The sequence below is a fragment of the Capnocytophaga sp. oral taxon 336 str. F0502 genome, from assembly GCF_000411575.1.
Classification (GTDB): Bacteria; Bacteroidota; Bacteroidia; order Flavobacteriales; family Flavobacteriaceae; genus Capnocytophaga; species Capnocytophaga ochracea.
The window spans coordinates 57,672-144,772 of sequence record NZ_KE150493.1; the positions used below are offsets into that span (position 1 = coordinate 57,672).

Below are 87,101 nucleotides of genomic sequence, written 5' to 3' on the forward strand. Positions count from 1 at the left end.
AATTTCTGTATAGGAGTAGCGGGGTATCCTGAAAAACACATTGAAGCTCCCTCACTCACCTCGGACTTGGCGCGCCTAAAAGAAAAGGTAGATGCTGGTGCCGACTATGTGGTAACACAAATGTTTTTTGACAATCAGAAGTATTTTGAGTTTGTAGAGAAAGCCAAAGAAGCAGGCATCAATGTACCTATCATACCAGGAATTAAGCCTATTGCTATTAAAAAGCACCTCAACCTTCTGTCACAAGCCTTTAAAATAGATTTCCCAGAAGAGCTCATCAAAGCAGTGGAATCCTGCAAGAACAACAACGAGGTAAAACAAGTGGGTATAGAGTGGGCTATTCAGCAGAGCAAAGAGCTCAAAGCTGCTGGGGTACCTGTTTTACACTACTATTCAATGGGAAAATCGGATAATATAGTGAAAGTGATATCAGAAGTATTCTAACAATTGACAATTGATAATTAACAATTGTCAATTGATTTATTGATTTGTTCGATGTAATGGGTAAGTTCTTCTTTACCGGTTTTATTTTCGGCTGAAGTGATGAAGTAAGGTGGAAATTCTTCCCAAGTTTCGAGGAGTACTTGTTGATAAGCAGCTATATTGCGTTCAATAGCTAAAGGTTTGAGTTTATCGGCTTTGGTGAAGACAATAGCAAATGGAATACCGTGTTCGCCTAACCATTGCATAAACTCCACATCTATCTTCTGAGGTTCGTGGCGCACATCTACTAATACAAATGCGCATACCAATTGCTGTCGCTCCTCAAAATATTTAGTAATAAATTGCTGAAATACCTTTTTAGTTTCTTTGGATACCCTTGCATAACCATAACCAGGGAGGTCTACTAAAAACCAACTATTGTCTATTTTGAAGTGATTGATGAGTTGGGTTTTCCCTGGACGACCCGAAGTTTTAGCCAAATTCTTGTGATTGGTAAGCATATTGATGAGCGACGATTTCCCTACGTTGGAACGCCCTATAAAAGCATACTCAGGTAAGTTTTCCTTGGGGCACTTACTCACCTGAGAGTTACTCATCACAAATTCAGCTTTTTTTATCATCTTACCTCCTATCTATTTTCAAGCCACTTATTTAAAATCTCGTTGAACTCTTGAGGGTGTTCCATCATTGGGGCGTGACCACATTTGTCTATCCAATGCAGTTCGGAATTAGGCAATAGTTCGTGGAATTCTTCAGCGACTTTAGGAGGGGTTACATTGTCATTCTTACCCCAGATGAGGCAAGTAGGAGTCTCCATTTTAGGCAAATCTTTTGCCATATTGTTGCGGATAGCACTTTTGGCAAGAGCCAAAGTTTTGATAAGTTTAGAACGGTCGGAGATATTAGCAAATACCTCATCTACAATTTCTTTAGTAGCTACGGCAGGGTCGTAGAACACTTCCTCGCATTTCTTTTTGATGAAATCGTAATCACCACGACGTGGATAGCCATCGCTCATTGCTTTTTCGTATAGCCCAGAACTACCTGTGAGCACTAATCCGAGTACGTTTTTAGGGTGCATTTTAGCATAAAGCAAGCCTACGTGTCCACCAAGTGAATTGCCGAGCAGGATTACTTTTTCAAACTTCTTGTGTTTGATGAATTTCTGTATATATTTAGCCAATGTTTTCACCGAAGTTGTGAGCAATGGCATAGAGAAGAGAGGCAGTTCGGGGACTACCACTTTATATTTATGGGAAAAAAAAGAAACTACTTCTTCAAAGTTACTAAGCCCCCCCATCAATCCGTGTAAAATAATGATAGGAGTGCCCTCACCTTTTTCGATGTATGAAAATTTACCTTCTTTTTTTACTTCTACTGTCATTGGTTTTTATCAAAAAGTTTTTTTGAGCTACAAAGGTAATATTTTTATTTCTATTTACGTGCAGGAAAGTGAAAATATTTTTTATTCTCTTTTCTTATTATTAACGCAAATAGTTATTTATTAAGCAAATACAATAAAATATCACATCGTACAACAATGTTTTTTCCAATGTGAAAAATAAGAAATAGTTACAAATTAGTAAATTAACCAAAGGTTATTGTAACTTATGTATGAGTTCTTGTAAATGAGTATTTCTTCTGAAAGAATATTCTTTGCTACTACAATTGAGGTATTTTATAATATCAGCGGTTTTCTGGAGGGTAGCTTTATCATCGAAAAAAAACAATAGTTCTGAGATGATTTCTAAGGTATCTTCACTATTTTTATAGGCTAAAAGTATTGTTTCAGTAGGAGTATTGATGAAATAAGTAAGTGTGTGTGGAGTATATTTTTCGGCTAAGTAGTCCAAATATTTGAGTTGCTCTTCTTTTGCGGGCTTTTTGCTCAATAGTGCGGTGAGCTCTTCAAAGAAAAGGTCTATTTGCCGTTTGAGGTAATCTTTCTCTATCATAGGATTTAGACGTTAGTTTTTAGTCTTTAACTTTTGGAAAGGAGACGTTAATAATTGCCAATTTTATGTTGTATTATTATGGTGCAAGCTACAAGCTCGCACCAGCGGAGAGAATATTCATAAATAATCGACAATTCAACTTTGCCAAAATTTGAAACTTTGGCAAAGTGTGCGACTCTTTCACATTGCTACCCTTCATAAATAAAAAAATTAGTATATTGGCTAATTATCACGGTGCTAATCGCTCTAATTTCCAATCGTAGTCTTCAGTAAGAGTGTAACGCAGACGGTCGTGTAGACGATTAGGGCGTCCTTGCCAAAATTCAAGGCTTTGTGGTCGGACTAAGAAACCTCCCCAATGTTCAGGACGGGGTACTTCTTTGCCTTCGTATTGTTTTTCTAATGCGTGCAGGTGCTCTTCGAGATATTCTCTTGAAGGGATTACTTCGCTTTGTGGCGATACTATCGCCCCTAACTGACTGCCCAAAGGGCGTGACTCAAAATAACCGTCGGAGGTATTGGCAGGGACTTTTTCAGCAATACCTTTGATGATGATTTGCCTTTCGAGAGATGGCCAGAAGAAAGATAAACACAAGTGAGGATTGGCGAGAATGGCTTTCCCTTTTTCGCTGTTGTAATTGGTGTAGAAAATAAAGCCTTCGTAAGTGTACTGTTTAAGGAGTACCACGCGGGTCTTTGGGTAACCATCGAGCCCTATGGTACTTACTGACATCGCATTGGCTTCATCTACACTGTTGCTCTCATCGGCTTCGTAGAACCAAGTTTGAAAGAGTTGCATAGGATTCTCAGGAGCATCGCTTTCTAAAAGAGCGCGCTTGTTGTACGTTTTTCGGTAGTTGCTTAAATCCATTTGTTTAGGTAAAAGATAAAAAGTAAAAGGTAAAAGATTGGTGATGCAAAGATAAAAAATAATTAACAAACTTGAAAATTAGAATGGGCACGAGCTACAAGCTCGCGCCAGCTGAACTACAAGCCCACGCCAGCTGAGGAAAATAGGAAATGAGGATAGTTAGTCAGTTGTTTTTTTTATAACGTTTGGCTTTAAGGTCTTTGGTCGTCACACATATATCATAGCCCATTTCTTTTAGTCCTTTAATTAGTTCAAAGTCACAAGTCCATATCTTGTGTCCTTTTTCAAAATGAAGAGCTATAAAAGGGTAGTCATCAAGATCGACAAATTTAGCTATTTCTTCTGCTTTATCTAAATATTGTTGAGGAATATCATCTACTTTAAAAAAAGTAATGTTCTGAATAAATTCTTCCAAAAGAATATTCGCTTGCTTTTTAGAAAGATTATTATTCTTCATAATTTTAGGCAAGTGTTCTTCTATTTCTTCTAAAAGGTAATCAGGAGCTATAAACTGAATGTTTTTCTTTTTATCCTTTAAAATATTAGCAATTACTCCATTGGGTTTATAAAAACAACTATAGATAATATTAGTATCTGAAATAACTATCATATTGCTTGTTTCTCTTTCTTTTTAGCGAGATCTTCTCTCCAACGTCTGGCTATATTTCTATTAGATTCTTTACTCATAGCCATTATTTCTTCGCGGTATTTGATAGGTATACCGTATTCATCTTCTTCTAAATCATCGTTGTAAGAGATAATTTCGTCAACCTCTTTGCTCATAGAAACTTTTGTAAAGTCAAGTTTCTTGGCATATTCTACAAAAGCTAAAGCTTGAGGATTGTTGTCCGTAATGGTAATTATGTAGGGCATAATCTTCTTTTTTTGGCAAAAGTAAAAAATAATTAACAAATTAGCAAATTTGAAAAATTACTAAATGTAAGAAAACAGGAGTTAAAGACATACATCTTTAACTCCTGTTTCCTATTTTCCTAATTTCTATTTATTAATAGAAAGCACTTAGGTTTTCTTTAATAGTGGCAGTGCTTTCCAATGATTTGAGAATACCTTGAGCAGCACGGTCGGTGCGGAGTTTCTCAACAGTTTCAGCATAGGTTTTATAGTTGTCCAATGCAGGAGCTACAGTAGCTGAGGTAAGTTGGATTACGTATACCGCATTTTCGCCGTCGATAGGTTTAGAAAGCTGACCTTGTTTGAGTCCGAAGGCTGCACCTACTACTTTAGGTTCACGTCCTTCGCCTATGATAGTTGGGTTTTTCATTATGAGGTTCGCAGCACTTTTCACTTCGGTTTTGTTAGCTGAAGCGATAGCTTCGAGGCTATTACCTTTGGCTTTCTCTTTTAAGATAGCAGCTTTTTTCTCGCGAATGAGAATTGGTTTTACCATAGGAGTAGCCTCTTGTACTGAGCTAATACCTTCTTCACCTTGTTTTACCAATTGGGCTACAATATAGTTACCACCACTGGTGAATTTCTTGATATCACCTATTTTAGTGTCCTTTTGGAACAACCATTGCACGATAGAACGGTTAGAGCCCAATCCTATAATTTGGTCGTCGTTCTTATGTAGGTTATCGGCACGGAGCACTGAAAGTTCACTTTTTTTAGCAACATTAGCAAACTCTTTGGGATTTTGAGCTGCCTTCATTTCGAAGTTAGTTACCTTAGAGAAAAGAGAGTTGATAGTCGCTTCGGAAGGGTCTACTTTACGGCTGATAGTAGCGATGTTCACTGCTTCGGCTTTATCAGTTACTTTTACTACGTGGAAGCCAAAATCGGTTTCTACTAACCCAATAGTACCTACAGCATTGTTGAAAGCAAATTCTTCAAAAGGTTTTACCATAGCACCTTTGGAGAAGAACCCGAGGTCGCCTGCACTGTAAACAGCTCCTGGTTCTTCGGAATTTTCACGAGCGAGTTGCGCAAAATCAGCACCTGCTGCTTTGGCTTGAGCTAAAAGCTCTTCGGCTTTTGCCTTAGCTTCTTCCTTAGTACGGGTAGTATTAGGCGTAGCTGCCTGACTGCCGGCGTAGGCTATAAGAATATGGCTTGCTTTCACAGCACCGCCTGGTTGTTTGGCAATCATACGGCTGAGTTTGAGACTTCCATCTTCTTCATAAGGACCGAACACTTTGCCTACCGGAAGGTTGAAAAGAGTATCGGCGTAAGAAGAACGAAGATTATCTTTATTTACAAAAGTGCTATCGTAAGGCACATCGGAATGACGGTCTACGAAATCTTTGATGTTTTTTGTTTTAGCAAAGCCTGCAATAGTATCGTTTTTATTGGTTTTGCTGTTAAACACTACTTCGGGTTGCAAGAGCTTGAGTAGGCTTTCTTTTTCGGTTTCAATATCGGTTTGCGATGGTTTTTCGCTCACTACTATATATTGGATATTGCGATAAGCCTCTTGCTTAAATTGTTTTTCGTGTTTCTTGATATAATCTTGTATCTCGCTATCGGTTACCTTTACGCTTTTATCATCGATAGAGCTGTATTGCAACGCTACATAGCTGATATCGGCGAGGTCTTTTTCCTGATGGTATTCCATTTCGGCTTCGGTATTGGTAACGCCGAGACCTGCGCGGATAAGGCTGAAATACATTCGCTGTTTAGCATCTTCGATAATAGCATCTTCTTGCATTTTCCACTGAGCATAGGCTTGTGGATTGGTGTTTTTGAGGGTAGCCAAATAGTTGGTGAATTTATTTGCGTCGAACACTCCGTACTCATTCACAAACTGAGGGTTTTGAGCGAGCGGTGTTTTAGCAAGAATTGCTAAAATCTGGTCTTTTTCTACACTGAGACCTAATTTTTCGATTTGTTGGTTGAGTAGGATTTGTTGGACGTTTTGTTCCCAGACGTATTTAGCGGCTTCGATGCTAGATACTTGTCCGTTAGCTTGACGAGTAGCATTTTCGACTTGCTGACGGAATGCATCGATAGGTACCTCTTCGCCATTTACGCTACCTATTTCGTTGGGCGTATGGTTGCTAAAGCGCCCTTTACCTATGAAGTCGGAGATGATGAAAGCGAAGAGGGCGAGCCCAATAATCGCGATAAGGAATACGGTTTTACTTCTAATCTTTTCGAGTACTGCCATTGTTTATAAATCGTTTATAAAAGTATAAATTTGTATTGGTGTTATTAATCAAACGGCAAAAGTAATGCTTTTTGTGGAAATGCAAAAATAATTCTGAAAATTATTTAAGTAAAAGGTAAAAGGTAAAAGGTAAAAGGCTGTTGATTAAATGGTTAGTGGTTAATGGTTAGTGGTTAATGATTAATGGTTAGTGGTTAGTGGTTAATTGATAAATTAGAAAATTTGGGAATTAGAAAATGAGGTGCGAGTTTGAGTTAGAGGAATGAGGCTGTGCCTCAGAAATTAAACAAAATTTAAACAAAATCAAGGCTACGCCTTGTAAACCAGCGGAGATATTCTTAGTTTATTCAACTTTGCCAAAGGTGCGAGCCGCACAGGCAGTCGTAGCACGACGGGCAATTAACTTTGGCAAAGTGTGCACCTCAAAAACGATAGGTTGGGGTTATTAGTAGGATTCGGAAGGGAACGAAAAAGTTCGGAAGTAGGTCGGGAGGGGCTTTGGTGAAAAAAGGGTGTAAGATGGGTGGGGTTAGCTTATAGAGAGCTTATAGGAAGCTTATACGAATCTTGGACGATTGGTATAGGAAGGGTATATAAGTAATTGACTTATAATATAATACAGTGATGCAAAAAATGGCAAAAAGAGGGTTTCGAGGCGAAAGAAAGAGGAAGAGGTGCTAGGCCTTAGGCCATAGGCACTAGGGGGAGTGTGACGAAGAAGCGAAAGAAACCTTCCTCCTATCACATACTCCGCTCTCGCGGGGCACATACGCAACTATTGCTGGCTACCTCGGAGAGGGGGAATGTGGCGAGTCATTTATTCGGTAAGCCCCCGAACCTCCGAAGGGGGGACAAGCTGGAAAAGGTGACAAACCTTCCTCCTATCACATACTCCGCTCTCGCGGTACACATATCCAGCTATTGATGGCTACCTCAGAGAGGGAAAAGGTAGTGACGGAAAAGGGAAGAAATGACGAGGGACGATTGACGAAGGTTATGTGAGAGCATAGCGTGACTGGTAATTTAATTAGCCTATTTGATAATTAAAGAATTAGGAGATGTGTTTGTGAGTTCTGCTAAAAATATGTACTTTTGCCCCCTAAAAACATCAGAATAATGACTACCGCTATCTACAAATACTTCTTTTTGGGTTTTCTCTTTTTAAGTCAGTTTGTCTTTGCACAAAAGGGATTGGAGGCGCTTATCATCAGTGATGGGGTACTGCTGAAATGCGACAACAGTAAGTTGCCCCGCGATGGAAGCATCGAACTGCCTCGCACTGTAAACAGAATTGCCAAAGAAGCCTTTAAAGATTGTCTTCCACTGAAATCTATCAGCATTGCGGGAACGGTAACTACTATTGAAGAGGGGGCTTTTTCGGGCTGTACTAACCTTACGAAAGTGGAAATATTGCCTAATTCGGTAACCTACATAGGAGCTCGTGCTTTTGCGAATTGTACTAAACTGTTGATGATATATCTGCCTAATTCGGTTACTAATATAGGGGAAGAAGCGTTTAGAGGATGTTCTTCACTGAAAAAGATAGAGATTCCGGAAAATGTGAGTGTGTTGGGCAATCGGGCTTTTATGGATTGTTCGGGCTTGCAACAGGTGAATTTTCTCGGCGAAAAACTATCGGTGATTTCTTCACAACTCTTCTACCAATGCAAGCAGTTACAGAAGGCGGTGCTCCCTGAAAGCGTGAAAAATATAAGAAGTAGTGCTTTTGCGTACTGCGAGAACCTCTCTTCGGTAACATTTCCTAAGCAATTGGAGAGTATAGGTGACGATGCTTTTGAGTATTGCAGACGATTGATAAGCATTGATATCCCTGATAGCGTAGTGTTTTTAGGGGCAAGTGCTTTCAACAGTTGTAGCAGTTTGATGAAGGTGAAACTGCCTTACGGGTTGCGCCATATCCTAAACGATACTTTTTTGGACTGTACGAGTCTTACTGCTGTTGTGATTCCGGATACGGTAGAGAAAATCAATATACAGGCTTTTAAAAATTGTAGTTCGCTAGTGCGGGTGCAGATGCCTTTGGCACTTACCAATATTTATTACACGGCTTTCTACGGCTGTAAGAGTTTGCAATACATTGATTTACCTGATGAGGTAAAATATATAGGAGGTCTTGCTTTTGGTGAATGCCAGAATATACAAACGGTAGAACTACCGAAAGCGGTAACCGTAATTGCTTCGAAGGTATTTTACAACTGCACAAACCTCACAGAGGTAAAACTATCAAAGTTTACGACTTCAATAGGGGTGCAGGCGTTTTACGGTTGCGCGAATTTAAAAGAGCTGAATTTGCCAAACACCATAGAAAAAATAGATTTAGGAGCCTTTGAGAATAGTGGACTTATGGAATTACACAGTAAAGCTACAACACCTCCTATTATAAATAAAATAGGCTACCGCGGTAAAGTGGTAGTGCCACATAGGTCATTAAGTTTATACAGAGAAGCGGTAGGGTGGAAAGATTGTGCTTTGGAATAGTGGGAAGTGGAGGTAAAAGATAAAAGGTAAAAGATAAAAGATAAAAGATAATGACGTGGAAGGGAAAGGTAAAGGCAGCGAGGGCTCACAGCTGGGTATGTGAGTAAAAGATAATGAGGTGGACGGGAATGGTAAAAGAGGTAAAAGATAAAAGGTAAAAGATAAAAGATAAAAGATAATGACGTGGAAGGGAAAGGTAAAGGCAGCGAGGGCTCACAGCTGGGTATGTGAGTAAAAGATAATGAGGTGGACGGGAATGGTAAAAGAGGTAAAAGATAAAAGGTAAAAGATAAAAGATAAAAGATAATGACGTGGAAGGGAAAGGTAAAGGCAGCGAGGGCTCACAGCTGGGTATGTGAGTAAAAGATAATGAGGTGGACGGGAATGGTAAAAGAGGTAAAAGATAAAAGGTAAAAGGTTAAAGAATGAGGTGGAGAAGAATAAATATTAAAAAAATAATGTGAAAAGTTTGGCGGATTGAAAAATTCGCCGTACTTTTGCCACCCAAAAGCGCACATAAATAGGCGTAATATTACTCACTTATAACACTAATAAGTTATGATTCAATACATTAAAGAGTCTTATGAAGAGCTAACGAACCACGTTACGTGGCCTACTATTTCGGACGCACAGAGAGAAATGGTGGTAGTAGTGGTGTTTTCCATCTTATTTTCATTAGTAATTTGGGGAATGGATTCTTCTTTTGAATACCTTATAGGTAAGTATTTTGAATTTATGAAATAAAAACAGCGAGGATGTCTGGATTAATAGAAAAAAAATGGTATGTAATTAAAACCGTTACCGGTCAGGAGAACAAAATAAAGAACTACATAGAGAACGAGACCTCACGATTGGGGTATGCGGACTATGTGGAAGAAGTATTAGTGCCTACTGAAAAGGTGGTTCAGGTGCGCAATGGCAAGAAGACCACTAAGGATAGGGTTCATATGCCCGGTTATGTAATGGTAAAAGTTCACTTAGCAGGTGAGGTAGTGCATATCATTAAGTCTATCCCAGGAGTAGTAGGTTTTTTGAGTGAAACCAAAGGAGGCGACCCGCTACCCTTGCGCAAAGCTGATGTAAGCCGTATGCTCGGTCAGGTAGATGAATTGGCTGAGACGGTAGAGACGGTAGCGATTCCGTTTGAAGTAGGTGAAATGGTGAAACTTATAGATGGGCCTTTCAATGGCTTTAATGCTACCATAGAGCGCGTGAATGAAGAGAAGCGCAAACTTGAGGTGATGGTAAAAATCTTTGGACGCAAAACGCCATTAGAGCTAAGCTACACTCAAGTAGAGAAATTGTAACAAAGCCCTCGTAAAAGAGGCATTTAAATAAATTATTAATTATAAACAATGGCAAAAGAAGTTAGTAAAGTAGTTAAACTACAAGCTCGGGGAGGTCAAGCGAATCCTTCGCCACCAATTGGACCCGCATTAGGTGCTGCCGGTGTTAATATTATGGAGTTCTGCAAGCAGTTCAACGCACGTACGCAGGACAAACAAGGGAAAGTACTTCCTGTGGTTATCACCGTTTACAAAGACAAGTCATTCGACTTTGTTATCAAGACTGCGCCTGCTGCTGTTCAGCTATTGGAAGCCGCTAAGGTTAAAGGAGGTTCCGGAGAGCCAAACCGTAAGAAAGTAGCAAGTATCACTTGGGAACAAGTGAGAGCAATTGCAGAAGACAAAATGCCGGATTTGAGTGCATTTACAATTGAATCTGCAATGAGTATGGTTGCTGGTACGGCACGTTCAATGGGTATTACAGTAACTGGAGAAAAACCTTTTTAATCGCAAAGCAATATGGCAAAATTAACAAAGAAACACAAAGAAGCTCTTGCAAAAGTTGATAGAAACAAACTCTATTCATTAAAAGAGGCTTCAGCATTACTCAAAGAAATCACTTACACTAAATTTGATGCTTCTGTGGACATTGCAGTGCGTTTAGGGGTAGACCCACGTAAAGCAAACCAAATGGTGCGAGGCGTAGTTACGCTTCCTCACGGAACAGGTAAAGACGTGCGAGTGCTTGCCTTAGTAACTCCAGAGAAAGAAGCAGAAGCTAAAGCTGCTGGAGCTGATTATGTAGGGCTTGATGAATATCTACAAAAGATAAAAGATGGCTGGACAGATGTAGACGTAATCGTTACTATGCCAGCAGTAATGGGTAAGTTAGGTCCTTTAGGACGAGTATTGGGTCCTCGAGGCTTAATGCCAAACCCTAAAACTGGTACCGTTACTATGGAAATCGGGAAAGCTGTACAAGAAGTAAAGTCTGGTAAAATCGACTTCCGCGTAGACAAAACAGGTATCGTTCACGCCTCTATCGGTAAAATATCCTTCACCGCCGATAAGATTGTAGACAACGCCAATGAGTTAATTCAAACATTAATAAAGATGAAACCTACTGCCGCTAAAGGTGCGTATATGAAATCGATTTATCTTTCATCTACTATGAGCCCAAGTATTGCAGTAGATACTAAAACAGTTTAATTTGTAGTTAAAAACCGAAATTATGACAAGAGAAGAAAAATCATTAGTAATAGATAATTTAACTGCACAGTTAGCTGAGAGTAATGTTATTTATGTAACAGATTTAACTGGTTTGAATGCTCAAGACACAAGCGCATTGCGTCGTGCTTGTTTCAAAGCAAATATCAAATTGGCAGTTGTAAAGAACACTTTGCTTGCCAAAGCAATGGAAGTTTCAGAAAAAGAGTTTGGTGAATTGCCAACTATTCTTAAAGGAAATACCTCATTGATGTATGCTGAAGTAGGGAACGCTCCTGCTAAGCTCATTAAAGAGTTCCGCAAGAAATCAGAGAAACCTATCTTGAAAGGGGCATATGTAGATGCAGCTGTATTTATCGGCGACAATCAATTAGACGCCTTATCAGCTCTCAAATCTAAGAACGAAGTTATTGGTGAAATCATTGGCTTGCTCCAATCACCTGCCAAGAACGTTGTTTCAGCTCTTAAATCAGGAGGGGGTAAATTGGCTGGTATCATCAAGACCTTATCTGAAAAATAAAACTAAACGCACAAAATTATTTTTAAACAATTAAACAAAAACGATAGAAAAATGGCAGATTTAAAAAAATTCGCAGAACAATTAGTAAACTTAACCGTTAAAGAAGTAAACGAGCTTGCACAAATCTTGAAAGATGAGTACGGCATTGAGCCAGCAGCTGCAGCAGTAGCAGTAGCAGCCGGAGGTGCAGTAGCCGGAGGTGCAGCAGAAGCTGGTGCTGAAAAAACAGAATTTGATGTATTCTTGAAATCAGCAGGTGCTAACAAATTAGCGGTTGTTAAATTAGTAAAAGACTTAACTGGTCTTGGACTAAAAGAAGCTAAAGAAGTAGTAGACAGCGCTCCTTCAAAAGTAAAAGAAGGTGTTTCTAAAGAAGAAGCTGAAGGGCTTAAAAAATCTTTAGAAGAAGCTGGTGCAGAAGTAGAATTGAAATAATTTTACTTATAAACCCTATAAGGTTTAGGTCTTTTTCAGTAGGAATTAGACCTAAACCATTTTGTAATTTAAGGCAACAATACAACAACGATATTATGGCAAGAGATTTGTGCCATATGAACTTTAAAAAAGTTTAGGACTTTGACAAAGTCTTAACTATGACAAACTCACGACTAACGACTTACTACTAACGATTAAACAATAATATTAAAGTAAAGAAAATGCTTACGAATCAAACCGCAAGAGTGAATTTTGCTTCCGTGAAACACGTTCCTGAATACCCTGACTTCTTGGATATTCAAATCAAATCGTTTCAAGAGTTCTTTCAGATGGAGACCAAATCGGAAGACCGAGTGCACGAGGGATTGTATCATACCTTTAAAGAGAACTTTCCTATATCGGACACTCGCAACCAATTCGTATTGGAGTTTCTCGACTATTTCGTAGACCCTCCTCGCTACACTATCCAAGAATGTATAGAACGCGGTCTTACCTATAGTGTGCCTCTGAAAGCCCGATTAAAGCTTTATTGTACTGACCCCGAGCACGAAGATTTTGAAACTATCGTACAAGACGTTTATTTGGGCACAATCCCTTATATGACGGCAAGCGGAACATTCGTTATCAACGGAGCTGAGCGTGTAGTAGTATCGCAGTTACACCGTTCACCAGGGGTATTCTTCGGTCAGTCGTTTCACGCTAATGGTACTAAACTCTACTCCGCACGTATTATTCCTTTCAAAGGTTCGTGGATTGAGTTTGCTACCGATATCAACAACGTGATGTATGCCTATATCGACCGTAAGAAAAAACTTCCTGTAACAACTCTCTTCCGTGCAATTGGTTTTGAACGCGATAAAGATATATTGGAAATATTCGACCTTGCAGAAGAAATAAAGGTTTCTAAAACAGGGCTTAAAAAATACATCGGTCGTCGTTTAGCTGCCCGTGTGCTCAACACTTGGCACGAAGACTTCGTAGACGAAGATACCGGAGAGGTAGTGTCTATCGAGCGTAATGAGATTATCCTCGACCGCGATACTGTACTCGATGAAGATAACATTCAAGAAATCTTAGAAGCTGATGTAAAGACCATTCTTCTTCACAAAGAAGATAGTCAGGCTACTGATTATACCATTATCCACAATACTTTACAAAAAGACCCTACCAACTCTGAGAAAGAAGCAGTGGAACACATTTACCGACAGTTGCGTAATGCTGAACCACCCGATGAGGAAACTGCTCGCGGTATTATCGACAAGCTATTCTTCTCAGACCAACGCTACAACTTGGGAGACGTAGGGCGTTACCGTATCAACAAAAAATTGGGATTGGATACCCCTATGGAAAAGCAAGTGCTTACCAAAGAGGATATCATCACCATCGTGAAATATTTGATTGAGCTCATCAACTCTAAAGCAGAGGTAGATGATATCGACCACTTGTCTAACCGCCGTGTGCGTACGGTAGGAGAGCAATTGGCAGCTCAGTTTGGCGTAGGTCTTTCTCGTATGTCGCGCACTATTCGCGAACGTATGAACGTACGTGACAACGAGGTATTTACTCCTATCGATTTAATCAATGCGAAGACCCTTTCGTCTGTGATTAACTCGTTCTTTGGTACAAATCAATTATCTCAGTTTATGGATCAAACGAATCCATTGGCTGAGATTACCCACAAACGCCGTTTGTCCGCCTTAGGACCTGGAGGTTTGTCACGTGAGCGTGCGGGCTTCGAGGTGCGAGACGTACACTATACTCACTACGGACGTTTGTGCCCTATTGAAACCCCAGAAGGACCAAATATCGGTTTGATATCTTCATTGGCGGTATTCTCGAAGGTAAACGGTATGGGCTTTATAGAAACCCCTTACCACAAAGTTACTAATGGGAAGGTAGATCTTAAAGATATGACCTACCTCACTGCCGAAGACGAAGAAGGACTCAAAATTGGTATGGCTAATATCGCTTTAGACGATAAAGCTAATATCATTGAGGAAAAAGTGGTTGTAAAAGAAGATGGTGACTTCCCTGTAATTGAACCTAACGAAGTACAATATATAGACGTGGCGCCTAACCAAATCGCTTCTATTTCGGCTTCCCTTATTCCGTTCTTGGAACACGACGACGCGAACCGTGCATTGATGGGCTCGAATATGATGCGTCAGGCAGTACCTTTGTTAAGACCTGAAGCACCTATCGTAGGAACAGGTTTGGAACGCCGTGTAGCTTCAGATGCCCGTGTGCTTATGAACGCAGAGGGTGATGGTACAGTTGATTATGTAGATGCTGATAAAATCATTATCACTTATGACCGTACTGATGAACAAAAATTGGTAAGCTTTGATGCTGATGAAACAGTATATAACCTTATCAAATTCCAAAAAACAAACCAAGGCACTTGTATCAACCTAAAACCGATAGTTGAAAAAGGTGAGAGAGTGAAAAAAGGTCAGGTGTTGTGTGAAGGTTATGCTACTGAAAACGGAGAGTTAGCACTCGGTCGTAATATGAAGGTAGCGTTTATGCCTTGGAAAGGTTATAACTTTGAGGACGCAATTGTGATTTCGGAACGCGCTGTACGTGAGGATTTATTCACTTCTATCCACATTGATGAATACGCTTTGGAAGTGCGTGATACTAAATTGGGAGCCGAAGAGCTTACCAATGATATCCCTAACGTATCGGAAGATGCAACCAAAGATTTGGACGAATACGGTATGATTCGCATTGGAGCAGAAGTACGCCCAGGGGATATTCTTATCGGTAAGATTACTCCTAAAGGAGAATCAGACCCTACCCCTGAAGAGAAACTCCTCCGTGCTATCTTTGGTGATAAAGCGGGTGATGTGAAAGATGCTTCTCTAAAAGCTTCACCTTCACTTTACGGGGTGGTTATCGACAAGAAATTGTTCTCACGTGCGGTAAAAGACAAACGCAAACGCAGTAAAGATAAAGAAGATGTAGCACAATTAGAAGCTGATTACAACGCTAAGTTTGAAGCTCTTCGCTCTAAATTATTGGAAAAACTATACAGTTTGGTAGCTGAAAAGACTTCGGAAGGAGTAGTGAACGACCTCGGCGAAGAAATTGTGCCTAAAGGTAAGAAATATACTAAAAAAGTGCTTGAAGGCATTGAGGATTATGCTCACCTTACTTCTGCAGGTTGGACTGACGATAAGCACATCAACGGTCTTATAGACGACCTTTTGCACAACTATCGCATTCGTGAAAATGACCTACAAGGAGGATTACGTCGCGATAAATTCACCATTGCTGTGGGAGACGAATTACCTGCAGGTATCCTAAAATTAGCTAAAATTTACGTGGCTAAGAAACGTAAGCTAAAAGTAGGAGATAAGATGGCAGGTCGCCACGGTAACAAGGGTATCGTAGCACGTATCGTTCGCGATGAGGATATGCCTTTCCTTGAAGACGGAACTCCGGTAGACATCGTGTTAAACCCTCTTGGGGTACCTTCACGTATGAACATCGGTCAGATATACGAAACTGTATTGGGCTGGGCAGGACAAAAGCTCGGCAAGAAGTTTGCAACTCCTATCTTCGATGGAGCATCGCTTGAGCAAATTAATGAGCTTACCGATGAAGCAGGCGTACCCCGTTTCGGTCATACTTACCTATACGATGGTGGTACTGGTGAACGTTTCGACCAAAAAGCAACCGTAGGGGTAATTTATATGATTAAGCTCGGACATATGATTGACGATAAGATGCACGCGCGTTCTATCGGTCCGTACTCACTTATCACCCAACAGCCATTGGGAGGTAAAGCCCAATTTGGTGGACAGCGTTTTGGAGAGATGGAGGTATGGGCATTGGAGGCTTATGGAGCATCTAGTACCTTACGCGAAATCTTAACTGTAAAATCCGATGACGTAGTAGGTCGTGCCAAAACTTACGAAGCGATTGTAAAAGGTGAGACAATGCCAGAACCAGGATTGCCAGAATCTTTCAACGTATTGATGCACGAGCTTAAAGGTCTTGGATTGGATATTAGACTTGAAGAATAATGATTAATTATTAATGGTTAATGGTTAATGGTTAATAATTAATTGTTGAAATTATAATAAAATTCCAAACTATTGAATATTCAGTAGTTTGGAATTTTTGTTTTTATATAGGAGGTTAGAAAGGCGTATTTGTATATTCTTATAATAACGTAAATTCAACACAAGAAATAATATTGAACTAATGTTATAAAAACTTAAGTATAACACAAAGTGCTCTGCTGAAGTATAATAAATAGTTTTACAAATTGAAAGCTTCTTTCAGTTCATTGTAGACTGTTTGGTATTGAAAATTTTGTATTGAAGGGTGTAGAATATACATAGCTGCTATCTCTTTATTTCCTACTTTGTAATAATAGAAGCCTTTACCTTTATTGATGAGTGTATTTTCTTTAGATTGGTATTCTCCTGTATAAGGCATTTTTACCCAAAGTCTATGACTCCATACTACAATAATATCAGGTTGGCAGACTTCTAACACCTCCCAAAAAGCCTTTTCTGATTTAGTAAATTGTTCAGTAGTAGGAGACTGAAAAGGAGCTGCCATTGGCTCCTGAACATAGTTATAGAAAGCTACTCGCTCCCAAAAATCCACTATTTCATTAGTAGATAGGTTGCCATTATGAAAAGCTTTTGCGAATCTAGTAAAGGTTTTCATCCAGTTGCCGTGTCCTCTTTTACCTTTCTGATAGTTTATAAACTCTTGTACTATGTAGTTAGTGAAAGTAGGATCATCAAGAGAAGCATTTCCATCTTCATCGGCACTATAATGACTTTCTCCTAACACTAATACTTTTTTACCTTGATATCCTTGTTGGTATTTTTCACCAATGTAAGGGGTGAATAAAACATTTTTAAATTGGTTTGTTTGCATAATATTCTTTATTAAACTTCCTTTTGTGGGTTACACTCTTCAATGAGTTCATCAATATTTTTACCAATTCCTTTTAAAGGTTCTTGGTAGAATGCGACAATTTCATTAATAAGTTTTTCTACACTTTCAGAGCTAAGTTCTTCGCCTTTGCGCAATAGGTTATAATTAAAAGTTTCGCTTAACTTATAACCTTTTATCCAGTCTTTCGATTCTCCTTTTTGGGCGTAGCGATAAGGTGCATATTGACGATTGCTAAAAAACTCTGACCAGAAAGTGAGGTATATTTGTCCGCTGTTATTGGTATCACCTACTCTAAGCCACATACCTATATCCTTTCCCCCTACTCGCCACCATAGTATATCATCTTCTACAGTGAAATCAGTTAAGGTTTTATCTAACTTTCCTTGAAGTAGAGTGTTGATTTTATGTATATAGCCTTTTTTATTTAGATAAGGAAGAATGTGATTTTCAAGTTTGTTAAGTTCAGTAGCAACTTCGTGTTCAATAGCTCCGCCTAATCCTATTTCTTTAGACAGAGTGTTGATGATAGCATATAGATGAGCTTGTATTTCAGTTTTATTTTGGTTTACATTTTGTGTGTCTACAGCTATCGCATTGAGCGATTGCAAGATGCTTTTAGCACTTTGTGGTTTAGCATAAGGGATAATATCTTTAGCAACTAATTTGAGTAAATGATTAAGTTCTTCTAATGAAATATTTCTATCTTCCCACACTTTCCAAAGTTCTTCAATAAAGTTATTAAAGAGCTCTGATTTCTTCTCGAAAACCTTTACATTGCGTTCTTTGTCTTCCTCGCTGGCAGTTTGTCCTTGTAAGAGGAATACAGTAACGATAGCGGTAAATATAGCCCCTATGGCAGAGTTGTTGATTTCTTCTACTATTTTAGGGAGTTCGTTTTGGTAAATAGCATTAAAGATAAAAATGCTAAGTGAAATAGCTAACAAAGTAACTAATCCGATGAGTATTTTGCTTTTGAATAGCTTCATTTATTTAGATTTTAAAAGAATGCCTACCTATACGATAGGCATTCTAAATGATTAATTTCTTTTTGTCCAAGTACGCCCCTCGTTTTTTGAGATATAAGTACCTTTTGAAGTAGTAGCTACAAGCTCAGTGCCATTTACTTGTATGGTTTCAAATGTTCCATAGGAGGCATTAGAAGTACGTAATGTCCAATTGACTCCTTTACTTGTTGAAGCATAGACTCCTTTAGATGTAACGACAATAATTTCCTTACCGAAAATAACTAAATCATTGAAGTCTCCAAAATTAGTTCCTTTGTAGCGTTGAATCCAAGTTCTACCATTATTAGTAGAAAATTCAAGTTTGTTGTCGTCTGTAGGGCAAATTCGTAGCAATTCGTTCCCTAGATTAATTTCTTTTGCCATTTTGTTGGTATTAATTTTTGTCCTACTCACTTATAGGCTTTTCGGTTACTCCTCTATTATATACAGTCCTTCGGATAGCTGTTTTATTTCGGTTGCAAAATTACAGTAAGTATTGGTCAAAATATGACCATTTAATATTTTTTTCAATATAAGGACAAAAAAACGCGGTGCATTCCTTGTTTACCCATTACAGAAGCCCGACCAAAGGCTCACTACAAAGTAAAAAGGAATGCCCACGTAACCGCAGGCACTTCCACTTCACTTTCCTGTAGTGTAAAGAAAAATTGGTCGTATTTCTGTAAAGGAAAATGTAAAGCGAAACGCTAATATTGTTTATGTCTTTAAATGGCTATTTAACCGCAGTTAAATAGTGTTTAAATTGTTCTCGGTTGTCTAATTTTGGTGCATAGTTACGACAATTTTTTGTACTATGCAAGTTTTTAACATTTATTTTTTTACAGATGAGTTGTAAAAAATTAGAAATCAAATAGCAGAAGATAGAGCAATGAGGGTGTGAGCACTAATATTTTTCGAACTTTATCGCGAGTGATAAGTATTGCTATAAATATAACTTTTTCTAACATAAGAGCTACAATTTTAATCCTTTTAAGGCGTCTAATAGTATTTCTACTCTTTGTTTGCAACTCTCGAAGAAAGCTTCACTCTTTACAATTTAGCGCCCTCCCGTAGCATCCAAAAGTTCGTTGTTCTTTTGGGTGATAGTAGCGACTTGCTGTAATAGATTTTTTAGTTCTTTCATTATTATTCTTTTGGGCTACAAAATTAAGAAATTAAATAAGAATCAAAATTACTTTTTATCTTATAAAAGTATATTTATACGTTTTATTGTTATATCATTAAAAAAAAATCTTATCTTTGCTCTCATTATCAATGATTATTTGTTATATTGAATATGAATTTTATCACTGAAAACCAAATAGAGTATCAAGCATTCTTTACCTTTTGGCATAAAAAAGAAGCTGAAATTGTAGTCCGTTTTGATGCTGAACGCCACTTTACAGAAGGAGAAAAGCAAGAAGTATTTCAGCAAGTAGCAACCAAAATACAGTGGTTGGAACAGCACAAGGAAGCTGTTTTAGAGTTTCTCCTCAAAAATGAAGAGGTAAGAGAACTTTTTGAAGAAGCCCAAGAAGAACGGGAAGAAGAAGGCGAGCAAGCAGTTTCTGATGAGCAGTTTTGTGAGGCGGTATATTTGCACAATCTGTATTGTGAAGTAGGCAAAGAAATAGCCTGCACTTTTGATATAGATACCGCCCCTGACTACTTTCTTGGTCATTTGGTGAATATAAAACTTGATGATAGCTATCATCTTAGCTTAGAAACTATTAGCGGATAATAATAATACTGAATTGTAACTTAATGTAATATAACAATTATGAATATATGTCCTGCCATCACAACTGATATAGCCTTATTACAGGCTATTGGCAAGCAAACTTTCTACGAAACCTTTGCTGAGACTAATACTCCAGAGGATATGGAGCAATATCTCACTACGAGTTTTGGAACAGCCAAAATACAGCAAGAACTATCGAATCCAGATTCTCTTTTCTTCTTTGTTGAAGAAGAAAACAAGGTGATAGGCTATTTGAAGCTTAATTTTTCCTCTGCTCAAACAGAACCACAAGACCCTAATGCAATGGAAATAGAACGTATCTATGTGTTGAAGGAATTTCACGGCAGTGGGGTAGGTCAAGCGCTTTATCAAAAAGCTATTGAAGTAGCTAAAGAGCGAAGAGTACCCTATGTATGGCTGGGGTATGGGAGAAGAACAAAAGAGCCTTACGTTTTTACCAAAAAAATGGATTTGTAGCTTTTGATACCCACACCTTCGTCTTAGGTTCTGATGCTCAAACCGATATATTAATGAAACTGTCGATGTTTTGAAATATCCCCCCCTTACTTTAAAAAATACAATGATTAGTTATACGCAAAAAGAACACGGCTGGGCAACGGTAACTATTAGCAATGGCACTGCCGAAATAGCCTTTGTAGCCTCTCACTTGCACGATAGTAGGCAAGATTTGATACGCTCGGTAGCAACCTTACAAAAGTACAAAGAAGCAACCGTTGTTTTTCAAGACGAACCCGATGGTTATGTACTTCATTTAGAGCGCGAGGACAAGCATTGCTATTATACCCTTCATTCCTTTAAAGGTTATGACCCAACAGCTCTTTGCGAGTTGGTTTTAGAAGGAAACATCAGTTTTGCAAGTTATAAAAACGATATAGCAAAGATTAAATAACACTATATGGAAATTACACAAGCCCTTAAAACAGAAATTTACCACACCCTTACCGACTTTTTAGAAGCCTATAAAGCTGAAGATGCCCAAGTATTAGCTGAAAAGTTTGATATTTCGGGAGAATTTTTAGAAGAAATCTATGAAATGTTTGACTTTGTAGAAGATAAAAGCGTATTGCACCTCTTTCCTATAGAAGAAATGGATAAAAAAGAAGGTGGAGGGGTGAATTTAAAGGTGTATAACTTCAATAATGATGATACCGCTGTGGGAATAGAAGCTCACTTGTGGGATGATCAAGAATATTTTGCCGTCATCAAAGGATATTACAACCTTAGTGACCAATTTCCTAAGTTTGTATTTCACTATTTTAGTGTTTAATATGCATTGTCCACTTTGCCAAAGGTCGTAGCACGACAGGCAGAGAAAATTAGGAAATGAGAAAATGAGATAAATGCCAATAAAACCAAATAATACCAATAATATCAGAAATAATCAACTTTGGCAAAGTTTGAGATGAAAAAGCGATGCGTTGGGCAATGGTTGGAGAATTCGGAAGGAAACGAAGATTTTCAGAAGGAGACTAAGGGGCTTTTTAATGAAAAAAGGGTGTAAGGAGGGTGGGGTTAGCTTATAGAGAGCTTATAGGAAGCTTATACGAATCTTGGACGATTGGTATAGGAAGGGCATATAAGTGATTGACTCATAGTATAATACAGCGATGCAAAAAATGGTAAAAACGGGGTTTCGAGGCGAAAGAAAGAGGAATCCTCACCCCGTCCCTCTCCCAAGGAGAGGGGGGATATAGCGACGGAAAGGAGAAGAAATAATTAAAAAATTAGCAAATTAGAAAATTAGTAAATGGGAAAGTGTGAGGTCTTAGGGCATAGGCACTAGGGGAAAGTATGATAAAAAAAGGAACAAGTGACGAGAGACTAAGGACGAATGATGAAGGTAATACGGAGGAAATTTCAACTTTGAGAAAGGGCATAGCACGACAAGCAAATTAGAACCTTTGGCAAAAATAGTAGCAGGACAGGCGAGTAGAAACTTTGAAAGTGTAAAAGTTTAAGACTTCGATAAATTTTATGCTACTAACTATCAACCTCTTAAAATATTCTTCTAAAAATATTACGAAAAAATAATTGCTATTTTAAAAAATAGTTGTACTTTTGCACGATATTTTGTAAATAGGCTTCGTGGGGAGACCTCTATGAAGCCCGATAAATTTATTATATTCACCATAAATAATATGGCAAGAGAAAAAAATACAGCTGTTCCTAAATTTGATAAGATTTCGATTGGTTTGGCCTCTCCTGAATCTATCTTAGCCGTTTCACGCGGTGAGGTTACTAAACCTGAAACTATCAACTATCGTACTCACAAACCTGAACGCGACGGGTTGTTTTGTGAGCGTATTTTTGGTCCTGTAAAGGACTATGAATGTGCTTGTGGTAAATACAAACGCATTCGTTATAAAGGCATCGTCTGCGACCGTTGTGGCGTGGAAGTAACCGAGAAAAAAGTACGCCGCGAAAGAGTAGGACATATCAACCTTGTGGTGCCTATCGCTCACATTTGGTATTTCCGCTCATTACCTAACAAAATAGGTTATTTGTTAGGGCTTCCTTCGAAAAAGTTGGATATGATTATCTACTACGAGCGCTATGTAGTTATCCAACCAGGTATTGCCAAAGGACCAGAAGGTGAAGATTTACAATACTTAGACTTCCTTTCAGAAGAAGAATATCTCGCTATTACTGAGAGTCTTCCTGCTGATAACCAATATTTAGAAGATACTGACCCTAATAAGTTTATCGCTAAAATGGGGGCTGAGTGTCTTCTTGAACTCTTAGAACGTTTGGATTTAGACGCACTTTCTTACGACTTGCGTCACAAAGCTAATAACGAAAGTTCTAAACAACGCAAAACTGAAGCTCTTAAACGCTTACAAGTGGTAGAGGCGTTCCGCGAATCTCAAAGAAACCGCGAGAACAAGCCTGAATGGATGATAATGAAGGTGATTCCTGTGATTCCGCCTGAATTGCGCCCGTTGGTACCACTTGATGGGGGACGTTTTGCGACTTCCGACCTTAACGATCTTTACAGACGTGTAATTATTCGCAATAACCGTCTAAAACGCTTGATGGAAATCAAAGCGCCTGATGTGATTTTGCGCAATGAGAAACGTATGCTTCAAGAGTCGGTAGATTCACTTTTCGACAACACACGTAAATCATCAGCTGTAAAAACAGAGTCTAATCGTCCGCTTAAATCACTTTCTGACTCATTGAAAGGTAAGCAAGGGCGCTTCCGTCAGAACCTCCTCGGTAAACGTGTAGACTATTCAGCACGTTCGGTAATTGTGGTAGGTCCTGAACTCAAAATGTACGAATGTGGTTTGCCAAAGAATATGGCAGCCGAACTCTATAAGCCGTTTGTAATACGTAAGCTCATCGAGCGCGGTATTGTGAAAACGGTGAAATCAGCTAAGAAAATCATTGACAAGAAAGAGCCCGTAGTATGGGATATTTTGGAGAATGTAATTAAAGGTCACCCTGTACTACTGAACCGTGCTCCTACTTTGCACCGTTTGGGTATTCAGGCATTCCAACCTAAGCTCATCGAAGGGAAAGCAATACAGTTGCACCCACTTGTGTGTACAGCGTTCAACGCCGACTTCGACGGTGACCAAATGGCGGTGCACTTGCCATTAGGTCCTGAGGCTATCTTAGAGGCACAACTCTTGATGTTGGCTTCACACAATATCCTTAACCCTGCGAATGGTTCGCCTATTACCGTACCTTCACAAGATATGGTCTTGGGGCTTTACTACATTACCAAAGGTCGTAAGTCTACCCCTGAATATCCTATTAAAGGGGAAGGCTCAGTTTTTTATTCAGCAGAAGAAGTGAATATCGCTTATAACGAAGGAAAGCTCAGCTTAAACGCTTTTATTAAAGTGAAAGTGCGTGACCTCGACGAAAATGGCAATGTGTATTACCCCGTAGTAGAAACTACTACTGGACGTGTGCTCTTCAATGAGCTTGTGCCTTTGGAAGTAGGCTACATCAATGAGGTACTTACCAAAAAGTCATTGCGTGATATCATCGGTCGTATCCTCAAAGCTACTAGCATTCCTGTAACGGGAGACTTCCTTGACAAAATCAAGAATATGGGATACCGTTTTGCCTTTAAAGGCGGATTGTCGTTCAGTTTAGGGGATATCATCATTCCGCAAGAAAAAGCTGATATGATAGCCGAAGCCAACGGACTCGTAGATGGTATTATGATGAACTATAATATGGGGCTCATTACCAATAACGAACGTTATAATCAGGTGATTGACGTGTGGACATCTACCAATGCTCAGCTTACTGAATTGGCGATGAAACGCATCAGCACAGACCAGCAAGGGTTCAACTCAGTATATATGATGCTCGACTCGGGAGCGCGTGGTTCTAAGGAGCAAATTCGTCAGCTTACCGGTATGCGTGGTTTGATGGCAAAACCTAAGAAATCGAGCGTAGGGGGTGGTGAAATCATCGAGAACCCTATCTTGTCGAACTTTAAAGAAGGACTATCTATCCTCGAATACTTTATTTCTACCCACGGTGCCCGTAAAGGTCTTGCCGATACCGCTTTGAAAACAGCCGACGCAGGTTACTTAACTCGTCGTTTGGTAGACGTATCGCAAGACGTGATTATTAATACAGAAGACTGTGGAACCTTGCGTGGGGTAGAAGTACGTGCCCTCAAAAAGAACGAGGAAGTAGTAGAAACTCTTGGCGAGCGCGTTTTAGGACGTGTGTCGCTCCACGATGTATACAATCCTCTCACCGAAGAACTTATTGTGGGTGCTGGTGAAGAAATTACTGAAAAAATAGTAGACAAAATAGAAGCCGCTCCTATCGATATGATAGAAGTACGCTCGGCACTTACCTGTGAAGCAAAACACGGTATTTGTGCAAAATGTTACGGTCGCAACCTTTCTACCGGACGTATGGTACAGAAAGGGGAAGCCGTAGGGGTGGTAGCTGCCCAGTCTATCGGTGAACCAGGTACCCAGCTTACCTTGCGTACTTTCCACGCAGGTGGGGTTGCGGGTAACGTATCAGAAGAAAATAAAACTGAAGCCCGTTTTGACGGTGTACTAGAAATAGAAGACTTACGCGTAGTTCGTGGTAAAGACAACGAACAAAACCCTGTGGACGTAGTAGTGCGTTCATCTGAGCTCCGCGTGCTTGACCCTACTACCAAAATGGTACTTCAAACACACGATATTCCTTATGGAGCGCACATCTTTGTAAAAGACAAAGAAGAGGTGAAAAAAGGAACTCTACTCTTCCAATGGGATCCCTATAATGCGGTAATCATCTCGGAATACTCTGGTAAAATCGCTTATGAAGATATCGAACAGGGAGTTACTTACCAAGTGGAAATAGACGAGCAAACAGGCTTCCAAGAAAAAGTGATTGTAGAATCGCGTAACAAGAAGTTGATTCCTACCTTGCTCATCACTGATAAGAATGGCGAAACGCTCCGCTCTTACAACTTGCCTGTGGGTGCTCACATTATGGTGGACAACAACAGCAAGATTGAAGAAGGTAAGGTGCTTGTGAAAATACCGCGTAGCTCTGCCAAAGCTGGGGATATTACAGGAGGTCTTCCTCGTGTTACCGAACTCTTTGAAGCACGTAACCCATCGAATCCTGCCATCGTATCCGAAATTGACGGGGTAGTATCGTTCGGTAAAATCAAACGCGGTAATAAAGAGGTAATCGTTACCTCACGCTCGGGCGAAGAACGCAAATACTTGGTGAAATTATCAAGCCAAATCTTGGTACAAGAAAACGACTTTGTACGTGCGGGTAAACCTCTTTCCGACGGCTCTGTAACTCCTGATGATATTTTGCGTATTAAAGGACCATCGGCAGTACAACAGTATTTAGTAAACGAAGTACAAGAGGTATATCGCTTGCAAGGGGTGAAAATTAACGATAAACACTTTGAGGTTATCGTCCGCCAGATGATGCGTAAAGTGGAAATCCAAGACCCAGGTGATACTCTTTACCTCGAAGGTCAGTTAGTTCACAAAGACGACTTTATCGAGGAAAACGACCGCTTGTTTGGTAAGAAAGTAGTAGAAGATGCCGGAGACTCCGAAAACTTAAAAGCTGGACAGATAGTGAGCCTGCGTGAATTGCGCGATGAGAACTCTCTACTCAAACGCTCCGATAAGAACTTGGTAATCGCCCGTGATGTGATTCCTGCTACTGCTATGCCAGTGCTACAAGGTATCACTCGTGCTTCGTTGCAAACCAAATCGTTTATCTCAGCAGCCTCTTTCCAAGAAACTACGAAGGTATTGAACGAAGCAGCGGTAAGTGGTAAGGTAGACTTCCTCGACGGCTTGAAAGAAAACGTAATCGTAGGTCACCGTATCCCTGCAGGTACCGGACTCAAAGAATACGAGAAAATCATTGTAGGCTCTAAAGCCGATTTAGAACCCGTGGTAGAAAAGAAAAAATCGAGATAGACAATGGACGAAGTAGAAGAAAAAGAAGGACAGTTGAGCATTGAGCTCGACGACAAGGTTGCCAAGGGAGTATACTCTAACTTAGCAATTATCAACCACTCGTCTACCGAGTTCGTAGTCGATTTTGTGAGCGTAATGCCAGGGATGCCTAAAGGGAAAGTGCGCAGTCGCATTATTCTTACCCCTGAGCACGCCAAACGCCTACTATTCGCCTTAGATGATAATATTCAGAAGTTTGAACAAGCCAATGGCACTATTACCAATAGCGACGACCGTCACGCTATACCTCTCTTTGGTGTAACCGGACAAGCTTAATTTAATTACAAATAATCATAACTTTGCCAAAGATGTTAACCGCCTGTGTGGTTCACACCTTTGGCATTTTTTTATTACACTTCCTTCAAAAGCAATTCCTTTTCTAGCTTTTTACCTTTTATCACCCTATTAAACTTACTTTTAATATCGTTTTTCTTCACCCTCTACTTCTCTCATACATAGTGCATTATACACACCCTTCCTATACCAATCGTCCAAGATTCGTATAAGCTTCCTATAAGCTCTCTATAAGCTCCCCATACCCAAAATACATCTCTACCACCAAAAAAATATATCTTTTTCTTACCTTTTCTTTCTATCAATAAATCAGTGACTTAAGCACTTCTATTTAAAAAATATTAATTATTTCTGGTACTATGTATTGCATAATACTTATTTTTGTCGTATCTTTGCCTCGAATTTAAAAACATCAAAACTATGGAAGAATTTAATGTCGAAAAAACAAGAACACAAATGCGCAAAGGCATCTTAGAAATGTGTATTCTTTCCATTATTGACAAAAACAAAGAAGCTTACGTTTCCGACCTGATTGAGGCGCTCAAAACAGCCGATATGATAGTGGTTGAAGGAACGTTATACCCTTTGCTTACCCGATTGAAAAACAGCGGGCTACTTACCTATCAATGGAAAGAATCTACTTCAGGGCCTCCTCGTAAATACTACATCTTAACCGAATCAGGCAGACGCTTCCTAAACGAAACCGTAAAAGCCTGGCGTGATTTACAAACAATGATTGATAAAATTATTTAAATTATGGACAAAATAAAAAACATCAGTTTAGGTGGTTTTTCTTTTATCATCGAAGAAACCGCCTACAATGCCCTCAATAACTATCTCAATGAGGTGCGTAATCATTTGAACCAAAATACCGATAGAGAAGAAATTCTCTACGATGTAGAGCAGCGTATGGCTGAACTACTCAAAGTTCGTCTTAAAGAGCGCGAAGTAGTAATTGGTCAAGACGTGCAATATCTTATAGAAGTATTAGGTCGTCCCGAACAATACGTCGAGGGTGAAGAAACCTCTTCTGCTGAAACCAAATTTACCTTTTCTTCTTTGAAAGAGCGAAAGCTATACCGCGATATCGATGATAAGAAAATCGGTGGCGTACTCTCAGGCATAGCCCATTACCTTCAATACGACGTTACTTGGGTACGCATCTTCTTTCTATTGGTCTTACTAGTGAATATCTTCATTCTTCACTTTTTTACCTCCGCTCTGTTGCTCTTGTATATTGTGTTTTGGACTGTGGTACCTCCCGCACGCACAGCCGCTCAGAAGTTAGAAATGAAAGGTGAAGCCGTAACCATCGATACCCTTTCCAACTTCTCTTTTACGGGCAAAGAAACCCTAAAACCTGAAAGGAATGGCTTCCCTGTCTTACTAAAAGTAATACTCTACTTTATCGCAATTATATTACTATTGCCATTGCTTATATCCTTAGTAGCCGTAGTGCTCTCCTTATTTGGCATAACCGTATTCGGAAGCATTAGTCTGCTTGCCCTTAACGATTTTCTCCCCTTTATAGTGACGGCAACTTGGCAACGCTCTTTGTTGTACCTCTCGTTGATATTATTGTTTTTGCTACCTGTTTCGGTGGTAGTATTACTCAGTTTAAAACTTTTTATTAAGAGTTTTCGCACTCCTAAAATTTGGGTAATAGCCAATGTGTTGGCACTTGTGATAGGACTCATCGGGTTGCTAACCGTAGGAGGAACATTGGGCAAGGAGTTTATAACAAAAACACATGTGGAAGAAAAAATACCCCTCACCACCCTTTCTGATACCTTAGTGGCGGAAAAGATACGCAAAGAATACGGCTTCAATTCCCCTATAATACCCATCAATACCGATACCCTAATGGTAAAAGATTGTTCTTTTTTCATAGATACCCTTCCGCAAGGCGCAGTCCCCTATTTGCAATATATCAGAACGGCTCGTGGGAGCAATACTGTGGAAGCTAAAAAAAATGCCCAAAGTCCCATCTACCCGCTCACTATCAAAGGGAATCACATTAGTTTTCCTTATTATTACCAAATTGCCAAAGGAAATGTATATCGGGGGCAAGAGGTAAAAATAAAACTTTTTGTACCTATTGGCACTTACGTCCGCACCCTTAATGAGACCTTTTTTTCTCAAAAAGGAGGAAGATGGTTAAACGAAAACGGCCTTTACAAGGTAAGCAAAGACAGTATTTACGAGGTAACGGCAAAATAATACAAAAATAAAAAATGTTAATTATTCATTGGTTATTAGTATTTTTTGTACTTTTGCACGGTTTTTGTTATAAGATGAAAATCTATAGAATTTAAATACGTAATTAACTAATAGAATGAAAAAATCATTTATCTGGGTTGCCTTAGCAACTTTCCTATTTGTGGGCTGTCGGGCTACTAAAGTTAGTGCCGATATGGACAAAGCTCCCGCAACATCTTTAGCTCAGAAAACTTACAATGATGCTACCCTCAAAGGTTGGCCTCACGAAGGTTTTAAACAAAACTTCCCTGGACTGAACTTGCAAGAAGCCTATGCCCTACTCAAAGGTCTTACCCCTAAAAAAGTAATCGTAGGAGTGGTAGATTCCGGTGTGGATATCAACCACGAAGACCTTAAAAACGTAGTGTGGGTAAACACTAAAGAAATTCCTGACAACGGAATTGACGACGACAAAAACGGTTATGTAGACGACGTACACGGCTGGAACTTCCTCGGTAATATCGCTCAAGAAAATACCGAGATGACTCGTATTTACAAAACTAAGGATAAGAAAAATCCTGATTATGCCAATGCTAAAAAAGAATTCGATAAAGAAACTGCCGAAACTAAAAAACGCAAAGGCTATTATGAGCAACTTATCCAAATAACTGAATTTGCCGATAACAACTTGCGTAAAATCACAGGTAAAGAAGTGTATACTGCCAAAGACATCGATGCTGCTACCAAAGGCAAAACTTTCGATGCTCCCACTACCGAGATGATTCAGTTTATGAAACAGCTATTAGCAGATGTCTCTAATTCTGGTGATATCAAAAAAGAACTCAACGACGCTATTGAGTATTTCGATACAAAATTGAAATATCACCTCAACCCTGATTTTTCACCTCGTAAAACTATCTTAAAAGATAATGAAAACGACTTTACCAAAAAGTATTACGGCAATAATAACGTAATAGGTCCCAATACCAAAGATGCCTTACACGGCACACACGTGGCAGGTATCATTGGTGCTGAACGCAATAACGGAATCGGTATGAATGGGGTTGCTGATAATGTACTCATTATGGCAGTACGTGCTGTCCCCGATGGTGATGAGTACGACAAAGATGTCGCTCTTGCTTTGCGCTATGCAGTAGATAACGGAGCCAAAGTGATAAACACCAGCTTTGGTAAAGCTTTCTCTCCTCACAAAGAATGGGTGTATGACGCTATCAAATATGCAGCTTCTAAAGATGTTCTTATCGTGAACGCTGCGGGTAACGACTCTCAAGATATCGACGTGAAAGATACTTATCCTAACGACGAAGTAAACAAGAAAGAAATCTCCGATAACTTCCTTACCGTAGGGGCTTTGAACTATGAATATAACAAGAATTTAGTAGCTTCTTTCTCAAACTATGGTAAACGCAATGTCGATGTATTTGCCCCTGGGGTAAAAATTTATTCTACCACTCCTGAGAATAAATACGAGTTTTTGCAAGGAACCTCAATGGCTTCTCCCGAAGTTGCGGGAGTTGCAGCCTTGTTGCGCTCTTACTTCCCAAGTCTCAGTGCAGCCGAAGTGAAGAAAATCATTATGGAGTCTGGTGTAAAAGTAGATATGAAAGTACTCGTAGGTGAAGATGATGATGAAGGTAAAAAACGCAAAGAAATGAACTTCGCCGACCTTTCTACTACAGGTACTATCGTAAATGCTAAAAATGCAGTAATCTTAGCCGCTAAAATTACTAAAACAAAACTTAGCAAATAGAAATTTATATAATACAATGAAAAGCCGTATGGGAAATTCTCACACGGCTTTTTTCATATTTGCTTGTTATTCATAAGTCATTAGCATTTTAAACGCCTGTCGTGCTACGACTGCTACGACTTATTTATGAGCGTTGTAAAGTTCTGCAACTTTCGCCCAATTAATCACGTTAAAAAACGCCTCAATATAATCAGGACGACGGTTCTGATAGTGCAAGTAATAAGCGTGTTCCCACACATCTAATCCCAAGATAGGAAAACCTCCGCAACCAGTGTTAGGCATTAGCGGGTTATCTTGGTTTGCAGTAGAGCAAATCTCAAGCTTACCTCCTTTGTGTACACAAAGCCACGCCCAGCCAGAGCCAAAACGAGTAGTCGCAGCCTTGCTAAAAAGTTCTTTAAAAGCTTCAAAACTTCCGAAAGCCTCTTCAATTGCCTTAGCCAATTCTCCTGTAGGTTTACCTCCACCATTAGGGCTCATCACTTCCCAGAAAAGATTGTGATTGTAAAAACCGCCAGCGTTATTGCGAAGAGCAGCATTGTTCATATCAAGTGAGGTAAGAATTTCCTCAATAGTTTTGCCTTCTACCCCTGCTGGAGCCAAAGCCGTATTCAGGTTCGTGGTATAAGCGTTGTGGTGCTTAGTATAGTGTATCTCCATTGTACGCGCATCAATATAAGGTTCAAGCGCATTGTAAGCATACGGTAATTTAGGTAATGTAAACATAGTATTTTCTTTTTAAATTTTTAGCAAAAGTACTATAAAAGTTAATTGGTTGAGATACTTTAATGATAGATTTTCCTTATATAGGTATAATTATATTTGGAAAGTATAATTATTTTCATACCTTTGCAAGGTGTTTTTCTTTTACAAAAAACCACTACCCTATAATTATGAAACATTGTATCTTTTTTCTCCTTTATAGCTTTATTTTCGCTACTTATGCTCAAAAACCTAACGTCATCATCATTGTAGCCGATGATTTAGGCTATGGCGACCTAAGTTGCTATGGCGAAAAGACAATTCATACCCCGCAGGTAGCCTCTCTCGCCAAACAAGGAATGGTCTTTACGAACGTACATTCCACCGCTGCCACTTGCACACCTTCGCGCTATTCACTCTTCACGGGCTTGTACAATTGGCGACGCAATGACACTGGTATTGCTCCTGGTGATGCTGCTATGGTCATTCGTCCTGAGCAAACCACCATTGCCGATGTGTTCAAAGCAGCAGGCTATACTACTGGCGCTATTGGCAAATGGCACTTGGGCTTAGGAGGCGAACGCGGTAAACAGGATTGGAACGGCTTTATCACTCCTGGACCTTCCGATATAGGCTTCGAATATTCCTGCCTAATGGCTGCCACAGCCGACCGTGTACCTTGCGTGTGGATAGAAAACCAACGCGTAGCCAATTACGACCCCTCAGCACCTATCGAAGTGAGTTATAGCCTGCCTTTTGAAGGTGAACCTACGGGTAAGAACAACCCCGAACTGCTCACTAAGCTCAAACCTTCCTTACACCACGGTCACGACCAAGCCATAGTGAACGGCATTTCGCGTATCGGCTATATGAAAGGAGGTGGCAAAGCACTCTGGACGGACGAACATCTCGCCGATACCATTGTAGCCAAAACGGTAAAATACATCGAAAATCACAAATCTCAACCTTTCTTTCTCTATGTGGGTACTAATGACATACACGTACCTCGCTACCCCAATCCGCGTTTTGTAGGCAAAAGTGGTATGGGTTACCGCGGTGATGCAATTCTCCAATTCGACTGGACTGTGGGTGAAATCGTAAAAGCCCTCAAAGCTAATAAGCTATACGATAATACGCTCATCATTATCACCAGCGACAACGGTCCTGTGATAGACGATGGTTATCAAGATCAAGCCGAAGAGCTCTTAGGCAGACATCGTCCGTGGGGAGCTTTTCACAACCACGGAGGCAAGTACAGCAATTACGAAGCAGGTACGCGTGTGCCCTTTATCGTACGCTATCCTAAGATAGTGAAAAAAGGTACTTCCGACGCTTTGCTTTCACATATCGACCTCTTTGCCTCTTTAAGTAAATTTATTGGTGCTGAGATACCCGCAGGAGCAGCCACCGATAGCGAAGATTACCTCAAAGCTTTCTTAGGCAAGGACAAGAAAGGTCGCCCTTATGTAATAGCCTCTGGGGGAGCGCTCTCCATCACCGATGGTCGTTGGAAATATGTAGTCCCCAGCGACAACCCCTCTTATCAACCCCTCACTCGCACACATCTGGGCAACTATCCTGAGCCCCGATTGTACGACCTCAAAGAAGACATAATGGAGCTCTACAATGTAGCAAAAAACCATCCCGAAGAGCTCACCAGACTCAAAACAATGCTCGACAATATTAAAAACAGAAAATAGTGCTTTAACAATCAATAATAAAATTCGCTCCAAAAAAGGTAGATACTTTTTTGGAGCGATGTAATATCAATACTTTTTCTCCTATTCTCCCTTCTATTTCCGCTTTTCTTTCGTTTATTCTTCATCTGCCCGTGTAGCTCGCTCCGTCTTTTGTTCGTTCTTTGGTCATTGTAGACCCACTGTAGACCCACTGTAGACCCACTGTAGAGCCACTGTAGAGCCACTGTAGAGCCACTCATCGTTCGCTCTAACTTTGCCTTTACGTCGCTACATACTTTGCCAAAGTTGAAATCCCCTTCGCATTACCTTCATCATTCGTCACTCGTCATTCGTCATCTCTTTCTTTTACCTTTTACCTTTTACCTTTTATCTTTTACTTTTTACATAAATCCCATTTTTTGTCATTTGCCAATTATTTTCTATTTTTGCACTTTAAACAACATCTGTTCCGATGGAAGACAATACACCTCAAAACACTACTCCACAAGGAGATAGCATCATTAAAGTCACAGGTATGTACCAAGATTGGTTCTTGGATTATGCTTCGTACGTAATCCTAGAACGCGCTGTACCAGCAATCGAAGATGGCTTTAAGCCCGTACAACGCCGTATTATGCACTCGCTTAAAGAATTAGACGATGGTCGCTACAACAAGGTGGCTAACGTCGTAGGGAATACAATGCAGTATCACCCTCACGGCGATGCGAGTATAGGCGATGCTATTGTACAAATCGGTCAGAAGGACTTGCTCATCGATACGCAAGGTAACTGGGGAAATATCCTCACAGGCGACGATGCGGCAGCTCCTCGTTATATCGAAGCTCGCCTTTCTAAGTTTGCCCTCGATGTGGTCTTTAGCCCTAAGGTAACCGAATGGCAATCCAGCTATGACGGTCGTAAAAAGGAGCCTATCAGCTTGCCGGTGAAGTTCCCGCTCCTCTTGGCACAAGGTACCGAGGGGATAGCCGTGGGACTTTCTACCAAAATATTACCTCACAACTTCATCGAGCTTATCGAGGCTTCCATTGCTTACCTCAAAAATAAACCTTTTGAGTTATACCCCGATTTCCCTACTGCGGGTATTATGGACGTAAGTGGCTATAACGATGGGGCAAGAGGCGGACGTGTGCGGGTGCGTGCTAAGATTTCGCAACTCGATAAGAGTACGCTTTGCATCACCGAAATTCCGTTTACTACCACCACTACTTCGCTTATAGATTCTATACTGAAAGCCAACGAAAAAGGCAAGATAAAAATCAAAAAGGTAGACGATAACACAGCTGCCAATGTAGAGATATTAGTGCACTTGCCCAACGGCACGTCGCCCGATAAGACTATCGATGCGCTCTACGCCTTCACTGCCTGCGAAACAGCTATTTCGCCCATTACCTGTGTGATTGAGGACAACAAACCGCATTTTCTCACCGTTTCAGAAGTGTTGCGCCGCAGTACCGACCGCACAGTAAGTCTGCTCAAACAAGAGCTCGAAATTGAACTTTCTGAACTCGAAATGCAATGGCACAGTGCCTCGCTCGAAAAGATTTTCATCAGAGAAGAGATGTATATCGACTTCAAGAAATACACCGATAGAGAAAGTTTGTACGAGTACTTGTACCAGCGTTTTGAACCTTTCAAAAAAGATTTGATCCGTGAGATTACCGATGACGATTTGGCTAAACTCGCTCAAATACCAATGATTCGCATCACCCGCTTCGACTCTTATAAGGCTGATGAAAATATCCTCAAAATTGAAGCCGATATCGAGGAAGTGAAAAACCACCTCGCAAATCTTATCGACTATGCAATTTCCCATTTCGAACGCCTTAAAAAGACTTATGGTAAGGGGCGTGAACGGAAAACCGAAATGCGCGTATTCGATACCATCGAGGCGACCAAAGTAGTGGTACGTAATACCAAACTCTATGTGAACAAAGCAGAAGGTTTTGTAGGTACAGGCTTGCGCAAAGATGAGTATGTAGGGGATTGCAGTGATATCGACGATGTGATTGTATTTACCGAAAGCGGTGCGATGTACGTTACCAAAGTAGCTGAGAAACAATATATAGAGAAAAACATCATACACGTAGCGGTCTTTAAGAAAGATGATAAGCGCACCGTGTACAATATGATTTATAAGGACGGACAAACGGGCTTCTCCTATATCAAGCGCTTCAACGTTACGGGTATTACCCGCGATAAGAAGTACGAGCTCATTCCTCAACACAAAGAGTCGCGTGTGCTCTATTTTACAGCCAACCCTAATGGTGAAGCCGAAGTGGTAACCGTGAACTTACGTCAGTTAGGCACTTTGCGCAAACTGCGATGGGATATCGATTTTGCCGATACCCTCATCAAAGGGCGTGGCGTGAAAGGAAACCTCGTGAGCAAATACGCTATCAAGCGCATCGAGCTAAAAGAAAAAGGCGTATCAACCCTCAAACCGCGCAAGATATGGTTCGACGATATTGTAAAACGCCTCAACACCGAAGAACGTGGCACGCTACTCGGCGCTTTCAAAGGCGATGACCGTATGCTCCTCATCACCAAAGAGGGCGTCGTGAAGACCATTATCCCCGAATTGAGTCTGCATTTCGAGAACAATATCGCCGTAATGGAGAAATGGGTACCCGAGAAACCTATTTCGGTGATTTACTACGATGGCGAGAAAGAACGCGTGTTTGTAAAACGCTTTGTGGTAGAGAACGAAAACCGCGAAGAGTTAGTCATTACCGAACATCCTAAATCGCAATTGCTCTTTGTCTCTGCCGATTGGCGACCTATGGCTGAGGTGGTCTTCACGAAGGAAAAAGGCAAGGAGAAAGAGAACCTTACTGTGAATTTAGAAGAGTTCATCAGTGTAAAAGGCATCAAAGCCTTGGGCAACCAGCTCACTACCGACAAGGTTAAAACTATCAACACCCTTGAATCTCTCCCCTACGAAGAACCTCAAGAAGAGGAACCCGTAGAAGACCTCGGCGATGAAGAAATTGCCCCTCCTCCCTCTGAAAATGAGAGCGACGGCACCCAAACAGAATTAGAATTCTGAGATAACGATGAATAATCAAGTCGCTTTTGCGTCGCTACACTTTGCCAAAGTTTTTAAATGCTCGTCGTGCTACGACCTTTGGCAAAGTTGATTGAGCAGTATGTCCAAAGTTTTAAAAAACAAACCTTATGAAAAACTATATCACACTCTTTATCATATTCTTGTTGGGAAGGAATGTAGCGGTGGCACAAGAGAACAAAGAAGCTGTACTCCACCGGCTCAACCAAACCATTGAGCAGAGTGCCACTTATATACAAGCCAAAGAACAGCGTATTACTTCTTTGAAAAAGGCTCTTAAAAAAGCCTCTCAACCAACAGAAAAATACGACCTGCACAAACAATTGTATACCGAATACCGAAAATTTAAGGTCGATTCGGCAGTAGCCTATTTGCTGAAAAACGAACAAATAGCAATAGCTTTAAACGATGCTGAAAAGCAAGACGAAACCCATATTTTACTTTCTAAACTCTATTCGGTAAAAGGAATGTACATAGAAGCGTTGCAACTGCTAAAAGCTATCGATAAACACCGATTACCCAAGAAATCACTGTGTGAATATTACGATTCGTGTTATGCCTTGTGCAGTCATTATGGGCAAAGCATCAATAATAGCGCTTATTTGAGTGCCTCCAACCGCTACCGTGATTCCTTATTATTGTGCATAGACAAACAGTCGCTTACTTTTAAAGTAAACAGTGCTATCGATGAGTTCTTTACAGGAGACAAGAACCGCGCTATGCAACAGTTTCAGCAACTATTGCCTCAAACTACCGAAGAGGAACCTGAACGTGCTATAATAGCTTATTATTTAGGTCTTGTAGAACGAGAAAAAGGAAATGACGACCTTCAAGAATACTATTTTGTCCTTTCTGCTATCGCCGACATCAAAAATGCAATCAAAGATAACGCTTCCTTGCAGAGCTTAGCGCTTACTTACTACAAACGAGGGAATATAAGCAAAGCCTATCAGTTTATCAAAATGGCAATAGATGATGCTGCCTTCTGCAATGTGCGACACCGCGCCGAAGAAGGTGCCTCTTTCTATTCCATCATCAACACCGCCTATCAAGAGAAAGAAGCCAAACAAAAGAAAGAATTACAACTGTATTTGGTACTCATCAGTGTGTTATCAGTAGCCCTGATTATCGCTTTGGTATATGTGTACAAACAAGTAAAGCGATTGATAAAGATACGTAAAGAACTCTCTTACAGTAATCAGCAACTCGAAAAACTCAACACCGACCTACAACAGATGAACCAAAACCTCGAAGAGGCAAACCTCAACCTCGAGGAGGCTAATCTTATTAAAGAAGAGTATATTGCTCATTTCTTCAACCTCTGTTCAGCGTATATCGATAAGATTGAAAACTACCGAAAACTACTCTACAAAAAGGCTTCTAAACATCAGTTTGACGACCTTACCAAGGTGTTAAAATCTACCACTGTGGTAGAACAAGAATTAGAGGCTCTCTACAAGAATTTTGATACTATCTTCCTCAATATATACCCGCATTTTGTAACCCACTTCAATGCTCTTTTAGAAGAAGGAGAGCAAATCTTCCCTAAAAAAGGCGAACTACTGAATACCGAATTGCGTATTTTTGCTCTCATTCGTTTAGGCATCACCGATAGTAATAAGATAGCCGAATTCTTGCGCTATTCTCTTCGTACAGTGTACAACTATCGCACCAAAGTACGGAATAAAGCGAAAGGAGAACGCGATACTTTCGAAGAAAAAGTGAAGAAAATACGTAATTAATAGGTGAAATTTCAGTACTTTTTTAAGATTTTTTCACAATTCAATTAACTAATATTCAATTGGATATTTTTTGAAAGTAGTACTTTTCTAATACTCAATTACGCACAAGTGTTTTTTTGCTGTACTTTTGGAGCAACTAAACAAACGTAATGTTTTTATTTTATGAAAGTACTCAAAGAACATTTAATGCTAATGATGGTACTGTTAGTAGGCTTTGTAGGTTTTGCCCAAGCACAATACAGCAGAGTAACAGGTACCGTAACCGATGACAAAGGAGCACCTCTTCCTGGTGTTTCTGTAGTAATAAAAGGTACTACCAAAGGCGTAGCTACTGATTTCGACGGTAAGTATACACTTACTGAAGTAGCTCGAGGAGCTGTTTTAGAGTTTTCTTCTGTAGGCTACAAAACCCTCGATTTAAAAGTAACAGGTGAACAGCTCAATGTCAAACTTTCTGAAGTTGCCCAAGACCTCGATGAGATAGTAGTAGTGGGTTATGGTACTCAAAAACGTGGTGATGTAACCACGGCAATCACCTCAGTAAAGACCCAAGACCTCGACCAACGTCCTGTAACCTCAGCAGCTCAAGCTATTCAAGGGCGTGCTGCGGGTATCCAAGTAGTGCAACCTAGTGGTGCTCCAGGCGCAGGCTTGGCAGTGCGCATTCGCGGGAATACCTCTATCAGCGCGTCCAACGACCCTCTATATGTAGTAGATGGTATCCCTGTGCAAGACATCAGTGGGATTGCCCCTACCGATATTGAGAATATGCAAGTACTTAAAGATGCTTCCTCAGCAGCTATCTACGGTTCACGTGCTGCTAATGGCGTAGTGCTTATCACTACCAAACACGGAAAACGCAACGAGCCTAAAGTATCTGTTAATACTTATGTGGGTATCTCGCAAGTAGCCAAACGCATAGAATCCTTAAATACGGCTCAATACAAGGAACTGATGGACGAAACAGGTGCTGTTACTCTTCCTTCAGGTCTTACCGACAAAACCGATTGGTTCGACGAGACCTTCCGCAAGAGTATTATCCGCAATACACAGCTTTCTTTCTCAAATGCAACTGAAAATACCAAGTATTACATTTCAGCAGGGAACTCTAAAGATGAAGGGGTTATTCGCTCTTCTTTCTTCGAGCGTTATAATGTGCGCCTCAACTTAGAAACCAAAATGCGCAAATGGCTCACTTTTGAAACCAATCTATCCTATTCCGATTACTCGTCTAATGGTATTATTACCGGTACGGGCTCTAACCGTGCAGGGGTAGTGCTTTCGGTAATCAATACGCCTAAATACGCCCCTATATGGAGCGATAAACCCGGTGAGGAAGGTTGGTATTACTACAATTTCTATGGAGCAAACCTCACTCACCCTGTAGAGAATATCTCTCGTAATGCCGACAATACCTCTAAGAGCAATCGCTTGGTAGGAAGCGTATCGGCTATCGTAACTTTCTTGCCGAGCTTGAAGTTCAAATCTACAGTAGGTATCGACCGTTTAGGACGCACTCAAACTCATTGGACTGACCCTAAACTCGCCGAATATGGACGTAAGATCTTCGGTACTGCCGACGATATTCGTACTAACAACACTGTGATGACTTACGACAATTTGCTTACCTTCGATAAGAGTTTCGGCAAGCATAATCTTTCTGCTTTGGCAGGTACTTCAGGAACGGTATCTAAATGGAACGAAAGCTATTTGTATGCCTCTCACTTCCTTACACCCGATATCAAAACCCTCAATGCTGCCAATAAAATAGAACAAGGTAGTGGTTCGAGTGCTGCCGAATGGGCGATTATGTCGTATTTAGGTCGTATTTCTTATAACTACGATAGCAAATACCTTCTCACAGCTAATTTCCGCGCCGATGGTTCTTCAAAATTAGCACCTGGAAAACGCTGGGGGTACTTCCCTTCTGTATCCGTCGGTTGGCGTATCTCACAAGAAAACTTCTTGAAGAATGTAGAATGGCTTAGCGAACTCAAATTGCGCGGTGGCTGGGGACAAACAGGTAACCAAGCGGGTATATCCGATTACGGCTACTTGCAACGCTTTTCTATCACTCGCCAAAACTGGTGGGAGGCAGGCAAAGGTGATGCAATGGTAACCCTGCGTCCTAATTCATTCTCTAACCCTAACCTCACTTGGGAAACCACTACTCAAAGCAATATAGGGCTTGACCTTTCGCTTTTCAAAAACCGTATTTCTTTAGCGGTAGACGCTTACCTTAAAAAGACTACCGATTTATTGATGGATGTGCCTCTTCCTGCTACTTCACCAGTGCCTTCTATCTATCGCAATGAGGGCGAAATGACCAATAAAGGGTTAGAGTTCTCTGTGGATAGCCGTAACCTTACAGGTAATTTTGAATGGAATACAAACTTCAATATCTCGTTCAACCGCAATGAGCTAACTAAACTTACCCTTCAAAAAGTGTATTACTACGCCAGCACTTCCGAAGCTATTACTGAACAAGTGGTGCGTATTACCGAAGGGCAGCCTTTGGGCAAGTTCTGGGGATTTATAAGTGAAGGTGTAGACCCTCAAACAGGTAATATCAAATACAAAGACCTCAATGGTGATGGTAAAATCTCAGTGTCCGATAAAACTTATATAGGCGACCCTAACCCCGATTTCACCTTTGGGCTTACCAATGACTTCACTTATAAGAACTTCACTTTAAGTGTTTTCTTTCAAGGTTCTTATGGTAATGATATCTACAACGCTTCTCGCATAGAAACTGAAGGTATGTACGATGGTAAAAACCAATCAACAGCAGTACTCAACCGTTGGAGAAAACCTGGTGACATTACCGACATTCCTCGTGCTGTAAGAAGTACCGATAACATCAAAGCCTCTTCGCGATGGGTAGAAGATGGTTCGTATTTGCGTCTCAAAACACTTACTCTGGCTTATAACCTTTCCAATGAGGAATTGTTGAAATATGGTATTCGCAAGATACAACCTTATTTCACAGCTCAAAACCTTTGGACACTCACTAACTACAAAGGTTTTGACCCCGAAGTAAACCAAGGGCTTTCAGGTCCTACGATGGGTATCGATTGGGGTACTTATCCTCAAACCAAAACTTTTATCTTTGGCTTAAACATTGATTTTTAATACCTATACAAAAATGAAAAGATATATATACCTTTCACTCTCGTTAGTAGCACTAACGGCGTGCAGTTTAGATAAAGACCCTATTTCGGAGTTCAACGAGAAAAACACAACTGCCGAGGGCAAAAGCTCTTCTGCCATAGAAACCAAAGCACAAATGCAAACCCGCTACGAGGCTATCTATGCTTTCGTACGAGGTAGCGCGCAAGAGTTCTGGACGTTAGACTTCCTCCAAAATACCGAAACTCGTGCCGATAACGCTTATGCAGGTACTTCTGGCGTCGAGATTACTTCTATAGAACAGAACAGCCAAGATGCATCTAACGGAAATATCAAACGTGATTGGCAAAAATACTTAGAAGGTATCAACTTAGCCAATGTAGTAATTGCCAATGTAGATAAAGTGCCCGATGCCTCGCTTACAACAACTGAACGCAAACAGTGGAAAGCCGAAGCTAAAATACTCAAAGCGTGGCTTTTATTTGATATGGTGCGCTTTTGGGGAGCAGTCCCTATTCCTCCTATCGAAGTCCCTGAAATATCATCTGAAAATGTAGAAGAAACCTACAAATTGCTCTTTCCTGAACGCACTTCAGTTGCCGAGGTGTACAACATCATTCGCACCAACCTTGAGGAGGCTCTCGTCGATGCTCCTGCTGTGAAGGCTAACGATAAGTTCTTCTTTAGTCGCGCAGTTGCCAATGCACTCTTAGCTCACGTATATGCCGAGAAACCTATACGCGATTACAACAAAACCATTCAGTATTGCGCAGCCGTAGAAGCCGATGGCTTTTCTCTCTTGCCTAATTACGCCGATTTATTTCAAATCAACGATGCTAAAACCGATGTAAAAGTGCGTAACTCTGCCGAGTCTATCTTCGAGATTACCTACTCTCAAGGCGGACAAACGTGGTTACCAGGGCTCTTCGGCTTAAACTACACCAACCCCAATAGCACTTACAATTGGGCGAAATGGGTAACCCCTTCACGCGACCTCATAGCTGCTTTCGATGCCGAAGGTGATACCGTGCGCAAAGATCAAGCTATCGTTTGGGGGCAACCTTCTTGGAAAAATTATTACCCTTCTGAACACTATCCTTTTATGTACAAAATACGTTCAGGAGGCAGTAGTATCATCAAGTTGCGTTTAGCCGATATCCTCTTGCTAAAAGCTGAAGCCTATGCCGCTTTAGGTCAAACCGCTCAGGCGGCTGCCTTAGTAAATCAAGTACGCGCAAGGGTAGGACTTGCTGCTATTTCCTCTTCTCTTTCAAAAGAACAAATGAAAGCAGCCGTACTCAAAGAACGTCGCCTTGAATTAGCTTTTGAAGGTTTCCGTTGGTTCGATTTGGTGCGTAACGATAAAGCCATTGAAACAATGAACTCTCTCAACGCAAGAGATACTGGTAGACTAAAACAAACCTACCCGCTCAACGAGAACACAGTGCTTTATCCTATTCCACAAACTGAATTAGAAAACAATAAAAAACTCACCCAAAATCCTGGTTACTAATGAAATTATTCCCGTCTTTTTTACTTGTAATACTCTGGAGCATCGCTTCCTGCAGCTGCCAGAAAAAATCCAACACAGGGGAGGAACCTACTCCTCCCCCTGTTGTTGAGCCATCGGTAGGTAAAGTGAGCGTATTGCTGACTACAGCCAATCGCCAAAAAGAATTCTACAAAGAGCAAACCGACCTAAAGCTCATCAAAAACCCTAACGCATCTTATAGTATCACCCTAAAACCTGCTGAAAAATTTCAAACTATCTATGGTTTCGGGGCTGCCATTACAGGTTCTACCTGTTATAACTTGATGCAGATGTCCCCCGCCGATAGAAAGGCGTTCCTCACCGAAACCTTCTCCGAAACTGAAGGCTTTGGGCAGAATTTTGTGCGTATATCCATCGGCTGTTCCGACTTTTCTCTAAGTGAATACACTCTTTGCGATACCAAGGGAATAGAGCATTTTGCCCTCACCAAAGAGGAAACGCAATACGTGATTCCTATACTCAAAGAGATTCTCGCTATCAACCCCAAAGAGCAGATTATTGGCTCTCCTTGGACACCTCCACGCTGGATGAAGGTCAATAACCTTACCGATTTGCAACCTCATAACCAATGGACAAGCGGTCAGCTGAACCCTGCTCACTATCAGGATTATGCGCTGTACTTTGCCAAATGGTTGCAAGCGATGAAAGACAATGGATTGAACGTCAATGCCATTACTATACAAAACGAACCCCTCAACAGGGGCAACTCGGCTTCTATGTATATGGGATGGGACGAACAGCTCGCCTTTATCAAAAACGCCTTAGGGAAAACTCTGCGCGACAAAGGTTTCACTGAGGTTAAAATCTACCTCTTCGACCATAACTACAACTACGATAATATACCTTCGCAACAGCAATACCCCTTACATATCTATAAAGATACCGATGCCTCTCAGTACGTTGCGGGGGCTGCTTACCATAACTATGGGGGAAATCCTAACGAATTGAGCAACATTCATAACCAATACCCAAATAAAGAACTCATCTTTACAGAAAGCTCCATAGGTACTTGGAACGATGGTCGCAATCTTGAACGCCGTCTCACCGAAGATATGCAAGAGCTTGGTATCAAAACTCTGAACAATCATTGCAAGGCGGTGATAGTGTGGAATTTAATGCTAGACGAGCACGGAGCTCCCAATCGTGAAGGCGGTTGCAAAACTTGTTTTGGTGCGGTTGATATCCAAACATCCGATTATAAGACAATGCAACGCAATTCGCACTACTATGTGATAAGTCATCTTTCGGCAGTCATCAAGCAGGGAGCGACCCGTATAGGCGTTGAGAAAACCACCGACGACAACGTGCAATGTACCGCATTCGAGAACCCCGACGGCTCTTTGGCTTGTGTGTTGTTGAATAAAAAGAAAGAAGCAACCTATCTGACCCTAAGCACCGGCAAGTACTATTTCTCTTATGAAGTACCCACTAACAGCGTGGTATCCTTTTTGATACCTAAAATATAAACAGAAATTGTAAACTTTGCCAGAGCTCGTAGCACGAGAGGCTATAATAACTTTGGCAAAGTTGAACATCAACAAATTAATTAAGCGAATGAAAAGAATATTACTGTTGTTATTCCTATTAGTAACAACCTTTGCGAGTGCGCAAACCGCAACCCCTACAACCCTTATCAAAACCGTTATTCCGTTTGAACAACGCGACGAAACTTCTTGGATTACCCGCTATCAAGGCGATATCAATCGTTATCAGAAGGAGAATAAACGCTTAAAAGACCTCTCTTGCGACGTACTCTTTCTGGGGAGTTCATCTATCAATCTGTGGGATACTATCTATGAAGATTTTGCCCCACTGAAACTCATTCGTCGTTCCTACGGAGGGGCTACTTTGCGCGATATGATTTACAATTACAACACTATTGCCAAAGGCTATACCCCTAAAAGCATTTTGCTATACGTGGAAAATGATTTGGGCAATCATAAGGAAGGTGTAAATGCCGTGAAGTGCTTTGATCTTTTCCGTATATTTATCGACAAACTCAAAAAAGACTACCCCAATACGCCTCTGATTATGGTATCGCTAAAACCCTCACAACACAAAGCCGACCAGCTGAAAGACCAGCTATTGGTAAACGCTCTTTTAGAGGAAAACGCCACTGCACAAGGTTACACTTATATTGATATCACCAAAGTAATGTACGATGAAGCGGGTAATCTTCGTACCGATATCTTTAAAGAAGATAACCTACATATGAATGCCGAAGGTTATAAGCTATGGACAGCTATTCTCAAACCGCTTCTTATTAAAAAAGTGAGAGGAGAATAGATTAGCAAGTTAACAGATTAATAGATTTGTAAATGAAGAGTGAGACGTATATTAGGAGATATAGAACTTTTAGATTGCTGAAAAAATGTTAAAGTATGCTAAAAGGACGAGAAAAACACAAACTTTTTTAGGAGGTACTTATTTTTCACCTTAAATAGCTAAAATACTAATAATCAGTTTATTCTATTACTTTTTATATTTTACTTTTCAGCCACTTTGGACGAACCTAAAGCGAACCTAAGGCGAAGGTAAGACGAAGCTAAACCGAAGATAAGGCGTTACTAAACTGAAAATCAATTGGCTAAAAAGAGGTATAAAAATCTGAAGAAAATATGTTAAAAATTAGTTTTTGACGAAAAAAACGCAAAAATATTATCTCTGAAAAAAAAATGAAATTTGTTTTATTGAGAGGTAGTATTTCTATTTGCTCAATTCTAAGAACACTAACAACTAAAAATGACTAAACTAACAACTAAAAATGACTAAACTAACAACTAAAAATGACTAAACTAACAACTAAAAATGACTAATATGAAAAATATAAAAACTTTACTGCTTTGCTGTGCCGTAGGTACGCTCTCAGCCCAGCAAACGCCTGTTTATTTAGACGCTTCGCAACCTATTGAGAAGCGTATAGACGATGCCCTCTCGCGAATGACCTTAGAGGAAAAAGTAGCTATGTGCCACGCTCAATCTAAGTTCAGTGCCCCTGGCGTGCCCCGCTTGGGTATTCCCGAAAACTGGATGACCGATGGTCCTCACGGCATACGTCCCGAAGTACTTTGGGACGAGTGGAATCAAGCAGGTTGGACAAATGATAAATGCACCGCTTTCCCCGCCCTCACTTGCCTTGCGGCTACGTGGAATCCCGCTCTCAGCAAAGTCTACGGGAAAGCCATAGGCGAAGAAGCCCGCTATCGCAACAAAAACGTACTCTTAGGTCCTGGGGTGAACATCTACCGCATTCCTCTCAACGGGCGCAATTTCGAGTATATGGGTGAAGACCCTTATTTGGCATCCAAAATGGTCGTGCCTTATGTGCAAGGCGTCCAAGCCAATGGCGTGGCTGCTTGTGTGAAACACTATGCGCTTAACAATCAAGAAATCAACCGCCATACAGTGAATGTAAAGGTAGACGACCGCGCCCTGTATGAGATTTACCTCCCTGCTTTCAAAGCCGCTGTGCAAGAGGGAAAAGCGTGGAGCATAATGGGGTCTTATAACAAATACAAAGACCAATGGGCTTGCCAAAACCAATACCTATTGCAAGACATCTTGCGAAAAGAATGGGGCTTTGACGGTGCCGTAGTATCCGATTGGGGTGGAGTGAACAACACGGATGGCGCTGCCCTCCACGGATTGGATATGGAATTTGGTACTTGGACTGACGGAATGGTCGAAAACCGCTCGAATGCTTACGACCATTACTTCCTTGCTCAACCTTTTCTCGAGAAACTGAAATCGGGGGAAATAAAAGAAGAAGTAGTAAATGAAAAGGTGCGCAATATCCTCCGACTCGTATTCCGCACCAATATGGCAACCAATCGACCCTTTGGGTCATTCGCCTCACCAGAACACTTTGCCGTCGCTCGCAAGATAGGACAAGAAGGCATCGTACTGCTCAAAAACGATAAAAATGTATTGCCTATCGACGTTAAAAAGGCAAAAACCATAGCCGTAATAGGCGAGAATGCTATTAAAATGATGACCGTAGGTGGAGGAAGTTCCTCACTTAAAGCCGTTCACGAGATACTCCCCTTAGACGGAATCAAAAACCGTGTGGGCAATACAGCCAAAGTGCTCTATGCACGTGGCTATGCCAGCGACGATTACAAAGACCAAGACGGGCTTGCTGCCAACGATATCACCGATAAACGTCCGGCGCAAGAACTCCTTGCCGAAGCTGTAAAAACCGCTAAACAAGCTGATGTAGTTATCTTTATAGGCGGACTCAACAAACACGATGGTCAGGATTGTGAGGGTAACGACCGCAAACAATACGGCTTACCTTACGGACAAGATGCTGTGATTAAGGCTTTGGCAAAAGCCAATAAAAACTTAACAGTAGTACTCATTTCGGGGAATGCAATGGCGATGCCTTGGGTGAAAAGCATACCTGCCATTGTACAAGATTGGTATTTAGGATCCGAAGCAGGCAACTCCCTCGCCGATGTACTCTTCGGTGATGTAACCCCTTCGGGCAAATTGCCTTTCACTTTCCCAGTGCGTTTGGAGGACAATGGAGCCGTAGCTTTAGGTGAATACCCAGGTGATAAAGATGTTACCTACAATGAAGGCATTTTGGTAGGCTACCGCTACGCCGATACCAAAGGGGTAAAACCACTATTCCCTTTCGGTCACGGACTTTCTTACACTACTTTCAAATACGGCAAACTCACTGCCAATAAGAAGACCACCAACGGCGATATCAGCTTCTCGGTAACAGTACAGAACACCGGCAAACGCTATGGTGCTGAAGTAGTACAACTGTATTTGCACGACGAAGAAGCTTCAGTATTACGCCCGTACAAAGAGCTCAAAGGTTTTGAGAAAGTATTCTTGAAGGCAGGAGAGACCAAAACTGTAACTTTCCACATCACCAAGCAAGACCTCTCCTTCTTCGACCCCAACCAACACGCTTGGGTAGCCGAAAAAGGAACTTTTAAAGCCTTAGTAGGCACCTCTTCTGGTGACATTAAAAGCACGGTTGATTTCACCTTAGAATAAATATTTTTTTACTTTTCATATGAGAAAAGCTTGAAGTCTTGTGGACTTCAAGCTTTTTTGCTTAAAGGAGCTTGAGACACTTTGCCAAAGTTGAATTGGCGACAACATTTTTTCATCATTTATCATTTATCATTCGCAATTGTTTTTTATCTTTGCCACATTATTAAGTGTCTATAATGAAGAAAAACATACTCCTCGCCCTGCTTTCAGGGGCTTTACTCGCCTGTGGGTGGGTAACTTACGGCATTACTGCCCTTATATTCATTGCCTTAGTACCTCTCTTACTAATGGAAGCGCGCATTAGGCGTGATTACCAGCATACCAAACGCAAGGTGTTTGCACTCTCTTATTTGGCTTTTCTCACTTGGAATATCCCCACCACCTGGTGGATATGGTACTCTACCCAAATAGGAGCAATTTTTGCTATTTTGGCAAACACTCTCTTGATGACACTCACTTTCTTCCTCTATCATATCGTAGCGAAACGTATGAACCGGAAAGTGTCGCTCGTTTTCTTAGTAGCGATATGGCTCTCTTTTGAGAAATTCCACCTCACGTGGGACGTCTCTTGGCCTTGGCTGAACTTAGGAAACGTTTTTTCCGAACAAGTTACGTGGATACAGTGGTACGAATATACGGGCACTTTCGGGGGCTCACTATGGGTATGGCTTGTGAATATCGTACTTTTTATAGGCTTAACCGATTATCTTTCTACTAAAAACCGTAAAGCATTTGCCCGAAAAGTGGGGGTGGCAATGCTTTTTTTTGCTATTCCTGTGGTGATTTCGTATTTCCAGTATATCAATTATAGCGAAGCAGGCAAAAAGACAATCAATGCTATTGTTTTACAACCTAATATTGATCCTTATCAAGAAAAATACGCACTTTCCAATCAAGAAGTAGGTAGGCTCTTGGTACAACTTGCTACTGAAAATATAGACGACCAAGTGAATTTTATCATCACTCCCGAAACGGTTTTTGCTGAAAACATTAAGTTACAAGATTTACCTGTTTCGTGGGAAGTATCTATTTTGCGTACTTTACTCAGTCACTATCCTAATGTAAACTGGATAGCAGGAGCTTCTATGATTGAGTTTGTAAGAGACAAAGCCCAGACAACCTCACAAAGCAACTACTTACCCGACTATGGTTTTTGGTACAACGATTACAATTCGGCTTTCTTGCTCAATCGCAATGCTGAAGTACCACTATATCACAAGAGCAAACTGGTGGTAGCAGTGGAAAATTTCCCTTATCAGCAGGTGCTAAAACCTATTTTAGGCGAAACCCTTATCAACCTTGGCGGTACGGTAGCCCTAAAAACTACCCAGCCTGAACGCACTGCCTTTGCAGGAGTAGACACCGAGGGCAAGGCAGCACCTATCATTTGCTATGAGACTATCTATGGTGAGTTTGTAACGGGGTATATTAAGAAAGGGGCTAACTTCTTGGCAATTCTCACCAACGATGCGTGGTGGCGCGATACGCAGGGTTACAAACAGCTACTCAGTTACACCCGCTTGCGTGCGATTGAAACCCGTCGCAGCGTAGCCCGCAGTGCTAATACAGGTGTTTCGGCCTTTATCAATGGTAGAGGAGATATACTCAAAACCCTTCGTTACGGCACCCGAGGTAGTTTGAAAGGTACCATCGCCTTAAACGACGGACTCACATTTTACGTTCAAATGGGCGACTACATCGCTCGCATTGCGTATTTCTTGGCGTTTTTTGTTTTCTTGTATGCGGTATTGAGGAAACGTGAAAAAAGGTCGTAGCACGACGGGCAATTAAAAAATTTGGCAAAGTTGAATACCTCTATTTGCATCACTTTTCTAACGACTAAAAAACTAACGAGTAAATCGTATGGAACACTACATTTCAAACGAAGTCCTTCTGCTTGAACAACTAACAGCTATTATAGAAGGCGATACACAACTGAAACTCTCAGAAGAAGCGGTAATTAATATTGAAACTTGTCACCGTTTTCTCAGTGATTATCTCCAAAAAGACCCCAAATCTCTGAACAATCTTTCGGTAGACTCTATGTCCCTCTTGCGCCATTATGCTTGTGGCATAGGAGAGCGCATTCCTAACGAGATTGTCAAGCTGATGCTTTTCTTGAAAATACAATCCTTCTCCTACGGCTATAGTGGGGTGCGATTAGCGTTGGTGCAACGTCTCATCGACTTTTATAATCACGGGGTCTTCCCTGTAGTTTATTCCAAAGATATCCCCGATGAACGCATTGCCTTAGCACACCTTGCCTTGCCTCTGTTTGGTGAAGGCGAAGTGTGCATACAGCACAAAGTCTATTCGGCTCAAGAGTTAGAAGGCAAATACGGTTGGCAACCTCTATCGTCAGAAGGACGCGAAGCTGATGCCCTGCTGAATGGTACCCAGCTCACCACTGCTTATGGCATCTACAACCTCAGCAAATCGCTCAAACTTATTCAGTGGGCAGACTTTGTAGCATCGGTTTCCACACAAGTATTTGGAGGCAACCTCTCGGCATTCTCGGAAGCAATGCAAGTGGTACGTCCGCACAAAGGACTTGTAGAAACGGCAGAACATCTTCGTATGCTTCTGAAAGACAGTGTCCTCTCTGAGCACCCACAAGCCTTCTCGTCTATGCCCGAAGCCTTTTGCTCTATTCCTCAAATACACGGAGCCGTCCGAGAGTCGATTGCAGCTATTCGTAAGGTAATTAAAACCGAGATGAACTCAGTTACCGATAACCCTATTCTCTTCCCCGAAACTCAAGAAGTTATCTTCGGAGGTAATTCACATACTCTGCCTCTCTCATTAGCAATGGACTTTTTGGCGATTACCCTCACCAGCTTGGGCAATATTAGCGAGCGACGCGTGTTCTACTTGCTTTCTAATATCGGTAAAGAGATAGAAACTGAAATAGATTACCCTATTTTCCAACGAATTATTGAAGGAATATTGAACGAAAACCGTCGTCTTTCCACTCCTGCAAGCATTGAGAGTCCGATTTTATTTGAAAAAACAATAGACATCAAAGGAATGGGTGGCAGTTCGGCTATTAAATGCGAGCAAGTAGTGAAAAATATAGAAGAAATATTGGCTATTGAACTCATTTTGGCTACTTCACTGTGGAAAAAGAAACAATTTGAGCATCATTCAGCTTTATTTAAGGAATATCTCTCTTTTATGGCAGAAGAGGAAGTAACTACCCTCAAGAAGCAAATAGAGCACACAATAAGGTTTTTTGAGATGAACAATGAATAATTGATAATTAATTCATATCTTTGGGGCAAAATTGTTCAATTTTTAATTATTAAAAGTTATGCTGAAATTACAAACTGTTCTTTCTTTGGTATTATCGATGTTTGCCTTTCATATATTTGCACAAGGCGAAAAACCTAATAACTTGACGATGTTTGTAGGCACTTATACCGAAGGAGGCAATTCTAAAGGTATTTATACCTATCGTTTTAATCAGGAGAATGGAACTTTCGAACTGCTGAGCAGTGCTACCGCAGCCAATCCTTCTTTCTTGACGTTATCCCCCGATGGGAAACATCTGTACGCAGTAAGCGAATATAACGACGGGCGACAAGGAGTTTATTCGTTTGATTTGAGTCAAGATAAAGCGCATTTAAGTTATCCTGTTTTTCAATCCACTGTCCCTAAGGAGAGTTCTGAGGAAGAACCGAAACAGGCGGGTGCTGACCCTTGTCATATTGTTACTGACGGTAACTATGTAATTACGGCTAATTATACAGGGGGCGACATCAGTGTTTTTCCGCTGGATGCAGAAGGTAAATTAAAAGCAGAGACACAACATATTGCTTTTGTAGGAAAGACACCCAAGCGCGTGGCACATATCCACTGCATTATTCCCACCCCTGATAAAAAGTATATATTAGCAACTGATTTGGGCAACGACCGCGTGTATCGCTTTCGTTACAACAAGAAAGCACGTAAAAACGCTGAGGTACTCACCGCTCAGCGAGTAGCTTATGAGGTGAGCGACGGACAAGGACCTCGTCATCTTACGTTTAGTAAAGATGGTCGTTTTGCTTATTTAATAGGCGAATTGGGCGGAGAGTGTGTAGTGCTGGGCTATCACAAGGGCAAACTGAAAGAAGTGCAACGCTTAATGGCTGATGAAGGCGGCGGACGAGGCAGTGCCGATATACATATCAGTCCGGATGGGCGTTTCTTATATACCTCACACAGATTAAAGAAAGACGGCATTGCTATCTTTGCTATCGACCCTAAGAAGGGTACTCTCACAAAAGTAGGATACCAACTCACAGGTATTCACCCCCGCAATTTTGCGATTACTCCCAATGGTAAATATCTTTTAGTAGCTTGCCGAGATGATAATAAGATACAAGTGTTTCGGCGTGACGAAGCAACAGGTGAGCTCACCGATACGTCACTTAGTATCAGTGTAGATAAACCTACTTGTGTGGCGTTTGCAAAATTGAACTAAAATCAGTACTTTTGTCGCACTATTAATTATCAATTGTTTATGACCGACTTAGAAATCGCCCAAAAGGCACAGATGCTCCCTATCAGAGAGGTAGCTAAAAAATTAAACATCAGTGAGGACGACCTCGACCCTTACGGGAAATACAAGGCTAAACTACCGTTGCACCTCATCGACGCTGAGAAGATGAAAAACAGTAAGTTGGTGCTTGTTACGGCTATTACCCCTACCCCTGCTGGTGAGGGCAAGACCACGGTGAGCATTGGTCTGACGGAAGGACTTAACAAAATAGGCAAAAAAGCGATTGTCGTATTGCGTGAACCGTCGTTAGGTCCTGTTTTTGGTATCAAAGGAGGGGCAGCTGGTGGAGGATACTCACAAGTGGTACCTATGGAGGACATCAACTTGCATTTTACAGGCGACTTTTCGGCTATTGAGAAGGCTAACAACCTATTGGCGGCTGTCATTGATAATAATATCCAAAGCAAAACACACTCTATTGGCATCGACCCTCGCACCGTAGTTTGGAAACGCGTAATGGATATGAACGACCGTGCACTACGCCATATAGTGGTAGGTTTAGGCGGTGCTACTCACGGAGTACCTCGCGAAGACGGTTTTAACATCACTCCTGCTTCTGAAATTATGGCAATACTATGTCTTGCCGAAAGTTTTTCTGACCTGAAAAAACGTATTGGTAATATCTATGTAGGCAAAAAGTTTGACGGCACCCCCGTATTTGCCCGCGACTTGAAGGTGGTAGGGGCTATGGCGCTTTTGCTTAAAGAAGCCATCAAGCCTAACCTCGTGCAAACGCTTGAAAACAATCCTGCTATCTTGCACGGAGGCCCGTTTGCTAGCATTGCACAAGGTACGAACACTGTATTGGCTACCAAAATGGGACTATCGTTGGGTGACTACGTGATTACCGAAGCAGGTTTTGGCGCTGACCTTGGGGCTGAGAAATTTCTCAATATCAAATGTACTTCAGCTGGATTAGCTCCCGATGCAGTGGTGATTGTAGCAACGATTCGCGCCTTGCGTCATCACGGAGGGGCTAAAAAAGAAGAGTACAACACTCCTTCCTTGCAAAAAGTGAAACTCGGTATTGCTAATTTGGAAAAACATATCGAGAATGTGCAACTTTTTGGTCTCAAAGCAGTAGTAGCGATTAACTATTTCCCTAACGATAGTGAAGAAGAGATAGCCTATGTAAAAGAAGTATGTGCTCAAAAAGGGGTAGAAGCGATTGTAAGTAAAGGGTTTAGTGAAGGAGGTAAAGGTACCGAGGAACTTGCTCGCGCTGTCGTGGCTATAGCCCAAAGTGGTGAGAGTCATTTTAGTCCGCTATACAGCAATGAAGCGAGTATAGAAGAGAAAATAACAGCAGTAGCTACTAAGATTTACGGAGCGAGCAAGGTGAATTACAACAGTAAAGCCGTAAGTCAGTTGAAGCAAATCAAAACATTAGGCTTTGATAAAATGCCTATTTGTATAGTGAAGACGCCTAAATCGCTCAGTGATGACGAGAAGAAGCTCGCTCGTCCTACCGATTTTGAGGTAACCGTGCGAGAGTTTGAGTTTGCCTCAGGGGCGGGCTTTGTAATCCCAATCTTAGGCGATACTGTGCGTATGCCGGGACTCCCCAGTGTGCCTGCCGCCGAAGGTATGGATATAGATGACGAGGGAGTTATCACAGGACTCTCTTAATAGATAAAAGGTAAAAGATAAAAGGTAAAAAGAGCTTGTTCGGAAAGTTTTGCCTTGAAGAGCCTTTACAAAATTCCCCTATAAATGCAATGAAAATATGATTGATTATTAGTTAGTTTTCAACTTTGCCAAAATTTAAAACTTTGGCAAAGTTTGCGATGCAAAGCCAGCAAATACTTGGAGCTAGGTATGTGACGATTTTTAGACTTTTTGGACACCCTCTTTACTCAGCTTGTACTCATACTACACTTAAAACGGATAGTTGATACCGAAGTTGAACACGGTTTCTTTAATTCTGAATTTCTTTATCCAGCGGTTGCTCATTTCTTCGGCAGGGTCATATGTAGGTATACCCATATCGAGGCGAATTACAAAGAAGTTGAAGTCGTAACGCAACCCAAATCCGGTACTTAACCCCACATCTTTTAATGAAGAAAGGTCTTTAAACTTGTATTGATCAAAACGAGTATCATCGGCTACGTTCCAGATATTTCCGACATCGGTGAAGAGGGCACCTTTGAGTGCCCCTAAGATAGGGAAACGATATTCGAGATTGAGCGTAATCTTCATATTGGCTTCGTTGTAATCTAAAATCGAACCACTTGAACCAGGTCCTAAACGATAGGCTTTAAAACCACGGTTATCGGTAGTACCTCCGGCAAAGTAGCTTTGTGAAAACGGAATATTATCGGAGTTACCATAAGGGATAGCTATCCCTAAGAAGGAACGGAATGCTAATGAACTCTGTTTGGCTATGGGGAAGTGCTTGATAAAATCGACCTCAGCTTTGGCATATTGAGCGTATTCTACCCCAAAAATCTTATTCTTAGTACTACCTTCGGTATTGACCACTTTATAAGTAGCTGTCAAAGCATTGAGCAAACTCCCCGCTCCTTCTATCTTGAAACGCAATTGTGAGAAGTTGCGTTCAAAAAACTGTGATTTGCTATTGATGATATAAGTAAAACTACTTGATACAATAAAGTCATTATTTGTAATACGACGATAGCGTTCAGAAATAGCATATATAGGCAAAATATCTTCACCTTGAACTACCAAATTCCTTTCGAATACATCATTTATAAAGTTAAAAGTCCCCTCAGTAGGGGTAAGATTGCCTTTGTCGTCTACATATCGGCTACCTAAACTGTATTTTTTGGCAATATCGTTCAGCCTTTCATAAGTACTTTGGTAAATATTGAAGAAATTACCTGGGTTGATATTGTTTACGTATTGTACGTTTATCAAATCGAAAATGACTTTGTTCTTCTGCTTACGCGGATTCCATACATAGCGCAACAAACCCGAAGTGGTACGTTTGTCGAGCCCTATATTTGTTTGGTAGCTCATACCTGTTTGCAAGATAGTTTGTGGGGTCATATAATAGGGGATGAGCTTGCGCGTATTCAGTGGGAAAACGATAGAAGGAAAGATGAAACGTATATCACCACTGACTTCTGAGGTATTGAAAAAGCGTGTATCTTTAAGCGTAGGTTGCGAGGCAAAAGTACCTTGCAAGTTCAGTTCTAAGGTTTCTGCTCCACGAAAGACATTGCGTGCTGCAAACGAAGTTCCTACCCCAAAACCTATCGCCTCAATCTCAGAACGCTTTACCTCATTGGTAAGTCGCAATGAAAACTTATCTAAGGACGAAAGGTAGATATTGGCATCGAGTTTGTTTTGCAAGGTGTCATTGGTAGCGTATTTGAAGTCCATATTTGGGTAGCGGAACACGCGCAGGTTGTTGAACTGTCGGTAGGTATTTCCGCGCTCTAAATCGGAGTAGATTTGTCCTTTTTTGAGGCTTGTAGCGTGATACAACACCCGTGGACGATAACGCAACTTGTCCTTGTAATAAATAATCATATTGCGATACTCCAAAGAATCTAAAGAGCTCTTATCTACCTTGTTGTCGTAATCGGTATACAGACGTACTTTATTGATGTAGTGCATCTTATACTTCTTGGCGGTAATTACATCGCCATCGCGTTCTATAAGGTCGCCTATATCAGTAGTTACTTGCAGTTTGTTGTCTTTTTGAGTTGTAACCGTATCGCGCTCGATTTGGAAGTTGATAGAGCTTTGCTGAAAGGTATAAAAACCGTTGTTGCGAAAGAGCTCGTATAGGCGTGAACGTTCATTGCTAAAATCGGTAAGCTGGTAAGGGGCTCCTGATTTTAGGAACGTTTTTGCCTTGTTTTGCTGGTAAACTGAATCTATTTCAGGAGAAGTGATATGCGTCTTCAAGCTATCGATATAATAGCGCTCGCCGGTAGTGATATAATAGCCCACTTTGGCTTGTTGTTTTTCTTCATTAGGGAGAATGAAGATGCTATCAGTTACTTTGTTATTGAAATAGCCTATACTTCTGAAATAAGCTCCCAACTGCTTAGTGGATTTGTGTACGCGTGCTGTATCTAAAACCGATGGGGCTTCGCCTATCTTCTGCAACTGGTGATCGATGCCTGAAACGAAAAACGACTTCTGTAAGCGACCTACTTGTTTTTTAGAGAGAAAACCATCTAAAAACCTATGCCAACGAGGGTGTGTATCGAGCCATTGGACAAAATCCTTTTCGGCATTAGGGTTTCCTAAATTGTAGATATATAGACTGATAGGCATTCCTAAAACATACGAATTGGGCTTTTGTAATACAAAATTGTTTATCTTTGCATCGTCGGTCTTAGTGCCATTCACATATACGAGGTTTTCACGGAGCAAATGGCGGTCGTTAGGGACACGCTTGGTAGCATCGCACGAAAAGAGAGCAATGGCTAACACGAATAACAGACTGATAACGCTTAGTTGGGAAAGAGATTTTCTCACAAGTTTTTGTTTTTAGAGCTCAATAATAAGAATTTTCAAAGAAATAAATCTCTTTTTTAGGAGAGAAATTGAACAAATTAAAAGAATCTCCCTAAAGGGAGAGAAATCGAGCAAACCACAACAAATGAAACAAAAAGCAACCTTTTATTTGTTTGATTTGAATAGATTTGTTTAATTTCTAAGGTGCAAGCCTTATCATTTTTTGGCAAAAATACATAATTATTTTATGCTTAGCAAAAATCAAGTAAAATTAATTCAGAAATTACAACAGAAGAAATACCGCAATGAGCTGAATCTCTTTATAGTAGAGGGGAAAAAGAGCATTGTGGAATTTCTGCAAGCGGGTTACCGTTTAGAGTTACTTATCGCTACCGAAGTGTTTGCCACAGCGCTGAACGGTCAGCCTATTACCTTAGTGAGCAAAGAGGAACTGCGGAAGGTGAGTAGCCTTAAAAATCCCGATGAGGGCTTGGCGATTTTCCACCAACGCCAACATAAGGGCATCTTGCAAGAGGGTGTAATCCTCGCCTTAGACAATGTGCAAGACCCTGGTAATTTAGGTACGCTTATCCGCCTCTGCGATTGGTTTGGTATCGAAACGCTGATCTGCAATAGCCAAACGGTGGATTGCTACAACCCGAAAGTTGTGCAAGCCACTATGGGTTCTCTCACAAGGGTTGCCGTGCATTACGTGGATTTAGCAGGTTTCTTGGCAACTTGTGCGCTACCTTTATACGCAATGGATTTGGACGGTGAGAACCTCTACATTACCGAATTCCCCGAAGATTGTGTGCTAATCTTAGGCAACGAAGCTAACGGTATTAGCCCCGAAGTACGCGCCTTGGCTGATGACATTATCACCATTCCGCGTTTTGGCAAACTGCAACAGACGGAAAGTTTAAATGTGGCAATGGCGGGAGCGATAGTGGTGAGCCAGGTAAGAAAATTGGATAATTAGAAAATGAGAAAATGAGAGAATGAGAAAATTAGAGAATGAGGAAATGAGAAAATTAGAGAATTAACAGATTAGTAAACGGGGTAAATGCCAATAATGCCAATAATACCAGAAATACCAATAATACCACCAAGGGGAATGGACGGGTCGGTCTTTTCAGACGGGTCGGGCAGGTCAGAGGATAGGTTGGAGGATTCGGAAAGAAACGGAGAAATTCAAAAGAAGGCTAAGAGGAGTTTTGGTGAAAAAAGGCTGTAAGGAGGGTGGGGTTAGCTTATAGAGAGCTTATAGGAAGCTTATACGAATCTTGGACGATTGGTATAGAAAGGGTATGTAAGTTATTGATTAATACTATAATAGAACAACGCTAAAAATGTTAAAAACAGGGTTTCGAGGCGAAAGAAAGAGAAAAGGCAATAGACCTTAGGTCATAGGCACTAGGGAGGTAACATTCCCCTTTACACATACCCAACTGTCGCTGGCTACCTTCAAAGGGAGAATGAGGAGAGGCTCATTGGGGGGCTTCTGTCAAATTGTCACCTTTTTAGCCTTTGGCAAATTATTTGCTACCTACTAACGAAATAAACTAAAAATGAATCATTATGATTACCGAAGATATTAAAAACGATGACTTAGAACTTGAACAAGAGGCAACTGATAACACTCCTTCGGAAGAAGTTGAAGAACCTACTTCTGTTGAAGAGCCCGAAGAGCCCGTTAAAGAAACTTCAGAAGACCTTCTTGCAAAAGAGAAGGACAAGTTTTTGCGTTTGTTTGCTGAGTTCGAAAACTATAAGAAGCGCACTGCGAAGGAACGTGCAGAGCTCTTTAAAACTGCTGGACAAGACATTTTGTCAGCCTTGTTACCTATAATAGACGATTTTGACCGTGCTTTGGTAGAATTGGCTAAATCGGCTGATGAACATACTCTTAAAGGGGTGGAACTCATCTATAATAAACTAATAAACACTCTTAAATCAAAAGGATTAGAGAAAATAGAAGTTGCCCCTAACGACACTTTTGACAGTGAACATCACGATGCAGTTACCCAAATTCCTGCCCCTACTCCTGAAGACAAAGGCAAAATTGTAGATGTTGTGCAAACAGGCTACAAATTAGGCGATAAAGTAATACGTTTCCCCAAAGTAGTAGTAGCACAATAAGGAGGAAGGAATGAAGAAAGATTACTACGAAATATTAGAAGTACAGAGAACGGCTACCGCTGCTGAAATAAAAAAAGCATATCGGAAGCAAGCCTTGAAATATCACCCAGACAAGAACCCTGGTGACAAACAAGCTGAAGAGAACTTTAAATTGGCTGCCGAAGCCTATGAAGTGCTCAGCGATGATAACAAACGCGCCCAGTACGACCGCTTTGGTCACGCTGCCTTTGAAGGAGGTATGGGAGGCGGAGGCTTCTCGATGGACGATATATTCAGTCAGTTTGGAGATATTTTTGGTGGACATTTCTCGGGCTTTAGTGGTTTTAGTGGTTTCGGGGGAGGAAGCGGTCAGCAACAAGTGTACGTAAAAGGAGAAAACTTGCGTATACGGGTGAAAGTTACGCTTGAAGATATCGTAAAAGGTACTGAGAAGAAAGTAAAAGTACGCCGTAAGGTAAAAGCTGAAGATACTACCTATAAAACTTGTCCTACTTGTCACGGACGCGGACAGGTAGTACGCCAAATGAATACGATGCTAGGCGTAATGCAAACGGCTACTACTTGTACTGCTTGTGGAGGCTCGGGCGAAGTGATTGACAAACGTGGTGCTGACAGCGATTCGCAAGGATTAAAAACCATAGAAGAGACTATTCCTATCACAATTCCTGCAGGAGTGATAGATGGTATTCAGTTAAAGATAAACAACAAGGGTAATGAAGCGCCTACGAAGAATGGTGTAGCGGGTGATCTGCTTGTGCTCATCGAAGAACAAGAACACGAAACCTTAAAACGCGAAGGCGACAACTTGCATTACGACCTTTATATTAGTTTTCCTGAAGCGGTTTTAGGTGTTTCTAAAGAGATTGAAACGGTTACAGGAAAGGTACGCATTAAACTAGACGAGGGAATACAGTCAGGAAAGATATTGCGCTTGCGCGGTAAAGGTATACCTAACTTGCAAGGGCGTGGTACTGGTGACCTTATCATTCACGTGAATGTATGGACACCTAAAAAGCTCACCGACAAGCAAAAAGCTTTCTTTAAGGAAATGCAAGAAGACGAGAACTTCGCTCCTAAACCCGACAAGAACGAGAAATCGTTTTTTGAGAAAGTAAAAGAAATGTTTTCATAGGTTATTATTTTACTTAATAAACAAAGAGAGACTGCCAAGAAGGTGGTCTCTTTTTTGTTAGGAAAAAGGTGGGAGCCTGAGTTAGAGGAATGAGGCTGTGCCTCAGAAATTAAACAAAATTTAAACAAAATCAAGGCTGCGCCTTGTGAAATGGAAAGGTGTTTAGTCGCGTACTTTCGGAGAAAAATCGGAGAAGTTGGGAAAAGGAGGTAAAAGAGAAAAGGCAAAGACAGTAATAGATAGTATGTATGTGAAATGATATGAAAGAAATATTACTATTGTTTATATTGAGGAAAAGTTGTACTTTTGTGTTTTAGTAATAGAGTCAAACCGGGCAGGGTGAACGATTCAGAAGGGTTTGTCTTTGGCGAACTAATTATATGTGAGCGAATTGTCTTTTGCCCTTACGATGACTAAAAACTAACGAACTATGTTAAAAGATATATTGAACTTTAGGAGAGCGGTGCGTTATTATGCGCCTACACCCATAAGTGAGGAGAAGGTGCGCGAATGTCTTAAACTCGCCACACTGGCACCTACCAGCTCTAATATGCAGTTGTACGAGCTCTACCACATCACCGATAAGGCTTTGTTAGAGAAATTAGCACACGCCTGCCTCGACCAGCGTACGGCTACCACGGCACAACAAATGGTGGTATTCGTTACTCGTCAGGACAAACACCGCGCTCACGCTCGTGCTATCTTGGAGTTTGAGCGTGGCAATGTACAGCGGAACAGTCCGCCCGAAAGGCAAGCCAAGCGTATTAAGGATAAAGAGGCGTATTACAGTAAGCTGATGCCTTTTGTGTATAGTAGATTTTTTGGGCTACTAGGGCTCTTCCGCAAAGCGTTTGGGGTGGTTACCAGTTGGTTTCGCCCTATGATGCAACAGCTCTCGGAAGGCGATATTCGCGTAAGTGTACACAAAAGCTGTGGACTCGTAGCACAGACCTTTATGCTAGCAATGGCAGAGGAGGGTTACGATACTTGTCCGTTAGAGGGTTACGATAGCAGACGCATTAAGAAGTTATTACACTTACCTTGCGGGGTAGAAGTGAATATGGTGATTACTTGTGGACTTCGTGAACAGCGCGGTATCTGGGGTGAAAGGTTTAGATTGCCGTTTGAGGAAGTGTACAGACATAATGATTAATGGTTAATGAATAATGATTAGATACTAATAACTGTTTAATAATTCAAATATATGAAACTTAGGAATATAATTTTTACTTTTTTAGTTGCTATTAACTTGGTAAATGCCAAAACTGAACCTGTAACTATTCAGGGAGCTGTAGGAACACTTCGCGGAGTGGTAACCACTCCTGATACTGTGAAAAAGTCTCAGAAAATCCCTACCGTGATTATCTTTCACGCACTGACTAGCAATAAAGACAAAAAGCTATATGCTACTTTGGCAGATAGCTTAGCGACACACGGTATTGCCTCAGTACGCTTTGACTTTAACGCACACGGCGAAAGTGACGGAGATTTTAAGAAAATGTCGTTAGATAATGAGTTAGAAGATGCACGGCGCATAATGGCATTTACTAAAAGACTCCCTTTCGTAGGAAAAATAGGCTTGATAGGACACTCGCAAGGAGGGGCTATAGCGATGCTTTTGAGTGCAGAATTAGGGAAGAAAAACGTTAAAGCATTAGGCTTGTTAGCACCTGCTTCTACAATTCACGACATACTATCACAAGGGGTACTATTCGATGCCACTTTCGACCCATTGAATGTACCTGAAGAGCTTTCCTTTTTTGGAGGGAAAGTAACTGTAGGGAAGGACTATATCCTCTCAGCACAACGATGCAAACTCATTCAGAAAGCGAGAGCATATAAAGGCAATGTATTGGTAATTCACGGTACGGGCGATAGAATGCTCTCTTATACTTACAGTGAAAATCTGCCTTATTTCTATAAACATTGTAAAGTAAATCTCATTGAAAAGGGAGATCATTTGTTTACGTCGAAAGAAGCGCAAGCAGCAGAGATTATGACACAATTTATGCTGAAAAACTTAAAATGATTAGTAAATGTGCTAACAACTGATTGGCTAATTAAAAAAATATTCGTATCTTTGCACTTTAACTAACAACCTTAATAAAAATGTATCCAATAAAATTTAAACCTATCCTCAAAGAGCGCCTTTGGGGAGGTACTAAACTAAAAACATTATTCAACAAACCTATTGAAAGCGATATTACAGGCGAAAGTTGGGAAGTATCAGGCGTGCCAGGCGATATCTCAGTAGTAGCCAATGGGGCTCTTGAAGGTAAAAGTCTGCAAGAACTCATTGATTTGTACCCTAATGAACTATTAGGCAAACACGTGCACGAGCGTTTTGGTCACAATTTCCCTATCCTTATTAAGTTTATAGATGCATGCGAAGACCTCTCTATACAAGTGCACCCTAATGATAAACTCGCTAAAGAACGCCACAACTCTTTTGGTAAAACAGAAATGTGGTATGTGCTTCACGCCGATGCAGGAGCTGAACTGATTGTAGGCTTCAACAAAACAGTAACCAAAGAGGAGTATCAACAGCACCTCAATAGTGGTACACTCACCGATATTCTCAACTACGAAAAAGTAAAAGATGGTGATACTTTCTTCATCAACACGGGCAAAGTACACGCCATAGGTAAGGGAATTATCATTGCCGAAATACAACAAACCAGCGACATCACCTACCGCGTGTACGACTTCAACCGTCGTGATAAAAATGGTAACCTGCGTGAACTCCACACTGAACTCGCTCTCGATGCAATCGACTACGAGAAAAAAGACGACTTTAAAGTGGCTTATACCAAAGACACTAACACGGTAAACAAAGTGGTGAATTGTCCTTATTTTATTACCAATTTGCTACCGCTTACCGCAGGCTATGAAAAACAACTTTCACAAGACGATTCTTTCCATATCTATATGTGCGTAAAAGGCGAAGGTATAATAGGTGATGGCACTACCGAATTACCTATCAAGCAAGGTGAAACAGTGCTTTTACCTGCTTCTTGTCACAAATTAGAGGTAAAAACCAAAGGAATGGATTTATTGGAAGTATATATTTAGACAACTAAAAACTAAAAATATGTTATATCGTTCAAGAATTAAGGGATTAGGATTTTACGTCCCTGAAAACGTAGTTACTAACGACGACCTATCCAAACTAATGGATACCAGCGATGAATGGATTCAAGAGCGCACCGGTATTCAGCAGCGTCATCACGCACTAAGAGGTAGTGACACTACTACCTCAATGGGTGTAAAAGCAAGTTTGAAAGCTATTGAAGCCGCTAAAATCAATAAAGAAGAAATAGACTTTATTGTATTTGCAACCCTCAGTCCCGACTTCTATTTCCCTGGTTGTGGGGTATTGGTACAAAAAGAATTGGGTTTGCCTACTGTGGGAGCTCTTGATATTCGCAACCAATGTTCGGGCTTTATCTATGCCCTTTCAGTAGCCGACCAGTATATCAAAACGGGTATGTACAAAAATATCCTTGTGATAGGTGCTGAAACCCAATCGCCCGCACTGGATATGACCACTCGCGGTCGCAATATGGCAGTGCTCTTTGGCGATGGTGCAGGCGCTGCTATTGTCTCTCGTTCTGATGACCCCGAGCGCGGTATTCTCTCCACTCACTTGCATAGCCAAGGTGAATACGCCGAACAATTAGCAATGATTACCCCAGGGGTAGGTACCAAATGGGTAACCGAATTATTGGCAGAAAACGACCCTAACGATGTGAGTTATTACCCTAATATGAACGGTCAGTTTGTATTTAAAAATGCTGTGGTTCGCTTTGCGGAAGTGATAGAAGAGGGATTGAAAAGCAATGGTCTTTCTCACAAAGATATTAATATGTTGATTCCTCACCAAGCTAATTTGCGTATCTCACAGTTTGTACAACACCAATTCAAACTCACCGATGAACAAATATTCAACAATATAATGAAGTACGGTAACACTACCGCAGCTTCTATACCTATCGCCCTTACCGAAGCAGTTCAACAAGGCAAAATCAAGGACGGAGACCTCGTAGTACTTGCTGCCTTTGGTAGTGGCTTTACTTGGGCAAGTGCTATCATCCGTTGGTAGACTATAGCGTGGCAGGCAGTCACAGTGTGACATAGAATAAAAAGGCTGTTGAACAGATAAGTTTGTTCGACAGCCTTCTTTATATGTACAAATTACTGGTGTACGCCACAGTAACGATTTATCATTGAGTACTAAGCATTATAATAAGTTCTTTGCGGAGGTCAGCTTCTGTGAGGTTATTAGTAGCTCCTAATCCTTTGCTTTTTAGGTCTATTTCGCGCAAGGTAGCTATGATGGCGCTTACGCGCTTCATTGGGTAGTGTTGAGCGCCTGAACGAAGGTCTTTGATGCCAAAGATAGGTACTTTTAGGGTCGCCATTACATTCTTTTCACTTTGGTCGGTAAGACCATGAAAGCCTAAGAGTTGTTGGAAATAACCGTAAAGCACCGTGAGTGTCATCACCAAAGGGTTGTCCTTAGGATTATCGGCGAAGTGTTTCAAGATACGCGTTATCTTGTACATATCGTGAACTGCAATAGCATTCTTGAGTTCATAATTATTAAACTCCTTGCTAATTCCTATGTTCTTCTCTATAATATCAGGCGTTACTTCTGTATTTTCGGGGACGATGAGCGCCAATTTGTTTACCTCGTTTTGTATCCTACTTAGGTCGGTACCCAAGAAATCTACTAACATCTGTATCGCTTTAGGCTGAATGCTGAGATGTTTCTTCTTCAACACATCAGGTAACCACGTAGCTATCTGATTCTCGTAGAGCTTTTTGCTTTCCAAGAGCACGCAATCCTTATTCTTTTGCAAGGTTTTCAGCAATTTCTTGCGAGCGTCTAACTTCTCGTATTTGTAACAGAACACCAGTACGGTCGTAGGCGTAGGGTTTTCTACATAAGGCACGAGTTGGTCGATAGTGCTTTTAAGGTTTTGCGCCTCTTTTACGATAATCACTTGGTGGTCGCTCATCATCGGGAACCGACGTGCATAGTCGATAATAGTCGGCACGCTCACGTCTTGACCATAGAGCACTATCTGGTCAAATCCCTTTTGGTCTTCTTGTAATACGTGGTCTTCAATGTAATCAGAAACGATATCTATGAAATAAGGTTCTTCCCCCATCAGGAAGTAGATAGGGGCTATAATTCCTTTTTTTATGTTAGCTACAATAGTTTTTACTTCATTCATAGTGCAAAAATACAAAAAATATTCTACTTTTGCAGTATGGAAGCTCTAAATTTCAAAAACTACTCTTTTCGCCTGAAAAAAGCTGACGATAAGCTGTGGATATTCGACCTCATTCGTCGCAAGTACGTGGTACTACAACCCGAAGAATGGGTGCGCCAACACGTAGTACATTTCCTCATAGAAGAAAAAGGTTATCCAAAATCGCTTATCAATGTCGAGAAAAAGCTCTCTGTAAACGGACTCACTAAGCGTTACGACGTCGTAGTCTATTCCAAAAAAGGAGTAGTGCTCTTGGTAGTGGAATGCAAAGCGCCTAGCGTGACTATCACCCAACAAACATTCGACCAGATTGCACGCTATAACCTCAGCCTCAATGCCCAATACCTAATGGTCACTAACGGCATTTCTCATTATTATTGCCAAACAGACTATAACCAATACAAATATATATTCTTAGCAGACCTTCCTCATTATAACGACCTCACACTATGACTCTCGCCATCGTAATACTCAACTGGAACGGCAAAACACTGTTGCAACAATTCCTCCCCTCGGTAGTACAATATGCTGCCGAAGGGCAAATCTATGTGATTGACAATGCTTCTACCGACGATTCCGTCGCTTTTCTACGCTCACACTTCCCCGAAGTAACTATCCTAGAAAACCCTACTAATAGTGGGTATGCAGGGGGGTATAATCACGCTTTACAACACATTGAAGCTGATATCTACTGTCTGCTCAACTCCGATGTACGAGTAACCGAAGGCTGGCTCACTCCCATCTTACGCACTTTTGAAGACGAACGCATTGCCGTAGTACAACCCAAGATAAAAGATGAAAAACGCCCCTCTTATTTCGAGTACGCAGGAGCAGCTGGGGGCTTTATCGACAAGTACGGGTTCCCATATTGCAGGGGGAGAGTATTTGAGCACGTAGAAGAAGATAAAGGTCAGTACAACACCCCTTCCCCCTCCCCTATCTTCTGGGCATCGGGGGCGTGCTTTTTTATTCGCGCAGAAATATTCCACCTATTAGGTGGCTTCGACGAAGATTTCTTCGCACATCAAGAAGAAGTCGACTTGTGTTGGCGGGTACATCACCTCGGCAAGCAGGTAGTGTATTGCGCCGAGAGTACCGTCTATCACGTGGGAGGAGCAACACTCACGGCTACCAACCCTAAGAAAACCTACCTCAACTTCCGCAACAGTCTTTTTATGTTACTGAAAAACCTCCCTTCCAAAAGCCTTTACACTACGCTCTTCCTCCGTATGGTGTTGGACGGCATTGCAGGAGTGCGTTTCCTTTTGCAGGGCAAACCCTGCTTTTTGTGGGCGATTGTGAAAGCACATCTTCATTTCTATAAAAGATTTCACTTCTTTAAAAAGAAGCGACCTTCTCAACTTATCACTGATTATTACCAAAAGAAATCCATTGTGTGGAAACACTTTGTTGTAGGCGATAGATAAATAGATGTCTGTTTGATATATAACAATTCTCTTTTCTGTCACACTTCCTCCCTAGTGCCTATGGACTAAGACCCCAACACCACCCAATTTTCTCATTTTCTAATTTGCTAATTCTCTTCGCCTTTCCGTCACTACATTCTCCCTCTCCTTGGGAGAGGGGCGGGGTGAGGATTCTCTTTCTTTCGCCTCGAAACCCCGTTTTTAACATTTTTACCCTTGTTGTATTATACTATTAATCAATTTTTTACACACCCTTTCTATACCAATCGTCCAAGATTCGTATAAGCTTCCTATAAGCTCTCTATAAGCTAACCCCACCCTCCTTACAGCCTTTTTTCATCAAAACTCCTCTTAACCTTCTTTTGAATTTCTCCGTTATCTTCCGAATCCTCCAACCCCTCCTCTGACCTGTCCGACCCGTCCGAAAAGTTCGACCCGTTTATTCCTCTTGGTGGTATTATTGGCATTTCTGGTTTTTCTGGTATTATTGGCATTTACCCCATTTTCTAATCTGTTAATTCTCTCATTTTCTCATTTTCTCATTTTTCAAATTTGCTAATTTACTAATTGTTTTATACTTTTGCACCTGAAAACAACTTCACTATTATGAAAAGAAAAACCGTTCTCATTATTTTAGCCGTTATATTGCTAATTATCATTTTGATTATTGGTAAAAAAGCAGGTTGGTTTGGCGAAGAAAATTCTGCCATAAACGTCGAAACTCAAAAAGTAATTCCTACAACAATCATCCAAAAAGTGTCGGCTACAGGAAAAATACAACCGGAATTAGAAATCAAGCTATCGTCGGAAGTATCAGGCGAAATTATAGAACTCCCTGTAAAAGAAGGGCAAATGGTAAAAAAAGGCGACCTTTTGGTGCGCATCAACCCCGATATTTACCAATCGGTAGTAAAGCGTAGTGCTGCAAGTTTAGAAACCGTACGCGCCAGCTTGCAACAGTCCAGCGCTACCCTCAAAGAAGCCGAAGAGAGCTATAAGCGCAACAAAGTGTTGTTCGATAAGGGCGTAATCTCAAAATCCGATTGGGATAAAGCTGTTTCAGCCTACGAGGTAGCCAAAGCCTCTCGCGAGTCAGCTCGTTTTAATGTACAGAGTGCAATGGCAAGTGTTTCCGAAGCCCAAGACAACCTCAAAAAAACAATTATTTATTCTCCTACCGATGGCACCATTTCTAAGCTCAGCGTAGAGTTGGGCGAGCGCGTAGTAGGTACAATGCAAATGACGGGTACTGAGATTATGCGTGTGGCAAATCTTCATAATATGGAAGTAGAAGTAGATGTAAACGAGAACGATATCGTAAAAATAAGTGTAGGCGACTCAGTGAATGTCGAAGTAGATGCTTACCTAAAACGCGTGTTCAAAGGTACCGTTACCAATATCGCCAATACCGCCAATACCACCACCAGCGCAGACCAAGTAACGAACTTCAAAGTCAAGATACACATCGAAGAAGCATCGTATAAAGACCTCTCAGAAAGCAAACCGGTTGGCTATTCGCCCTTCCGTCCAGGTATGACCGCAACGGTAGATATTATCACCCAAACCAAAAAAGACGCAGTTGCAGTACCTATCAGTGCCATTATTGTAAAAAAGAAATCTGAAATCGACCCTAAAACCCCTAAGGAAGAAGCCGACAAAAAGCAGGAAGCGGTGTTTGTATTCAAAGACGGTAAAGCCGAACTCCGTGCGGTAACTACCGGCATTCAAGACAATGTGAATATAGAAATTCTTTCGGGGGTAGCCAAAGACGAGATTATTATCACCGGTCCTTACAGCGCTGTAAGTAAAACTTTGAAAAATGGCGATGCCGTTCAAACAACTAACAAATAAAACTCACTTTTTTTTCTCATTTTATTTGCCCAATAAATAAAATATATTACTTTTGCGCAAAATTTATAAAATTCTATTAGTTTATGTATTGGACGTTAGAACTTGCATCTTATTTAAGTGATGCTCCTTGGCCTGCTACTAAAGACGAGCTTATCGATTATGCTATCCGTACAGGCGCTCCTATGGAAGTGGTGGAAAACCTTCAAGAAATAGAAGACGAAGGTGATATGTATGAATCTATCGACGAAATCTGGCCTGATTACCCGTCGGAAGAAGATTACCTATGGAATGAAGATGAATATTAAAAACAAAAATAAAAAGTCTCTCTGAGGAGACTTTTTTTAATTTGCCAATTTGTAGATTAACCCCAAATTTACATTAAAATAATTAACTTTATAAATATTCACTTTTGCAGATTGTCCCCCTTCGGGGAAGTCTGCGAGAGCAGAGTATGTGGGGGGCTTTCTTTTAATTTGCCAATCAGCAAAGTAGCAGATTAGCAAATGAATGTAGTGACAAATTGTCAGTTCTCACCTTTTGGTATATTTATTGACAAACTTACCGTATGAACTTTGCCAATCGCAACTACAACTGAAAAATATATAATTATAAACAAATAAATTAAAAAACCCCTCATTTGCAGATTGTCCCCCTTCGGGGGTTCGGGGGCAGAGGGGGCTAAATAACTATGAGTATTATCAATTCCCTTATTAAAATTTTCGTTGGCGACAAAGCCAAAAACGACCTAAAAGCAATCCAACCTATCGTTGAAAAGATAAAAACTTACGCCTCTCAGTTAGAAAATATCTCTAATGATGAGTTGCGCGCAAAAACTATTGAGTTCAAACAAAGAATAAAAGACGCTCGCGCCGAGTTCGATAATAAAATAGCCGAACTCGAAGCCCAAGCAAACGCTACCGACGATATCGACGCTAAAGAAGACCTCTATACTGAAATAGATAAACTCAACGGCGAAGCCTATCAAGTCTCCGAAAAAGTATTGAACGACATTCTTCCCGAAGCTTTCGCAACAATGAAGGAAACTACCCGTCGTTTTGCTAATAACGAAACAATTACCGTAACAGCTACCGAACACGACCGCGAACTATCGGCTACCCACGACTATGTAACGATTGAGGGCGATAAAGCTGTGTGGAAAAACCACTGGGACGCCGCTGGTAAAGATGTTACTTGGGATATGGTACACTACGATGTACAGCTCATTGGAGGTATTGCTCTTCACCAAGGTAAGATTGCCGAAATGCAAACAGGGGAAGGTAAAACCCTTGTGGCTACCTTGCCAGTCTACCTCAATGCCCTAACGGGAAATGGAGTGCACCTCGTAACCGTGAACGACTATTTGGCACGCCGAGATAGTGCCTGGATGGGACCTTTATTTGAGTTCCACGGTTTGCGTGTGGATTGTATCGACAACCACCAACCTAACTCCGAAGCGCGTCGTCGTGCCTACAATGCCGATATTACCTACGGAACTAACAACGAATTTGGTTTCGACTACCTCCGCGACAATATGGCGCACACTCCCGAAGATTTGGTGCAACGCGCTCACAACTATGCCATTGTCGATGAGGTCGACTCTGTATTGATAGACGATGCTCGTACACCGCTCATCATATCAGGTCCTACCCCTAAAGGCGAATTGCACGAGTTCAACGAACTGAAACCTTTGGTAGAAGATTTAGTAAGCAAACAGCGTACTTACCTCACCAAAGTATTAGCCGATGCCCGCAAGCTCATCGCCGAAGGAGATACCAAAGAAGGAGGATTCCAACTCTTGCGTGTGTATCGTGGTTTGCCTAAAAACAAAGCGCTCATCAAGTTCCTCAGCGAAGAAGGAGTAAAACAACTGCTTCAAAAAACTGAAAATTACTATATGCAGGATAACAATCGCGAAATGCCAAAGGTAGATGCCGAATTGTACTTCGTGATTGATGAGAAAAACAACCAAATCGAGCTTACCGATAAAGGGTTTGCTGATATTGCCTACGATGGTGATAAAGATTTCTTTGTTTTACCTGATATTGGGGTAGAAATTGCCAATATCGAGAACCAAGGTCTTCCTATTGAAGAAGAAGCTAAACTAAAAGATAAATTATTCCAAGATTTTAGCGTAAAAAGCGAACGCATTCACACCCTTAACCAATTGCTCAAAGCCTACACTCTCTTTGAAAAAGATATAGAGTATGTAGTAATTGATAACAAAGTGCTCATCGTCGATGAACAAACAGGTCGTATTATGGACGGTCGTCGTTATTCCGATGGTTTGCACCAAGCAATTGAAGCCAAAGAGAATGTGAAAATTGAGGCTGCTACCCAAACCTACGCGACTATTACCTTGCAAAACTACTTCCGTATGTATAGCAAGTTAGCGGGTATGACGGGTACAGCTATCACCGAAGCAGGTGAGTTCTGGGAAATCTATAAACTCGATGTAATGGAAATCCCTACCAACCGTCCTATTGCTCGTAAAGACCACAACGACCTTATCTATAAAACCAAACGCGAAAAATACAATGCCGTAATCGATGAGGTAGTAAAACTTTCCGAAGCTGGTCGCCCTGTATTGATTGGTACTACTTCTGTGGAAGTATCCGAACTTCTCAGCCGTATGCTTACAATGCGCAAGGTGAAACACAATGTATTGAACGCTAAATTGCATAAAAAAGAAGCTGAAATCGTAGCCGAAGCCGGACATAGTGGTGTGGTAACCATTGCAACCAATATGGCGGGACGTGGTACCGACATCAAGTTAACCCCCGAAGTAAAAGCCGCAGGAGGTTTGGCAATTATAGGTACCGAACGCCACGACTCTCGCCGTGTCGATCGTCAGTTGCGCGGTCGTTCTGGTCGTCAAGGTGACCCTGGTAGCTCGCTCTTCTTCGTTTCTCTCGAAGATAATCTAATGCGCCTCTTCGGTTCTGAACGTATCGCCCGATTAATGGACAGCTTAGGTCATAAAGAAGGTGATGTAATTCAACACTCTATGATGACCAAACGCATCGAGGCAGCTCAGAAAAAGGTAGAAGAAAATAACTTCGGTATGCGTAAACGTCTGTTAGAGTACGACGACGTGATGAACGCACAACGTAAGCAAATTTATAAACGCCGTCGCCACGCTCTTGAAGGTGAACGCCTAAAAGTGGATTTGGCAAATATGATATTTGATACTTGCGAGAATATAGTAGAAAACAACAAAGGTGGAAATAACTACAAGAATTTCACTTTCGAGCTCATCAAATATTTCTCACTGAAAACACAAATTTCAGAAGCCGAATTTGCTAAACAATCGCCAAACGACCTTACTTTCACCTTGTATCACGAAGCACTCAAACACTATCAGGAAAAAGCTGAACGCAGTGCTGCTCAAGCCTTCTCAGTAATTAAAGACGTATACGAAAATCCTAATAATACTTACGAGCGCATCGTCGTGCCTTTCACCGATGGCGAAAAGATGCTCAACATCGTAACCGACCTTAAAGAGGCGTACGAAACCCAAGGTAAGAAACTCGTAAGCGATTTCGAGAAGAATATTACGCTTGGCATCATCGACGAGGAGTGGAAAACGCACCTCCGCCGTATGGACGAGCTCAAACAATCTGTACAATTAGCGGTACACGAACAGAAAGACCCACTACTTATTTATAAGTTTGAAGCTTATCAGTTGTTCAAAGCTATGGTCGATAAGGTAAACAAAGAGATTATCTCTTTCTTGTTCAAAGCCGAGTTACCTACTCAAAATCCACCTGTGCAGGAAGCCCACGCACCACAACGCACCCGTGAGCACTACCAAACCAATAAGGAAGAAGCCCTCAACAGCGATGAGATGGCACAACGCGCCCGTGAAGTAGGGCAACAAGCCTCACAGCGCCGTTCGGTAGTGGAAACTATCGTACGCCAACAACCTAAAATTGGTCGTAACGACAAGGTAGTGATCCAAAACATCCGTACCGGTGAACGCAAAGAGCTCAAGTTCAAACAAGCTGACCCCCTAATAAACAGCGGAGAGTGGATATTAGTATCCAATAAATAAATCACTAGGTAATGGACAACCAAATGAACAACCAAATGGGAATGTTGCTAAGCTCTGGCATATTCTTTCTGTTTGCGCTTGTATTCTTGGTTACTGCTGAGATTAACAAAAGAATTACCGAAAAGAACAAAAAACTATATCAAGGGAAAGCACAAGGAGAGGTATTAGAAATTGTCAAATCAGGCACTCAAGGTATAGGAGGTATTGGTTTTAATAATAGGACTTATGTAGTCTATAAGTATACTGTAGGAGAAAATACTTATATTGTAAAACCTCTTGTTCTAAACTCAAACGCCCCTATAAACTTGAAATATGCTAATTCGGCTCATACTTTTTGTGTAACCTATTTTGGGGCTCATAGTGGTAGCCGTCAAACCAATTATCGAGCAGGCGAGAGTATTACAGTAGCTTATTTGCCCGAAACTCCCAGTGAACACCAGATAGTAGACGATAAAGATAAAACGTTTTTTTATAAGGGGTTTCGCATAGCAGGATTCGCAATAATGTCTATTGCAATAATTCTCTTGATTGTTTCCTTTTTCATAAAAAAATAAGCAGAAACACAATATAAATTATCTATTATATCATACTTTGCCAAAGTTTCCAGCCGTATGGCTCGCACCTTTGGCAAAGTTTTTTCTTCTTAATTGTCAATTATCAATTGTCAATTGAAAATATTGTTGTACCTTTGCACTTTAGAATACATTAGCAAATTTGCCAATTTGCTAATTTACAAATTGTATTAATGAATTTATTTGAACAATTAGGTCTTAATGAACCTATCCTCAAAGCCATCAGCGATATGGGCTTTGAAACTCCTTCTGAAATTCAGCAAAAAGCCATCCCTACTCTTTTGGCGAATGGTGTTGATATGGTAGCTTTAGCCCAAACGGGTACTGGTAAAACAGCCGCTTTCGGCTTTCCTCTCCTCCAATTGATTGATACTGATAGCCGTGTAACTCAAGGTCTTATCCTTTCACCTACACGCGAACTTTGCTTGCAAATCGCTTCCGAGCTCCGCAATTATGCTAAGTACCTCCCTAAGGTGAACGTAGTGGCGGTATATGGCGGTGCAAGTATTGAGGAACAAGCGCGTAGCCTCAAAAAAGGCGCTCAAATTATCGTGGCTACTCCTGGGCGTATGCAAGATATGATACGCCGTAACTTCGTAGATATCAGTCATATCAACTATTGTGTGCTCGACGAAGCCGATGAAATGCTCAATATGGGCTTCTATGAAGATATTATCACAATTCTGTCGCATACCCCTCAAGAAAAAAGCACTTGGCTCTTTTCGGCTACTATGCCTAACGAGGTGGCTAAGATAGCGCGTAAGTTTATGCGTAAGCCTATCGAAATAACAGTAGGAACTCGCAATCAGGCTACTAACACCGTGCAACACGAGTACTATATAGTGAGCGGTCGCCATAGATACCAAGCCCTAAAACGCCTCGCCGATGCTAACCCCGATATCTTCTCAATAGTGTTTTGCCGCACCAAACGCGATACACAGGCAGTAGCCGAAAAACTCATTGAAGATGGCTACAACGCTGCTGCCCTTCACGGTGATTTGAGTCAGAATCAACGTGATTTGGTGATGAAATCTTTCCGTGCACGCCAAATACAAATGCTCGTCGCTACCGATGTCGCTGCCCGCGGTATTGATGTAGACGATATCACCCACGTAATTCACTACCAATTGCCCGACGAAATAGAAACCTACAACCACCGTAGTGGACGTACAGGTCGTGCTGGTAAATCGGGAATTTCGATGGTAATTTTGCCAAAAAGCGAGGTGAAGAAAATCAAAACTATCGAAAAGATGATAGGGCAACCTTTTGAGCAGAAACAATTGCCATCGGGTATGGAAATCTGTGAGATACAGCTCTATCACTTGGCTAACAACCTCAAAAATACAGAAGTAAACCCTGCTATTGACGATTATTTGCCAGCTATCTATAAAGAACTGCAGGAAGTAAACCGTGAAGAGCTCATCAAGAAAATATTCTCAGTAGAGTTTACGCGTTTCTTCAATTATTATAAAAATGCTGAAAACTTATCGGTAGAGAACGAACGCGAAAGCCGCAGTGGGGGAAATAGCGATGAAGTGCGCTATTTCATCAACATAGGTGAACGCGATGGCTACGACTGGAAATCTCTCAAAGATTTCCTCAAAGCAACCCTTAATTTAGGTCGTGATGATGTTTTCAAAGTAGATGTAAAGAATAGTTTCTCTTTCTTCAATACCGATGCCGATCTTTCCGATTTGGTGATGAGCACCTTTACCGATTTTCAAATGGACGGTCGCTTCATCAATGTAGAACTCTCTACCAAAGGAGCTGGTAGAGACCGTGGCGGACGCAAACGCGGAAATGATGACGGTAGAAAACACGGCAACGATGAGGGTAGAAGTCGCAAAAAAGGACAAAGAGAAAGTCGTAAACAAAAGACTGCTGAAGCCCTCCAACAGGCTTTTAAAAAGAAGAAAAAACGCAAATAATGTTAGAATACCTTATAGAAACGGATAAGCAACTGCTCTGTTCCCTCAATAGTTGGGGGACGCCCGAAGCCGATAACCTTTGGTTAGTAATTACCAATGAACTCTCGTCTATCCCTCTCTATGCTTTCTTGTTATACTTGTGTTTCAAGTATTTCCATTGGAAAAGAGTGTTGCTCATCTTGGTATTCATCGCCCTTCTCATCACCACTACCGACCAGTTGGCGAACGTTTTCAAGTACGGATTCCAGCGCTTGCGCCCTTGTCACGATGAGAGTCTTATGGGGCAAATGCGAATGGTGATTTGTGGTGGTAAGTATGGGTTCTTTTCAGCACACGCCGCCAATACAATGGCAATAGCCGTGTTTTTTAGTTACTTGCTTAGAAAAAATGCCCGATATATCGTCACTCTATTGCTCTGTTGGTCGGTGATTGTGAGTTATAGCCGTATTTATTTAGGCGTGCATTTCCCAGGTGATGTATTGGTAGGTTGGATTTTCGGTACACTTTTAGCTACCCTTTATTATTTCCTCTTTCTATTTGTGGAAAAGAAATTAAAAAGCCCAACTCGAGAATAATTTGCATTGTTACAACCTTTACTAATTAAATAAGCTGGCACTTTTCTTACCTCTTATCTCTTACCTAAACAAAATGAAAGAAGATTTCTTACACTACCTATGGAAATACAAAAAAGTACCTCTCAACACTGTACTTACTAAGGGAGAGCGCTTGCAAATTCTCTCATTTGGTGAGTATAATTCTCTTTCAGGTCCCGATTTCCAAAGTGCCCAACTGCTTATAGGTGAGCAGCAATGGGCAGGTAATGTAGAGATGCATCTCAAATCATCGCATTGGTACGTTCACGGTCACGAGAGTGATCCTACCTATCGCAATGTGATTCTGCACGTAGTTTGGGAACACGATATAGAAGTATTTGATACTAACAACCAGCCTATTCCTACTTTAGAACTCCGAGGTCTTATCTCCTCTGAACTCTTAGAGCGGTACAATACGACTGTAGCCTCACACTACCAGTTTATTCCTTGTGAAAAAGAATATACCTCTATACCTACCATTACTTTGCTTTCGTGGAATGAACGTCTGTTAGTAGAACGTTTAGAAGAAAAAGCCACTGCTGTAAACGAGTTGTGGAAAGCTGCCAATTTCGATTGGGAGAAAGTACTTTTTTGTATGCTTCTCAAGTCTTTTGGAGGCACTGTAAACGGCGAAGCCTTCCTGCATTTGGGCAAACATCTCAATTTTAGTATTATCCGCAAAGAACGTTCACACCCCTTGCATTTAGAAGCACTACTACTGGGGCAAGCAGGCTTACTCCCCGAAGAAACTGAACTCTCCTACCCACGTGAACTCTTGCAAAATTATCACTACCTACAACAGAAATACAACCTTTCTGCACCCGTAGTAAAAATACACTTCACCGGTTTGCGTCCGCAAGGTTTTCCTACTATCCGGCTTTCTCAACTCGCACAGCTATACGAACTAAATGAAGGTTTGTTTTCCCAAATTCTTGAAGTGAATGATTTCAAAAGTATCCAAAAACTCTTTGCCGTAGGAGTCTCCGAATTTTGGGAAACCCACTATACCTTTACCAAGACTTCTAAAAAAGTAAAAAAGCCTATCAGTACGAGTCTCATCACACTTATTTGGATAAATGTATTCATTCCACTCAAATATGCCTATTACCAAAGTTTAGGCAAGGACGTGAGCGAATCTCTCATCGAAGAACTCAAAACAATGACAGCCGAGAGCAACAGTATTATCACCCAATACCAACAATTAGGAGCCTCTGTTGCCACTGCTTTTGATACCCAAGTACTTCTACAACAGTACAAACACTATTGCCAATCCAAACGCTGCTTAGATTGTGCTATAGGAATTTCGATTTTAGGTAAGAGATAAGAAGAACTTTGATAAAGTCATTAAACTTGCTCACATACCCAGTTTTATTACCTGTTTTACCTATTAGTTGTTTATCTGCTTCAGCGCTTCGTTATAAGCACTCTCAAAAGCGAGCAGGTTAATACCCGTAGGGAGTTGTTGGGCTTGGAAGAAGGTGAGAAGTTTTTCAGTAGGAAGATAGTCACCATAACCTTTGATAGCACTATAAAAACGCGTAGCGCCGGCTTGGTAGGCAGTAGCCAAACTGCTAATAGTAATGCCTTGTTTTGCAATAGCAGGCAGTTCGTCGTCTAAGAGCAGTATTTTAGTTTGGGTGTTCGAAAAATCTAAATGACTAACTAAAGGGTGTAGTTCGGCTTTGAGGGCAAGACCATAAAAACCAACAGCCAATAAAGATTGTAAATAATCCTCATTGGCTATCGTTACACATTCTATGAGTTGTATGTTAGTGTTTGTCATAAAAGTTCTTGCATTGAATGGATAACGCTATCGGCTTGACTTAAATCTTGTCCGCCTGAAAGGGGATTCTGGAAGCCCACACACTGCATATTAGCACTTTTGGCAGCTTTCACACCATTGGTACTGTCCTCTATCACTGTAAATTGTGTTGCTGGCAAGTGATACCATTGGGCTACCTTTAGGAATATCTCTGGATTAGGTTTGCTGTATTGCACATCATCGCCACTCATTATCACTTCAAAATAGTGTGCTATATTTGTTTGCTGAGTAAAAATATCAATGAGTTTGCGTCCAGAAGAAGAAGCTAATGATAAGTGCTTTCCTTCATTCTTAAATTTCTCTAACACTTCTTTTACGTGAGGTACTAAGGGCACTTTCACTTCAGGTAATCGTCTGAAAAAGTAATCGCGGTGAAACTGCATTAGCTCCTCTACACTTTCTGTTCGCTGGGCATCGCGTTTTACCTTTTCCCACATTGGGAAAGCCGACATACCTGTGAGAGTTTGTATATACGCCTTGTCAAACGGAATACCTTTCAACTGAAAAGTCTCATAAATAATCTCTTGGTGCATTGGTTCACTGTCTAATAGCACCCCGTCCATATCAAAGATAATATAGTCGTTAGTCATTAGTCGTTATTAGATTTGAGTTGTTGTCTAAAGTCTTTTAGAAAAACATTACCTATTCCTATAATGAGTCCTACAAACGTCCAAATAGCAATAATCATCATTCGTTTAGGTTTAGAACGTTCGTTAGGTACACTCACAGGCTCAATAATGGTAAATATTGGTTGGTCTTCCTTCATCTTAATACGTTTGGTTTCAAGTTGCTTAGCTAATTCAGTATATACATTAAAAGCTAAGTTATACTCAGCTTGCAGTTGTTGCAAACGCGTTTGAGGCAAGTTGCTAAAAAGGTCACGATTGCGGTCTTGGAAACCTGCCACAGCGTATTGCTTTGCCTTAAAATCTTTTTCAGCTTCGATAAAACGTTGTTGTACAAAGTCGAACTCCTCTTTTGCTTTTTGCAATTTAAACTCAGTTACTGTTTCTTGCAATAACTGTTGCGCACTTTGCAACATTTGTGCCGCAGGAAGTGCTTCGGGCATTGCATACGATAGCGTAATATAACCCTCTTTTTCATTTAAATTCAACTTGATATTATTATCGATACTATTTAGGATAGCCCTCTCCTCTCTACTAATACTCGTAATATGGGTGGTATCTTGTACCTTAATAGACGATTCAGAAGAATTTGAACTGAAAATACTCATCACACTGCTCCAAATGCTCGGTTTCGCATAGTTTTTACAATATTGCTCATAGGTAATCGGATTAGGAATATCTGAAAACGTAAGCTTCGTCTGTGCTAATTTCTTTTTAAACGGAACACTTTCAATAATCTTGGAGTAGGTAGTAAGAGGAATAGCATCTGCATTGTTCCCTCCTAAATTAATCCCTGCCATAGCTGCAAGTCCCCCCAATCCTCCTGTCGATTTGCTATCAGTTGCTTGCGGTACCATAATAGTGGTAGCGGTGTATTCTTTAGCCGAAAATAAGGCTACTAATACCCCTATAACCATAAATATCAACGTAAATACAGCGATTGATTTCTTAGCTCTCCAAAGCTTATTAATAAGCTGTAGCAAATCAATTTCATCTTCTTCTCTTATCGTATTGTGATGATTATTTTCCATAGTTATTTTTTAAAAGCACTGTAAATTAACACCCCCATAGTAGTAATAGCCGAAATGATACCCACCGTTTCTCCAGTTGTAAGACGTTGTTTTTCGGGTTTTGAAGGTACTATAATAATAGCCCCAGGCTCTATTTTGGGATAGTTTTTAAAGAATAGAGAGGTGCGTGTTGCCTTTATATCTCCATTGGCATACATCACATAAATAGCACTCCTCTTCGCCCTGCTGGCAAAGCCTCCTGCACTACTTACATACTGATGTATAGAAGCTCCTTTTTCATAACGCACTAATGAAGGTGCTAATACTTCTCCTCTAATTTCCACAGTTTGTTTTTCTGAAGGGACTAATAACATATCTCCGTCATTGAGCAAGAGGTCATATTTGCTGTGTTTTCGGTTTAATATCTTTTTTACATCAAGCCCTATGCGATACTCATTACTTTTTTTAGCTACTCTTCTCAGTGTTTTATTCGAAGTGCTACTGCTCGTGTCGTTCTCAATCTCAATGAGTTCTTTTAAGAAATCTTCTTGTTGAATATCTCCTTCATCTGTCTTCTTTCTCACAAGCGTAAGTCCTTCTTTATAGGCAAAGGGAGTAAAACCGCCCACACGCTCCAATAAATCCGAAACACGTTCTTCTTTAGATTGAATACTATAAACACCTGGGTAGAGTACTTCTCCCATTACCGTTACAGTTTGCATAGGAGTAAATCCTTTGATATAACGTACCGATACTACATCGTTAGGTTGCAAGGTAAGTCGTTCTCCTTGGGGCTCTAACTGGTGGTTAGACGATACTTTAAAGGCTTGACTTAGTTTCTGAAAATTACCATCGTTAGTTTCTCTAAATACCTCAATCATCGAAGGGTCTGCACCATTAGCTAAACCACCTGCCAACGAAATCACGTCTTCCACTGTCATATTCTCCATAAAAGGTAATTCTTTAGGTTTATTTACAGCTCCTTCTACCTTTACAAAGCGTTTGTACTGAAGAGAATCTCTGTAGAAAATATGAATACTATCATTATCTTTTAGCGGAATATCATTTTTCTTTTCTATGAGGTCTTTTACCGAAAAACTAAGTGTTTGGTAATCCACGCGGTTTTCAGTGCGGAAGATAAGACCTCTATTCAAGGAAGCATCTTTTCTCACACCGTTAGCTCTGTTGAGTAAGTCGTAAGCCGTCATCCCCTCTTTAAACTCGTATACCCCAGGCTGATATACCGCTCCGCCTATACTGAGCCTATTATGGTATTCATCAGTAATAGCGTGTACATTTAGGCGGTCACCATTTTGCATTTTTACTTTTGAAATATCAGCAAAAGGAATCTCTTTTACTTCTCGTTTAGCATCTTTAATGCGCTCCAACACCAAAGTATTGGTAAAAGCATCAGAGGTAAAACCTCCAAAGAAGGTGATGAGGTTCGCCAGCGTCTCATTGTCTAAAGTTTCATAAAAACCACGTCGTTTTACTTTCCCGTCCACCCATATGCGGTTTTTATATGGGGGTACAATAATCACATCTTGGTCTTTAAGACCTATATTGCCTTTTTCTGAGCCATTTATTAGGAAATTATACACGTCAAAAGTAGCAACTTTTTTGCCTCCACGAAAGATGTTTATTTCCCTAAACGAACCACTTTCTGAAGGGCCTCCACAAGCATATAATGCGTTAAGCACTGTTGAAAGCGAACTAAGCGAATAAGTTCCAGGAACTGCCACTTCGCCTATGATATTCACCTTTACTGTACGTACCTGACTGATGGTTACCCCTGTATAAATTTTCGCATAACTACCCTCAGGAGCCGAAATACCAGAATAAATGCGCTTGAGCTGTGAATTAATCTTAGCCTTCACTTCACTAAACGAAAGTCCTCCCACGTGAATGCGTCCGATACCATTTAGGAATATATTCCCCTCAGCATCTACTTTTTGCTTAAAAGAACCTTCTGTCGCCCCCCAAACTTCCACGAGTAGTTCATCACCAGGACCTACTTGATAGTTGTCGGGAGTTGCCATATTGAGGTTAGGAGTAAAAGATATTTTAGGATTCTTGAAGAAACTCATTCCAAATATAGAATCCTTTTTCTGTTTAGTAGTGATAGAATCTTTGTTTTCTTTACCGGTATAACCAAAAATATCATCACCTTCAGCCGGGCGTCTACCTGTTTTTGTATTTTCTTTAAGTTTGTTTTTAATATCAGAAGAAGTGCTGAGTTGCATAATACGCTGCTTGAGCTTCATTACTTGCGTTTCTTGCATACCACGACTGCGAGCCAAAGCAACGAATTGGTCTAATGAATAACCTTGTGCTTGAGCGCGATCCCAATAATTTTTAATTTGTGCATCACTCAAGTTATCCACATTCACAGTAGTGATATCCACATTGTTATAGGTAGCATTAGGAGAGGTCACCTGTGCTACTGCTTGAGAGATAACTAAAAGTAAGTATATAATAAGTAATTTAATCTTCAACATTATTGCATAATTGATTTTGGGGCAAAGATACAAAACTATTAGCAATTAGCAATCAAGATATTGTTTTTTTAGTCCGCTCTTTTTAATTCTCCTACTCTCCCTCCAACTCGTCTTCCCCCTTCCAAGCAGTCCCACAACTTCAAACAACAAAAAAAGAGCAATTCTTTATCAGAATTGCTCTTTATAAGAAGGCGGCGACATACTCTCCCACAACAAGTGTAGTACCATCTGCGCTAAAAGGTTTAACTGCTCTGTTCGGAATGGTAAGAGGTGAGACCTTTGACTATAACCACCTTAAATCTTTAGGCCTTAGGTTGTGCGACTCAGAACTAATACCTGATGCCTGTGGCCTAATGCCTTGATATTTTAACATATAGGGATAAAAAACATATTTTCTCAATTGACAATTGATAATTAACAATTGTTGTGATGCTAACGCTCTTTAAAAGAATCTCTACGCGCGAAAAGTCTACGGGTGATTAGTATTACTCGGCTATGATGTTACCACCGTTACACCTGTAACCTATCAACGTGGTCATCTCCCACGACCCTTAAAAGAAATCTCATCTTGTGGCGGGTTTCGTACTTATATGCCTTCAGCACTTATCCCATCCGCACTTAGCTACTCTGCTATGCCCTTGGCAAGACAACAGATACACCAGCGGTGCGTCCAACTCGGTCCTCTCGTACTAGAGTCAGATCCACGCAAATTTCTAACGCCCACAGTAGATAGAGACCGAACTGTCTCACGACGTTCTGAACCCAGCTCGCGTGCCACTTTAATGGGCGAACAGCCCAACCCTTGGGACCTTCTCCAGCCCCAGGATGTGACGAGCCGACATCGAGGTGCCAAACCCCCCCGTCGATGTGAGCTCTTGGGGGAGATCAGCCTGTTATCCCCGGCGTACCTTTTATCCTTTGAGCGATGGCCCTTCCATACGGAACCACCGGATCACTATGCTCTACTTTCGTACCTGATCGACTTGTGGGTCTCTCAGTCAAGCCCCCTTATGCCATTGCACTCTACGCACGGTTACCAAGCGTGCTGAGGGAACCTTTAGAAGCCTCCGTTACTCTTTTGGAGGCGACCACCCCAGTCAAACTACCCTCCACGAATTGTCCCCTGCATCGCAGGGTTAGACCTCAGATAAGCAAAGGGTGGTATTTCAACAACGACTCCACAACTACCAGAATAGCCACTTCATAGTCTCCCACCTATCCTACGCATCACTTATCCAAGACCAATACGAAGATATAGTAAAGGTGCACAGGGTCTTTTCGTCCCACTGCGGGTAATCGGCATCTTCACCGATACTACAATTTCACCGAGCTCATGGCCGAGACAGTGTCCAAATCGTTACACCATTCGTGCAGGTCGGAACTTACCCGACAAGGAATTTCGCTACCTTAGGACCGTTATAGTTACGGCCGCCGTTTACTGGGGCTTCAATTCAAACCTTCGTGTTACCACTAAGCTCTCCTCTTAACCTTCCAGCACCGGGCAGGTGTCAGACCCTATACCTCATCTTTCGATTTTGCAGAGTCCTGTGTTTTTGATAAACAGTCGCTTGGACCTCTTCACTGCGGCCTATCTTACGATAGGCGACCTTTCTCCCGAAGTTACAGGTCTATTTTGCCTAGTTCCTTAGCCATGAATCTCTCGAGCGCCTTAGAATTCTCTTCCCAATCACCTGTGTCGGTTTACGGTACGGGCATTAATCTTCGCTTTTCTTGGAAACGTTATCACCACTCTATCACCTCGACCGAAGCCTCAGTGTACTATCAAAGCCATAACAGCTCCTTTAACGTACTATTCCGTCAGTACGCGGTAGTTATCTCGTTCCGTCACTTTTATTAGATTAATGGTACAGGAATATTAACCTGTTGTACATCCACTTTCCCTACTCGGGTGCGCGTTAGTCCCCGACTAACCCTCAGCTGATTAGCATAGCTGAGGAAACCTTGATCTTTCGGCGGGCAGGTTTCTCGCCTGCCTTATCGTTACTTATGCCTACATTTTCTTTTCTATCAGCTCCACTATGTCTCACAACTTTAGCTTCTACGCCTATAGAATGCTCCCCTACCGGTATATCTTTCAATAACCCCATAGCTTCGGTAATATGCTTATGCCCGTTTATTATCCATGCCCAACCGCTCGACTAGTGAGCTGTTACGCACTCTTTAAATGTATGGCTGCTTCCAAGCCAACATCCTAGCTGTCAGTGCAGTCAGACCGCGTTTGGTCAACTTAGCATATATTTGGGGACCTTAGCTGATGGTCCGGGTTCTTTCCCTTTAGGATATGGACCTTAGCACCCATACCCTCACTGCTGATGAGCATTTAATAGCATTCGGAGTTTGTCAGGAATTGGTAGGCGATGAAACCCCCGCATCCAATCAGTAGCTCTACCTCTATTAAACTCACATCAACGCTGCACCTAAATGCATTTCGGGGAGTACGAGCTATTTCCCAGTTTGATTGGCCTTTCACCCCTACCCTCAGGTCATCCGAAGTCTTTTCAACGACAACCAGTTCGGTCCTCCACGCTGTGTTACCAGCGCTTCAACCTGCCCAAGGGTAGATCACCAGGTTTCGCGTCTACTACTACCAACTTAACGCCCTATTCAGACTCTCTTTCGATGCGGATTCGTATCTGAAATACTTATCCTCGCTGGTAACAGTAACTCGTAGGCTCATTATGCAAAAGGCACGCCGTCACAGCCTAACGCTGCTCCGACCGCTTGTAAGCGTATGGTTTCAGGGTCTGTTTCACTCCGTTATTCACGGTTCTTTTCACCTTTCCCTCACGGTACTAGTTCACTATCGGTCTCTCAGGAGTATTTAGCCTTACCGGATGGTCCCGGCCGATTCAGTCAAGGTTCCTCGTGCCCCGACCTACTCAGGATTCCCTTAAGGTTTATATCGCTGTGCCTATACGAGACTTTCACTCTCTATGGTGTGTCTTTCCAAACACTTCTAATCCAGCTCTACAACCTATATTAGGGTCCTACTACCCCCGTATTGCCGTAACAATACGGGTTTGGGCTGTTCCCATTTCGCTCGCCACTACTTTGGGAATCACTTTTGTTTTCTTCTCCTCCGCCTACTAAGATGTTTCAGTTCAGCGGGTTTGCTCACCTTTACGGTGTAGTACATCTTCAATGTACTGGGTTGCCCCATTCGGATATTTGCGTATCATTTCGTATGTGCCAATACACGCAACTTTTCGCAGCTTATCACGTCCTTCTTCGCCTCTGAGAGCCTAGGCATCCCCCATACGCCCTTACATAACTTTTCGCGCTTGTAGTCCTAGTCAATTGACAATTAACAATTGATAATTGACAATTATCTAGGTACCTCTCGTTCTCTTTGATTCTTTTTAATTCTTTCGTTAGATTATCAATAATCTATTATTGATCTCTTATGCTTTTTATCCCAATATGTCAATGTACGGTTCCTCACCCTAACCCTCTCACAAGGAGAGGGAACTTGTGGGTGTGTTGTGGAGAATAAGGGATTCGAACCCTTGACCCCCTGCGTGCAAGGCAGGTGCTCTAGCCAGCTGAGCTAATTCCCCCTGTCTCTAGGTAAGAGATATGTGGTAAGAGGTAAGAGGATCCTTCCTCTAGCTCACTCCTAGAAATTTCCTTCTTTTTAAGCTTTTTTTGCTTGTAGTCCCAGGCAGACTCGAACTGCCGACCTCTACATTATCAGTGTAGCGCTCTAACCAGCTGAGCTATGAGACTGCTTATTCAATTAGCAAATTCGTAAATTAGCAAATTTGCAAATTTTATTTTGTTGCCAGCAAGATTTAAAGAATCAAATATACCATAAGTCCTTTAATCGTTAATTATTAACCATTAATAATTAAATCGGTCGTCTCTAGAAAGGAGGTGTTCCAGCCGCACCTTCCGGTACGGCTACCTTGTTACGACTTAGCCCCAGTCACTAGTTTTACCCTAAACAGCTCCTTGCGGTGACCGTCTTCAGGTACTCCCAGCTTCCATGGCTTGACGGGCGGTGTGTACAAGGCCCGGGAACGTATTCACCGGATCATGGCTGATATCCGATTACTAGCGATTCCAGCTTCACGGAGTCGAGTTGCAGACTCCGATCCGAACTGTGACCGTCTTTATAGATTCGCGCCTGCTCACGCAGTGGCTGCTCTCTGTAACGGCCATTGTAGCACGTGTGTAGCCCAAGATGTAAGGGCCGTGATGATTTGACGTCATCCCCACCTTCCTCTCGGTTTGCACCGGCAGTCCCATTAGAGGGCTCGACTTAACTCGTTAGCAACTAATGGCAGGGGTTGCGCTCGTTATAGGACTTAACCTGACACCTCACGGCACGAGCTGACGACAACCATGCAGCACCTTGAAAACTGTCCGAAGAAAAAGGCATCTCTGCCCCTGTCAGTCTCCATTTAAACCTTGGTAAGGTTCCTCGCGTATCATCGAATTAAACCACATGCTCCACCGCTTGTGCGGGCCCCCGTCAATTCCTTTGAGTTTCATTCTTGCGAACGTACTCCCCAGGTGGGATACTTATCACTTTCGCTTAGCCACTCAATCCTTAAACCAAACAGCTAGTATCCATCGTTTACAGCGTGGACTACCAGGGTATCTAATCCTGTTCGCTCCCCACGCTTTCGTCCATCAGCGTCAATTAATTGTTAGTAATATGCCTTCGCTATCGGTGTTCTGTGTAATATCTAAGCATTTCACCGCTACACTACACATTCCAACTACTTCACAACCATTCAAGACCAACAGTTTCAAAGGCAGTTGCTCAGTTGAGCTGAGCGCTTTCACCCCTGACTTACCAGCCCGCCTACAGACCCTTTAAACCCAATGATTCCGGATAACGCTCGCATCCTCCGTATTACCGCGGCTGCTGGCACGGAGTTAGCCGATGCTTATTCGTAAGGTACCGTCATCAAACTACGCGTAGCCCTTATTCTTCCCTTACAAAAGCAGTTTACAATCCATAAGACCTTCATCCTGCACGCGGCATGGCTGGATCAGTCTTCCGACCATTGTCCAATATTCCTCACTGCTGCCTCCCGTAGGAGTCTGGTCCGTATCTCAGTACCAGTGTGGGGGACATCCCTCTCAGAACCCCTATCTATCATCGCCTTGGGGAGCCGTTACCTCTCCAACTAGCTAATAGAACGCATACTCATCTTTCACCACCGTAGCTTTAATATAAAAACGATGCCGTCCCTATATACTATGGGGTATTAATCCAAATTTCTTCGGGCTATCCCCCAGTGAAAGGCAGATTGTATACGCGTTACGCACCCGTACGCCGGTCTCAGTTACCCGAAAGTAACTTCCCCCTCGACTTGCATGTGTTAGGCCTGCCGCTAGCGTTCATCCTGAGCCAGGATCAAACTCTTCATCGTTAAATTCTTTTATATCTTCTAACCGATCTTCAAGTTATTGACTTCAGGTTTCACTCAATCCTTTAAATCTTCTTTGTGCTGTACAACATTATGTCAAGGTACGTGTTGTTT

Annotated in this window: 63 protein-coding genes, 2 tRNA genes, 3 rRNA genes and 2 pseudogenes (1 of these 70 only partly in view); 47 read left to right on the forward strand and 23 right to left on the reverse strand. The window is 41.3% G+C overall.

Features of this window, described 5'->3' with window-relative positions; translation table 11 throughout:
* On the forward strand, positions 1 to 444 hold the end of the coding sequence (gene metF / locus HMPREF1528_RS10995; protein ID WP_016479812.1) for a methylenetetrahydrofolate reductase [NAD(P)H]. The gene continues 510 nt to the left of window position 1, outside the view; 444 of the gene's 954 nt are visible here — the last part of the coding sequence; the start codon falls outside the window, past its left edge; the stop codon is at positions 442 to 444.
* A gap of 17 nt (positions 445 to 461) precedes the next feature.
* Here the strand turns inward: metF and yihA are convergent, their stop codons facing one another.
* From yihA to HMPREF1528_RS11030, 7 genes are all read right to left on the reverse strand, one after another.
* On the reverse strand, positions 462 to 1,064 hold the full coding sequence (gene yihA, locus HMPREF1528_RS11000) for a ribosome biogenesis GTP-binding protein YihA/YsxC (protein ID WP_016479813.1): 603 nt from the start codon (positions 1,062 to 1,064) through the stop codon (positions 462 to 464).
* 8 nt (positions 1,065 to 1,072) lie between these two features.
* Entirely contained in the window at positions 1,073 to 1,828 is a 756-nt protein-coding gene (locus HMPREF1528_RS11005) for an alpha/beta fold hydrolase (RefSeq protein WP_016479814.1), read from the reverse strand.
* A gap of 214 nt (positions 1,829 to 2,042) precedes the next feature.
* Complete coding sequence (locus HMPREF1528_RS11010) at positions 2,043 to 2,399, reverse strand: hypothetical protein (RefSeq protein ID WP_009417544.1); 357 nt, start codon at positions 2,397 to 2,399, stop codon at positions 2,043 to 2,045.
* 229 nt (positions 2,400 to 2,628) lie between these two features.
* Positions 2,629 to 3,270: a pyridoxamine 5'-phosphate oxidase gene (pdxH, locus tag HMPREF1528_RS11015; RefSeq protein ID WP_002673663.1), complete on the reverse strand. Its 642-nt coding sequence runs from the start codon at positions 3,268 to 3,270 to the stop codon at positions 2,629 to 2,631.
* A 163-nt stretch (positions 3,271 to 3,433) separates the two neighbouring features.
* Positions 3,434 to 3,880, reverse strand: coding sequence for a PIN domain-containing protein (locus HMPREF1528_RS11020; RefSeq protein WP_016479815.1), 447 nt, complete (start codon positions 3,878 to 3,880; stop codon positions 3,434 to 3,436).
* The gene (locus HMPREF1528_RS11025; protein WP_009417540.1) at positions 3,877 to 4,143 is read right to left on the reverse strand and encodes a hypothetical protein; all 267 of its coding nucleotides are present in this window, start codon (positions 4,141 to 4,143) and stop codon (positions 3,877 to 3,879) included. The genes HMPREF1528_RS11020 and HMPREF1528_RS11025 overlap by 4 nt, the downstream gene beginning before the upstream one ends.
* Positions 4,144 to 4,276: 133 nt before the next feature.
* On the reverse strand, positions 4,277 to 6,394 hold the full coding sequence (locus HMPREF1528_RS11030) for a peptidylprolyl isomerase (protein WP_016479816.1): 2,118 nt from the start codon (positions 6,392 to 6,394) through the stop codon (positions 4,277 to 4,279).
* An 803-nt stretch (positions 6,395 to 7,197) separates the two neighbouring features.
* On the opposite strand from HMPREF1528_RS11030, the pseudogene HMPREF1528_RS13215 reads away from it, so the two are divergent.
* The 9 genes and pseudogenes from HMPREF1528_RS13215 to rpoB all read left to right on the forward strand — a co-directional run bounded on the left by HMPREF1528_RS13215 (position 7,198) and on the right by rpoB (position 16,392).
* A pseudogene (locus HMPREF1528_RS13215) lies at positions 7,198 to 7,396 on the forward strand (phosphinothricin acetyltransferase).
* A gap of 114 nt (positions 7,397 to 7,510) precedes the next feature.
* A complete protein-coding gene (locus HMPREF1528_RS11035) occupies positions 7,511 to 8,893 on the forward strand; it encodes a leucine-rich repeat domain-containing protein (RefSeq protein WP_016479817.1) in 1,383 nt (460 codons plus the stop codon).
* Between the two features lie 558 nt (positions 8,894 to 9,451).
* Complete coding sequence (secE, locus tag HMPREF1528_RS11040) at positions 9,452 to 9,637, forward strand: preprotein translocase subunit SecE (RefSeq protein ID WP_002673667.1); 186 nt, start codon at positions 9,452 to 9,454, stop codon at positions 9,635 to 9,637.
* 11 nt (positions 9,638 to 9,648) lie between these two features.
* The gene (gene nusG, locus HMPREF1528_RS11045; RefSeq protein ID WP_002673668.1) at positions 9,649 to 10,200 is read left to right on the forward strand and encodes a transcription termination/antitermination protein NusG; all 552 of its coding nucleotides are present in this window, start codon (positions 9,649 to 9,651) and stop codon (positions 10,198 to 10,200) included.
* Positions 10,201 to 10,248: 48 nt separating this feature from the next.
* The gene (rplK, locus tag HMPREF1528_RS11050; RefSeq protein ID WP_002673669.1) at positions 10,249 to 10,686 is read left to right on the forward strand and encodes a 50S ribosomal protein L11; all 438 of its coding nucleotides are present in this window, start codon (positions 10,249 to 10,251) and stop codon (positions 10,684 to 10,686) included.
* Positions 10,687 to 10,698: 12 nt separating this feature from the next.
* Positions 10,699 to 11,388: a 50S ribosomal protein L1 gene (gene rplA / locus HMPREF1528_RS11055; protein WP_002673670.1), complete on the forward strand. Its 690-nt coding sequence runs from the start codon at positions 10,699 to 10,701 to the stop codon at positions 11,386 to 11,388.
* 22 nt (positions 11,389 to 11,410) lie between these two features.
* Positions 11,411 to 11,926: a 50S ribosomal protein L10 gene (gene rplJ / locus HMPREF1528_RS11060; RefSeq protein WP_002673671.1), complete on the forward strand. Its 516-nt coding sequence runs from the start codon at positions 11,411 to 11,413 to the stop codon at positions 11,924 to 11,926.
* 51 nt (positions 11,927 to 11,977) lie between these two features.
* Positions 11,978 to 12,361 (forward strand): 50S ribosomal protein L7/L12, encoded by a 384-nt coding sequence (gene rplL / locus HMPREF1528_RS11065; protein ID WP_016479818.1) that lies wholly within the window; start codon positions 11,978 to 11,980, stop codon positions 12,359 to 12,361.
* A 221-nt stretch (positions 12,362 to 12,582) separates the two neighbouring features.
* Positions 12,583 to 16,392: a DNA-directed RNA polymerase subunit beta gene (rpoB, locus tag HMPREF1528_RS11070; protein WP_009411590.1), complete on the forward strand. Its 3,810-nt coding sequence runs from the start codon at positions 12,583 to 12,585 to the stop codon at positions 16,390 to 16,392.
* 238 nt (positions 16,393 to 16,630) lie between these two features.
* Here the strand turns inward: rpoB and HMPREF1528_RS11075 are convergent, their stop codons facing one another.
* The 3 genes from HMPREF1528_RS11075 to HMPREF1528_RS11085 are packed head-to-tail and all read right to left on the reverse strand — an operon-like array spanning position 16,631 to position 18,672.
* Positions 16,631 to 17,263, reverse strand: coding sequence for a hypothetical protein (locus tag HMPREF1528_RS11075; RefSeq protein ID WP_016479819.1), 633 nt, complete (start codon positions 17,261 to 17,263; stop codon positions 16,631 to 16,633).
* An 11-nt stretch (positions 17,264 to 17,274) separates the two neighbouring features.
* A complete protein-coding gene (locus HMPREF1528_RS11080; RefSeq protein ID WP_016479820.1) occupies positions 17,275 to 18,270 on the reverse strand; it encodes a hypothetical protein in 996 nt (331 codons plus the stop codon).
* Positions 18,271 to 18,321: 51 nt separating this feature from the next.
* Positions 18,322 to 18,672, reverse strand: a complete 351-nt coding sequence (locus HMPREF1528_RS11085; protein ID WP_016479821.1) for a WD40/YVTN/BNR-like repeat-containing protein — start codon at positions 18,670 to 18,672, stop codon at positions 18,322 to 18,324.
* A 913-nt stretch (positions 18,673 to 19,585) separates the two neighbouring features.
* Here HMPREF1528_RS11085 and HMPREF1528_RS11090 point away from each other — a divergent pair.
* The 9 genes and pseudogenes from HMPREF1528_RS11090 to HMPREF1528_RS11130 all read left to right on the forward strand — a co-directional run bounded on the left by HMPREF1528_RS11090 (position 19,586) and on the right by HMPREF1528_RS11130 (position 30,778).
* The gene (locus HMPREF1528_RS11090) at positions 19,586 to 20,029 is read left to right on the forward strand and encodes a DUF2262 domain-containing protein (protein WP_016479822.1); all 444 of its coding nucleotides are present in this window, start codon (positions 19,586 to 19,588) and stop codon (positions 20,027 to 20,029) included.
* 39 nt (positions 20,030 to 20,068) lie between these two features.
* Positions 20,069 to 20,580: pseudogene (locus HMPREF1528_RS11095) on the forward strand (GNAT family N-acetyltransferase).
* 29 nt (positions 20,581 to 20,609) lie between these two features.
* Positions 20,610 to 20,939, forward strand: coding sequence for a hypothetical protein (locus HMPREF1528_RS11100; RefSeq protein WP_016479824.1), 330 nt, complete (start codon positions 20,610 to 20,612; stop codon positions 20,937 to 20,939).
* A 6-nt stretch (positions 20,940 to 20,945) separates the two neighbouring features.
* The gene (locus tag HMPREF1528_RS11105; protein WP_016479825.1) at positions 20,946 to 21,317 is read left to right on the forward strand and encodes a hypothetical protein; all 372 of its coding nucleotides are present in this window, start codon (positions 20,946 to 20,948) and stop codon (positions 21,315 to 21,317) included.
* 871 nt (positions 21,318 to 22,188) lie between these two features.
* Entirely contained in the window at positions 22,189 to 26,475 is a 4,287-nt protein-coding gene (rpoC, locus tag HMPREF1528_RS11110; RefSeq protein ID WP_009418470.1) for a DNA-directed RNA polymerase subunit beta', read from the forward strand.
* A 3-nt stretch (positions 26,476 to 26,478) separates the two neighbouring features.
* A complete protein-coding gene (locus HMPREF1528_RS11115) occupies positions 26,479 to 26,790 on the forward strand; it encodes a DUF3467 domain-containing protein (RefSeq protein ID WP_009418481.1) in 312 nt (103 codons plus the stop codon).
* 438 nt (positions 26,791 to 27,228) lie between these two features.
* Complete coding sequence (locus HMPREF1528_RS11120) at positions 27,229 to 27,561, forward strand: PadR family transcriptional regulator (protein ID WP_002673691.1); 333 nt, start codon at positions 27,229 to 27,231, stop codon at positions 27,559 to 27,561.
* A 3-nt stretch (positions 27,562 to 27,564) separates the two neighbouring features.
* Entirely contained in the window at positions 27,565 to 29,028 is a 1,464-nt protein-coding gene (locus HMPREF1528_RS11125; protein WP_016479827.1) for a PspC domain-containing protein, read from the forward strand.
* A gap of 115 nt (positions 29,029 to 29,143) precedes the next feature.
* A complete protein-coding gene (locus HMPREF1528_RS11130; RefSeq protein ID WP_016479828.1) occupies positions 29,144 to 30,778 on the forward strand; it encodes a S8 family peptidase in 1,635 nt (544 codons plus the stop codon).
* A gap of 120 nt (positions 30,779 to 30,898) precedes the next feature.
* On the opposite strand, the gene HMPREF1528_RS11135 is transcribed toward HMPREF1528_RS11130, so the two are convergent.
* Positions 30,899 to 31,504, reverse strand: coding sequence for a superoxide dismutase (locus HMPREF1528_RS11135; protein ID WP_016479829.1), 606 nt, complete (start codon positions 31,502 to 31,504; stop codon positions 30,899 to 30,901).
* Between the two features lie 62 nt (positions 31,505 to 31,566).
* Between HMPREF1528_RS11135 and HMPREF1528_RS11140 the strand changes: the two genes are divergently transcribed.
* From HMPREF1528_RS11140 to HMPREF1528_RS11195, 12 genes are all read left to right on the forward strand, one after another.
* Entirely contained in the window at positions 31,567 to 33,180 is a 1,614-nt protein-coding gene (locus HMPREF1528_RS11140; protein WP_016479830.1) for a sulfatase-like hydrolase/transferase, read from the forward strand.
* A gap of 451 nt (positions 33,181 to 33,631) precedes the next feature.
* Positions 33,632 to 36,226 (forward strand): DNA gyrase/topoisomerase IV subunit A, encoded by a 2,595-nt coding sequence (locus HMPREF1528_RS11145; RefSeq protein WP_016479831.1) that lies wholly within the window; start codon positions 33,632 to 33,634, stop codon positions 36,224 to 36,226.
* Positions 36,227 to 36,354: 128 nt separating this feature from the next.
* The gene (locus HMPREF1528_RS11150; RefSeq protein WP_016479832.1) at positions 36,355 to 37,986 is read left to right on the forward strand and encodes a DUF6377 domain-containing protein; all 1,632 of its coding nucleotides are present in this window, start codon (positions 36,355 to 36,357) and stop codon (positions 37,984 to 37,986) included.
* A gap of 162 nt (positions 37,987 to 38,148) precedes the next feature.
* Entirely contained in the window at positions 38,149 to 41,118 is a 2,970-nt protein-coding gene (locus HMPREF1528_RS11155) for a SusC/RagA family TonB-linked outer membrane protein (protein ID WP_016479833.1), read from the forward strand.
* A 13-nt stretch (positions 41,119 to 41,131) separates the two neighbouring features.
* Positions 41,132 to 42,628, forward strand: a complete 1,497-nt coding sequence (locus HMPREF1528_RS11160) for a RagB/SusD family nutrient uptake outer membrane protein (protein ID WP_016479834.1) — start codon at positions 41,132 to 41,134, stop codon at positions 42,626 to 42,628.
* Positions 42,628 to 44,133, forward strand: coding sequence for a glycoside hydrolase family 30 protein (locus tag HMPREF1528_RS11165; RefSeq protein ID WP_016479835.1), 1,506 nt, complete (start codon positions 42,628 to 42,630; stop codon positions 44,131 to 44,133). Before HMPREF1528_RS11160 ends, HMPREF1528_RS11165 begins: the two co-directional genes overlap by 1 nt.
* Before the next feature lie 88 nt (positions 44,134 to 44,221).
* Entirely contained in the window at positions 44,222 to 44,953 is a 732-nt protein-coding gene (locus HMPREF1528_RS11170) for a GDSL-type esterase/lipase family protein (protein WP_016479836.1), read from the forward strand.
* A 522-nt stretch (positions 44,954 to 45,475) separates the two neighbouring features.
* Positions 45,476 to 47,680 carry a glycoside hydrolase family 3 C-terminal domain-containing protein gene (locus tag HMPREF1528_RS11175; protein ID WP_198010007.1) on the forward strand — a complete coding sequence of 735 codons (2,205 nt, stop codon included), beginning with the start codon at positions 45,476 to 45,478 and terminating at the stop codon, positions 47,678 to 47,680.
* Positions 47,681 to 47,856: 176 nt separating this feature from the next.
* The gene (gene lnt / locus HMPREF1528_RS11180; RefSeq protein WP_016479838.1) at positions 47,857 to 49,455 is read left to right on the forward strand and encodes an apolipoprotein N-acyltransferase; all 1,599 of its coding nucleotides are present in this window, start codon (positions 47,857 to 47,859) and stop codon (positions 49,453 to 49,455) included.
* Between the two features lie 88 nt (positions 49,456 to 49,543).
* Positions 49,544 to 50,932 (forward strand): aromatic amino acid ammonia-lyase, encoded by a 1,389-nt coding sequence (locus HMPREF1528_RS11185; protein WP_016479839.1) that lies wholly within the window; start codon positions 49,544 to 49,546, stop codon positions 50,930 to 50,932.
* 58 nt (positions 50,933 to 50,990) lie between these two features.
* Positions 50,991 to 52,145: a lactonase family protein gene (locus tag HMPREF1528_RS11190; protein ID WP_016479840.1), complete on the forward strand. Its 1,155-nt coding sequence runs from the start codon at positions 50,991 to 50,993 to the stop codon at positions 52,143 to 52,145.
* A 39-nt stretch (positions 52,146 to 52,184) separates the two neighbouring features.
* Entirely contained in the window at positions 52,185 to 53,852 is a 1,668-nt protein-coding gene (locus HMPREF1528_RS11195) for a formate--tetrahydrofolate ligase (protein WP_016479841.1), read from the forward strand.
* 249 nt (positions 53,853 to 54,101) lie between these two features.
* Here HMPREF1528_RS11195 and HMPREF1528_RS11200 read toward each other — a convergent pair whose 3' ends face one another.
* Positions 54,102 to 56,678, reverse strand: a complete 2,577-nt coding sequence (locus tag HMPREF1528_RS11200) for a BamA/TamA family outer membrane protein (RefSeq protein ID WP_016479842.1) — start codon at positions 56,676 to 56,678, stop codon at positions 54,102 to 54,104.
* 226 nt (positions 56,679 to 56,904) lie between these two features.
* Here HMPREF1528_RS11200 and HMPREF1528_RS11205 point away from each other — a divergent pair, with 226 nt between their 5' ends.
* The 7 genes from HMPREF1528_RS11205 (at position 56,905) to HMPREF1528_RS11235 (ending at position 64,030) form a co-directional block, all read left to right on the forward strand.
* Positions 56,905 to 57,636, forward strand: coding sequence for a TrmH family RNA methyltransferase (locus HMPREF1528_RS11205; protein WP_016479843.1), 732 nt, complete (start codon positions 56,905 to 56,907; stop codon positions 57,634 to 57,636).
* Positions 57,637 to 58,235: 599 nt separating this feature from the next.
* A complete protein-coding gene (locus HMPREF1528_RS11210; RefSeq protein ID WP_009416985.1) occupies positions 58,236 to 58,796 on the forward strand; it encodes a nucleotide exchange factor GrpE in 561 nt (186 codons plus the stop codon).
* A 10-nt stretch (positions 58,797 to 58,806) separates the two neighbouring features.
* Positions 58,807 to 59,928, forward strand: coding sequence for a molecular chaperone DnaJ (gene dnaJ / locus HMPREF1528_RS11215; RefSeq protein WP_016479844.1), 1,122 nt, complete (start codon positions 58,807 to 58,809; stop codon positions 59,926 to 59,928).
* Positions 59,929 to 60,358: 430 nt separating this feature from the next.
* Complete coding sequence (locus tag HMPREF1528_RS11220) at positions 60,359 to 61,081, forward strand: nitroreductase family protein (RefSeq protein WP_016479845.1); 723 nt, start codon at positions 60,359 to 60,361, stop codon at positions 61,079 to 61,081.
* A gap of 51 nt (positions 61,082 to 61,132) precedes the next feature.
* Positions 61,133 to 61,957, forward strand: a complete 825-nt coding sequence (locus HMPREF1528_RS11225) for an alpha/beta hydrolase (protein ID WP_016479846.1) — start codon at positions 61,133 to 61,135, stop codon at positions 61,955 to 61,957.
* Between the two features lie 80 nt (positions 61,958 to 62,037).
* Positions 62,038 to 63,000: a type I phosphomannose isomerase catalytic subunit gene (locus tag HMPREF1528_RS11230; protein ID WP_016479847.1), complete on the forward strand. Its 963-nt coding sequence runs from the start codon at positions 62,038 to 62,040 to the stop codon at positions 62,998 to 63,000.
* A 19-nt stretch (positions 63,001 to 63,019) separates the two neighbouring features.
* On the forward strand, positions 63,020 to 64,030 hold the full coding sequence (locus tag HMPREF1528_RS11235; RefSeq protein ID WP_016479848.1) for a 3-oxoacyl-ACP synthase III family protein: 1,011 nt from the start codon (positions 63,020 to 63,022) through the stop codon (positions 64,028 to 64,030).
* Positions 64,031 to 64,151: 121 nt separating this feature from the next.
* On the opposite strand, the gene holA is transcribed toward HMPREF1528_RS11235, so the two are convergent.
* A complete protein-coding gene (holA, locus tag HMPREF1528_RS11240) occupies positions 64,152 to 65,168 on the reverse strand; it encodes a DNA polymerase III subunit delta (protein WP_016479849.1) in 1,017 nt (338 codons plus the stop codon).
* 36 nt (positions 65,169 to 65,204) lie between these two features.
* Here holA and HMPREF1528_RS11245 point away from each other — a divergent pair, with 36 nt between their 5' ends.
* Positions 65,205 to 65,660, forward strand: coding sequence for a type I restriction enzyme HsdR N-terminal domain-containing protein (locus tag HMPREF1528_RS11245; RefSeq protein ID WP_016479850.1), 456 nt, complete (start codon positions 65,205 to 65,207; stop codon positions 65,658 to 65,660).
* Positions 65,657 to 66,634, forward strand: a complete 978-nt coding sequence (locus tag HMPREF1528_RS11250) for a glycosyltransferase family 2 protein (protein WP_016479851.1) — start codon at positions 65,657 to 65,659, stop codon at positions 66,632 to 66,634. Before HMPREF1528_RS11245 ends, HMPREF1528_RS11250 begins: the two co-directional genes overlap by 4 nt.
* Before the next feature lie 323 nt (positions 66,635 to 66,957).
* Here HMPREF1528_RS11250 and HMPREF1528_RS12685 read toward each other — a convergent pair whose 3' ends face one another.
* Positions 66,958 to 67,128 carry a hypothetical protein gene (locus tag HMPREF1528_RS12685; RefSeq protein ID WP_157464906.1) on the reverse strand — a complete coding sequence of 57 codons (171 nt, stop codon included), beginning with the start codon at positions 67,126 to 67,128 and terminating at the stop codon, positions 66,958 to 66,960.
* Positions 67,129 to 67,240: 112 nt separating this feature from the next.
* Here HMPREF1528_RS12685 and HMPREF1528_RS11255 point away from each other — a divergent pair, with 112 nt between their 5' ends.
* The 7 genes from HMPREF1528_RS11255 (at position 67,241) to HMPREF1528_RS11285 (ending at position 76,953) form a co-directional block, all read left to right on the forward strand.
* Positions 67,241 to 68,485, forward strand: a complete 1,245-nt coding sequence (locus HMPREF1528_RS11255) for an efflux RND transporter periplasmic adaptor subunit (RefSeq protein WP_034568075.1) — start codon at positions 67,241 to 67,243, stop codon at positions 68,483 to 68,485.
* 83 nt (positions 68,486 to 68,568) lie between these two features.
* Positions 68,569 to 68,790, forward strand: coding sequence for a DUF2795 domain-containing protein (locus HMPREF1528_RS11260; RefSeq protein ID WP_002673751.1), 222 nt, complete (start codon positions 68,569 to 68,571; stop codon positions 68,788 to 68,790).
* Positions 68,791 to 69,173: 383 nt separating this feature from the next.
* A complete protein-coding gene (gene secA / locus HMPREF1528_RS11265) occupies positions 69,174 to 72,536 on the forward strand; it encodes a preprotein translocase subunit SecA (RefSeq protein ID WP_016479853.1) in 3,363 nt (1,120 codons plus the stop codon).
* A gap of 11 nt (positions 72,537 to 72,547) precedes the next feature.
* Positions 72,548 to 73,090 carry a DUF3592 domain-containing protein gene (locus HMPREF1528_RS11270; protein WP_016479854.1) on the forward strand — a complete coding sequence of 181 codons (543 nt, stop codon included), beginning with the start codon at positions 72,548 to 72,550 and terminating at the stop codon, positions 73,088 to 73,090.
* Between the two features lie 191 nt (positions 73,091 to 73,281).
* Positions 73,282 to 75,036: a DEAD/DEAH box helicase gene (locus HMPREF1528_RS11275; RefSeq protein ID WP_016479855.1), complete on the forward strand. Its 1,755-nt coding sequence runs from the start codon at positions 73,282 to 73,284 to the stop codon at positions 75,034 to 75,036.
* Positions 75,036 to 75,611 (forward strand): phosphatase PAP2 family protein, encoded by a 576-nt coding sequence (locus HMPREF1528_RS11280; protein ID WP_016479856.1) that lies wholly within the window; start codon positions 75,036 to 75,038, stop codon positions 75,609 to 75,611. Before HMPREF1528_RS11275 ends, HMPREF1528_RS11280 begins: the two co-directional genes overlap by 1 nt.
* A 73-nt stretch (positions 75,612 to 75,684) precedes the next feature.
* The gene (locus HMPREF1528_RS11285) at positions 75,685 to 76,953 is read left to right on the forward strand and encodes a DUF2851 family protein (RefSeq protein ID WP_016479857.1); all 1,269 of its coding nucleotides are present in this window, start codon (positions 75,685 to 75,687) and stop codon (positions 76,951 to 76,953) included.
* Between the two features lie 63 nt (positions 76,954 to 77,016).
* Here the strand turns inward: HMPREF1528_RS11285 and HMPREF1528_RS11290 are convergent, their stop codons facing one another.
* The 9 genes from HMPREF1528_RS11290 to HMPREF1528_RS11330 form a co-directional block, all read right to left on the reverse strand.
* Entirely contained in the window at positions 77,017 to 77,412 is a 396-nt protein-coding gene (locus HMPREF1528_RS11290) for a hypothetical protein (RefSeq protein ID WP_016479858.1), read from the reverse strand.
* Positions 77,409 to 78,041 (reverse strand): HAD family hydrolase, encoded by a 633-nt coding sequence (locus HMPREF1528_RS11295; protein ID WP_016479859.1) that lies wholly within the window; start codon positions 78,039 to 78,041, stop codon positions 77,409 to 77,411. Before HMPREF1528_RS11295 ends, HMPREF1528_RS11290 begins: the two co-directional genes overlap by 4 nt.
* Positions 78,041 to 79,108 (reverse strand): Wzz/FepE/Etk N-terminal domain-containing protein, encoded by a 1,068-nt coding sequence (locus tag HMPREF1528_RS11300; protein WP_016479860.1) that lies wholly within the window; start codon positions 79,106 to 79,108, stop codon positions 78,041 to 78,043. The genes HMPREF1528_RS11295 and HMPREF1528_RS11300 overlap by 1 nt, the downstream gene beginning before the upstream one ends.
* 2 nt (positions 79,109 to 79,110) lie before the next feature.
* The gene (locus tag HMPREF1528_RS11305; RefSeq protein ID WP_016479861.1) at positions 79,111 to 81,585 is read right to left on the reverse strand and encodes a polysaccharide biosynthesis/export family protein; all 2,475 of its coding nucleotides are present in this window, start codon (positions 81,583 to 81,585) and stop codon (positions 79,111 to 79,113) included.
* Positions 81,586 to 81,771: 186 nt separating this feature from the next.
* A 5S ribosomal RNA gene (rrf, locus tag HMPREF1528_RS11310) occupies positions 81,772 to 81,882 on the reverse strand.
* Positions 81,883 to 82,044: 162 nt separating this feature from the next.
* Positions 82,045 to 84,884, reverse strand: a 23S ribosomal RNA gene (locus HMPREF1528_RS11315).
* A 205-nt stretch (positions 84,885 to 85,089) separates the two neighbouring features.
* Positions 85,090 to 85,163 (reverse strand) — tRNA-Ala (locus HMPREF1528_RS11320).
* A gap of 95 nt (positions 85,164 to 85,258) precedes the next feature.
* Positions 85,259 to 85,332 (reverse strand) — tRNA-Ile (locus HMPREF1528_RS11325).
* 140 nt (positions 85,333 to 85,472) lie between these two features.
* Positions 85,473 to 86,990: ribosomal RNA gene (locus HMPREF1528_RS11330) — 16S ribosomal RNA — on the reverse strand.
* The 16S, 23S and 5S rRNA genes sit together here with 2 tRNA genes alongside, the layout of an rRNA operon.
* Positions 86,991 to 87,101 lie beyond the last annotated feature (111 nt).

Coding starts and splice junctions, on each gene's coding strand:
- yihA (WP_016479813.1), bottom strand. CDS start 1,064: ATGATAAAAAAAGCTGAATTTGTGATGAGTAACTCTCAGGTGAGTAAG.
- HMPREF1528_RS11005 (WP_016479814.1), bottom strand. CDS start 1,828: ATGACAGTAGAAGTAAAAAAAGAAGGTAAATTTTCATACATCGAAAAA.
- HMPREF1528_RS11010 (WP_009417544.1), bottom strand. CDS start 2,399: ATGATAGAGAAAGATTACCTCAAACGGCAAATAGACCTTTTCTTTGAA.
- pdxH (WP_002673663.1), bottom strand. CDS start 3,270: ATGGATTTAAGCAACTACCGAAAAACGTACAACAAGCGCGCTCTTTTA.
- HMPREF1528_RS11020 (WP_016479815.1), bottom strand. CDS start 3,880: ATGATAGTTATTTCAGATACTAATATTATCTATAGTTGTTTTTATAAA.
- HMPREF1528_RS11025 (WP_009417540.1), bottom strand. CDS start 4,143: ATGCCCTACATAATTACCATTACGGACAACAATCCTCAAGCTTTAGCT.
- HMPREF1528_RS11030 (WP_016479816.1), bottom strand. CDS start 6,394: ATGGCAGTACTCGAAAAGATTAGAAGTAAAACCGTATTCCTTATCGCG.
- HMPREF1528_RS11035 (WP_016479817.1), top strand. CDS start 7,511: ATGACTACCGCTATCTACAAATACTTCTTTTTGGGTTTTCTCTTTTTA.
- secE (WP_002673667.1), top strand. CDS start 9,452: ATGATTCAATACATTAAAGAGTCTTATGAAGAGCTAACGAACCACGTT.
- nusG (WP_002673668.1), top strand. CDS start 9,649: ATGTCTGGATTAATAGAAAAAAAATGGTATGTAATTAAAACCGTTACC.
- rplK (WP_002673669.1), top strand. CDS start 10,249: ATGGCAAAAGAAGTTAGTAAAGTAGTTAAACTACAAGCTCGGGGAGGT.
- rplA (WP_002673670.1), top strand. CDS start 10,699: ATGGCAAAATTAACAAAGAAACACAAAGAAGCTCTTGCAAAAGTTGAT.
- rplJ (WP_002673671.1), top strand. CDS start 11,411: ATGACAAGAGAAGAAAAATCATTAGTAATAGATAATTTAACTGCACAG.
- rplL (WP_016479818.1), top strand. CDS start 11,978: ATGGCAGATTTAAAAAAATTCGCAGAACAATTAGTAAACTTAACCGTT.
- rpoB (WP_009411590.1), top strand. CDS start 12,583: ATGCTTACGAATCAAACCGCAAGAGTGAATTTTGCTTCCGTGAAACAC.
- HMPREF1528_RS11075 (WP_016479819.1), bottom strand. CDS start 17,263: ATGCAAACAAACCAATTTAAAAATGTTTTATTCACCCCTTACATTGGT.
- HMPREF1528_RS11080 (WP_016479820.1), bottom strand. CDS start 18,270: ATGAAGCTATTCAAAAGCAAAATACTCATCGGATTAGTTACTTTGTTA.
- HMPREF1528_RS11085 (WP_016479821.1), bottom strand. CDS start 18,672: ATGGCAAAAGAAATTAATCTAGGGAACGAATTGCTACGAATTTGCCCT.
- HMPREF1528_RS11090 (WP_016479822.1), top strand. CDS start 19,586: ATGAATTTTATCACTGAAAACCAAATAGAGTATCAAGCATTCTTTACC.
- HMPREF1528_RS11100 (WP_016479824.1), top strand. CDS start 20,610: ATGATTAGTTATACGCAAAAAGAACACGGCTGGGCAACGGTAACTATT.
- HMPREF1528_RS11105 (WP_016479825.1), top strand. CDS start 20,946: ATGGAAATTACACAAGCCCTTAAAACAGAAATTTACCACACCCTTACC.
- rpoC (WP_009418470.1), top strand. CDS start 22,189: ATGGCAAGAGAAAAAAATACAGCTGTTCCTAAATTTGATAAGATTTCG.
- HMPREF1528_RS11115 (WP_009418481.1), top strand. CDS start 26,479: ATGGACGAAGTAGAAGAAAAAGAAGGACAGTTGAGCATTGAGCTCGAC.
- HMPREF1528_RS11120 (WP_002673691.1), top strand. CDS start 27,229: ATGGAAGAATTTAATGTCGAAAAAACAAGAACACAAATGCGCAAAGGC.
- HMPREF1528_RS11125 (WP_016479827.1), top strand. CDS start 27,565: ATGGACAAAATAAAAAACATCAGTTTAGGTGGTTTTTCTTTTATCATC.
- HMPREF1528_RS11130 (WP_016479828.1), top strand. CDS start 29,144: ATGAAAAAATCATTTATCTGGGTTGCCTTAGCAACTTTCCTATTTGTG.
- HMPREF1528_RS11135 (WP_016479829.1), bottom strand. CDS start 31,504: ATGTTTACATTACCTAAATTACCGTATGCTTACAATGCGCTTGAACCT.
- HMPREF1528_RS11140 (WP_016479830.1), top strand. CDS start 31,567: ATGATAGATTTTCCTTATATAGGTATAATTATATTTGGAAAGTATAAT.
- HMPREF1528_RS11145 (WP_016479831.1), top strand. CDS start 33,632: ATGGAAGACAATACACCTCAAAACACTACTCCACAAGGAGATAGCATC.
- HMPREF1528_RS11150 (WP_016479832.1), top strand. CDS start 36,355: ATGAAAAACTATATCACACTCTTTATCATATTCTTGTTGGGAAGGAAT.
- HMPREF1528_RS11155 (WP_016479833.1), top strand. CDS start 38,149: ATGAAAGTACTCAAAGAACATTTAATGCTAATGATGGTACTGTTAGTA.
- HMPREF1528_RS11160 (WP_016479834.1), top strand. CDS start 41,132: ATGAAAAGATATATATACCTTTCACTCTCGTTAGTAGCACTAACGGCG.
- HMPREF1528_RS11165 (WP_016479835.1), top strand. CDS start 42,628: ATGAAATTATTCCCGTCTTTTTTACTTGTAATACTCTGGAGCATCGCT.
- HMPREF1528_RS11170 (WP_016479836.1), top strand. CDS start 44,222: ATGAAAAGAATATTACTGTTGTTATTCCTATTAGTAACAACCTTTGCG.
- HMPREF1528_RS11175 (WP_198010007.1), top strand. CDS start 45,476: ATGACTAATATGAAAAATATAAAAACTTTACTGCTTTGCTGTGCCGTA.
- lnt (WP_016479838.1), top strand. CDS start 47,857: ATGAAGAAAAACATACTCCTCGCCCTGCTTTCAGGGGCTTTACTCGCC.
- HMPREF1528_RS11185 (WP_016479839.1), top strand. CDS start 49,544: ATGGAACACTACATTTCAAACGAAGTCCTTCTGCTTGAACAACTAACA.
- HMPREF1528_RS11190 (WP_016479840.1), top strand. CDS start 50,991: ATGCTGAAATTACAAACTGTTCTTTCTTTGGTATTATCGATGTTTGCC.
- HMPREF1528_RS11195 (WP_016479841.1), top strand. CDS start 52,185: ATGACCGACTTAGAAATCGCCCAAAAGGCACAGATGCTCCCTATCAGA.
- HMPREF1528_RS11205 (WP_016479843.1), top strand. CDS start 56,905: ATGCTTAGCAAAAATCAAGTAAAATTAATTCAGAAATTACAACAGAAG.
- HMPREF1528_RS11210 (WP_009416985.1), top strand. CDS start 58,236: ATGATTACCGAAGATATTAAAAACGATGACTTAGAACTTGAACAAGAG.
- dnaJ (WP_016479844.1), top strand. CDS start 58,807: ATGAAGAAAGATTACTACGAAATATTAGAAGTACAGAGAACGGCTACC.
- HMPREF1528_RS11220 (WP_016479845.1), top strand. CDS start 60,359: ATGTTAAAAGATATATTGAACTTTAGGAGAGCGGTGCGTTATTATGCG.
- HMPREF1528_RS11225 (WP_016479846.1), top strand. CDS start 61,133: ATGAAACTTAGGAATATAATTTTTACTTTTTTAGTTGCTATTAACTTG.
- HMPREF1528_RS11230 (WP_016479847.1), top strand. CDS start 62,038: ATGTATCCAATAAAATTTAAACCTATCCTCAAAGAGCGCCTTTGGGGA.
- HMPREF1528_RS11235 (WP_016479848.1), top strand. CDS start 63,020: ATGTTATATCGTTCAAGAATTAAGGGATTAGGATTTTACGTCCCTGAA.
- holA (WP_016479849.1), bottom strand. CDS start 65,168: ATGAATGAAGTAAAAACTATTGTAGCTAACATAAAAAAAGGAATTATA.
- HMPREF1528_RS11245 (WP_016479850.1), top strand. CDS start 65,205: ATGGAAGCTCTAAATTTCAAAAACTACTCTTTTCGCCTGAAAAAAGCT.
- HMPREF1528_RS11250 (WP_016479851.1), top strand. CDS start 65,657: ATGACTCTCGCCATCGTAATACTCAACTGGAACGGCAAAACACTGTTG.
- HMPREF1528_RS12685 (WP_157464906.1), bottom strand. CDS start 67,128: ATGCCAATAATACCAGAAAAACCAGAAATGCCAATAATACCACCAAGA.
- HMPREF1528_RS11255 (WP_034568075.1), top strand. CDS start 67,241: ATGAAAAGAAAAACCGTTCTCATTATTTTAGCCGTTATATTGCTAATT.
- HMPREF1528_RS11260 (WP_002673751.1), top strand. CDS start 68,569: ATGTATTGGACGTTAGAACTTGCATCTTATTTAAGTGATGCTCCTTGG.
- secA (WP_016479853.1), top strand. CDS start 69,174: ATGAGTATTATCAATTCCCTTATTAAAATTTTCGTTGGCGACAAAGCC.
- HMPREF1528_RS11270 (WP_016479854.1), top strand. CDS start 72,548: ATGGACAACCAAATGAACAACCAAATGGGAATGTTGCTAAGCTCTGGC.
- HMPREF1528_RS11275 (WP_016479855.1), top strand. CDS start 73,282: ATGAATTTATTTGAACAATTAGGTCTTAATGAACCTATCCTCAAAGCC.
- HMPREF1528_RS11280 (WP_016479856.1), top strand. CDS start 75,036: ATGTTAGAATACCTTATAGAAACGGATAAGCAACTGCTCTGTTCCCTC.
- HMPREF1528_RS11285 (WP_016479857.1), top strand. CDS start 75,685: ATGAAAGAAGATTTCTTACACTACCTATGGAAATACAAAAAAGTACCT.
- HMPREF1528_RS11290 (WP_016479858.1), bottom strand. CDS start 77,412: ATGACAAACACTAACATACAACTCATAGAATGTGTAACGATAGCCAAT.
- HMPREF1528_RS11295 (WP_016479859.1), bottom strand. CDS start 78,041: ATGACTAACGACTATATTATCTTTGATATGGACGGGGTGCTATTAGAC.
- HMPREF1528_RS11300 (WP_016479860.1), bottom strand. CDS start 79,108: ATGGAAAATAATCATCACAATACGATAAGAGAAGAAGATGAAATTGAT.
- HMPREF1528_RS11305 (WP_016479861.1), bottom strand. CDS start 81,585: ATGTTGAAGATTAAATTACTTATTATATACTTACTTTTAGTTATCTCT.